Consider the following 111553-nt stretch of genomic DNA (forward strand, 5'->3'; position numbering starts at 1 on the left):
AGAACTTCAGCGCATTGCCGCCCGTCGTCGTCTCCGGGCTGCCGTACATCACGCCGATCTTCATGCGGATCTGGTTGATGAAAATGACCAGGGTGTGGGTCTTGGAGATCGACGCGGTCAGCTTGCGCAACGCCTGGCTCATCAGCCGCGCCTGCAAGCCCGGCAGGCTGTCGCCCATCTCGCCTTCGATTTCCGCCCGGGGCGTCAGCGCCGCGACCGAGTCGATGACGATGATGTCGACCGCGCCGGAGCGCACCAGGGTGTCGGTGATCTCCAGCGCCTGCTCGCCGGTGTCAGGCTGGGCGACCAGGAGGTCATCCAGGTTCACGCCCAGCTTGTGCGCATAGGACGGATCGAGCGCGTGCTCGGCGTCGACGAAGGCGGCGACGCCGCCGGCCTTCTGGACCTCCGCCACCACATGCAGCGCGAGCGTCGTCTTGCCTGAGCTTTCCGGACCGTAGATCTCGACGATCCGGCCCTTCGGCAGGCCGCCGATGCCCAGCGCCATGTCCAGGCCGAGGGAGCCGGTCGAGACGCTTTCGATCTCGACGATCTTGCCCTTGTCGCCCAGCTTCATCACCGAGCCCTTGCCGAAGGCCCGATCAATTTGGGAGAGCGCCGCTTCGAGCGCCCGTTGCTTGTCGCCGTCTTCCTTGCCCACGAGTTTCAACGCCGCCTGACTCATTTGCTTCAAGGCCCCTCTATCCCACGATTCCGCCAGGCCGACGCCTATTCGCCGACCGGTCCGTCCGCACCTAGAGAGCATCGCGCGCCGCCAAAATCGGTCGTACGTGTTTTGTTCTCTGTTCGCAACATGTTCTCATCCGCGAGTCAGCGCAAGCTCATTCCGCACCATGAGCTTGGCCGCGAACCAAAGCTGTGGCGAACTGGGCCGCGAGCCAACAGAAGAGCGCCAGACCGTGGATTTCATGAAGCTTCTGCGGAGCCTCGAAGAGATTCTCTTCGAGGTCATTTCCTGGCTGGTCTTCTACCCGCTGACGCTGTGGCGGATCCTGACGCGGCCCCTGGCCACCATGCGCTATTCCGATGCCGAACTGACCGCTCACTCGGACGACGACACGGAGTACGACGCGGCGCTGTCGCCGCCCCTGTTGCTGCTGATCACGGTGCTGCTCGTCAACGCCGTCGGTCAGGCTCTGCATCATCAGAGCCTGACCGCTTCGTCGCACCTTATGGGGTTGGTCGAAGCCTCCCCGCAGAACCTGATGCTGTTTCGCGGCCTGGTCTTCAGCCTCATTCCGCTGGTGGCGGCTGTCACCCTCCTGCGGCGCCAGCGTGTGAAGCTCTCGAGGTCGACCCTGAAGCCGCCGTTCTTCGCCCAGTGCTATCTCGCCGCCCCCTGCGCCATCGTCGTCGGCCTGGGCGTCGCGATCTTCCAGCGTCAGGACATTCCCAATGTCTTCGGCGGCGTGCTCATGCTGGCGGGAACCGCGTGGTTCCTGGTGACCCAGACCCGCTGGTTTCGCCAGGAACTCTCTCTGTCATGGCCGCGCGCGGCGTGGACCGCCGTTTGGGCCCTACTCCGAGCGCTATTCTACCTTGAGCTGCTGCTCATTCCTCTTGCCCTGTTCTAAGGGCGGGACGCTCAGGCCTGGAGCGCGGTTTCTGTCGCGTTGATCTCTGTCTCGATCCAGTCGTGACCGGTCTTCATCAATACGCCCTCGATAGCGGTGATGTGAACGCTCAGGCGTTCCCGGATCTCAGGATCGACATCGTCGCGGCCGGCCATCCACTTGGCCACCAGATGCAGGCCGAAGGCGCTGTGCAGGCACAGCTTTTCCAATTGTTCTTGTGAAAGGGTCATGCGCGTCCTCCAGCCCCGACAGGACTAGAATTCGCAACTTTGCACCGGGTTCGCCGAAATCAGTAGCGTTGCTCGACGGCCGTCACGCCCCACTTCGGCGGCGGTGGAACATAGGCGCGAAACGCGTCGATCGCAGCGGCGGTCGTGTCCGCATAGATCAACATCTCGCCGTACGGGCGGGCGAGAAAGCCCTTGTCGCACATCTGTTCGACGGTGGCGCGCAAGGGCTCGTAATAGCCGTTCACATTGACGAAGCCGCAGGGCTTGGAATGGAAGCCGAGCATGGCCCAGGTCCACTGCTCGAACACCTCTTCCAGGGTGCCGGCGCCGCCCGGCAGGCACAGGAAGCCGTCGCCTAGCTCGGCCATGGCCCATTTGCGCTCATGCATGGAGTTGACGACCTTGAGCTCGGTCACGCCGGTGTGGGCGATCTCCTGGCTCACCAGATCGGCCGGCATCACCCCCACCACCTTGCCGCCGGCGGCCAAGGCGGCGTCAGCGACCGCCCCCATCAGCCCGACCTTGCCGCCGCCATAGATGAGGGTCAGCCCCTGCTCGGCGATCAGGGTTCCTGCGCGCACGGCCTCCGCCAGGAAGGCCGGATCGGTCCCGATGGAGGACCCGCAATAGACGCAAATACTGTTCACGCAGGCATGTTGAACCTGCCGGGGCCGGTTGTCGATCATCGCACGATTCAGCGACCGCCCATCACGCGGCTGGCCTAGTCGCAATTCGCCAGCTACATAATTGCAATGCACGCCCAACTCAGGGCTGCTGCGCCGACTCTCGGTGCGATCTTCGACTTCTATCTAGGGCACTCGAATGGCGAGCGGCACGGTCAAGTGGTTCAATACCGCTAAGGGTTTTGGGTTTGTGCAACCGGACGACGGCGGTTCCGACGTCTTCGTCCACATTTCTGCAGTCGAACAGGCGGGCCTTCGTGGCCTGAATGAAGGCGATCAGGTTCAGTACGAGCTGGAGCAGGACCGTCGGTCCGGCAAGCTGTCGGCTGGCCAACTGGTCGTCACCGGCCAGGGTGAAGCGCCTTCGCGTCCGCGCGGCGGCGGCGGCGGTGATCGTGGCGGTTTCGACCGTCCGCGCAGCGGCGGTTTCGATCGTCCGCCGCGTGATTTCGCCCCCCGTGGCGATGCGGCTGGTTCCGGCGCTGGCGTGGTGAAGTGGTTCAACCCCGCCAAGGGCTTCGGCTTCATCCAGCCGGACGGCGGCGGCCAGGATGTGTTTGTGCACATCTCGGCGGTCGAACAAGCTGGCTTGCGTGGTCTGAACGAAGGCCAAACGGTCTCCTTCGACCTCGAGCAGGACCGTCGCAGCGGCAAGACCTCTGCGACCAACCTGCGCGTCACCGGCTAAACACCCGCGACGTCTCTATCGGATAAGGCCCGCGTGCGTCTCTGCGATGCGCGCGGGCTTTGTCATGCCCTGTTGCTTGGGTGCGTTGGCCTAGAACAGGCTGGCCACCAGATTGATTGTCAGGGCCACGATCAGGGTGTTGAAGACGAAGGCCACCAGGCTATGCATCGTGCCGACCCGGCGCAGCGCCTTGCCGGTGAAGCTGATGTCAGCGGTCTGCGACGCCACACCGATCACCACCGAGAAGTGGACGAAATCCCAGTAATCGGGCTCCTCGCCGCCCGGAAAATTCAAGCCGCCGGCGTCGCCGCCGCCCTCGCCCGCGCCGTAGTATTCGTGGGCGTAGTGCAGGGCGAAGATCAGCTGCATCACCGTCCAGGACAACACCACCGTCGCAAAGGCGAAGACCACATGGGCGGCGCGCAGGACGCCGTGATCCACCTTGGCGAAGAATAGCTCATTGGCCACCGCCGCCACGCTCACCGCCGCCGCGGCTGTCATCAGCCCCAGGATCAGACCGCGGCCCTCGTCATCCTGGGCGGCGTTTCGGCGGATCGCATCAGGCTGGCTGAACGCCAGCCTCGGGAGAAGCAGGCCGATGAAGGCGACGCAGGCCACGTCCCAGCCGATGGCGAAAATCGCCGGCGCCTGCAGGCCCGGCCACGCCAGCTTGACCCCCAGTCCTGCGAACAGGCCGAGTCCCAGCGATATCCAAAGCCTGGGCCTTCCCCTTAGCATCGCAGATGGCGTCGGCATCGCGCGAGCCTACCAGGGGAGGCTGAGGGGGGATTCGGGCAACCGCCCGTCAAGGACGTCCTCCAGCAGCATGGCGAGCCGCTGGGGGTAGACGTTGTCCGTCGTCGCCAGCAGCTCCTCACGCGTCCACCAGCGCAGATCGGTGCAGAAATCCTGTTCATGGGCGAGCCAGCCATCTCGGCTCAGCTCGCCGCCGTCGCATCGGGCGACGATGTAGCTTTCCTTGAAGTAGAGGGGCCCTGAGCCCAGGCCGGGGTCGAAGACGCCTTCGCGCAGCCAGATGACGGGTCCGACCTCCGAAGCCTCCAATCCCGTCTCCTCACGCACCTCGCGAACAGCAGCCTCGGCGAGGCTTTCGCCAGGCTCAAGCCCACCGCCAACGGTGAACCAGGCGCCCAGCTCATCCCGGGACGCCCCCGGCAGTCGCCCGCGCATCAGCGCGATGCGCCCCTCAGGGTCCAACAGGACAACACGTGCGCTCGGACGTTCTCGCATCCGGCTCTTCTAGCTGATTTGCCCGCGAGCGCGTACATCCCGGCCCATGACAGTTCAGGTGGCGGTGATCGGCGGCGGGCCGGCCGGGTTGATGGCCGCCGAACAGGCGAGCGCGGCGGGCGCCCAGGTGACGGTCTACGAGCGCATGCCCAGCGTCGGGCGCAAGCTCCTGATGGCTGGTCGCGGCGGGCTGAACCTCACCCATTCCGAGGCCTTGCCGCAATTCCTGCGCCGCTATGGGCCGGCCGAAGACAGGCTTCAGCCCCACATCGACTCGTTCACGCCGGAGGCCTTGACCGCCTGGGCCAAGGGCCTCGGGCAGGAGACCTTCGTCGGCACTAGCGGACGGATATTCCCCAAGGCGCTGAAGGCCTCACCGCTCCTGCGGGCCTGGCTCGCGAGACTCGCCAGCCAAGGCGTCGCCTTCGCCCTCCGCCACGACTGGCGCGGCTGGGAAGGCTCAGCGCTGTGCTTTGAGACCCCGGACGGTCCGCGCCTCGTTGAGGCCGACGCCACCATCCTGGCGCTCGGCGGCGCCAGCTGGCCTCGGCTGGGGGCGACCGGCGCATGGGCCGACCGGCTGCGCGACGAAGGCGTCGCGGTGGCGGCGTTCGCGCCCGCCAACAGCGGCTTCAACATCGCCTGGTCGGACATCTTCCGCGACCGGCACGCCGGTCAGGCGCTGAAGAACGTCATCGTCGGCTTCGAAGGTCGCCGCTCTCGCGGCGACGTCATGGTGACCGGCTACGGCCTGGAGGGCGGCCCGATCTATGCGCTCTCGGCCCACATGCGCGAGGCGCTGGCCGCCGGACGCCCTGCCCTGCTGCACATCGACCTTATGCCGGATCGCAAACTGAGCGCCGTCACCGGACTGCTCGCCCAGGACGACGGCGGCGCCTCGACGCTGACGAACCGCCTGCGCAAGGTGCTGAAGCTGTCGCCGGTGGAGATCAACATCCTGCGCGAAGGCCATGGCGTCGCCCTGCCCACCGCCCCAGGCGCGCTGGCCGGGGCGGTGAAGGATACGACGCTTCGCCTCACCGGCGTCCAGTCGTTGGCCCGCGCCATCTCCACCGCCGGCGGCCTGGAGTTCTCCGAGCTGGATGAGCGCCTGATGTTGCGCCGCCGCCCTGGCGTCTTCGTCGCCGGCGAGATGTTGGATTGGGAAGCCCCCACCGGCGGATACCTCCTGCAGGCCGCCTTCGCGACCGGCCGCGCGGCGGGACAGGCGGCCGCGGACTACGCGAGGGCCTAGCTCGCCTTCTGCAGCTCGTGCTTGACCCTTTCGGCCAGGGTCTTGATGTCGATCGGCTTGGGCAGGAACGAGACGTTGCGCTCGCCCTCCAGCAGGTTCGAGAACTCCGCCTCGGCGTAGCCTGAAATGAACATCACCGGGGCCTCGCCGAGATGGACCCGCGCCTGCTTCAAGAGGTCGGGGCCCTGCATGCCCGGCATCACCACATCGGAGATCATCAGGTCAATTCGGCCCGCATTGGCCTCGGCGATGCCCAGCGCTTCCTCGCCGCTGGCGGCTTCGATCACCTCGTATCCCCGCGCCCGCAGCAGACGAGCGGCGACAATCCGCACGGCGTCTTCATCCTCGACAAACAGGATGCGCCCGGCGCCGGAGAGGTCGCGCGCCTGCGAGCGACGTGGCATGGCCGGGGGCGGCGCGGGCTCGATCATCGCCGGGATATAGACGGGCAGGAATATTCGGAACCGCGCGCCCTCGCCCGGGGCCGAGTCAGCGGCGATCCAGCCATCGGCCTGTTTGACGATGCCGTAGACCGTGGCCAGGCCGAGACCCGTCCCCTCGCCCACCGGCTTGGTCGTGAAAAAGGGCTCGAAAATCTTGTCCAGGACTTCCGCGGCGATGCCCTGTCCGTCATCGGCCACCTCGATCAGCGCCTGATCGCCTTCCGCGTCGGGGTAGCCAAGGGCCTGCGCCTCAGCCGCCGTCAGCCGGGCTGTGCGGATGCGCACGGCGCCGCCGCCGCCGGCCCGCACCGCGTCCCGGGCGTTGACCGCCAAGTTCATAACCGCCGTCTCCAACTGACCGCGGTCGGCCCGCACAAGCGGCAGGTTGCGGCCGTAATCGGTCTCGAGCCGGACGTCCTCGTAAAGGACGCGGCGCAACAGCACCTCGAACTCGCTGATCAGTTCGCCGAGATCGAGAATCTCGCGCTGCACCGTTTGTTTGCGCGAGAAAGCGAGCAGCTTGCGGACGAGATCCGCCGCCCTGAGCGAGGTCTGGCGGATCTCGTTCAGGCCCTCGTAGGACGGATCGCCCACCGGGTGGCGCGTCGACAGCGCGTCGAGCTGCATGAGGATCGCGGTCAGCAGGTTATTGAAGTCGTGCGCCACCCCGCCAGCCAGCTGGCCGATCGCCTGCATCTTCTGGCTCTGCGCCAGCTGCAGTTCGATCTGCTTCTGCCCTGACACATCGACGAGATAGGCCGCCCAGCGGTCGCCTGCGCGGGCGAGATAGAGGTGAGCAGCGCGGGTCGCATCCGCCGCCAACCGAACCTCGACGGGCTGGCCTGGCGCCAGCCGCGCCAGCCGGCCCTGCGCTTCAAGGCGACTGCGCGGCTCGATCAGTTCGCCGAACACCTGGCCGACCTGCCCGCCGCCGGTGGCGTGAGCGAGGGTTGGATTGACCTCGATGATAGTCGCCTCGAAAGGATCGGCGCCTTCCAGCAGCGCCGCGCCAAAGGGCGAGGCCGCGGCGAAGGCGTCGAGGCCCAAGAGCGAGGGCTCGGCGGTCGTCGCCGGCGCCTCAGCCACAGGCGGGCTCCAGTTGGGCAGGCGGACCAGGAAACGACCGGGGGCGGCCAGTGAGACGCTCGCTTCCCGCGCGACGCCGAAGGCGGAAAGCTTGGTCCGTCCCCCATCGCCCCGCCCTGCGGCGGCGAAGGCGGTGAAGAGCGCCGAGGCCTGGCCGCCGGCCGGCAGGCGCGGGCTCTCCCCCATGGCTGCGCGCCAGTGCGCGTTGGAGGCCTCGATCCTGCCATCGGCGGCGGCGAGCGCCGCGGGCTCCGGCAGCGCCTGGATCAGACGCTCGGCCCAGTCCTCGGCCGCGTCGACGTGAGCGCCGCGCAGCACCAGGACGCCCAGGCCGCTGACTCCGGCAAGCCCGCAGATCAACAGCACAAGCCCCGTCGTCACCGGGCCGCCGCCCCAGGCGGCGAACATGCAGAACCCCGCCGCTGCGACGAACAGGATGAGGGCGCCCGCCATGAGTGTGCTGGCGGGCGGCTTGACGGTCATCGCAGTGTCGCCTCGAGCGCTCTGGCGGCCTCCAAGGGCGAGCGCTTGTCAGCATCGCGATCGACGCTGAAGTTCGCCGCCTGCATGGCGCTCACCGGCACCTTCCCGATCAACGGCCTAAGCGCCGCGATCAGCTTCGCGTCCTTCGCCCGCTTCGGCGAAATGAGAATGACGGCGTCGTAGGGCGGGATGGCCTGCTTGGGATCGGACAGAACGACCAGCCTATCAGCCGCGATCCGGCCGTCGGAGGAGAAGGCCGAGATCACGTCGGCGTCGCCGCCGCCCAGGGCGCGGTACATGAAGGTCGGTTGGAAGGACCGCTCAGTCTTGAAATTCAGGCCGTAAGCGCTTTGAATTCCTTTCCATTCTGGTCGCGACAGGAACTCCAGGTCCGCCCCGAAGGTCAGTTGAGGCGCGCGCCGCGCCAGGTCGGCGATCGAGGTGATTCCCAGGCTCTGCGCGCGGTCGCCGCGCATCACCAGGGCATAGGCGTTCTCGAAACCCAGCGAGCCCAGGACCAGCACGCCGTCGCGCTGGGCGAGTTCGGCGGTGAGGCCTTCAAGCACCTGCTGGCGACCAGGATTATCCTTACGCCCCAACACGTTGGCCCAAAGTGTTCCTGAATAGTCGACGTAGGCGTCGATCTCGCCGCTGGCCAGGGCGCGGTAGGCGACCGCAGAGCCGAGATCCTCCTTGCGGGTGACCGTGGCGCCGGTGGCTGTCAGCCGGTCGGCCATCAGTTCGGCGAGGATGTATTGCTCAGAGAAGTTCTTGGCGCCGACAACATAGGTCGCTTGGCCGCCGAAGCTGATCAGGGGCGCGATCGCGACCACCACCCCGGCCGCCAGCCCGCCCAGACCGATCCCGGCGAGCACGCGCCGCCCGCGCTGCATGCCCGCCTCCACCAGACCCAAAAGCTGATCGGCGACCATGGCCAGCGCCGCGGCGGCGGCGCAGCCGAACAGCACGAAGATCCAGTTCTCGGTCTGCAGGCCGGCGAAGATGTAGTTGCCGAGACTCGTCTGGCCGACCGGCGTCGAGAGCGTCGCCGCGCCGATGGTCCAGACCGCCGCAGTCCGCACACCCGCCATGATGACCGGCGCGGCCAGCGGCAGCTCGACCTGCCAGAGCTTCTGGTGCGAGGTCAGGCCCATGCCGTCGGCGGCCTCGCGGACGGCCGGATCGACCCCCAGGATCGCCGCAGCGCCGTTTCGCAGGATCGGCAGCATCGAATAGATGGTGAGCGCCAGCAACGACGGCAGGAAGCCGAGCGCGGAGAACCCATGGCCGATCGTCGCCTTCGCCAGCGTCGAGAGCGCCAGCAGCAGCGGATAGAAGAGCGCCAGCAGCGCCAGGCTGGGAATGGTCTGCACCAGGCCGGCGAGGGCCAGCACCGGCCAGCGCACCGCCGGGCTGCGCGCCGCCAATACCGCGAGCGGCAGGCTGATGGCGATGCCGATGGCGAGCGCGCTGGCGCTCAGAAGGACATGCCATCCGAGATAGTCGGGCAGTAGCGCGAAGGCGGCGGCGATCTGGCCGTTCACGCGGACACTCCTGCGCCTTGCGTCCCAAGCCGCGCCGCCAGCCTCGTCGCCTGCCGACGGGGCGCCTCCAGCAACGCGCGGGCATCCGGATCGGTGGTGGTCGCCAGGAGTACGCCCGGCGCGCCATCGGCGACGATCCGACCGGACTTGAGCACGACGATGCGGTCGGCCAGCAGCACCGCCTCGGCCATGTCGTGTGTGACCATCACCGTCGTCAGGCCCAGCCGCTCATGCAGGGCGCGGTAGTCGTCACCAAGCGCCTCACGGATCAACGGGTCCAGCGCGCCGAAGGGTTCGTCCAGCAGCATGATGGCCGGCTCAGCCGCAAGCGCACGGGCGACACCGATGCGCTGTCGTTGGCCGCCGGACAGTTCCGAAGGCGCGCGGTTAGCCATTTCCTGAGGCAAGGCGACGAGGTCGAGCAGTTCGCCAATCCGGGCCTTGACCCGCCCCGCGTTCCAACCGGCCAGCTTCGGCCCGATCGCCAGGTTCTCGGCGATGGTCATGTGCGGGAAGAGACCCACTTCCTGAAAGGCGTAGCCGATCCGCCGGCGCAGCACGTGGGCCGGAAGGCCCGTCACGTCCTCGCCCAGCACGCGGACCAAGCCCTCGTCCGGCTTGGACAGGCGGTTGATCGACTTCAACAGGGAGGTCTTGCCGCTGCCCGAGCCGCCGACCAGGGCGACGAACTGACCGCGGGGCACTGAGAGGCTCACGCCGTCCAGCGCCGACTGCCGGCCATAGCGCTTGGCGACGCTTTCGAGGTCGATCACAGACTCAGCCATGGTCTAGGATAGATATGCGCCGCCCCCCACGGCAACCCGCGTACGGCGCGAGGCATTTCCCTCCCGCCATCCAGCAAGAGGTTTCAGTCATGCACAAGCTCATCATCGCCGCCGTCAGCGCCGCGCTCCTGGCTGCTCCGGCCGTTGCGCAAACCCCCGCCGCCGCAAAACCCGCGGTCGCCTCGGCGAAGCTCGCCGGCCCGGCCGGCGCCGACCTCGGCATGGTCACCTTCACCGAGGCCCCCAAGGGCGTTCTGTTGAAGATCGAGGCCAAGGGCCTGACCCCCGGCTGGCACGGCTTGCACTTTCACGAGAAGGGCGACTGCTCCAAGGCCGACTTCACCTCGGCCGGCGCCCACGTCCATGGCGCGGACAAGGCCGTGCATGGTCTCCTGAACGCCCAGGCCAACGAGTCGGGCGACCTGCCGAACCTCCACGTCGGCGCTGACGGCATGGGCATGGCCGAGGTCTTCACGACCATGGTTTCGATCAAGGGCGCCGAGGGCCGCGCCACGCTTCTCGACGCAGACGGCTCGGCCGTGGTGGTCCACGCCAGCCCCGACGACCACATGAGCCAGCCGATCGGCGGCGCCGGCGCCCGCGTCGCCTGTGGCGTGGTGAAGTAACAAGCAGGCTGCAGCGCTCCCGCGGAGGGGGCGGTGCTCGCCGGTCAGACGCGTCATCAGCACCTCGCAGCGCTTGCTGAAGCCCGGGCTTTCGTAGAGAGCGATGGCGCCGGTGTTGCTGGCGTAGGCGTGCAGGAGGGCGACGTCGCCGTAGGTCGAAATCAGAGCTGCCAGATCGGCGAAGCTCGTCTCCGACACGTCGTCAGCACGGCGAAATTCGCGCAGGCCGCTCAAGGTCGTGGGCGAGGTCGCCGACTGAACCGGCCATTCGCTGAAGGCCCTGCAGACGATGCACGACCACCTGGCGCAGTTAAAGGCTCAGAGGATCGAGGCGATAGAGGACTAAGCCTGAGCGGATTGCGCTGGCCAGAAGGCTAGGCCCGCCGCCCCGCGGCGCCGGCGTTGCTCACGCCGAGGGCTGACATGGCCGCCTTGACGATGCCTTCGGCGTCGAGACCGGCCTGGGCGTACATGACCTCGGGCTTGTCCTGGTCCTGGAAGATGTCCGGAAGGGTCAGGGTCCGGACCTTCAGGCCGCGATCCAGCGCGCCGTGCTCGGCCAGCGCCTGCAGCACAAAGCCGCCGAAGCCGCCGATCGCGCCTTCCTCAACGGTGATCAGCGCCTCGTGGTGGCGCGCCAATTGCAGCAGCAACTCGATATCCAGCGGCTTGGCGAAGCGGGCGTCGGCGACGGTGGCCGACAGGCCGCGGGCGGCCAACAGGTCGGCGGCCTTCAGGGCCTCGCCGAGACGCGCGCCGAAGGAGACGATGGCCACGGCCGAGCCCTCGCGGACGATGCGGCCCTTGCCGATCTCCAGGGGCTCGGGGTTCAGCGGGATTTCGACGCCCAGGCCCTCGCCGCGGGGATAACGGAAGGCGCTCGGCCGGTCGTCGATCGCTGCGGCGGTGACCACCATGCGCGCCAGTTCCGCCTCGTCGCCCGCCGCCATCAGCACCATGCCGGGCAGCGCGCCCATGAAGCCGATGTCGAACGAGCCGGCGTGGGTCGCGCCATCGGCGCCGACGAGTCCCGCCCGGTCCATGGCGAAGCGCACCGGCAGGCGCTGGATCGCCACGTCGTGGACGACCTGATCGTATCCGCGCTGCAGGAAGGTCGAGTAGATCGTGCAGAACGGCTTCATGCCGTCCGCGGCGAGCCCGGCGGCGAAAGTCACCGCGTGCTGCTCGGCGATGCCGACGTCATAGGTGCGGTCGGGGAACCGTTGGCCGAACAAGTCCAGCCCTGTGCCCGAGGGCATGGCCGCAGTGATGGCGCAGATCTTGTCGTCGCGTTCGGCGGCGGCGATCAGGGCGTCCGCATAAACCCGCGTGTAGCCGGGCGACACGGCGACGGCCTTGGCTTGCTGGCCGGTCACCACGTCGAAACGGGCGACGGCGTGCAGCTTGTCGGCGGCTTCTTCGGCGGGGCCATAGCCCTTGCCCTTGTGGGTGACCACATGGACCAGGACCGGGCGGTCCTTGATCTTGCGGGCGTTCTGCAGGACCGCGACCAGCGCCTCCATGTCGTGCCCGTCGATCGGCCCCACATAGTAGAAGCCCAACTCTTCGAAGAAGGTCCCCCCGGTCACCATCCCGCGGGCGAATTCCTCGGCCTTGCGGGCGGCCTCCTGCAGCGGCTTGGGCAACGCCTTCGAGGCGGCCTTGGCGGCGCGGCGTATCGAGCGGTAACCGCCGCCGGAAACCAGCCTCGCCATATAGGCGCTCATCCCGCCCACCGGCGGGGCGATCGACATGTCGTTGTCGTTGAGGATCACCGTCAGCTGGCCGGTGGTCTCGCAGGCGTTGTTCATGGCCTCGTAGGCCATGCCGGCGCTCATCGAGCCGTCGCCGATCACGGCGACGACGCTGTTGTCATCCTCCTTGGCGTCACGCGCCGCGCAGAAGCCGAGCGCGGCCGAGATCGAGGTCGCCGCGTGCGCCGCGCCGAAGGGGTCGTATTCGCTCTCGGACCGCTTGGTGAAGCCTGACAGGCCGCCGCCCTGACGCAGGGTGCGGATGCGATCGCGCCGGCCGGTCAGGATTTTGTGCGGATAGGCCTGGTGGCCGACATCCCAGATCAGGATGTCGCGCGGCGTCTCATAGACGTGGTGCAGGGCGACCGTCAGTTCGACCACGCCCAGTCCAGCGCCCAGATGCCCGCCGGTGCTGGACACCGCATCGATCGTCTCGGCCCGCAACTCATCGGCCAACTGGCGCAACTCGGCGACCGACAGCTGACGCGTGTCGGCGGGGGTGGCGATACGATCGAGAAGCGGGGTGTCGGGCATGAAAAACGCGAAGACTGGTGATGCGGCTCAGGCGCGCCGGCTTATCACGAAATCAGCGGTCTCCCGCAGGAAATCGGCCGCCGGACCGAACGGCTCCAGGTGAACCTTCACCTGCTGGGCGATGATGTTCAGCCGCTGGCGCGCCGCCCCGGCCCCCAGCAGGGTGACAAAATTGGCCTTGCCGGCCTCGGCGTCCTTGCCGATCCGCTTGCCCATGTCGGCCTCGTCGCCCTCGAGATCGAGGAGGTCGTCGACGATCTGATAGGCCAGACCGATATCCTGGGCGAAGCCCATCAGGCCTTCGTGCTCAACCTCGTTAAGACCGGCCAGAGCCGCCGGCAGTTCGAAAGAGGCTGCGATCAGGGCCCCTGTCTTCATCCGCTGCATCCGCGCGACCGTGCCGAGGTCGTCGTTGACACCCAAAAGGTCGATCATCTGTCCGCCGCACATGCCCTGCGCCCCGGCCGCACGAGCCAGCTTCACCACCAATTCGGCGCGGATCACCGCGTCGTCGCAGGTGTCGGGGTGGCCGAGAATCTCGAACGCCACGCTCTGCAGGGCGTCGCCAGCCAGGATGGCGGTCGCTTCGTCATAGGCCTTGTGCGTCGTCGGCCGGCCACGACGCAGATCGTCGTCGTCCATCGCCGGCAGGTCATCGTGGATCAGACTGTAGGCGTGGATGCATTCGACGGCGCAGGCGACCCGCAGGACCGAGCGCTCATCCAGGTCGAACATCCTGCCCGTCTCCAGAGCGAAGAACGGGCGCAACCGCTTGCCGGGCGCCAACGCCGCATAGCGCATGGCCTCCATCAGCCGGGTTTCGGGCCCGTCGGCGCGCGGCAACAATTCGTCCAGCGCCACGGTCACCAGGTCGGCGTCACGCGACAACCGCGCTTCGACGCTCGACGCGACAAGGTGGGGCATCAGTCGAACTCGGCCGGCTCGGCGGACGGGCCGCCCGCACCCATAACGATCTTCTCGACCCGCAGCCGCGCCGCCTCCAGCCGCGTCTCGCAATGGCGCTTCAGGACCGCGCCGCGCTCGTACATGCGGATCGAGTCCTCCAGGGGCGCCTGACCGGATTCCAGACGGGCGACGATCTGCTCCAGCTCGGCCAGAGCCTGCTCGAAGGTCAGGGTCTCGATATCGACGGGTTCGGACAAGGGCGCATCCTCAGGGGTCGCGGCGAACCTAGTGCGCGTCTGGACGAAGTGAAAGGCGGTTAGCCGCCAACCGTTCGCCAAATCGCCCAGGGTCTGCGCCCAGCACCGCGGCGGCGGCGGCCCGGGCGACCAGAGGCGCGAGCAGCCAACCGTTACGCCGGGCGCCCACCGCCAGGATGACGCGAGGGTCTGAGGCGGTGCCCACGAGCGGCAGACCGTCGGCGGTCGCCGCCCGTACCCCCGCCAACAGTTCGCGCGGCGCCGCGGCGATCCGTGGGAAAAGCTGCGCGCCCGCCGCCGCCAGCGGTGCGGCGCGCGCCGGATCGGCCGCAGGATCAGCGACCCCCGCCTCCATCGTCGCGCCGACCCGCAATCCACCGACGGAGGGCGCCGCGTAGACGCCCTCGCCGCGAACCACCACCTGCCGCGGCGTCGGAAGGTCGACCTGCAGGATATGACCCTTGATCGGCTCCAGGGCGCGAAGCTGCGGCGCCAGGTCGGCCAGGCCCTGGGCCACGCCCGTGGCGACCACCAGCCGGTCGGCGCCCTCCATCCCCGTCGCAGCGGCCCGTCGGAAAATCACCCCGGCCGCCTGCGCGGCAGCGCGCAGGGCGGCGATGGCCGCAGCGGGCTCCAAGCGCCAGTCCTCCCGCGTCATCAGGCCGGTTCGAAGGCTTTCCAGCAGGCCGGGGGCCAGCCGCCCCGCCGGGACTTCGCTAGGGTGCAGCCCCAGCCGCGTCATCGACGCCGCCACCGCGTCGAGCCAGTCGACAGAGCCCACCGCCATGGCGCCGGCGCGATCGATGTCGACACCCGCGCGAGCCGCCAGCGCCGGCCAGAGGTCACGCGCCGCGAGCAGCAGGCCGAAATGCGGCCGCGCCTCGACGTCCAGCACAGCCTCGAACACCGGGGCGATCATGCCGGCGGCGACGCCAGAGGCCCCTGACGTCGCAGGCGCCGGATCGAAGACGGTGACGTCGCAGCCGGCGTCAGCCAGCGCCAGGGCGGTCGCCAGGCCGAACACGCCCGCGCCGGCGACCGTTACTTTCAAGCCCTGTGTCATGGCGCTAACCACAGCGTCAGGGCGCGAAAATCAAGTGGAAGCCTGCGCCCGCTGCGACCGATGCTCCAACGTCCAGCCCTGGTGCCACTCCGGCTCGCCCGCGAACCGCTGGGCCAGGAAGTCGACGAAGGCGCGCACCTTCGCCGCCAGATGGCGGGCGTGCGGATAGACCGCATGCACATGGATCACCGCCGGCTCATAACCGCACAACAGCGGGACCAGCCGGCCGGCCTTCAGGTCATCGGCCGCGACAAAGGCCGGCGTGCGCACGATCCCCAGACCCGCCCGCCCCGCGCTGACACAGGCGTCCGGGCTGGAGAAGCGCAGCCGGCCGTCCACCCGCACATAGACGCAGGCCGTCGCCTGGCCAAAATCCCATTGGAAGGGGTCGCGCAGGTTAAGGTCGATGATCGTTTCGTGAAGGCCAAGCTCATAGGGGGTCTTTGGCTCGCCGTGTTTGGCCAGATAATCCGGAGAGGCGCAGGTCACCATCCGAACGGCGGCCAGCTTGCGCGCAATCAGCGACGAATCCGTGAGACGGCCGATGCGCACGGCCACATCCATCCCCTCATCCACAAGATTGACCATCCGATCGGTGAAGCTGACCTCCAGGCCGACCGCCGGATAGAGCGCGGCGAATTCCAGTAACGCCGCTTGAAGCTGCCGCTCTCCGAACGACACCGGGGCGGAAATCTTGAGCGAGCCGGAGGGACCCTCCTGGTCGCGGATCGAAGCCTCCAGGGCCGTGAAGTCCTCCAGCAGCGCCTTAGCCCGCTCCAGATAGGCGCGCCCGGTGTCGGTCAGGGAAACGTCGCGTGTCGTCCGGTTCAGAAGACGCGCGCCCAGCCGGTCCTCCAGCCGCGCCACCAGCTTGGAGATCTGGGCGCCGGAGACCCCAAGCCGGCGAGCGCCCTGCGTGAAGCTCCGCGCATCGGCGACAGCGGCGAAGGCGGTCATTTCGTCCAGACGGTCCACGGTCATTCTTTCCAGTTCGGAATGATAATTCCACCTCAGCGCGGGATTATCAACGCGGGAGTTTAAGCCCACCTAGGCCTCACATTCAGGGGAATACAGTTATGAGCCAGAACCGCACCGTCGCCGTCATTGTCGGCAGCCTCTCCAAGGACTCCGTCAACCGCAAGGTGGCCAAGGCTATCGCCGCGCTGGCGCCGGCCAACCTTACCTTCACCGAAGTCGCCATCGGCGACCTCGCCTTCTACAACCCCGACATCGAATCCGAGGCCCCCGCGCCCTGGACCACCTTCCGCGAGGCCATCAAGGCCGCCGACGCGGTGCTGGTGGTGACGCCGGAATACAACCGCACGATGACGGCTGTGCTCAAGAACGCCATCGATGTCGGATCACGGCCCTGGGGGCACAGCATCTGGGCCGGCAAGCCTGGCGCGATCGTCTCAGCCTCTCCCGGCGGCGTCGGCGGCTTCGGCGCCAATCACAACGCCCGTCAGGCGCTCGGCGCGCTCGGCGTCGCCATCCTGCCTTTCGAAGCCTATGTCGGCGCGGCCCATACCCTCTTCAACGAGGCGGGCGAGTTGACCAACGACGCCAGCAAGGCCTTCCTCGGCGAGCTTGGCCTGAAGTTCGCCGACTGGATCGAACGCAACGCCGCGAAGTAAGGATAAGACCCATGCGCCAACCGGCCTTTTACATTCCGCACGGCGGCGGACCCTGCTTCTTCATGGAGTGGACCATGGGCCCCGCCGACACCTGGGACCGGTTGGCCGTCTGGCTGAAGCGCTTCGTCCGCGACCTGCCAGAACGGCCAAAGGCGATCCTGCTCGTCTCGGCCCACTGGGAGGCGCCGCGCTTCACGGTCAGCTCATCGGCCCGACCGCCAATGTATTACGACTACTACGGCTTTCCACCGCACACCTATGAGCTGCAGTTCCCGGCGGCCGGATCGCCCGACCTGGCGGCCCGCGTTCGCGGCCTTTTGGCCGACGCCGGCATCGCCGCCGATGAGGACGCCGAACGCGGTTTCGACCACGCCACCTTCGTGCCGCTGCTGCTCGCGACGCCCGAGGCCGACATCCCAGTGGTGCAGTTGTCCTTGAAGGCCGGCTTTGACCCCGCCGCCCACATCGCCGCCGGGCGGGCGCTTTCGTCGCTGCGCGACGAAGGCGTGCTGATCATCGGCTCAGGCTCCAGCTGGCACTCCGGCGGCCGGGGATCTGATCCGGTGAACCAGTCGCTGGCGTTCGACGGTTGGCTTACCGAGGCGCTCAGCGACCCGGCCCGCCGCGCCGAGGCGCTGACGCACTGGGAAACCGCGCCCAGCGCCCGCATCGCCCACGGCCGCGAGGAACATCTGGCTCCGTTGTTCGTCGTCGCCGGCGCAGCCGAAGGCGAAACCTACGAGACCGCCTTCCGCGACGCCATCGGCGGGCGCGCCACCATGCAGGCGGCGAAGTTCACGCCCGCCTAGCCAAGGCGTGCAGGACGATGCCGCTGGTGGTCGCCAGGTTCAGGGAATCGAACCCACCGGACATGGCGATCCGAACGGTGCGGGTCCGCGCCATCACGGCCTCAGCCAGGCCCGGGCCCTCGGCGCCGAAGATCACCGCCGTGCGGGGCGCAGGCTGATATTCCGTGAGCTGGGTTGCGCCGCGCGGCGATAACGACACCGCTTCGAATCCCGCCGCGCTCAACAGCTCAACCATGTCCACGCCCCGCGGAAGCCGGGCGAAGGGCGTCGTGAGCGCCGCGCCGACCGAGACCCGGATCGCCTTCCGATACAGCGGATCGCAGCAGTCCGAATCCAGCAGAACCGCGTCAGCGCCGAAGGCTGCGGCGTTGCGGAAGACGCCGCCCATATTGTCGTGGTTGGCCACGGCGCTCAGGCCGACCACCAAGGCCTTGTCCGGTAAGCCCGCCAGCAGCGTCGGGGCCTCCGTCTCGCGCCGCTCGCCAAGGGCCAGGACGCCGCGATGGATGTGGAAGCCTACCAGGGCGTCCATCACCGCTTGCGACGCCATGTAGACCGGGATCGCCGGGTCCAGCCTGGTCAGCACGTCGGCGAGGCCGGGCGCCTTCGGCTCGGCCACCAACACCGAGCGCACCGGGTGCCGTCCCGCCGCGATCAGCTTCTCCAGCACCACGCGGCCTTCGGCGATGAAGGCGCCGTCGCGACCGACAAGATCGCGCTCGCGAACGCCAGCGTAGGGTTCGATCCGCGGATCCAGCGGATCGCCAACGGGCTCGATCACCAGACGGTCACACGCTTTTCCGGCGGAAGGGCCAGGGCCTCGGTCGGCTTGACGTCGAAGGCTGCGTACCAGGCGTCGAGGTTGCGCACCGTCAGCGCGCGGTACTCCGAAGGCGCATGGCCGTCCCCGACCAGCACGCGGCGCATCAGGGCCTCGCGGTACTTGCTGCGGTTTTCCTGCGCATAGCCGAGGAAGAACCGCTGGTCGCCGGTGAACCCGTCGATCACTGGCGCGGGCTGGCCCCTCAGCGAGCGCCGATAGGCGTCGTACGCCACCGCCAGCCCGGCGAGGTCGGCGATGTTCTCGCCCAGGGTCAGCTCCCCGTTCACCGACAGGTCCGGCAGCGGCTTATAGGTGTCGAACTGGGCGGCGAGCGCCGCGCCGGCCGTCTTGAAGTGGGCCATGTCCTCCGGCGTCCACCAGTTGGCGATCTGGCCGCGAGCGTCGAACAGCGCGCCGGTGTCATCAAAGCCATGGCTGATCTCGTGACCGATCACCGAACCGATCGCGCCATAGTTCACCGCCGCGTCCGCATGCGGGTCGAAGAAGCTGGGCTCGAGAATCGCCGCCGGGAAGCTGATGGCGTTCTGCATCGGCATGTTCAACGCATTCACCGTCTGCGGGTCCAGATGCCATTCACCACGGTCCACCGGCTGGGACAGCTTGGCGAGGTTGCGGCGATAGTCGAACAGCTCCGCACGCGTAACATTGCCGATGGCGTCGCTGGCCCGAACCTCCAGGGCTGAATAGTCGCGCCAGCGGTCCGGATAGCCGACGCCGACGTGGAAGCGGGCGAGCTTCTCCTTCGCCTTGGCCTTCGTCTGCGGCGTCATCCAGTCCAGCCGGTCGATCCGCGCATCGAAGGCCGCCAGCACATTGGCGACCATGGCCTGGACCTCGGCCTTGGCCTCCGGCGAGAAGTAGTTCTGGACGTAGAGCTTGCCGACCGCCTGGCCCATCCCCTCGTTGGTGGCCTCGACCGCACGGCGCCAGCGCGGCGTCTGCACGGTTGTCCCGGCCAGAACCCCGCCGTTGAAGGCGAACGACTCGTCGGCGAAGGCCTTGGGCAGCATCCGGGCGCGCCGGGCGATCACGTGGAAGGCGAGATAGTCACGCCACGCCTCCAGCGGCGTCGCCGTCGCCTGGGCGGAAATCCCTGTGATCGCGCTCGCCTGCCAGGCGCCGAAGCGGGGCTGGCGCGAAAGTCCGGCGGCCTTGAAGAAGGCGTTCCAGTCAAGGCCGGGCGCATTCTGGGCGAAGGCCTCGCGGTTCCACTGGACGTTGGTCTTAGCCGGGTCGGTCGTATCGCTCGCATTCCATTGAGCGCGCGCAATCTCGGTCTCCAGCGCCACGATTCGCTGAGCGCGCTCCGGCGCGTCGCTGAACCCGGCCAAGCTCATTAGCCGCGCCACGTGCGCGACATAAGCCTTGCGGACTTCAATGAAGCGCGGGTTGTCGGCGAGGTAGTATTCGCGGCTGGGCAGCCAAAGCCCGCCCTGCATCAGATAGGGCAAGTAGTGGCGGGTGTCGTTCAGGTCCTCGACCACCCAAAGTCCGAACAGCCGGTCGGTGTGCAGTTCGGTCATGTTCAGGGCGTCGACGTCGGCCCGCATCGCCGAGCCGAGGTAGGCCGAGAGCCTGGCCTGGCTGTTGATCGCCGCGATGGTCGCGAGCTCGGCCTTGATAGGCGCAAGTCCCGCCCGCTCGATGGACGCTTCGTCCATGTAGGCGCCGTAGAAGTCGCCAATCTTGCGCGCTTCAGATCCGTCCGGCGCGTTCGTCGCGGCGGCCTCCTCGATCAGCGCCTTCGTGCGTTGGAGCGCCCGGTCGTTCAGCACGCCGAAGGTCGAGAAGCTGGAACGGTCTTCCGGGATCGTCGTGCGCTTGTCCCAGGCCCCGTTGGCGTAGGCGTAGAAATCGTCGCCCGGCTTCACCGCCGGATCCATGCCCGTTACGTCAAAGCCGAAGGTCCCATACATGGGCTTCAGCCCTGGCTGGGTGGACGGGGGCTGGCTGGGCGGCATGACGGTCTGGGCGGCGGCGGCCGACGACAGGACGATCAGGGCGGCGGCGAGGCGCAGGGAGCGAAGGCGCATTTGGGCGTTCCGTAAAAAATCGGCCGTCAAAAATCGGGCCGCATTCTCTACACCGCTCAACGCAGAAGGCGACCATTACGGCTTTGTCATCGTTGGGCTCGGCCAGGCTTTCGGCTATGCCGGCGCCATGGAGGCCCCCGCCCTCATCACCGCGCCCTGGCGCGATCCTGCCGAGGTCGCCGCGGCCCTCGGCGAACAGGCGTGGACGCTCGCCTTCCTCTCCGGCGGCGACCAGGCGCGCTGGTCCTATGTCATGGCCGATCCGGCCGAGACCCTGATGCTGGCGCCTAGCGACAGCCGCCCGCCAATCGCCGCGCTGCGCGCGCTCACTGGGCGACAGACCCCGGCACGTCCTGGCGGCCCGCCTTTCCAAGGCGGGGTCGCCGGCCTGATGTCCTATGAGCTGGGCGATCGGTTCGAGCCCTTGGGCCTGGGACGGCACGGCGGCTGGCCCGACCTCGCATGCGCCCGCTACGAGGCCTTGCTGGCCTTCGATCACCAGACGCAGCGCGTGCTGGCGATCGGCCGCGACGACGATGCGGCTCGGGCCACCCTGGCCTGGCTCGATCGGCCGGCGCCGACTCCCACGGGCGGCCAGATCGGCGCCATGGCCTCCGACGATGGGGCCGCCTACGAGGCCGCCGTGGCCGAGGTCACCGACCGCATCGCCGCGGGCGAGATCTTTCAAGCCAACATCGCCCGACGCTGGATCGGCCGCCTGGCGCAGGGCCGCTCGCCGAGCGACCTTGTCCGCGCCCTGGCCGCGGCCAGCCCCGCACCCTTCGCCGCCTATCTGCGGCTCGAAGACCATGCCGTCGTCTCCAATTCGCCGGAGCGGTTCATCCGCGTCACAGGCGAAGAGGCGCGCACCGAGCCGATCAAAGGCACCGCGCCGCGCGGCGCGACGCCCGATGAGGATCGCGCCCTGGCCCAGGCGCTTGTCGCCTCCGAGAAGGACCGCGCCGAGAACCTGATGATCGTCGATCTGATGCGCAATGACCTGTCGAGGGTCTGCGCCCCGGGTACGGTGAAGACGCCGGAGCTCTTCACGATCGCCACCTTCGCCAATGTCCATCACCTGGTCTCGGTGGTGACAGGGAAGTTGGCGGCCGGCCGCGACGCGCTGGACCTCATGGCGGCGGCCTTCCCGCCCGGCTCGATCACTGGCGCCCCGAAGGTCCAGGCCATGAAGGTGATCGCAGGCCTGGAAGCCCCGCGTGGGCCGTTCTTCGGCGCCATGTTCATGCTGGGCTCGGACGGGAGCTTTGATTCCAACGTCCTGATCCGCACCGCCGCCCTGGTCCGAGACGGCGAGGGTTGGGCGATCGAGGCTCGCGCCGGCGCCGGCATCGTCGCCGACAGCGAGCCCCTTTCGGAACGCCTGGAGACGGAGGCGAAAATCTCGGCGTTGCGGAAGGCGCTCGCGGGCTAGACGAACAGGCCCGCCACTCGGTCCCTGAGCAGGTTTTTCTGCACCTTGCCCATGGCGTTGCGCGGGAGGTCGTCGACGAACACCACCCGCTTGGGCGTCTTGTAGGGCGCCAGCTCTTCACGGCACGCCGCGATCAGCTCCGCCTCGGTCCGGTCCTTGGCGATGACCACGGCCACAACCGCCTCGCCGAAATCGGCGTGCGGCGCGCCGACGACGGCGCTCTCGACGACGCCTGGCAGTTCGTCCAGCACCAGCTCGACTTCCTTCGGATAGACGTTGTAACCGCCGGAGATGATCAGGTCCTTGGCCCGCCCGCTGATCCAGACACGGCCGTCCGGGTCTCTGCGACCGACATCGCCGGTCTTGAAGAAGCCGTCGGCGGTGAACTCCTGCGCTGTCTTCTCCGGCATTCGCCAGTAGCCGGAGAAGACGCTGGGGCCCTTGATCTCAATGACGCCAGTCTCCTGGCCGTCGCCAATCCGCAGCTCCACGCCCGGCAACGGATAACCCACGCTGCCGGCCAGCCGCTCGCCCTTGAGCGGATTGGAGGTGATCACCGCCGCCTCGCTCATTCCGTAGCGCTCCAGGATGCGCTGGCCCGTCCGCACCTCGAACTCGTCGAAGGTCGACGGCAGGAGCGGCGCTGAGCCACAGACGAACAGCCGGATGCCGTCGGCGACCGCCTTGGTGAAGCCTGGCTGGGCCAGGAGGCGTGTGTAGAAGGTCGGCACCCCCATCATGACCGTCGCCCGCGCCAGTCCCGCCAGGACCTCGGCGTCGTCATACTTGGCCAGCCAGATCATCGGGCAGCCCTTCAACATCGTGCAGTGGAGCGAGATGAAGAGGCCGTGGACGTGGAAGATCGGCAGGGCGTGCAGCAGGACGTCGTCGCTTGAATAGCCCCAGATGTCGACCAGGGCCCGGGCGTTGGACGCCAGATTGCCGTGGCTCAGCATCGCGCCTTTGGAGCGGCCCGTTGTGCCGCTGGTGTAGATGATCGCCGCTAGGTCGTCCGCGCCGCGGGGCACGCTCGGGGCGAGAGGCGCAAGGTCCGCGCAATCGGCGACGAATCCGTCCGGATCGCGGATGAACAGGGCCGGCTCGGCGTCGCCGAGGAAATAGGCGATCTCAGCCTCGGTGTAGGCGGCGTTCAGCGGCAGGAAGACCGCCCCGGCCTTCAGGGTCCCCAGGTAGACGGCGATGCCCTGCCAGGACTTCTCAGCCTGCAGGGCGACGCGGTCGCCGGGCGCGACCCCCTCAGATACGAGACACGTGGCGACCTTGCTCGCGGCGATCTCGAGCGCGCCATAGCTCACAGCCGCGCCGTCCGGCAGCAGGAAGGCTGGCGAGGCGCGATCAATCGGAAAGCCCGTCGCCAGTATATCGAAGAGGTTCTCGGAAGCGCCGTCGTTCATGGGTTTCGTCCCAGCTTATGGTTTTGGCAGCCTCTAGGGCTTCGGTTGATCCTGACGCTTGGCGAACTGACGCAAGGCGATCCAGGCGGCCATCGCCCAGGCCGCGCCGGCGCACCATCCGCCCAGCACATCGCTTGGCCAATGGACGCCCAGGTAGACACGGCTGAAGCCGATCGCCCCCATCAGAAGGACGGCCAGGGCGAAGAAGGTCAACTTCACCGACCGCCGGCTCTCCAGGCTGGCCAACAGCACCGCAAGCGTAAGGTAGGTCGCCGCCGACATCAGCGAATGACCGCTCGGGAAGCTCCCCGAATAGACATAGACGCCGTGCGGCACCACGTCGGGACGCGGGCGGCCGTAGATGTGCTTCAGATTGGAGCCGGTGAACTGTGCGCCCAGGACGGCGACCGTGAGGATCGCCGCATGCAGCCGCTTGCCGTGCGCCAGGAAGGTCAGGACGGCGATCACGGTGAACAGCGTCAGCAGCGTGAAGCCGCCCAGCGCTGTCACATCGCGCATCGCCTCTTCGAAGCCGCGCCCACCGATCGGATCATTCAGGTCCCCCGGGGTGCGGAGCGCCAGCAGCATCTGCCGGTCGAAACCCAACGACTCGCCTTCAGCGATCTCGCCGCCGATCGACAGAAAGGCCCACACCGCGCCAACAATGGCGAACAACAGCAGGAGCGCCCTGGGCTCGACACGCCGGATCAGGTCTTTCCAGTTCATCCGTAACGCGCCTCGAACAATGCCGGGAGGGTCTCGGGCAAGCCGAGCAGGGGTCCGGAAGAAAGCATCAGCAGGGCTTCGTCGCCAGAGAGATCGCTCAGCGCCTGCGCAGCTTCCGCCGCCGTCGCTACGGTCAGCGCCTTGACGCCGCTTGCAGCGATCCGCGCCTCGATCTCGTCCAGGCTCGCCTGGTTGTGGCTAGCTGCGCCGTGGCCGGGCGGCGGGACGAGAAGAAGCGCATCGACGCCCTCGAACACCGTGTCGTACCAGGCCAACGCGTCGCGGCTGCGCCAGGAGAAGGTGTGCGGCTCGAACACCACCACCAACCGGCGTTGCGGATAGTGCAGCCGCATGGCGTCGATCGCCGATCGCGCCTTCTCGTAGGACGAGCCGAACCCCTCGATCAGCGGGATGGTGGAGGCCGGCGCCAGCCGGTCCAGCCGCCGGCGGATGCCGCTGAAGCTCGCGACGCCGCGGGCGAGACCCGCCTCGTCCACCAGGCCGCGTTCCAGGAGATAGGCCGCCACGCCGACGATGTTCTCGATGTTGTGCGCGCCCAACAGCCGGGTCGCCAGCCGGACCCGACGGTCGCCTGGCCCATGCAAGGTGAAGGCGCTGGTCTCGCCGAACTGGGCGTCATCGCTCCACCAGCCATCGCAGGGCACGGTGTCATACCAGATCGTGCGCGCGACCGTCTCGTCGGCGACCCGGCGGATTTGCGGCCGGTCGCGCAACACGCACAAGCCATCCGCCGGAACCAGCCGCAGGAGGGCCCGGAACGGCGCCTCGTAATCGGCGAAGTTCGGGAAAACATTGACGTGGTCGTGGGTCAGCGAGGTCAGCAGCACGTCGCGCGGGTGATAGAGCACGAACTTCGAGCGCCGATCAGCCGGCCCGACGATATACTCGTCGCCCTCCAGCACCACTTCGGGCGACGTCCCCCAGTGGCCGGTGTCCGGCAGGTCCGGAGCGATCGCCCCCACCAGCCAGCCGGGATCACGCCCGGCGCTGCGCAGCACGTGAGCCATCAGCCCGCTGCAGGTCGACTTGCCGAAGGAGCCCGCCACCACTGTCGTCGGCCGGCCGACTGTCTGTTCGCCGACCAGTTCGGGGAAACTCGTCACGCGGACGCCGCGGGCCCGGGCGGCGGCGACCTCGGCGTTGTCTTCGCCGCCCAGCTTGGCGCTGGCGCCCAGGACCAACAGGTCCAGGTCTGCGGGAAGCTGCTCGGCGGCGAAACCGTCGAACACCGGAAAGCCAAGGCCGGCGACATAGGTCGACATCGGCGGAAAGACGTCCACGTCCGATCCGGAGACGACGTGACCGGCCTGGCGCATCATCACCGCGACGGCCGCCATTCCGGCGCCGGCGATCCCCGTGAAATGGATTCTCATCGTCCCTTGCTAGCCCAAGGCGCGCGCGCCTCCAACGATCGCGAACCCGGGTTGCACGTCCGCTCGCAGCAGCGTATAGGCGCGCCCTCGACGGCCTGATCCCCGATAGCTCAGTTGGTAGAGCAGTCGGCTGTTAACCGACTTGTCGCAGGTTCGAGTCCTGCTCGGGGAGCCATCGAGACCTTCCGCCAACGTTGATGCGAAGCACGCCCGCCGTAAGGCGCGGCGGCCTTTCGGCGAAGTAACGTGCCGCCCGCCATATTCTGGCTAGTCTGACCAAAAATAGCGGGAGGACGGCCATGCTCTTCACACGTCTTGCGGCGCCGGCGCTGCTTTTGGGCCTCTGTGTCCTGGCCCCTGCGGCGAGCCATGCGGCGGAGCCCTCGACTCCCGCTGCGGTCTTCCGCGAGACCGGCAGAATCGTCACCGACGACGGCGTCAACGAGCAGCGCCTTTTGAAGATCGGCGGCATCGACCAGTGGGTCTCCGTCCGCGGCCGCCATCGGACGAGCCCGATCCTGCTGATTCTTCACGGCGGGCCAGGCTTCACCCTGTCGCCCCTCGACTTCGCCTACATGCGGACTTGGGAGGAGTACTTCACCGTCGTCCAGTGGGACCAGCGCGGCGCCGGCAAGACCCGCGCGGCGAACGACCCCGCCGTGGTGACCCCCCCCCTCACCGTCAAGCGCATGGTCGACGACGCCGAGGAACTGACCGCCTGGCTGCGCTCGACCTACGGCAAGGATCGCATCGCCGTCATGGGGCACTCCTTCGGCACGATCCTGGGGGTCGAGTTGGTGCAGCGCCGCCCGGAGTGGTTTTCGGCCTACGTCGGCATGGGCCAGTTTGTCGCCTTCGAGCGCAACGAGGCCTTGGGCTACCAACAGACCCTGGCCGCCGCCCGCGCCGCCGGCAACGTCCAGGCGGTGGCCGAACTGGAGTCCATCGCACCCTTCCCCGATCCAAGGCGCCCGGAGCGCAACTATGAGGGCCTGCGCATCGAGCGCCGCTGGCTGGCGGAATACGACGGCTACTACTGGCGCCGCGGAACGGGAACGAGCGACGCCGTCGCCGCCTTCAGCCCCAACGACACGGCGGCCGACCTCGCCGCTCGCCGCGCCGGCGAGGGTGACAGCGCCCGCCAGATGTGGCCCGAGCTGGCCATGGTCGACTTCACCGCCCGCAACCGGTTCCAGGCGCCCGTGGTCTTCCTGCAGGGCCGCCACGACCGCGGAACTTCGTCGACCATTCTGGCCGAGTGGTACGAGACGATCCAGGCCCCGTCCAAGACGCTCGTCTGGTTCGAGGAGTCGGCGCACATGCCCTTCGAAGAAGAGCCGGGAAAGACGCTGGTCAGCCTCGTCGAAAAGGTCCTGCCGCTCACCCGCTAGCCTCCCGCCGCAAGCTTCGCCTATAGTCGGCTGATCCCCGATTTCACGGGATGAGGTTCATGTCCGAGATTGTCTCCGAGGTCCGGGCCTAAGCGCCGCCGGGGTGGTTCTTCCAGAGCCGCCGAACGCCTCACGCATCCAGGCCCGTCTTCACCCGCGCTCCCTTGCGGGCGCGTTGTCGTACGCCTCGATCCGAGACAATCCCTTGAACATTTCCAAACCGCAGCAGCGCACGCTGCACGCCCTGGCGCAGGGCGGACGCATCATCCTCGAACGCGATGGCGACGGTCTGATCACCGACGCCGAGTGCCTCACTCGCGACGGGTGGCGCCTGGGAGACTGCGATCTCGCCGTCTTCAGGAGCCTGAAGCGCAAGCGCCTCATCGCCAGCCTGGCCGGCCAGCCCTACCGGATCACCCGGGAGGGTCTGGCCAACCTCAGGAGCCAGCTCGACAATCGAACCGGCCCCAAGCGGTGGTGAGCCTTAGAAGGCCGCCGTCGCAGGATCTGGACCGATCCGGCCGTCCGCCGAGTCGAGCGCGGCGACGGCGGCCATGTCGTCAGCGTCCAGGCTGAAGTCGAAGACGTCGAAGTTCTCGACGATGCGGCTCGGCGTAACCGACTTCGGAATGACGATCAGGCCGCTGTCCAAGTGCCAACGAATGATCACCTGGGCGGCGGTCTTGCCGTGTTTCTTGGCGAGCGCCAGGATCGTCGGGTCGCTCAGCAACGCGCCGCCCTGACCGAGCGGGCTCCACGATTGTGTGGCCACCGTGCGCGCCTCGTCGATCGCCCGCATGTCGCGTTGCTGGAACAGCGGGTGCAACTCGATCTGGTTCAGCGCGGGCGCCACGCCCGTCTCGCCGATGATCCGGTCCAGGTGCTCGGCCGTGAAGTTCGAGACGCCGATCGCCTTGGCCTTGCCCTCTTCCTTCAAGCGGATGAGCGCCTTCCAGCTGTCGACATACTTGTCGAGATGCGGGGCCGGCCAGTGGATCAGGTAGAGATCCACATAGTCCATGCCGAGCAGGTCCAGGCTCTTGTCCATGGCCGCCAGCGCGCTTTCGAAGCCCTGGTCGGGGTTCCATAGCTTCGTGGTGACATAGATCTCCTCGCGCGCCACGCCCGAGGCCTTCACGCCCTCGCCGACACCGGCCTCGTTGCCGTAGATCATCGCCGTGTCGAGGTGGCGGTAGCCGGCCTTCAGCGCGTTGGCGCAAGCCTCGGCGGCGATATCCGCCGGCGCCTGCCAGAAGCCGAAGCCCAGTTGAGGAATATCGCTTCCATCATTGAGGCGAAGGGTGGGCTGCTGAGCCATGAGATTCTCCGAAAGGTATATCTATAGACCATATCGAATGGCCCATCGCGCTCAAGCTTGATCCGCTACCAGACGCCGGTGTTCGGCATCGATGTCCAAGGTTCCGCCGGGATGAGACGCTCACCAGTCTGGATCAGCTCGATGGAGATGTTATCGGGCGACCGGACGAATGCCATGCGGCCATCCCGCGGCGGCCGGTTGATCGTCACACCGTGGTCCATCAGCCGTTGGCAGGTGGCGTAGATGTCGTCGACCTCATAGGCGAGGTGCCCGAAATTGCGGCCGCCGCCGTAGTCTTCGGTCTCCCAGTTGTAAGTCAGCTCCACCAGCGGCGGCGCCTCGCCGGGACGTTCGTCGATCAGGTCTTGCGGGGCGGCGAGGAAAACCAAGGTGTAGCGGCCCGCTTCGTTCTCCATGCGGCGCACTTCCGTCAGGCCGAGGCCCTCGCAATAGAAGGCGAGGGAGGCGTCCAGGTCATGAACCCGGACCATCGTATGCATATATTTCAATATCTTACTCCCTAAGCTTCGCGCGTCTGGCGCCGCCACAACGCTGCATATTCCGCCCCTTCCGCCAGCAGGTCCGCATGGGTCCCCCGCTCGACGATCCGGCCGCGGCGGAGCACTAGGATCTGGTCAGCGTCAACGATAGTCGAAAGACGGTGGGCGACCACGAGGGTCGTGCGACCTGCCCGCGCCTTGCGCAGAGTCTCCTGGATCTGGGCTTCCGTCGGCCCATCCAGGGCGCTGGTCGCCTCGTCAAGGATGAGCAGGCGGGGGTTGGCCAGGAGCGCACGGGCGATGCCGACCCGCTGGCGCTCGCCGCCGGAGAGCTTCAGGCCGCGCTCGCCAACCAGGGTCTCCATGCCCTCCGGCAGGCCATCGATGAAGGCGCCCAGCTCAGCGGACTCAGCTGCGGCGCGCACCTCGGCAGGCGAGGCGCCCGGCCGAGCGAAAGCCAGGTTGCCGAACAGACTGTCGTTGAACAGCGCGACATCCTGCGGCACGAGCGCCACCGCGCTGCGCAGGTCCGCCTGCCGAACCTCGCGAAGGTCGACGCCGTCCAGCAGGACGCGCCCTGCCTGCGGATCGATCAGGCGGAGCGCCAGGCGCACGGCGGTGGTCTTGCCCGCGCCCGAGGGCCCGACGAAGGCCGTGGTCGTGCCGGGTTCGGCGATGAAACTCACCTCGCTTAGACCGGTCGAGCGGGCGTCATGGCGATACGAGACCGCGTCGAACACCACCGCTGCCCCGGCGCCGCGCGCGGGCGGCAGGCTCTTGGGCTCAGCCGCCTCGACGATATCCGGCGCGCGGTCGGTGAGTTCGCGCATCTGCTCCATGTCGATGAACGCCTGGCGGATTTCGCGATAGTTGAAGCCCAGCTGGTTCAGCGGGCCATAGATACCGATCAACAGCAGGGTGGCGGTGGTGATGTCGCCCAGCCCCATGCGCCCGGCGCTGACCGAATAGCCCGCCATCACCGTCATGATCGCCAGGCCGGCGTTCAACACCACGGCCTGGATCATATTCAGGAAATTCAGCGAGTTGTTCGAGCGAACGGAGGCCGTGACATAGTCGTTCATCGCCTCGCCATAGGCCGCGACCGAACGCTGCTCGGATCCGAAGGTCTTCACCGCCTCGAAGTTGATCAGGGCGTCCACAGAGAGGCCCGCAGCCTTGCTGTCGGCGGCGTTCAGGGCGCGGCGATGCTCGAGCCGCCAGTTGGTGATGCGGAAGGTGATGATCGTATAGATGACCACCGTGACGAAGGCCGTGACGGCGAAGCGCCAGTCGAGCCGGATCGCGAGGACGGTGGTCGCCATCACCAGTTCCACCGCCGTCGGACCCAGGTTGAACACCACGCTGCGGATCAGGAAGTCGGTCGAGCGCGCGCCGCGTTCAATGACCCGCGCCAGCGTCCCAGTGCGCTTGGACTGGTGGAAATCGAGCGACAACGACAGAGCGTGGCCAAAGCTCTCCACAGCTGCGCGCGCCATGGTCGCCTGCGACACCGCCGTGAAGATCGCGTCACGCGCGAAGGGCGCGGCCGCGGACACCAGCCGCAGCGCCGCAAAGCCTACGGCGTAGATGGCGAACGACAGGCCGACCACCACGCCGAGCCCCGCCGCGGCCGGCGTCAGGGTGTCGATCCCCTGCCCCAGCATGACGGGCGCCCACACCCCGGCGAGTTTGCCGATCAACACCAAGGCCAGCGCCGCCCCGAGGCGCGTACGCAGCCAGGGCGCGCCGGACCGCATGACAAGGCCCCACAGGTCGGCCATGGCCTCCCAGAAGCCGGATTTGGCCTTGACGCCGATCGGGGCGTCAGGACCGCTCGAACCGTGGTGATAGCTCATTTAGGCAGGCTTTCGCGGACGAGCACCGTTGTCTGCACGCCGCCGCCGGGCGTCAGCCAGTCGGCGCGCAGGCCGGTCGCCGTCGGCGACGTCCGCAACGGCCCTGCGGTCAGACCCGGCGCCAGGGTCCGCTCAAAGGCGGCGACGGCGGCGAATCTGACGCCGGAGGCTTCGAGCCGGTGCGCGCCCGCGGCCAGAGCTTGCGGCACGGCGATGCTGTAGCGCCCGGCGGCGTCAACCCGGCCCTCAGCGACGCGCTTGCGGTCCAGGTAGAGCGACACCGTCAATCCCGCCGGCGCAGTTCCCGAGACGACGGCCTGCCCGCCTGCGTCATAGTCGATGGCCCCAATCCGCCCGGGCTCCTGGCGGTCAAGGCGCACGGCGCCGGCGCCGGATCGCAGCAGCGCGGCCTCGCCCTGCGGCGTGAGCAGGATGTAGCCCTCGCCCTGCAGCCGCCGCCCGCCGCTTTCGGCGGAGACGCCGTAGATCGCCGGCGTAGCCAAGGCCGGTAGCTGGAGGCTCCAGGCGCCTTCGCCGTCGGCCTGGGCGAAAGCCTCGCCGCCACCGGGCGCGGCCAACCGAACCGCCGCATTGGGCGCGGCCCGGCCGCTCAGCACCAGACGGCCCGCTTCCAGGCGCACAGCGCTCACCGCGGGCGATCTGACATAGGCCTTGCCGGCCTCCGCCTGGGCGTCAGCGGCCTGGCTCGCCGAGGCCGTTTCGCCGGGCTTGGGGGCGCACGCCGTCGTCAAGGCCGTTGTCAGAAGCAGGAGGCAAGCCGCCGCCGAACGCCATTTACTGCCCACGCTTGCTTGAATCCTCGCCGCTGACACATAGCTAATCGACCTTTCCCCGATCCACCGCAAGCGCTGCGCCTCGTTCCGGAGTCTCCACATGCACCCCGACGCTCCCAGGTCGATCTGCGTATTCTGCGGGTCGGCAGACGCGGCGGATCCGGCGTTCCTGAGGGGCGCCGCCGACCTGGGTCGGGCGCTGGCCGACGCAAATCTCCGCCTTGTCTATGGCGGTGGCGGCGTGGGCCTCATGGGCGCTTGCGCGCGCGCCGCACACCAGGCTGGCGGCGAGGTGCTGGGCGTCATTCCCGACTTCCTGATCGGCAAGGAGCGTGCTTACGACGAGGTCGAAACCGTGGTCGTCAGCTCGATGCACGAGCGCAAGCAGATGATGTTCGAGCAGTCGGACGGATTTGTTATCTTGCCGGGCGGCATCGGCACTCTGGAGGAGGTGGTCGAACTGCTCTCCTGGCGCCGCCTCGACCTGCACGCCAAACCGGTGGTCTTCTACAATCCCCGCGACTTCTGGAAGACCCTGTTCGCGCTCTTTCAACACACCGTCGACGAGCGCCTGACGCCGCCGGATTTCATGGACGCCTGGAAGGCCGTCGCCACGGTGGGTGAGATCGTGCCGGCGTTGCTGGCGGCCCCGAACCTGCCGGCGCCGCCCGACGCGGTGGTCGTGGAGAAGGGCTAGCCTTCGCCGACGCGGTCTCTGAACCCGTTGACGATCGGATAGCGTCGGTCGCGGCCGAAAGCCCGTGCTCCGATTTTCACGCCGGGCGGCGCCTGCCGACGCTTGTATTCCGACCCGTAGAGCAGCCGCTGCACCCGTTCGACCGTCGCAGCCTCAAAGCCGCGCGCCACGATCTCGTCCAAGGTCGCCTCCTCTTCCACGAGGCCGTGGAGAATGGCGTCGAGCACCTCATAGGGCGGCAGGCTGTCCTGGTCCTTCTGATCGGGCCGCAGCTCCGCCGACGGCGGCTTGGTGAGGATGCGCAGCGGGATCGGCTCTGCGGCGACGCCGAAGGGATCGTTGGCGTTGCGCCACTCGCAGACCGCATAGACGTCGGTCTTGTAGAGATCCTTAAGCACATTGTAGCCGCCGCACATGTCGCCATAGAGGGTGGCGTAGCCCACCGCCATTTCCGACTTGTTGCCGGTGGTCAGCAGCATCGCCCCCATCTTGTTGGAGATAGCCATCAGGGCCAGGCCCCGACTGCGAGCCTGGATGTTCTCTTCCGTCAGGTCGGGCGCGCGATCGCCAAACACCGGCTTCAGCATCTCAGTGAAGGCCGCCATCGCCGGAGCGATCGAGATCTCGTCCAGCTGGACCCCGATCCGGGCCGCAAGATCGGCGGCGTCGTCCAGGCTGTCCTGACTGGTGTAGGGCGAGGGCAACATGAAGCAGCGGACGTTCTGCGGGCCAAGCGCATCGGCCGCGACGACCGCGACGATCGCCGAATCCACCCCGCCCGACAAACCCAGCAATACGCCCGGGAACCCCGACTTGGTGACATAGTCGCGCAGGCCGAGCGTCATCGCCCGGTAGACCTCTTCCGCCCCCGCGCACCAGGCCTCCATCGGCGCGTCCATGCAGGACCAGCCGTCAGGTCCGCGCTCCCACGTGGTCAGAGCCAGGCGTTCTTCGAACATAGCGAGCTTCATGGCGAATTCGCCGTCAGCGTTCAGAGCGAAGGAGCCGCCATCGAACACCAGTTCGTCCTGACCACAGACCTGATTCACATAGAGCATCGGCAGGCCGGTCTCCGCGACACGAGCCCGCGACACGATCTGGCGCTCGTCGTCGGCCGTCCGCCGGTAGGGCGAGCCGTTGGGGACCAAAAGCATCTCCGCCCCGTGGGCCTTGAGGTCGAGGCAGACCTTGTCCGACCAGATGTCCTCGCAGATCGGCGCGCCGATCTTCACGCCCTTGAAGTCGAAGACGGCGGGACCGAGGCCCGGCTCGAAGACCCGCTTCTCATCGAAGACGCCGTAGTTCGGCAGGTCGCACTTGAAAGCCAGGCCCTTGATCTCGCCGTCCGCCAAATAAGCGAGCGCATTGCGCGGACGACCCGTCGGCTCGGCGGGCGGCCAGATGACGCCGATCAGTGCAGCGCAGGTGTTCTTCGTATCCAGGGCCAGGCGCTCGACAGCCGCCTTGCCGTCGCGCCAGATCGCCGGCTTGAGGGTCAGATCCTCCGGCGGATAGCCGGTGAGGAAGAGTTCGGTGAAGAGCGCGATATCCGCCCCCGCCGCAGCCGCCTCGCGCAGCCTGTCGCGCGCTAGCGCTTCGTTGCGCGCTATCGCGCCGACAGTGGGGTTGGCCTGTACGGCGGCGATGATTAGACGATCCAACATGCAGCGGATTTAGCGCGACCCAGGCTCTTGGGCCACCCTGCCGCCGCATGAGGCCTCAGTCAGTCGTCGCGGTGCACGCGCTCGCGACGTTCGTGGCGTTCCTGGGCTTCCAGGCTCAGCGTGGCGATCGGTCGCGCGTCCAGTCGGGCCACGCCGATCGGCTCGCCGGTGTCTTCGCAGTAGCCGTAGGAGCCGTCCTCGATGCGCCTCAGCGCTTCGTCGATCTTGGAGATAAGCTTGCGTTGACGGTCCCGCGTTCGCAATTCCAAGGATCGATCGGTCTCCGACGACGCACGGTCGGCGATGTCCGGATGATTCTCGGTCTCCAGCTGGAGATGTGTGACCGTCTCGCGAGATTCATGCAGAATCTCTTCTTTCCAGCCGATCAATTTCTTCTTGAAGTACTCAAGCTGACGTTCATTCATGAACTCTTCGTCTTCTGAAGGACGATAGCCAGCCAGATCAATGGCCGTATCCATGCAATACCTCACGCCCACGCCGCCCGGGACACGTGGCCGGGGCATATACAAAACGCGGGTTGGATTCAACGCGTTCGTAAACTCTTCACCTTCGCTATGAACCAAACGCCTCGGCCCCGCGCTAAAGGGGCAGGAACAGCAGCCGCGACAGGTGGCCCGTGAAGACACTACTCGCAGGGATCGCCGCAGCCGCCAGCCTGGGCGTGATGTCTGGGGCGGCCATGCAACCCGATCTGGAAATGGGCGCCCGTCCGGCCGGACCGCAATATTACGCCGGCGGCGACGCCCGCGTGGCCGGACCCTTCGAAGACAGTCCCCTTCAGATCGCCCAGACAGCATACATCTCCGGCGGCAAGGCGCCGGATTACGTCTATGGCACCGACTGGACCCGGATCAGCGAGCCCGAGCGCTATGAGGTGATCCCCGCCCAGCCTGTCTTCGTCACCTACAACGACCCACCGCACGAAATGGACGAACCGGCCGAGCGCTATGAGCCCGGCGACGCGCCGCCGGAGGCCTTCACCCCGGCCGAGACGGAAGACCAGGCCGCCGCTGGTGTCCAGGACCCCGAAGACCTCGGCTGATCCCCCTCGCCTTCGACCCGCCCTGGGGCTAACAGGCGGGTCATGACTGACGACGCCTACCAGATCATCGCCCACGGCCCCCGCGCCATCGCCGAGGCCGCCGCTGAGGCGATCGACGCCGAACCGGCCACCGAGATGCTGACCTATTCGATCCTCGAGGAAGACGAGGATCACGATGTCTGGCGCATCGACGCCTTCCCTACGAGCGACGAGGAAGCCGCCGCGCTCAAAGCCGTCCTTGCGGGGTTCGAACTCCGCGTGGCCACCGAGGTTCTGGCCGACGCGGATTGGCTGGCGATGGCGCTGTCGGGCCTGCCGCCGGTGCGGGCCGGCCGCTTCTTCGTCTATGGCGCCCATGACCGCGGCCTCGCGCCGCCGTCGACGGTCAACCTGCGTATCGAGGCCGGCGCCGCTTTCGGCACCGGACACCACGGCACCACCGTCGGCTGCCTCCTGGCCTATGACACCCTGCTCAAGCGCCGCAGCTTCAACCGCGTCCTGGATGTCGGCTGCGGCACGGGGGTTCTGGCCATCGCCGCCTCGCGCACCGGCAGCCGCGTCGCCGTCGGCACCGATATCGACCGACCCAGCGTGCGGATCGCCAATGAGAACGCTTCGCTGAACCGGTCCGACGCGCGCTTCGTCCACGCCTGGGGCCTGAACGACCGCAAGGTGCGCGTGTCCGCCCCCTACGACCTGGTCTTCGCCAACATCCTCGCCCCGCCGCTGGTGGCCCTGGCCAGCGACATCCGCGACGCGCTGAAGCCCGGCGGCCTGGCGATACTTTCCGGCCTGCTGCGGACCCAGGAACGGCGGGTGTTCGCCGCATACCGTTCGCGCGGCTTCCACCTCGTTCGGCGTCTTCGCCGCGACGCCTGGTCCGCCCTGGTGTTGAAACGGCCTTGAGGCCGTCGGCCTGCCCTGTAAAAGATCACCAAAAGCAAATTGGAGGCACGGCCATGTCGGACACCACGGACAATACTTCGGGCAAAGAACCGAGCCTGCTCGGCTGGTGGCTGCTTTTCCTGGCCGGGGTCGTTTTCTCGATCGCGCTCGCCTACGTGCTGGTGAACGATCGCAATCAGGCCGAGATGCACAAGGGCGAAGGCAAGACCATAGCTGGGCCGAAGTCCGGACACTGAGGACTCACGCGTCCCGGGAGGAACCGAGTTCGCAAAACCACGTTCGGCTTTCGACGGCCAAGCGGCGCCTGCACGGGCGGTCGCCGCGGCTGCGATGCGGAGAAGCCGAAATGACCGAAATCCATCACACCCCTGAGACGGTCGTGATCCGCAAGGAACGCGGGACCGCCAGCTGGTGGATCGCCGCCCTGGTGGCCGTGATCGCCGTGGCCATCGTCGGCTACATGCTTTCGGCCGACCGGAACCAGGCAGACCTGCAGGCCGCCCGCGACCAGGGCGCGGCGGAAGCCACCCTCGACGCCGCCACCGCCTCGGCCCAGATGGCCGCGGCCCAGGCGACCCAGGCCGCGCGTAGCGCCGCCGACCAGGCCGCGCAGGCGACGCAAGCCGCCGCCAACACCACCGCCCAGGCCGCCCGCGCCACGGCGAACGCCGCCGACGACATGGCCGCCGACGCCTCGACCACCGAGCCCGTCACGCCGCAATAGCCGCAAGGCTTGGCGCACGCCTGCGGAAGCGCTTACATCTTCCCTATGCGCCAGACCTTCAGCGAAAGCACCGACCCGTCCTTCGGCCCGCGCCATGTGCCGCTGATCCGGCAGGCCATGGCGCGCCAGGGTCTGGACGCCTTCCTCGTGCCGCACGAGGACGAGCACCAAAACGAGTATCTGCCCGAGGCTAACGACCGCCTGGGTTGGGCCACTGGCTTCACTGGTTCAGCCGGCGCAGCCGTGATCTTTCAGGACAAGGCGGCGATCTTCGTCGACGGCCGCTACACTCTGCAGGTGCGCGATCAGGTTGACGCCGCGACCTTCGAGATCCGCGACCTCGTCGACGGCGGCGTGACCGCCTACATCACCACCGCAGCCGCCAAGGGCCAGTCGATCGGCTATGATCCGCGCCTGCACAGCCCCGATGCGCTGGCCCGTCTCAAGCTGGCCGCCGCCCGCGCCGGCGCTGAACTGAAGGCTGTCGCCGCCAACCCGCTGGACGAGGCCTGGGGCGCTGAGCGTCCCGCCCAGCCCGTCGCTCCGGTGGTGCCCCACCCCATCGAGTACGCCGGCGAAGAGTCCGCGGCCAAGCGCGCCCGGCTGGGCGAGAGCCTGAAGGCCGCCGGCGCCGACGCCGCCGTCATCACCGCGCCGGCCTCCATCGCCTGGCTGTTCAACATTCGCGGCGGCGACGTCATCCGCTCGCCTCTGCCTCTGTCCCAGGCGATCCTCCGCGCCGACGGCACGGCCGTGCTGTTCCTCGACCCCGCGAAGGTGACGCCGGACCTGCCCGCGTGGCTCGGAAATGAGGTCAGCCTGGCCAAGCCCGACGATCTTGCCTCCTCGCTCGTCGGCCTCGCCGGCAAGAGCGTGCTGGTCGATCCGGCCCAGTCATCGGCCTGGTTCTTCGAGACCCTGGAGAGCGCCGGCGCCCGGACGCTGCGGGCCGAAGACCCCTGCGCCCTGCCCCGCGCCGCCAAAAACGCCGTGGAGATCGAGGGAACCCGCCGGGCCCACGCCCGCGACGGCGTGGCGCTCACCCGCTTCCTGCACTGGCTGGCGACCGAAGGGCAGAACAACCCGCCCGACGAGATCACCGCCGTGCGCAAGCTGGAGGGTTTCCGCGAAGAGACCGGCCTGCTGAAGGACCTGTCCTTCGACACCATCGCCGGCGCCGGCCCCAACGGGGCCATCGTCCACTATCGACCCACCGCCCGGCTGAACAAGTCGGCCGAAAAGGGCGCGCTCCTGCTGGTCGATTCCGGCGCCCAGTATCTCGATGGCACTACCGACGTCACCCGCACCGTCGCCATCGGCGAGCCGAGCCGCGAGATGGCCGAGCGCTTCACCCTGGTGCTGAAGGGCCACCTGGCGCTGGCGGCCGTGCGCTTCCCGGCCGGCACCACCGGCTCGGCGCTCGACGTCCTGGCCCGCCAGGCGCTCTGGGCCCACGGCCTCGACTACGACCACGGCACCGGCCACGGCGTCGGCTCCTATCTCGGCGTGCACGAAGGGCCGCAACGGATATCCAAGTCGCCATCGGCCGTGGCGCTCAAGCCCGGCATGATCCTGTCGAACGAGCCCGGCTACTACAAGGAAGGCGGCTACGGCATCCGCATCGAGAACCTGCAGGTCGTCACCGAAGCCGCCCCGATCCCAGGCGGCGAGCGGCCGATGCTGGGCTTCGAGACTCTGACCTTCGCGCCCATCGACCGCCGCCTCGTCGTGCGCGAACTGATGACCGACGGCGAACTGGCGCAGCTCAACGCCTACCACGCGAAAGTCATGGACATCGTCGGCCCGAACGCTCCCGACGACGTCCGCGCGTGGCTGGAACTGGCCTGCGCCCCCATCTAGACCATGATCTAGACCGCAAGCCGGCCCTCGACGACGGTGACGCAGGCCCCGCCGATCGTCACCGCGCCCTCCGGCCCGACGGTGACGTCGACGCGACCAGCCCGGCCCACACGCTGGCCCTGCGCCGCGACATAAGCTCCGCCCTGCGCCGGCAAGAGACCGCGCCGGAATCGATAGACGGCGACGCTACCGTTGCCGCTGCCGCAGACGGGGTCTTCGTTGACGCCGGACGATGGCGCGAAAGAGCGGACCTCGACGCCGTCTGCGCCGGCGCCGGAGACGGTGATCCCGGTCGCGCCGATCCGTCGTTCAAACTGGGCCATCGCGCCATAGTCCGGCTCCAGCCCGACCACGGCGGCCGCGTCCGCCAGTTCAGCGACCAACCAAACCGGCCCGACGTTGACCATCGCCGGCGTCGACCCCGCCAGGATCGGCGCACCGAGCACGGCCTCTAATGTCGCGACATCGGCTTCGGGCAGGCTGGCCATCTCGGCCGGCGGCAGTTCGAACGCCAGGGACCTGTCGCCGACGCTCAATCGCACCAACCCCACGGCGCATTCCTGCACCAGGACGCCGCCACGGGCGCTCGCCCGCCCCGCCTCCAGCGCCGCATGCGCGCTGCCCAACGTCGGATGGCCGGCGAAGGGCAGTTCGTCCACCGGCGTGAATATCCGCACGGCATAGTCCGCCTCCGGCGACGTCGGCGGCAGCAGGAACGTCGTTTCCGACAGGTTCGTCCAACCTGCGATCGCCTGCATCTGCGCGGTCGTCAGCCCCTCCGCGTCCAGCACCACCGCCACCGGATTCCCGAGCAGCGGCGTGCTCGTGAAGACGTCGACGACCTTGTAATTGCGAAACATACCGGGCCAGCTTTCGGCGGAATTGGCGTGGAGGCTCCAGCAAACATGAACCCAGCCTTCTCGCCAATCGCACTCTCGCGCCGCCAAGCCATCCTCATCGGCGGCGCCGCAGCCATGGCGCCGCTCAGCGCCTGCTCCGCTCAGCCGGCGGACCAGGTCACGCCGACGCCTCGCTTAGAAACCCGCGGCCTCGACCCGACGCGTATGGCCGCGACGGTCACAGCCGCCGCCGCCCTGCCGCGGATCCGTTCCCTGCTGGTCCTGCGCCACGGAGAGACCTTGGCCGAGCACCGCTTCAACGGCGACCCGCCTCTGGAGCGGCCCGTGAACATCAAGTCGGCCTCCAAGTCGGTGATGTCCGCCCTGGTCGGCGTCGCCATCGCCAAGGGGGTGCTGACGGGCGCGGACCAGACCGTGCTCTCCGTCCTGTCCGCCGACGCGCCAGCCAATCCGGACCCCCGCCTCGGCCGCCTGACCATCGGCGACCTGCTGTCCATGCGCTCGGGCCTGCAGCGCACGTCCGGCGAATTCTATGGCCGCTGGGTCTCCAGCAAAAACTGGGTGCGCTATGTCCTGGCCCAGCCTTTCGTCGATGAACCCGGCGGGCGGATGATCTATTCCACCGGCAACACCCATCTGCTGTCGGCCATCCTGACGCACGCGTCCAAGCGCAGCAGCCTGGCGCTTGCCCGCGAATGGCTGGGCGGGCCGCTGGAAATCACCATCCCGCCCTGGCCCGCCGATCCGCAAGGCGTCTATTTCGGCGGCAACGACATGCTGCTGTCGCCGCGCGCCCTGGCCCGTTTCGGCGAGCTTTACCGCAACGACGGCCGCGTGGTCGGCGCCCAGGTCATCCCGCGAGACTGGATCGCCGACAGTTGGACGCCGCGCGCCGTCTCACCCTGGAGCGGCAATCAGTACGGCTACGGCTGGTTCATCGCCCAGGTCGGCGAACACCCGGTGCGCTTCGGCTGGGGCTACGGCGGCCAGATGGTCTACGTCGCGCCGAGCCTGGCCCTCACCGTCGTCATGACCTCCGTTTCCACCGCCGCGCGCGAACGCGATCACATCCAGTCGCTCCACCGCCTGCTGTCAGACGGGATTATCCCCGCGGCGGCGCTTGGCGCGACCTAGCCCACCACGCGCATGGGCTGGCCCACCAGGAACGCCGCGATGTTCTCGACCGTGTCCTCGTAGAAGCCGCGCATGGTCTCTTCGGTCACATAGCCAAGATGCGGGGTCAGCAGGACGTTAGGCGCCGTGCGCAGCGGATCATCCACGGGCAGCGGCTCCTCATCAAAGACGTCCAGCGCCGCACGGATCGCGCCGGACCGCAGCGCGGCCAGCAAGGGCGTGGCCTCGACGATCGGTCCGCGCGAGGTGTTCACCAGCAGAGCTCCCGGCTTCATCCGCCCCAGGTCTTCAGCGCCGACCAGGCCCCGGGATCGATCGCTCAGCACCAGGTGGATGCTGAGGATGTCGGACTGGCGAAACAGCTCATCCTTCTCGACGCGCTCGACGCCGACAGCTCGCGCGGCCTCGGCGGCGAGGTTCTGGCTCCAGGCGATCACCCGCATGTCGAACGCCTGCGCCACGCGCGCCACGCCGCGACCCAGGCGGCCGAGCCCCAGCACCCCCAGGGTACGGCCGGCCACCTGCGCGCCGGCGGTTGTCTGCCAGCCGCCCTGCCTCATGCCCTGGGCTTCCTCGACGATGTGGCGCTGGGCGGCCAGGATCATCCCCCAGGCGAGTTCGGTGGTCGCCCCGCCCGTGCCCGGCCGCATGTCTGTGCCGCAAACCGTCACGCCGCGCGCCTTGGCCGCCTCCAAATCCAGCGTGCGATGCCCCCTGCCGGTGATGGCGATCAGTTTCAGGTTCGGCAGGGCGGCGATCAGCTGGGCCGGGAAGGCCATGCGTTCGCGCATGTGGCAGACGATGTCGAAGGGCGCGAGCGCCTGCGCCGCCTCGTCTTCGCTCAGATGGCGATCGAAGACCGAGATCTCATGATCGGCCGACAACCGGGACCAGTCGGCGAACCGTCGGGCCAGCTGCTGATAGTCGTCCAGAATTGCGATCTTCACGCCGATCTCCTCACCCTTCCCTGCCCCGCCTGGACGATCACCGTCTCGCCATCGCGCAGCGTCCGTAAAGGCTGGCCCCGCTCCAGCATGGCCTGGGCGGCGCGCTCGGCGGCCGGGGCTTCCGGATGGTCGGAGCGGTAGTGCGGCACGATGGTGTAGTCGAGTAGCCCCAGGCCCTGCCATACCGGCTCGGCCGCATAGCCTTCTGGCGCGACGGCGGGGTCGTCCATCAGCTCGATGCCCGCAAGGTCCGGCCCGGCGACGACCGCGCCCGCGCTCCAGCCGCCATAGATCAGCGATCCCTCGTCGATCCGGCGGCGGATGATGTCGTCGAGGCCGCTCTGCCGCATCGCGCGACGCAGGAGGAAGGAATTGCCGCCTGTCGCCCAGATCAGCCGCGTGCTCTTCAGATTGGCGAACAGGATCGCGCGACGGCCGAAATAGGTCCGCAGATCAAGTTCGTAGGGCTTCAGCTTGCGCTCACGGAAAGTGGCCAGGACGTCGAACGCCTGATCGGCGTACGCCTGCCGCTCCACGTCAGGAACATGGTCGACGGCGTTGCTGACCACCGCAACCTCAGCGCCCCGCGGCAGGGCCGCCACCAGCTCTTCAAAGCGGTCGCCCATGCGGTGGGAAGACAGATAGAGCTTCATCTAACGGCCGACCCCGTAGGCGCCGCCCCGCGCCTCCGCAGCCTGCCAGGCGGGCCGAGCGTGCATACGGTCGATCCAGGCGTCCAGGTTCGGATAGTCGGCCAGCACGCCCATGCCGCGCGCCGCTTCAGGCACGAAGCTCATCTGGATGTCGGCGCCGGTCAACGCATCGCCGACAAAGAACGCCCGGCCATCCAGAACGTGCTCGATGAAGGACAGGTGATTGGCGATCTCACCGTCGATCCGCGACTTGAGCGGCGCCCCCGCTTCGCCCAGCCGTCCAACATAGAGGTTCAGCATCAGCGGCAGCATGGCGGAGCCCTCGGCGTAATGGAGCCACTGCTGGTAGAGATCGTAATCCGCGCTGGCGACGTCCGGCGCGAGGCGCCCGCCCCCATGCCGGCGGATGATGTGATCGACGATCGCCCCGGACTCGATCAACGTCAGCGGACCGTCCGTGATCACCGGGGACTTGTCCAGCGGATTGACCGCCAGCAACGCCGGCGGCGCAAGACGAGTCTTGGCGTCGCGCTGGTAGACTTGGAGTTCATAGGGCAGCCCCAGCTCCTCCAGCAGCCACAGGATACGCTGGGAGCGGGAATCGTTCAGGTGGTGGACGACGATCATGGGGGTCCTTCGACAGGCGGCGCTTGCCCTCAGCTTAGCGCTCATGCAGGCCAGGATGCTGATGTTTTGCCTTACGCGGTTCGAGGGTCGTGACTGCGCTGGCCACCAATGACGATGTCATGATCGAACAAGCCCACCGATGAGCCAGCTCGCCTCGATGATGATCCTGACGTCCGGCGCGGCCCACGCCGTGGTCAACGCCATCCTGAAGTCGGGCAAGGACAAGATGTCGAGCCGGGCGCTCATCGATGGATCGAGCGCAATCCTTGTCCTGCCGGCGCTATTCTTCCTGCCGCCGCCGCACGGGGCGTGGGGATGGTTGGCCGCGTCATTCGCCATCCATCTCGTCTACCTGATCTGCCTCATCAAGGCCTTCGAAGGCGCCGACATGAGCGCCGCTTATCCGATCATGCGAGGCTCAGCGCCGGTCTTGGCGTCGCTGTTCGCCGTGGTCGTTCTCGGCGAACGCCTGAGCGCCTCGGCGGCGGCTGGCGTCGGTTTGGTCTCGGCTGGCACACTGTTGATCGCCAGCGGCCACCGCACAAACAAGCGGATGCTGCTGTGGGCCTTGGCCACTGGCGCCTCCATCGCGGCCTACACCGTGGTCGACGCTGCAGGAGTCCGCGCGTCGCCGAGCGCGCCCAGCTACATCGCCTGGGTCTTTCTTTCCCTGGGCTTCGGGATTGGCGCGATCTTCGCCATCTGGCGCGGACCAGCGTTCCTCCTGGCTGCACGGGCGGAGTGGAAAGCCGGATTGGCCGCCGGCGCGCTGTCAGTCGTGACCTACGGCCTGGCGCTCTGGGCCTATCGCCTGGATGACGTGCCCCGCCTGGCCGCTCTTCGGGAGACCTCGATCCTCTTCGGACTGCTCATCGCCGTCCTTGTCCTGAAGGAGCGTGCGCCCGTCTTGCGCATCGCAGGCGCCCTCACGATCGCGCTGGGAGCAGCGATCCTTCTGCTCACACCTTGAGGCGTCGTTCCGGCGGGCGCTCCAACCCGTGGGATTATTCGCCCGACGCCGCCGCCCAGACCGCCAGCTGGGCCGCAAAGGCGCGCTGGAACGCCGGCCGCGCTTCGCCGCGGGCGAGGTAGGTCATAAGGTTCGGGTGCGCCTCCAGCAGCCCCGAGCTTTTGGCGCGGAACAGGACGCCGACCATCATCAGGTCGCCGGCGCTGAAGTCGCCGTCCAGCCAGTCGGCCTCGCCCAGGCGGGCCGACAGTTGCTGCAGGGGTTTGCGCGCGCGGGCCAACACCTCCGGCAGACGCGCGTCGAACCAGGGCTTGTCGCGCTCCAGCAGTTTGGCGATCTCGATCTCCACGAACCTCGGCTCCACCGAGTTCAAGGCGGCGAACATCCAAGCGATGGCGCGGGCGCGGGCGTGTTCGTCCGCCGGCAGCAGGCCGCCGTGGATTTCGGCGATCCGCAAGACGATGGCGCCGGATTCGAAGAGGGCCAGGTCGTCCTCCTCATAGGTCGGGATCTGGCCGAAGGGATGCAGCGCCATATGCGCCGGCGCCTTCATCTCGGCGAAGCTCACCAGGCGCACGTCATAGGGCTGGCCCACTTCCTCGAGCGCCCAGCGCACGCGCATGTCACGCGCCATGCCGCGGCCCTTGTCCGGCGATTCCTTGAAGGCGGTGATCGTGGGATTCATCGGCGTCCTCCAGTCAGTCGTCCTCTCAGGACGAATGGGAAGTGCGGCTTGCGACGTGGCCGCGCAACAATTCTAGCCGCCCGCCAGCGCCAGCCATTCGTCCTCGGTGATCACGTCAATGCCGAGGTCCGTCGCCGTCTTCAATTTCGAGCCCGCCCCCGGTCCGGCCACGACCAGGTCGGTCTTCTTCGAGACGGATCCCGAGACCTTCGCGCCGAGCGCCTCGGCCTGGGCCTTGGCTTCGTCGCGGGTCATCTTCTCGAGGGCCCCGGTGAAGACGATCGTCTTGCCGGCGACGGCGGTGTCGCTCTTCGGCCGTTCGGCCGGGATGACGGAAAGCTCGGCCAGCAAGCTGTCGACCAGCACACGGTTATGATCCTCGCCGAAGAACTCGGCGATCATCCGCGCGGCGACCACGCCCACGGCGTCCACAGAAGCGACCTCGATAAAGGCGTCGCCGGGCGTTTCTGCAGCGCCCTGTTTCGCCGCCGTTTCAAACGTCGCCCAGTCGCTGAACCGCACCACCAGCGCCGCGCGGGCGCGGCTGTTCAGCTTGGGAATCGCCAAGCGCAGGTGGGACTCAAAACTGATGTCCTGCGGCGCCAGGATCGTCTGGCCGCTGCGGGCGAACTCCAGCACCGCCGAGACCGCCGTTGGCCCGAGCCCCTCGAGGTTGGAAAGCTCCGCATAGACCGGGCCCGCCATCTGCTCGGCGGCCGCCTTCGCCGTCTCGACGAAGCGCTCGACCGTTTCGAAATGACGGGCGAGTGCGAGCGACGTCGTCTCGCCCACGTGACGGACGCCTAAGCCGTAGATGAACCGGTCCAGCGCGATGTTGCGGCGGGTCTCGATGCTCTCCAGCAGGTTGCCGACGCTCGTCTCCCCGAAACGGTCGAGTTGCAGCATCGCTTCGCGATGCTCGTGCAGGCGAAAAATGTCGGCCGGTGAGGCAAGCCAGCCCTGCTCAGTGAACAGCGTCAGCTGCTTTTCGCCTAGTCCTTCGATATCGAACGCCCTTCGCGAGACAAAGTGGCGCAGATGCGCCAGCCGCTGGAACGGGCAGGCGAATTCGCCGGAACAACGCCGCACCACCGTCGCCGCGCCGGCCGCCGTCGTCTCGCGCTCCAAGGGTGTGTGCAGCGGACAGGGGCAGTGGGTCGGGAAAGCGAAGGGCTCAGCCTCGGCTGGCCGCTCGTCTAGAACAACGCTGACAATCTGCGGAATAACGTCGCCGGCGCGTTGCAGGATTACTGTGTCGCCGACGCGGATGTCCTTGCGAGCGATCTCGTCGGCGTTGTGCAGGGTGGCGTTGACCACCACAACCCCGCCCACCGTCACCGGATGCAGCCGCGCCACCGGCGTCACCGCCCCCGTGCGGCCGACCTGGATGTCGATCGCCTCCAGGACCGTGCGGGCCTGCTGGGCCGGGAACTTGCGCGCGATCGCCCAACGCGGCGTGCGGGTCACGAACCCGAGACGATGCTGCCAGTCCAGCCGGTCGACCTTGTAGACGACGCCATCGATATCGTAGGCGAGCTTGGGCCGGACGGCCTCCATGGCCGCATAGGCCGTCAGCAGCCCATCGGCGTTCTCGACCCGGCGGCTCTGCGGCGTCGTCGCAAAGCCCCAGGTCTTCAGCGCCTGCAACGCGTCCCACTGGCTCCTGGCGAAGGGCGCGCTCATGGCCCCCCAGGCGTAGGCGAAGAAGGCGAGCGGCCGCTGAGCCGTAATCTTCGAATCGATCTGGCGCAGCGACCCGGCCGCAGCGTTGCGCGGGTTGGCGTAAGTCTTCTGGCCGGCTTCCGTCGCCGCGGCGTTCAGCGCCAGAAACCCCTCATGGCTCAAGTAGATCTCGCCACGGATCTCGATGACCTCGGGCCAGCCCTCGCCGCTCAGACGCTTGGGAATGTCGCCGATCGTGCGGACATTGGCCGTCACGTCTTCGCCGACCCGGCCATCGCCGCGCGTCGCGGCCTGGACCAGCACGCCCCTTTCGTAGCGGATCGAACAGCTGAGGCCATCGATCTTCGGCTCGGCGGTATAGCTGACCGTCTCATCGGCGCTCAGACGCAGGAACCGACGGACGCGCGTATCGAACTCGACCGCCTCTTCGTCGGCGAACGCATTGTCGAGACTGAGCATGGGCGCACCATGCTCGACCGGGGCGAACTTCTCGGAGCGCTGTGCGCCGACCCGGAGAGACGGCGAATTCTCGGGCGTCAGGTGCGGGAACCGCGCCTCCAGGGCGAAGGCGCGGATTTTCAGCGCATCATAATCCGCGTCCGAAATCGTCGGCGCGTCCTCGCCATGATAGCGCAGGTCGTGGGCGGCGAGTTCATCGGCCAGGCGCACCAGCTCCTCGGCCGCATCGGCCTCGCTGATCTTGTCGACGGGCGTCTCAGGCATCCATGAGGGCCCTGGCGGCGGCGCGGGCGGCGTCAGTGATCTGCGCGCCGGCCAGCATGCGGGCGATCTCCTCTTCGCGCTCGGCGGGATCGAGGGTCTCCACGGCGGTTCGCGTGCGCTCGCCGTCGCCGGCCTTGGAGATCCGCCAGTGCGCTTCGGCCCGCGCGGCGACCTGCGGCGAATGGGTGACGACCAGCACCTGGGCGTCCTTCGCCAGGCGCTTCAACCGCAAGCCCACGGCGTCGGCCACAGCGCCGCCCACGCCCTGATCGACTTCATCGAAAATCATCAACGGCTGCGGCCCGCCGCTGCGCCCCGCCAACGCCGCCTTCAGCGCCAGCGCGAAGCGCGCCAGTTCGCCCCCTGACGCGATCGCGCCCAGATCGCCGAACGGCGCGCCTGGATTGGTGGCGATTTCAAAGGCCACCCGATCGGCGCCGGCTGGGCCGATACGGCTCTCGTCGAGCCTGTGGACCGCGACGTGGAACCTCGCCTTATCGAGTTTCAACGGCGCCAGTTCCGCCATCACCGCCGCGGACAGCCGCTCGCCCGCCGCAATCCGGCCTGCAGTCAGCTTCGCAGCGCTCGCGCGGTAGGCCTCGGCGGCCTGCCCGGCGACCGCGTGAGCGGCCTTCAGGTCGTCATCGGCGGTCTCAACGGCGCGCAACCGCTCGGCGAACCGGACCCGCAACATCGGCAACTCCTCGACGCTGACGGTCAGCTTCCGCGCCAGCGCGCGCAAAGCAAACAGCCGCTCCTCGGCCTTTTCCAGCCGATCCGGTTCAAATTCGAAAGCCTCGGCCGCCGTATCCAGGGCGGCCTCGGCCTCCTGCGCCTCGATCAGCACGCGATCCAGAGACTCGGTCGCCGCGCTCAGCCGTGTCGCGGTCGCGCCCGCCGCGGCCGCGCCGGCGGTAATAGCCCGTTCCCGCGCACGCTCCACCGCTCGCACGGCGCCGGCGACCTTGGCGGACAGGCCGTCGAAAGCCTCACGGGCCTGAGCGATGTCGGCCAGCGCCTTCTCCGCCGCGCCCAGGATGGCGCGTTCCTCGGCCAGCTCAGTCTCTTCGCCGGCGCGCGGCTCCAGGCGATCAAGCTCCGCCAGACGCTGGGTCAGTTCCTCTGTCTCGGCGGCCGAGCGCGTGGCTTCAGTCTCCAGCGCCTCGACCCGTTCACGCGCCTCTCGCCAGAGCTTCCACGCCCGCCCCGTCTCAGCAACGGCGTCGCCGAGCCCGCCAAAGGCGTCCAGCAGGCCACGATGCGTGCGCGCGTCCAAGAGGCCCACCGTCTCGTGCTGGCCGTGGACTTCCAGCAGAAGGTCGGCGACCTCCTTCAGGACGCCTACGCCGGTCGCCTGGTCGTTGATAAAGGCGCGGCTCCGGCCATCGGCGCTCAGCGTCCTGCGCAGCATCAGGTCTTCGTCCCGGGCGTAGCTCAATCCCTTGTCGTCGAGGAGCTCCCAGACCGGGTGATCGGCGGCGGGCGCAAAGACCGCCTGGGCGGCGGCCTGGGCGGCGCCGCGACGCACGAGGCCAGCGTCGGCCCGCGCGCCGGTCGCCAGGCCCAAGGCGTCAAGGATGATAGACTTGCCCGCCCCGGTCTCGCCGGTAAGCGCGGTCAGCCCCGGCCCGATCGACAGGTCCAGGGACTCGATAAGCACCACGTCGCGGATCCAGAGGCCGATCAGCATGGTTCGCAAGATCGCCTGGAATCACCCGGTTCGGAAGTTGTTTCGGAAATGTTCCGAGGGGTCAGGACGCCGCGGGCGGCTTCACCGTCGTGGTCTTGTTCTTGATGAAGGGAATCCGTAGCAGCCCGCGCTTGCCCCGGTTGGTCGGCTCGACCTGCGGTCGCAGACCCTTGTCGGTCATGAGCTGGTAGGCTTGTCCGTACCAGTAATCGCCGGGATAGTTATAGCCGAGCACGGCGGCGTTCTTGTTCGCCTCGTCGAGCAGGCCAATCGTCAGATAGGCTTCGACCAGCCGGTAGAGCGCTTCAGGCGCATGGCTCGTCGTCTGGAATCGATCGACGACAGTGCGGAAGCGGCCGATGGCGGCGAGGGTGTCGGACTGGCGCAGGTACCAGCGGCCAATGGTCATTTCCTTGCCCGCCAGCTGGTCATTGACCATGTCCAGCTTCAGCCGCGCGTCGAGGGCGTATTCAGTGTTGGGATAGCGCTGAATCACATCGCGCAGATTGGCCATCGCCTGGCCGGTGGAGGCCTGGTCACGGCCCACATCGACGATCTGCTCGAAGTAGCACACGGCCTTCAGATAGTGCGCATAGGCCGCCGTCGGGTTGCCCGGATAGAGCGAGATGAACCGGTCAGCGTCGGCGATCGCCTCGGGGTAGTCGTTGGACTCGTAGTGGGCGAAGGCCTGCATCAGGATCGAGCGGCGCGACCATTCCGAATAGGGGTGCTGGCGTTCCACTTCCTGGAAATAGTTGACCGCCTGGGCCCATTGCCGGCGGTCCATCCGGTCTGCGCCGGCGGCGTAGAGCAGCTCCACCGGGCGCTCTTCATAGACCAGGGTCGGCTTCTTCTTGCCGGCGCAGGCGCCGAGCGTCAGGGCCATCGCGGAGACCGCGCAGAGCATCAGAACCGAGGCACGACCAGGTGTGGAACTGGGACCGAAATTGCGCAGGAACAACCTTCACCTCAAGTCTTACGCGCCCCCGCGCGAGACTCCGCTTCTACACCACCGACTGTGGCGCGCAAACGGCGACACCGCCGGATCCGTGAGCCAATCAGACGGCGACCGCGAGGTCCTGAACGAAGGTCCGCAGGCGCCAGGCGTCTGGCCGGGCCAAGAGCGCGCGCACCAGGGCGTTATTCAGGCCGTGTCCCGCCCGCACGCCCTCGAAGCGGCCGATCATCGGGAAGCCCAGGACGTAGAGGTCGCCAATGGCGTCAAGCGCCTTGTGGCGCACGAACTCGTCAGGCCGACGAAGGCCCTCGGGATTGAGAATGGCGTCGCCGTCGATCACCACAGCGTTGTCTAAACCGCCACCGCGCGCCAGGCCCAGGGCGCGCAGGGCCTCGACTTCATGCAGGAAGCCGAAGGTTCGGCAATCGGCCAGCTCGTCGCGGAACGCCCGCTCGTCCATCGCCAAATCGACGCGTTGGCGGCCGATGGCCGCCGTCGGGAAGTCGATCTCGAAGGCGACCTCGAAGCCGGCGGCGGTCGACAGCGAAGCGCGCTTGTCACCGTCGACGACTTCGACCGTCTGAAGGATTTCAATGAAGCGGCGCGGCGCGGCCTGAGCACGCTTTCCGGCGGCGTCGAGAACAGCGACGAAAGCCGCCGAGGAGCCGTCCATGATCGGCATTTCCGGCCCGTCGACCTCGACGATGGCGTTGTCGATCCCCAGCATGACGAGCGCGGCCATCAGGTGCTCGATCGTGGCGAGCGTCACCCCGGCCTGCCCCTCGATCACTGTGCCGAGTTGCGTACGGCACACCGCTTCGCCGCTGACAGCGATCTGGTTAGGGCGGTCAGTGATATCAGAGCGCACAAACACCACCCCGGTGTCGGCCGCCGCCGGGCGCACCGTCACCCGGGCCTGCGCGCCCGTATGGACGCCAACGCCGGCGAAACTCGCGGCGGACCTGACCGTGTGCTGGAAGACCTGCATTGCGCGCTCAACCTCCGCCACGTCGAAATCCCGCGCGACGCCTCAGCGCCGCTCAACCGAAGAGCGCCCCACCTCCTGATAGCTGCGCCGCAGAGACACGACAAAGCACATGCTGTTTCGCAATGTTTCGAACGCTAGGTATTGTTTTATAACGCCTTTGTCTCACCCAAAAGAAACGCCCTCCCGCAGGGCGGAAGGGCGTCTCGATGACCTCGCCCCCGCGAGGTCGCACAGTCTCGAAGACTAGTTGGCCAGCCGGCGCAGGAACGACGGGATTTCCAGGTCCTCGGTGATCTCGGCCTGGGTTTCCGGTTGGACCAGCTGCGCGGCCTGCGGACCGCCGCGCTGAGCGGTCGCAAGCGGCGCGGGCTGAGCCGGAGGCGGCGTCGGCGCCGCGCGGGCCGCCGGCGGCGCGTCGTAGCGCGGACGGCCGCCGAACAGGCTGAGGAAGCCCGAACGCTGACGGCGCTGGTCGTAGGCTGGCTCGGCGAAGAGCGGCTGATCGCCCGCCTCTTCGACGGCGGGGTCAACGATGCGAGCCAGTTCCGGCTCCGGCGCGGCGGCGAGAGGCGCCGCTTCAGGCGCGGAGAAGAAGTCAGCCTGCTCTTCCTGATAGGCGTGCGGCGCAGAAGCGGCGACCGCCCCGGCGACCGGCTCAAATGAGCGGGTCTCGGCGCGGAGCGGCGGCGCTGTCAGCGGCCGGCGTTCAATCTTGGGTTCGATGGCGGCGATCGAGGCCCCGTCCATGCCCGTGGCGACCACCGACACGCGGATCTTGCCTTCCAGCGTCGGATCGAAAGCCGCGCCGAAGATAATGTTAGCCTCGGCGTCGACTTGGTCGGAGATGGCGTTGGCCGCCTCGTCGACTTCCAGCAGGGTCATGTCCGGACCGCCGGTGACATTGATCAGAACCGCCTTGGCGCCCTTCAGCGAAACCTCGTCCAGCAGCGGATTGGCGATCGCGTTCTGCGCGGCGAGAAGCGCGCGGTCTTCGCCTGTGCCCTCGCCTGTGCCCATCATCGCCTTGCCCATCTCGGTCATGACCGTGCGGACGTCTGCGAAGTCGAGGTTGATCAGACCCGGCAGCACCATCAGGTCGGTGATCGAGCGGACACCCGAGTGCAGCACCTGGTCCGCCATGCCGAAGGCTTCTGCGAACGTGGTCTTCTCGTTGGCGATGCGGAACAGGTTCTGGTTGGGGATGACGATAAGGGTATCGACATACCGCTGCATCTCGCCGATGCCGGCGTCGGCCAGGCGCATCCGGTGACGGCCTTCAAAGTGGAAGGGCTTGGTGACGACGCCTACCGTCAGAATGCCGCGTTCGCGCGCGCACTTGGCGATGATCGGGGCTGCGCCCGTCCCAGTGCCGCCGCCCATCCCGGCGGTGATGAAGACCATGTGGGCGCCGTCGAGGTGCTCGCCGATCTCCGGGATCGACTCCTCGGCCGCGCTCATGCCGACTTCCGGGTGAGCGCCGGCGCCGAGACCTTGCGTCACCTCCACGCCAAGTTGGATGCGGCGGTCCGTCTTGGAGAACGCCAGTTGCTGGGCGTCGGTGTTGGCGACGACGAACTCGACGCCTTCGAGGCCGGCCTCGATCATATTATTGACCGCGTTGCCGCCTGCTCCGCCGACGCCGAACACGACGATCCGGGGTTTCAGTTCCGTAGCGCGCGGCGCTGTAAGTGAAATCGCCATGGGACCCCTGCGTCCTCCGTCAAACCTGCCGGGCGCCTTCCAAACAACCTGGTGGCGACCCCATCGACGGGATGACCGATTAAGAGGCTGTTACCGTTAAGCGCGAGTTAACCGCATACGCTGAGTCGTTGAGTCGGGGAGAGGTCGCAGGGGACAAAAAGCCCCTCCCCGCCAAGCGTTTGTGGAAAACTCTACAGCCCAGCTTTCAGAGCCCGAGGGCGGTCTTCACGGCGCGCCAGTCGACCAGCTTGAAATTCTGCCGCTGCGGTCCGCCATCCTCGTCGTCCTGCATCACCACCAGGCCTTCGGGGAAGGCGCCGACCGGTCCGCCCAGGGCCGCAACCCCATCGGTGCCGGTCACCCCGTCGAACCCACCCGTTGTCACGGGGCTGAATCGGCCGCGGTACGCGGGTTCAGCCCCATCGACCTTGTAGACCGCAAACGCGCTGTCGCCCTGGCTGGAGACGATCAGCCATGCGCCCGTCGCGTCCTCCAGCAGCGCGAGGCCTTCGACGTCCGGCTTGAGGGCCGCAGAAGGCGCCGCCGCGACGATCATCCCCGGCGTCGCGGTCGCGCCCATGTCGAAACGCCAGACGCCCTTGGCCTCTTCGCCGAGGTAGAGCCGGCCGCGGGCGTCGTCGACGACGCAGCCTTCCGGCTGACTGGGCACGCTGAAACGACGCTCCTCGGTCACCACCGGCTGTCCATCCGCGCCGGCCGCGACGCTGATCTGGCGGATCTGTCCGTCGGTCCCGTTGACGATGACCACAAAGGTCTCCCCACGCCTACCGACGCATAGGCCGTAGGGCTCGGCGAGATCCAGCTTGGCCAAGCCCCAGGGCTCGAGCTTGAGGGTCGCCGGATCAAGGAGCAGCAACACGGCGCCCATCTTCTCCCGGTCAGACGCCGCGACCAGCACCTTCACGCCAGACGGGGTTGGGAAGCCGCCGCGCAGGTCGACGTTGTTAGGCAGGCCGCCCGGCACATACTGGGTCTGCCGACCCGCCAGATCATAGACGTAGAGCCCAGCCTTCTTGTCGGTGCCGATGATCACGCCGCGGGTCGTATCGGCCGGATCAGCCCAGATTGCTGGATCGTCGGCGGCGTCGAGCAGGCCCGTGCCGACCGGCGGGGTCTCCGCGGCGATGGCGACCGGCGTTCCCGCCCCCACCGTCATGCCCCGGGAATCCGACATCAGTTCAGGATCAGCTGTCACACAACCGCAAAGAATAGTGGCGGTCGCGCCAAGTGAAATAAAAGTGTCGCAAAACCTACGAATAAACATCACTGGCCCCGATCCGTATAGAACTCTTATGCCCAGCCCGAATACGGGGGCTCCGTGGCGTACGTCAACCGCCCCTGTTGTGGATAGACTGGGGGACAACCTATGAAGAAGGCCGCCTTGCTCGCCTGTGTTGCGTTGATGCCGTTCATGGCCGCCGCGCCGGCCATGGCAGATGATGACGCGCGCGACGTCGAAGAACTGATCGTCACCGGTGAGATCAAGTTCCGGAACCGCGAAGAGAGCGCGGCGCCGGTGCTGTCCTACGACCTTGACTACTTCCAGCGCTTCGAGCCGCTGACCGCCGGCGACGCCCTGAAGCGCGTGCCGTCCGTCACCTTCCTGTCCGACGTCCTTGAAAGCGACGGGGCCCGGATGCGCGGCCTCGATCCGGGCTACACCCAGATCCTGATCAACGGCGAACGGGTGCCTGGCGCCGGCGCCGACCGCTCGTTCTTCGTCGACCGCATACCCGCCGAGTTGATCGAGCGCGTCGAGATCGTCCGCGCGCCTTCGGCCAACCGGTCGGGCGACGCCGTGGCCGGGGCCATCAACATCGTTCTGCGTGACGCCTTGGCCATCGAGGGCGGCTACCTTCGGGCCGGCGGCATCCTGCTCAGCGACGACAAGGTCAAGCCGACCGTCGCCGGCGTCTGGGGCGGCCAGCTGGGTGCGGGCCGGCTACTGGTCGGCGCCTCGGTCCAGGGCCGCCGCAACCCCAAGTCCAAGACCAGCTGGCGCTATGACGAGCCGGGCGCGGACATCGACGACATCGAGATCCAGGACGACGTGCGCAACGGCACGGACTACTCCGCCAATGCGTCCTACGTGACGCCGCTGGGCGACGCCGCCGAACTGCGCCTCTCTGGTGTCTTCGTGCGCACCGACCGCACCCAGTTCGAGACCTCGACCGAATATGACGAAGGCGTGCTGGAGCCCGGCCGGATCAAGACGACAAACGTCAATCCGCTCGACATCCTGACCGACAACTACAGCCTCGACGGCCGGATCAAGGCCCAGATGCTGGGCGGCGAGACGACCTTCAAGCTTTCCTATGCGGCGATCAACGACCGCCAGGACGAGTACGAGGATGAGACGACCTACGACGACGACAAGAAGCCCTATCCCGAGGATGACGTCTTCGAAAGCACCAAGGCGCGCACGCGCCTGAAGGACCAGGAATGGGCCGGCGCCCTGCAGCACAAGCTGAACCTCAGCGACCGCGGCTTCGACGGCGCGACCCTGGAGTTCGGCGTGCAGGCCGTCGACAAGACCCGCAACAACGATGTCTCCGAGACCGAGACCGAGGTCGAGATCGACGATGCGCCCAAGCCCAGGCCGCAGATTCCCGGCGCCTATGATCCCTTCGAAGCGGTCCCCGGGGGTCTGAACCGCATCAAGGAACGCCGCATCGACCCCTACGTCATGCTCTCGGGCGCCCAGGGCCCGATCAAGTGGGAAGCCGGCCTGCGCTACGAGACCACCAAGGTCACGGTCACCGACGAGACCGCCGATGACGACGATCTGCGGGAGACCCGGACCAGCTACCAGTTCCTGCTGCCCTCGGTGAACGTGAAGATCGCGCTCTCCGAAGCCGACCGGATCACCGCCTCGGTCGCCCGCACCGTACGCCGGCCGAACTTCAACTTCCTGTCGCCGGCGCTGCTGGAGGGCGAATATGGCGACAACGACTTCCTGGGCGATCCGAGCCTGAAGCCGGAAAGCGCCTGGGGCGGCGACGTCGGCTTCGAGCACCGCATCGGCCGCCGCGGCGTCGCTGGCGTCAACGTCTTCTACCGTCGCGTCTCGAACCTCATCGAACTGGTCAACACCGGCGCCTACTCCGACGAGGCGCAGGGCAATTACGACGACGCGATCGAGGACGGCGACAGCCCGCAAGACGCCGCCGGCGAGTTGACGTCGTTCGTGCTCACCGCCGCCAACGTCGGCAAGGCCGAGGTCTATGGCGTCGAATTCGACCTCTCGACGCCGCTGACCTTCGTGGGCCTGCCGGACACCGGCGTGTTCTTCAACTACTCGATCCTCGACTCCAAGGTCTCCGACGCCTTTGGCGGCCGCCGCTTCAACGACCAGGCCAAGTACGTCCTGAACGTTGGCTTCATCCAGGACGTGCGGCCCTGGAACGCCGCCTTCGGCGCGACCTTCCGCAAGCAGGGCGCATCCTTCGGCCGGATCGTCGGCGAGGAGGTCACCACCACCTACGGCGCCGACCTGGAGGTCTTCCTCGAGAAGCGCTTCGGGGACAGCATGGTGGTCCGTCTCATCGGCTCTAACCTGCTCGACAGCGCCAAGCGCGAAACTTTCAATAAGTTCAACACCATCGAAGACCAGATGGACCGCAGCTTCGACGAGTATGAGCTCGAACGGGAAACCGCGGGTCCCGTCTTCCAGCTGGTGGTGCGCAAAACCTTCTAGCCGGTGCGGACGGCCGACGACTAGGCGACCGCGCGCGCCAACTTGTCGGCCAGTTCGCGACGCTTGAAGGGCTTGTGGATGATGTGGTCCTCCGGCGTCTCCGCCAGGGCCTCTACATGCACATAGCCGGTGGCGAAGAGGATCGGCAGGCCCGGCCGCCGGCGCGCCAGTTCCCGGGCCAGATCGCCGCCGTTCATGCCGGGCATGGCGTAGTCGAGGATCACCGCCTCGATGTCGCTGCGCGCCTCGAAGGTCTCCAGCGCCGCGCGGCCGCTCTCGGCGTCCAGGGCGATGTAGCCCAGGTCATTGAGGATTCCGGTGGTCACTTCACGCACCGCGTCGTCATCGTCGACCACGAGGATCACCACGTCGGCGCGGGGCGCGGCCGGCGGTTCGGCGTCTGCGACCCCGCGCTCGATCGGCGCGCTCTGCGCCCGCGGCAGATAGACGTGAATCGCGGTGCCGCGGCCGAGGGCGGTGTCTATCGTCACGCCGCCGCCGGATTGCTGGGCGACGCCGAACACCTGGCTGAGGCCAAGGCCCGAGCCCTTGCCTACATCCTTGGTGGTGAAAAAGGGTTCGAAGGCGCGGGCCAGGACGTCGGGCGTCATACCTGAGCCATCGTCGGAGACCGAGACCATCACATGCTCGCCGGCAGGGGGCTGCCCAGGCAGGAGCGGCTCGCCCATCAGCACATTGGCCGTGGCGATGCGCAGGGTCCCGCCGACCTCCATGGCGTCACGGGCGTTGATCGCCAGGTTCAGGATGACGAGTTCGATTTGCGTCGGGTCGATCATCGCCGGCCAAAGGCCCGCCTGCAGGTCCGGTTCGAGGATGCGGACGCTGCCGCCCATGGTCGAATGCAGCAGATCGCCCATGCTGCGCACCGTTACGTTCAGGTCCACGGGCCGCGGTTCGAGCTTCTGGCGTCGGGAAAAGGCGAGCATCTGCGCGGTCAGAGAAGCGCCGCGCCTTGACGCTTCCGCCATCATGTCGAGACGCCGCGCCACCGCGGGCTCGTCCAACCGCTTCTGCAGCTGCTCGATGTTGCCGGTGATCACGGTCAGCAGGTTGTTGAAATCGTGGGCCACGCCGGAGGTCAGCTGGCCCACGGCCTCCAGCCGCTGCGCCTGACGAAGCGCGGTTTCGACCCGCTCACGCTCGGCGATCTGCGCCGCCAGCTGGCGGTTCGCCGATTCCAGCTCGGCCGTCCGCTCGACGACCCGGCGTTCCAGCAGCGCCTCGGCCCGACGGATCTCCTCGATCCGCTCGCGCGCCTCGTACTGCCGCCCCCTGCCGCGCAGGGCGGTGCGGACCGAACTGACCAGGGTGGTCGGATGGAACGGCCGCTCCAGGAAACTAACATTACCCAGGGTCGCCGCGAGGCGCTGGGCGAAGGGATTGCGCTCCACGCTGCCGCCGCGCTGAGTCAGGATCAGGAACGGAAAATCCGACCACGACGCCTGGTCGGCGATCCATTTGGAAACTGGACTGAGATCGGCTGACCGCAGGACGTCGTCGACGATGATCGCCACGCCGGCCCCGGCGTCCAGATGCGCCAGCAGATCGGCCAGCCCGCGGCAGACGATCGGCGCGACCCCGGCCTCGGCGAGGATGGCCGCCGCGATCGCGGAGTCGCGCCCGGTCGGGGCCAGGATCAGGGCGCGTTCCGAGAGCGAGCCGCCGCCGCTCAAGCGGAAGGCTCGCCGAGGAGCCCGCTGCCGCGGCCGACAAAGTTCGGCACGCCGCGCAGCACGCCTTGGAACTGCACAAGCGGCTCGCCCAGGGTCAGTCCGCTGTCGCCGATGTTGAACTCGCGGATGGTCTTCTCGTGCTCGCCGGACCGCTTCTTGATCACGGAGACCGCCCGGCGAACATTGCCGAGGGCCTCGAAGTAACGCAGCAGGATGACGGTGTCGGCGAGGTAGGTGACATCGATGGGCGCCTTCATTTCGCCGACCAGACCGTGCTGGGCGACGGTCAGGAAGGTCGAGGCGCCCTGCCGGTTCAGGTACTGCAGCAGTTCGTGGATGTGCAGGACGAGGAACTGCTCCTGCGGCATGGCCGCCTGGTAGCCGTTGAGGCTGTCGATCATCACCGTCTGGATCTTCTGTTCCCCGACGCAGGCGCGCACGCGGCTGGCGAACTCGCCCGGTGAAAGTTCGGCCGCGTCGATCTGCTCGATGATGAGGTCGCCGCCCGCCTGCATCGCCCGCAGATCGAAACCCAGGCCCAACATCCGGTCGTAGAGCAGCCCCAGTTCCTCGTCGAAGATGAACAGCGCGGCCTTTTCGCCGCGACGCACGGCGGCTACCGCAAAGGCGATGGCGAACAGCGATTTACCCGTGCCCGCCGGGCCGAGGATCAGGGCGCTGGAGCCGCGCTCGATGCCGCCGCCCAGCAAGGCGTCAAGCTCGGTCACCCCGCTGGAGACCGGCGTGCGGAGGAAGCTCGAACGGTGCTCTGACGCGACGATGCGCGGATAGACCTCCAGCCCGCCGGTCTTGATCGTGAAGTCGTGATAGCCGCCGCGGAACCGGCGCCCACGATATTTGATCACCCGCACGCGCCGGCGCTCGGCGCCATATTCCGGGGCCAGCTCCTGAAGCTCAATCACCCCGTGGGCGACGCTGTGGACCGTCTTGTCGTTCACGTCCGTGGTCTGGTCGTCGAGCAGGATGACGGTGGCGCCATGCTTGGCGAAGTAGTGCTTCAGGGCCAGGACCTGGCGCCGGTAGCGCAACGAACTCTGCGCCAGCAGCCGGATTTCCGAGAGGCTGTCGATGACCACCCGGCGCGGTCGCTTCGCCTCGACGGACTCGAAGATCAGCCGCGTGGTTTCGCCGAGTTCGAGGTCTGAGGAATAGAGCAGACTCTGTTGTTGCTGCTCGTCGAGCAGACTCTCGGGCGGCACGAGTTCGAAGATGTCGACGCCGTCCAGGGACCACCCATGGGAACGCGCCGTCGCGCGCAGTTCATCCTCGGTCTCCGACAGGGTGACATAGAGCGCCGGTTCGCCAAGACGCGCCCCTTCCAGCAGGAAACTCATGGCCGCCGTGGTCTTGCCTGTGCCTGGAGCGCCTTCCAGCAGATAGACCCGATCGCGCTCCAATCCTCCGGCCAGGATATCGTCCAGGCCTTCGATGCCGAATCCGGCCTGCTGAGTGGTCGCTTGTCCCTGGTCGGCCATGGTCATCCACGCGTTTTGAGCTGGGCCATAAACGCCAACCGCAGGCTTTGGTTACATGCGACCCGCACCGCCGACAGGTCAGGCATAGGTCACAACGAACTCTGGAACCCGACCCGGGATCGATTCTGCGCTTGTGCGATGGCTCAGCTTGACGACCATGGCGCCAGCCTCGCTGCGGAGTCCTGTCCGATGACCCTCTACCTCCTTGCCCTCGCCATGGGCGTCATCGCGGGACTGCGCGCGATGACGGCGCCGGCCGCCGTCAGTTGGGCCGCCTACCTGGGCGTCCTCCCCCTGGCGGGGACGCCGCTGAGCTTTCTGGGGGCGCTGCCGAGCGTCATCATCTTCAGTCTCCTGGCCGTCGCCGAACTCGTCAGCGACCAGTCGCCGAAGACACCGAGTCGGAAGGTCCCGCCGCAGTTCATCACCCGGATCGTTACGGGCGCGCTCAGCGGCGCGGCCTTCGGCGTGGTCGCCGGATCGCTCGCCTTCGGCCTCGCCGCCGGAGTGGTGGGCGCGGTGATCGGCACGCTGGGCGGCGCAGAGATCCGCGGACGCCTGACGCGGGCCTTTGGCCGCGACCTGCCCGCCGGTCTCCTGGAGGACGTCGTCGCCGTCGGCGGCGCAGCGCTGATCATCCTGCTGGCCCGATGAGCGCGGCTTCCGAAGTCTTCGACGCGATCATCGTCGGCGCGGGTCAGGCCGGCCCGCCCCTCGCTCAGCGTCTGTGCGCCGCCGGAATGCGCGTTGCGCTGATCGAGCGCGGCCGGTTCGGCGGCACCTGCGTCAACACCGGCTGCATGCCCACCAAGGCGCTGATCGCCTCGGCCCACGCCGCCCACATCGCCCGCCGCGCGGCCGACTTCGGCGTGCGCCTGTCCGGCGAGGTCGGCGTCGACCTGGCCGCGGTGATGGCCCGCAAAGACGCTATCGTGGCGCGCGCCGCGAGTGGCGTGGAGCAATCGCTGCGCGCGCTTGAAGGCTGCACGGTGTTGACCGGCCAGGCTAGCTTCGAGGGCCCGAAGACTTTGCGCGTCGGCGATGCGACGCTAAGCGCCGAGCAGATCTTCCTGAATGTTGGCGGCCGCGCCCTCGTGCCCGACATGCCGGGCGTGAGCGACGTTCCCGTGCTCAACAACAGCAGCATCATGGCCCTGGCCGAAACGCCCCGGCATCTGGTGGTGGTCGGCGGCAGCTACGTCGGACTGGAATTCGCCCAGATGTTCCGGCGCTTCGGCGCCGAGGTCACGGTCGTGGAAAAGGGCCCGCGGGTCATCGGCCGGGAGGACGAGGAGATCTCGGCCGCCGTCCAGGCCGCACTCGAAGCCGACGGCGTCGTCTTCCGCACCCATGCCGAGTGCATCCGGTTTGCGCCCCATGCCGATGGCGTGGCGGTCGGCGTCGATTGCCGCGAGGGCGCGCCCGAGGTGGTCGGCAGCCACGTCCTGCTGGCCGTGGGCCGCCGGCCGAACACCGACGACCTGAACCTGGAAGCGGCGGGAATCGCCGTGGACGGCCGCGGCTACATCCAGGTCAACGACCGGCTGGAGGCCAGCGCGGCCGGGATCTGGGCGCTCGGCGACTGCAACGGCCGCGGCGCCTTCACCCACACCGCCTACAACGACTTCGAGATCGTCGCGGCCAATCTCCTGGACGGGGCCGACCGCAAGGTCACCGACCGGATCGAGACCTACGCCCTGTTCACCGACCCGCCCCTGGGCCGCGTCGGCCTGAGCGAGGCCCAGGCCCGCGCGGCCGGCTGCGCCGTCTCCGTGGCGACGCGGCCCATGACGCGGGTCGGCCGGGCCATCGAAAAGGGCGAGACCCAGGGCCTCATGAAACTCGTCGCCGACCAGACCACCGGAACGATCCTGGGCGCGGCGATCCTCGGCGTCGGCGGCGACGAGGCGATCCACGCTATCGTCGACCTGATGGCCGCTGGCGCGACGGCGGAGCGGCTGGCCCAGACGGTGCACATCCATCCAACGGTCGCGGAACTCTTGCCGACCCTGGCCGGCGGACTGCGGTCCGCGGACTGATATTTCGTCGCGGCCACGCTTGCGGAACCGGACAGGCCCATCGCTCGCTCTCCCCTCGTTCAGGGTTGGAGGCGAGCATGCAGATTGCGGATGAAGTTCAGGATCGGGTGAGCGAGAGCCTGAACGCAGGCCACCGGAGCGCCAGCCATGTGGCGCTGGGCGTGGCGGTCTGCGTGGCGCTGATCGGCGTGACCGCGGGCCTGTCCATCGCCCGGCCACAGCCCGTCGCGCCCGGCGCGAAGCCGGATCGGCATCCGCTGATGCGGGCGGTCTGGCCGTCGCTATTCTCGGTCGCGACCCTGGCGGCCTTGCGGGTTTGGAACGCCCCTTCCGGACCTGCGCGCACCCGGGCCCTGGCCTGGTGGGGGGCGCTGCAGGCGTCCAACATGGCGGTGACCGTGTGGCGGCCGCGCGACCGCAACGCCCAGGTGGTCGCCGCGGTGGCGACAGCCGCCCTGACGACCGTCTATGCCCGGGCGGCGTCCTATGTCGATCCAAAGGCGGCGGCGCTGAGCGCGCCGACGGGCTTCACCGGCTTGGCGGCCCTGGCGGCGACGCCGCCGCACTAGTCGGACTCAGAGGTTCTCGCGCAGCCAGGCGGCGGCCTTGGCGACCGGGTTGGCGCGCGGGTCGAGCGGTTCGCGGCGCAGCTTGGCCGAGGCCAGGGCCTTGGCGGAGACCGCCTCGCGTGGGCCGAAGGCCGCGCGGTGCAAGACGCCGGCGGCGGCGGTGAAGGCCGGGCCGGAGGCGGCGTCAGCCAAGTGCGGCACCCGGCGCGGACGGCCCAGGCGCACCGGACGGTCAAACACCCGCACCGCCACTTCACGCACACCGGCCAATTGGCTCGCGCCGCCGGTCAGGACCAGGCCCGCGCCGGCTTCGACAGGGGCGCCCGACGCCCTTAGGCGATCCCGCAGCAACTCCAGGGTTTCTTCCACGCGAGGGGCGATGATGCCCTTCAGCAGCGAACGCGGCGCAACCACCGGGCCCGCGCCAGGATCGTCGCCGCGCGGCGGCGCCTCGATCATCTCGCGGTCCTCGTTGGCCGAGGCGATGGCCGAGCCGTGCAACGTCTTGATACGCTCAGCGCCGGCGATGGAGGTGGAAAGCCCGCGGGCGATATCCTGCGTCACGTGGCCGCCACCGACCGGGACGGTCTCGACGTGGACGAGGGACCCGCCGGTGAACACCGCCGCCGACGTCGAGCCGCCGCCCATGTCGATGCAGATGGCGCCCAAGTCCATCTCGTCTTCTTCCAGCGCGGCGAGCGCCGAGACGAAGGGCGCGGCGACAACGCCTTCGAACTGCAGGTGGGCGCGCTCGACGCAGGCGCCGAGGGTCTGGAACACAGCCTCGGAGACCGACACGACCAGAAGCTCGACGCCCAGGGTGCGGCCGAACATGGCGCGCGGATCCTTGACCCCGTTCTGGCCGTCCACCGACCAGGAGATCGGCAGGATGTGGGCGGCGCGGCGACCGGCGAGCTTGAAGGGGCCGAGCGCCTGCTGAATGGCCCTGACCAGGTCGTTGTCGTTGATCGGCCGCGCGCCGATGGAGACGCGGCCGGCGATACGGTGGCTGGCCAACTGGCCGCCGGCGGTGGCGACGGTGACGCCCTGCACGCGGACGCCGGCGACGTTCTCGGCGCGCTCCACGGCTTGAGCGATCGCGGACGACGCCTCGTCCAGGTTGACAATGGCCCCGCCGCGCACGCCGCGCGACTGCACATAACCCACCCCGGCGGTGGTCAAGGTCCGGTCGCCCTTACGGACGCCCTCAGGCTTCATGATGAAGCAGGTGACCTTGGACGCGCCCAGGTCGACGGCGGCGACGACCTGCTGGCGCACCAGCGCCGATTTCAGCGCATCACGGCTGTCGCGCTTGTCAGCGGCGAGCTGGCGGTCGCTGAGCCTGTCTTCCGGGCGAATCTGCATCTGCAGCATGTTACGTGCTTTGCCCCAAAAATTCTCAGGTCCCGGCCGTTTTCGGCTCGGGTGGAAGCTCGGCGCCCTTGGGGCGCACAGCGGTCACATCCGGGTTGCGCAGGTCGACGCGATCGAAGCCCACCGCCATCAGGTGCGTGCGGCGGTCGAGCGCCTCCAGGCGCATCAGGGCGTCCTCTTCGCCGACCGCCGGGAGCTGGATCAGCGCGCCGTCCTTCAGGCGCAGATCCCAGCGGCGGTCGTCGACGCGGACGAAGGCCTCCAGGCGTTGCATGAGCTGCGGGCGCTGGGCGATCAGGGGCAGGATCTGCGGCGCATTGGCCGCCCCGCCCTCGCCAACCACCAGCGGCAGTTGCGGGAAAAGCGCGGCGTTCGCCTCGGGGATCACCCGGCCCTTCTCGTCGATCACCATAATGCGGCCGCCCCTTTGCCAGACGGCGAGCTGCTTCCGCTCGGTCACCGAGAGGACCAGGGTGTCGGGCAGGAGACGCACGACCTTGGCGTCCTCGACCCAGCCGACCTTCTCGACGTCAGCGCGCACCTGGTCGAGGTTGAGGCCCAGGATCGGCTGGTTGCGCTTGACGCCGGTCGCCTCGACGATGTCCGGCGTGGCCATGGCCGACGCGCCTTCGACGTGGACAGTCGTCAGACGAAAGCCTGCCTCGCCCATCTTGGCGTCGGCGCCCATGGCGATCGTACCGATAATGCGCTGGCCCCGTCCGCCCGTCGCCAGCACCGCGACCATGGCCAGCGCCAGCACGCCGGCCGCGGCGGCGAGGATCAATTTGGGAGAGGCGTGCGAAGGCGCGTGGCCCGCGCGTGAGGCTTTGCCGCTAGGAGGCGCTTTTGCTTGAGGTTTCGCCATCCTTGGCGATCCCCCGCGGCCCCCGGGCATAGGCATCCTCCGTTATCCAAAGCACCAGCTGATCGAAGCCCATCCCCTGGAGGGCCGCCTGCTCTGGAACGAGGGAGGTCGGCGTCATGCCCGGTTGGGTGTTGACCTCCAGAAGGACCAGATTGTCGTTAACGTCGTCATAACGCAGGTCGGATCGTGTGGCGCCGCGACACCCTAGCGCAGCGTGCGCCAGCTCCGACAGGCGCAGCGCCTCAGCGAAGACGTGAGGCGGCAGCTTGGCGGGCAGGACATGCTGGGAGCCGCCCTCTCCGTACTTGGCCTCATAGTCGTAGAAGCCGCTGGCCGGAAAGATCTCGGTGACGGTCATGGCCTTGCCGTCCATCACGCCGACGGCCAGCTCCTTGCCGGCGATGTAGGGCTCGACCAGCACCTCCTCGCCCATGCTCCACCCCGGCGCGGCGATCTCCTGCGGCGGGCGGTTCGCGCCCTCCATGACGATGAACACGCCGACCGATGAACCCTCGGCGTTCGGCTTGACCACATAGGGGGGCGCCATGACGTGGTCGCGGGCGACCTCGTGGCGGTTGAAGAGGCCGCCGCCAGGTACGCGCACGCCGGCCGCGGCCAGCACCGCCTTGGCCTTGGTCTTGTCCATGGCCAAGGCCGAGGCGAGAACGCCGGAGTGGGTGTAGCGCACGCCCAGCGTCTCCAGCACGCCCTGGACGACGCCGTCCTCGCCCCACTCGCCGTGCAGGGCGTTGAAACAGAGGTCCGGTTTGATGGCGGTCAGCTGCTGGGCGAGATCGCGGCCGGCGTCGATGCGGCTGACTTGCGCGCCCAGGCGCTCCAGGGCCTCGGCGCAGGCGCGGCCGGACACCAGGCTGACCTCGCGCTCGGCGGACAGCCCGCCCATCAACACCGCCACATGTCGGCCAGCTAGGGGCTGGGAAACTTCGGTCACAAGAATTCCTGTCTCATCATTGGCCGGTGCTGACCGGCCTGTCATTGGACTTGAAGACGATGTCGCCGCCCGCCGCGACATAGAGGAAGGCCGCCCAGACCGCCACGTTCTGGGCCAGGTCGCCGGGATCGACCTTGTCGAGGGTGTCGTCGTCGGAGTGGTGCAGGTCGAAGTAGCGGTTCATGTCCTGGCTGAAGTCGACGAAGGGCGCACCCAGCTCGATCAGCGGTTGCACGTCGGCGCCGCCGAATTGCGGCGGCGCGCGGTCGACCATCACCCGCAACGGCTGCACGGCGGCGGCGAAGGCGCGGATATGCGGATGATCCAGCACCAGGGCCGGTACGGCGACGCGCCAGATGCGGCCGGCGCCGGAATCGCTCTCGCCGACGACGATCATCTTTGAACGCGCCTCGATGGCGTGCTGCTTGGCATAGGCTCCGCCCGATCCGCCCTGCTCCTCCGACCCCCACATCACGACCCGGATGGTTCGCCGCAGCGGGCCCTGGCTGGCGGCGACCTTCGCCGCGGCGGTGGTGATGGCGACGCCGGCGGCGTCGTCCACCGCGCCGTCGCCGACGTCCCAGCTGTCGAGGTGTCCGCCGATGACGATCACCTCGTCGGGCGCCCCGATCCCGGGGATGTCGCCCGAAACATTCCAGCCGGGGACGTCGGTCCGATAGGTCGAGGTCATGCGCAGACGCACCGTCACCGGTTTGCCGCGTGCGGCCATGCGTTCGAGCAATTCAGCGTCGGCGGGCGCCAGTGCGGCGGCCGGGATCTCGCCCGGCGACGCCGCGCCCGTGTGCGGCAGGCGAGTGTCGTCGGTGGACAGTGAGCGCACCAGGTAGCCGACGGCGCCGCGGCGGGCCGCCTCGAAGGGACCGCGCGTGCGCTGGGCGTTCAAGGCGCCGTAGCCCGACCCGTCTTGCGTGCGCGGCATCCGCTGGGTGACCACGGCGATCTTGCCCTTCAAGGAGCCGAGCGGCGCGTCCAGCAGGCCCTGATAGGAGGGGAAGACGATGATCTCGGCGCTCAGTCCGTCCTTCGGCGTCGAGGTTGAACGGCCCAGGCCCAGGATAGCGAGCTTCTGCGGAAAAGGCCCGATGATCTCCGCGCGCTCCTCGCCGCGGGTCCAAACCGCGGTGTTGAAGGTCTCGACGGTGACGTTCTTGAACCCGAGCGCCGTCAGCTTGGCGACCGCCCAATCGCGCGCGCGCGTCATCGCCGGCGAACCGACCGGCCGCGCGCCGACCTCGGTTGTCAGGCTCTCGACCACGCCCCAGGCGGTCTGGTCGGAGAGCGCGGCGTTGCGCACGGCGCCCAGCTTCGCCGCGTTGATCTCGGCGGCCCGGCTCGGCGCCGCCATGGACACGGCCAGCAAGGCCGCCGCCAGGATCTTAAGCCACAGGCTTGCCAATGCGCTTGATCTCCCATTCCAGCTGGACGCCGAACTGCGCCGTCACCTCGGCGCGGACAGTCTCGCCAAGGCCCTCGAGGTCGGCGGCGGTGGCTGATCCGGTGTTGATCAGGAAGTTCGAATGCAACGGCGAGAACATCGCCCCGCCGAAGGGCTTGCCCCGCCAGCCGGCCCCGTCCACCAGTTTCCAGGCCGAATGACCCTCAGGGTTCTTGAACGTCGAACCGCCGGTCTTTTCGCGGATCGGCTGGCTCTGCTCGCGCCGCTCCGTGATGGCGCTCATCCGCGCCTCAATGGCGGCCGGATCGTCCGGTTGGCCCTCGAACAGGCCGCCCAGGAAGATCAGCGGTTCGGCCGCGGCGCGGCCCGACTTGCGATAGCTGTACTCCATCTCGGCGTTGCTGAGCGTGATCCGCTCGCCCGCCCGCGTCAGGGCATAGGCTTCGACAAGGACATCCTTGGTCTCCGAGCCATAGCAGCCGGCGTTCATCACCAGGGCCCCGCCGATGGCGCCCGGCACGCCGCGGTAGAACTCAAGGCCGGCGATTCCAGCCCTCGCCGCCTCGCGGGCGAGAGTCGCGTCCAGCGTCGCCGCGCCCGCCGCGATCCGGTTCTCCCCCGCCGGCGTCACGTCGCCGAAGGCGCGGCCCAGGCGGATCACCACGCCGTCCACGCCGCCGTCGCGCACCAGGGTGTTGGAGCCGACGCCCAGCAGAGTGACGGGGATCGCCGGATCCAGCGCCCTCAGGAAGCCGGCGAGATCGGCCTCGTCCTTCGGCAGGAACAGAGCTTCAGCTGGCCCGCCGACCTGGAACCAGGTGAAAGGGCCCAGGGGCTCATGGCGCAGAATTTGGCCGCGGACCTCGGGCAGGATCATGCGCCGAGCGCTTCAAGCTCGCCCGGCAGGGCGTAGGCCCAGGTCGTGATATCGCCAGCGCCCATCAGCACGACCAAGTCGCCCGCCTTGGCTTCGGCCGCGACGATCCCCGCCAGCTTGTCCGGCCCGTCCAGGGTCAGAACCCGGCGGTGGCCGAAGCGGCGGACGCCATCGGCCAGGGCGTCGCGGCTGACGCCCTCGAGCGGCGTCTCCCCCGCGGCGTAGACGTCGGCGATGATCACCACGTCGGCGTCGCTGAAACAGGCGCTGAATTCGTCGAACAGGTCGCGCAGGCGCGAATACCGATGCGGCTGGACCACGGCGATCACCCGACCCTCGCTGACCCCGCGCGCGGCGCTGAGCACCGAGGCGATCTCGACAGGGTGGTGGCCATAGTCGTCGACGACCCGGACGCCGTTGGCGACACCGGTGGTGGTGAAGCGCCGGCGCACGCCGCCAAAGCCCGCCAGGCCGGCGCGGATCGCATCCGCATCAACCCCCAGCTCGCGCGCCACGGCGATGGCCGCCAGCGAGTTCATGACGTTGTGATGGCCGGCCATCGGCAGGTGCAGCCCGTCGATCCGGCTGGTCTCGCCGCCCAGGGGCGCGAGCACCACGTCGAAGTGCGCCCCGTCCGGGGCCATGGAGATGTTCTCGGCCCGAACCTCGGCCTGGGGGTTCACGCCGTAGGCGATCAGCCGGCGGTTCTCGACGCGGGCGGCCATGGCCTGGACTTCCAGGTGGTCGGTGCAGACCGCGGCGAAGCCGTAGAAGGGAATGTTCTCGACGAAATCGCGGAAGGCGCGCTTCACCGCGTCGAAATCGCCGTAGTGGTCCAGGTGCTCGGCGTCGATGTTGGTGACGATGGCCACCGTGGATTTCAGCTTCAGGAAGGTGCCGTCGCTTTCGTCGGCCTCGACGACGATCCACTCGCCCTCGCCCACCTTCGCGTTGGTGCCGTAGGCGTTGATGATCCCGCCGTTGACCACGGTCGGGTCCATGCCACCGGCGTCCAGCAGGGCCGCGACCAGCGAGGTCGTCGTCGTCTTGCCGTGGGTGCCGCCGACGGCCACCGAAAATTGCAGGCGCATGAGTTCGGCCAGCATCTCGGCGCGTCGCACCAGCGGCAGGCGTCGCTCGCGCCCAGCGACCATCTCGGCGTTGTCCGGCTTCACCGCCGTCGAATAGACGATGGCCGAGGCGCCTTCGACGTGAGCGGCGTCATGGCCGATGAAGATCTTCGCGCCCAGCTTCTCCAGCCGCTCGGTGTTGGCGCTGGCGCGCGCATCCGAGCCCTGCACCGTGTAGCCGATCCGCAGCATGATCTCGGCGATGCCGCTCATGCCGATGCCGCCGATGCCGATGAAATGCACGGGTCCGAGGTCGAAGGGCACAGGGCGTCGAGTCATCGCCTAGGGCTAGCGCAACCGGCCGGGGCGGTCATCCTTGCAGTCTTACCGATGGTAATATTCCCACCGGTTTCGCTTATCATCGGCTCGAAACGAGGAGCGCCACCCATGTCTGACGAACTGGTCTTCTACACCAACCCGATGTCGCGCGGCCGGATCGTGCGGTGGATGCTCGAGGAGATCGGACAGCCCTATCGCACCGAGATCCTGTCCTTCGCCGACCTATCCTCGGCGGAGTACCGGTCGATCAACCCCATGGGCAAGGTGCCGGCGATCACCCACGGCCATACGGTCGTCACCGAGACCGCCGCCATCTGCGCCTACCTGGCGGACGCCTTCCCCGAGGCCGACCTCGCCCCGGCGCTCAGCGATCCGGCCCGCGGCGCCTATTACCGCTGGCTGTTCTTTGGCGCGGGCTGCATCGAGCCGGCGGTGACCAACCGCTCGCTCGGCCTCGAGCCCCCGGCCGACAAGCGCGGCATGGTGGGCTACGGCTCGATGGATAGCGTCCTCGACACCCTGGAAGAGGCCGTCGCCGAAGGCCCTTACCTGCTCGGCGAACAGTTCACCGCGGCGGATGTCTACATCGGCTCGCAGATCGCCTTCGGGACCATGTTCGGCACGATCGAAAAGCGGCCGGCGTTCTTGGCTTACCTCCAGCGCGTCTCCATGCGCCCCGCCGCTGTCAGCGCCCGCGAAATCGACGACGAAATCATCGCCGAACAGAAAGCGGCGGGTTAGCGCCCCATCGCCGCCGTTCGCTCGACCACATCGGCCAGGCGCTCGGCGCCGTCGGGGATCGCCACGGCGCGGGCCGCGGCCGCCATCCGCGATAGCCGCTCAGGGTTGGTGAGCAGGGTCTCGAGCGCCAGCGCCAGGCTGTCGACCGTCAGTTGATGCTCACGGGCGATCTCGGCGCCGCCGGCCTCGGCCAGCAGGCGGGCGTTCTGGCCCTGGTCGTCGTCGATGGCGATGGCCAGCGGCACCAGGATCGACGGCTTGCCCGCCACGGCGAACTCGCAGACCGAGCCCGCGCCCGAGCGGCCGATCACCAGATGCGCCTCCGCCAGTCGGGCGGCGATGTCGCGGAAGAAAGGCGCGATCTCGGCGTCCACCAGGGCGTCGCGGTAGATCCGGCGGGCCAAAGGCAGGCTTTCGGCGCGCGTCTGCTGGACGACACGCAGACGTTGGCGCAGCGCTTCCGGGAGGGCGCGGATCGCCTCGGGCGGCAACTCGGACAGAAGCCGCGCGCCCTGGCTACCGCCGGTGATCAGGAGGCGGATCGGGCCGTCGGGCTCGGGCGGCGTGTAGGGAAGGTCGGCCAGGGCGCGAATGGCGGGTCGAACGGGATTGCCGACGACCTGGGCGCGTTCGCCGACCCCCTTGGGCGCCTTCTTCAACGTCGGGAAGGCGCAGGCCACCGTCTGGACGTGGCTAGCCAGGAAACGGTTGGCCCGACCCATGACCGCGTTCTGCTCGTGGATGACGGTGGGACGCTTGTCCATGATCGCCGCGACCAGCGCTGGGGCGGAGGGATAGCCGCCAAAGCCCACGACCACGTCCGGATTGACCTCGCGATAGGCCTTTCGCGCCTGCATCGCCCCGCGCAGCACGGCGAAGCCGGCGCGGGCCATGCCGATGGGGTCGCCGGGTCGATAGGTCGCCGCCGACAGGCCGATGCGGCGCTCAGCGGGGAAGTCTTGGGCCAGACCGGCGACCCGCTCGTCCGAAGCCAGCACGATGCGCCAACCGCGGGCGATCAGCGCCTCGGCCAGGGCCTGGGCGGGAAACAGGTGGCCGCCGGTGCCCCCGGCCGCCACGACGCAGACCTTGCTCATGTGTAGGCGCCGGCGCGGGCCAGGCCTTCCTGCGGGGTGTAGGCCCCCGGCCGCCGGCGGATCAGGCCAAGCGCCATGCCCAGCGTCAGGCCCATGGCCAACATCGAGGAGCCCCCATAGGAGATGAAGGGGAGCGTCATGCCCTTGGTCGGGATCATGTTCAGGTTCACCGCCACATTGATGATCGCCTGCTGGCCGACGAGGACGAACAGCCCGGCCGCAGCGACCTGCTCGAAGCTGTCGTTCAACTTCATGGCCCGATAGAGGCCGCGGACGACGACGAACGCGAAAAGCGTTATCAGCAGCAGCGAGAAGATCAGGCCGTACTCCTCGGCCCCCACCGAATAGATGAAGTCGGTGTGCAGGTCGGGCACGTGGCGTTTCATCACGCCCTCGCCCGGGCCGCGGCCGAACACGCCGCCGGCGGAGATCGCCTCGGCGGCGCGGTCCACCTGGTGGGTGTCGGCCTTGTCCGGCGACAGGAACCGGTCGACCCGGCTGGCGACATGGGGAAAGACGAAATAGGTGGAGATGAGCCCGCCGAACGCCGTCAGCCCCAGCATCAGGACCCATGAAATCGGCACCCCCGCCATCCAGAAGGCGGCGAAGAATGCGACCGTGATCAGCACGGTCTGGCCGACGTCGGGCTGGATCAGCAGCAGGCCGATCGACAGAAGATAGAGCAGGAAGGCGATGGAGACGCCGGGGACGCCCTCGCCCTTCTGGCCCTCGGCGAACATCCAGGCGACCAGGACGATCAGCGCCGGCTTCATGAACTCCGACGGTTGCAACGAGAAGCCGCCAAACTCGACCCAGCGCGTCGCGCCCTTGGCCGAATGGCCGAGGAAGGGCAGCAGAATCATGATCGCCACCGCCGCCAGCCAGATGAAGAAGGCCGCGCGGCGGATGGTTCGCACCTCCAGCATCGACATGCCGATGAGGATCACGGCCGCGCCGATGGAGAAGACGCTCTGGCGGACGGCGAAGTGGAAGGGATCACCGATGTTCATCCGCACGGCCGCCGCCGGGCTGGACGAGAAGGACATGGCCACGCCGATGACGATCAGGATCGCCACGACGCCCAGCATCCAACGGTCGACGGTCCACCACCAGACGCCGATCTGGGTCCGGTCGGAGCGGGCGAAGGCGTGGGCGGGGCTGGCTGTGCTCATCGGGCGGCGCTCCAGTTGGCGGCCATCATCAAGCTTCCGCTCGTGCCGCCGCCGCCGGCGCGCGGGGTCGTGGCTTCGCGGGGAACCAGGCTTCGCACCGCATCGCGGAACGCTTCCCCGCGGGCTTCGAAATCGGTGAACTGGTCAAAGGAGGCGCAGGCCGGCGATAGGAGAACGATCACCTCGCCGTCGCCCGGCGCCGCCTTGGCGTCTGCGAAGGCGCGGGCCACCGCGGTCGCCATGTCGCCAGAGAGGTCGACGGCCGCCTTGCCCTTCAGGGTGGCGCTGAACTCATCCTTCGCCTCGCCGATCAAATAGGCCTTGGCGACCCGGCCGAAAAGGTCGGTCAGGCTGTCGACGCCGCCGGCCTTCGGGACGCCGCCCGCGATCCAGAAGACGGAGGGATAGCTCGACAGCGCCTGGCGGGTCGCGTCCGCATTGGTCGCCTTGCTGTCGTTGACGAAGCGGACCCGGCCGATCTGGCCGACCGTCTCCATGCGGTGCGCCAGACCCGGGAAGGTCAACAGCGCCTGGGCGATCTCTTCCGGCGAGAGGCCGAGGCCTTTGGCGCCGGCGTAGGCGGCCGCGGCGTTCTGCCAGTTGTGCCGGCCAGGCAAGGACCGCGCCTGCTTCAGGTCGGCCATGGCTACGGCGCGCTCGCCGGTGGCGTCATAGAGCTGGCCGTCGAGGGCGTAGACCCCGCGGCCCATGGATTTCGACGCCGAAATCGGCACGATCGTCCGGCGGTTGGCGGCGGTGATCTCGGTGCAGATCTGCTGACCCCAGGCGTCGTCCACGCCGATCACCGCGGTGTCGCCCTTGCCCTGGTTCAGCAGGATGCGGCGCTTGGCGGCGACATAGCCATCCATGTCGCCGTGGCGGTCCAGGTGGTCCGGCGTGACGTTCAGGAAGATCGCCACGTCGGGCTTCAGGCTCGACGTCAGGTCCAGCTGGTAGGACGACAGCTCCAGCACATAGACCGCCCCGCCGTGCATGTCGTCGAGCGCCAGGACGCCCAGGCCGATGTTGCCGCCGACGCGGGTGTCGCGACCGGCCATGGCGCAGATGTGACCCACCAGCGCCGTCGTCGTCGACTTGCCGTTGGTGCCGGTGATGGCGACCACCTTAGGCCGCTTGTGCTCGGGCGCCGCGTTGACTGCACGGGCGAAAAGCTCGACGTCGCCGACGATCTCGACACCGGCGGCGCGCGCCTTCGCCACCGTCCAGTGCGGCTTCGGGTGCGTCAGCGGCACGCCTGGGCTCAGCATGATGGCGGCGAACTCGGACCAGTCGGCGGTCGTCAGGTCGGTGAGGGTGAAGCCCGCAGCCTCGGCAGCCTCGCGGGATGCGGCCTTGTCGTCCCACAGCGCCACCTCCGCCCCCCCGGCCTGCAGGGCGCGCGCGGCCGCAAGGCCGGTGCGGGCCAGGCCGAACACAGCGACCTTTCTGCCGGTGAAACCAGGGACGGGGATCATGGCGGTCTGTTTCGCTCCTAGCGGATCTTGAGGGTGGCCAGGCCCAGCAGGGCCAGCATGACGGCGACGATCCAGAAGCGGATCACCACGGTGGATTCCGACCAGCCGAGCTTCTCGAAATGGTGGTGGATCGGCGCCATCAGGAAGATGCGCTTGCCGGTCCGCTTGAACCACGCGACCTGGATGATGACCGACAGCGTCTCGGCGACGAACAGGCCGCCGATGATGGCCAGCACCAGCTCGTGCTTGGTCGCCACGGCCACCGCGCCCAGCGCGCCGCCCAGGGCCAGGGAGCCGGTGTCGCCCATGAATATCCGCGCGGGCGGGGCGTTGTACCAGAGGAAGCCCATGCCGGCCCCGATCACCGCGCCACAGAAGACCGCCACCTCGCCGACGCCGGGCACGAAGTGAAGCTGCAGGTATCCGGCGAACAGGAAGTTGCCGACCAGATAGGCGATCAGGCCGAAGGCCGCGGCGGCGATCATCACGGGCACGATCGCCAGGCCGTCGAGGCCATCGGTGAAGTTCACGGCGTTGGCGGCGCCGACGATCACGAAGCCGCCGAAGATCAGGTAGAACCAGCCGAGGTTAAGCAGCAATTCCTTGAAGATGGGGAAGGCGAGCGAGGTCTGCAGACCCGGCGCCTCAGGGGGCCGTCCGCCCCAGAGGATCAGGATCAAGACCGCGGCCGCCGCGAGCCCGACCTCCAACACAAGCCGCAGCTTGCCGGAGACGCCCGCTGTCGTCTGTTTCGTGACCTTGGCGTAGTCGTCCATGAAACCCAGGACGCCGAAACCGGCGGTCACTAGGATCACGGCCCAGACGTTGGGGTTCTTCAGGTCCGACCAGAGCAGCGTGCCGGTCAGCAGGCCGGCCAGGATCATCACCCCGCCCATGGTCGGCGTACCGGCCTTTTCGATGACGTGGCGCTGGATGCCCTCGGCGCGGATCGGCTGGCCCTTGCCCTGCTTGGCCTGCATCCAGCGGATGAAGCGCGAGCCCATCAGGACCACCACCAGCTGCGCCGTGAACAGCGCCATGCCGGTGCGGAAGGTGAGGTACTTCAGCAGGTTGAGGAAGGGCACGTGCCCCGTGCCGGCCAGCTGTTCATAAAGGAAGTAGAACATCAGCCGGGCTCCCCCGGGCTCAACGCCGACAGCGCCTGCGCGATCGCGCCCGCCTTCGATCCGTTGGAGCCCTTGACCATCACCAGGTCGCCAGGGCTCAGCGCCGCGACCACCGCGGGGACGAGGGCCGCCGCACTGTCCGCGTAGCCGCCGCGCCGAGTCGGCGGAAGAGTGTCCCACAGGCTTTTCATCAGCCGCCCGGCGCAGAAGACGAGGTCGATATTCGCCGCCTCCAGAGGCTCCGCGAGGCTGGCGTGGAACGCCGCCTCATCGGGGCCGAGTTCCAGCATGTCGGTCAGCACGGCGAGCTTGCGGCCAGACCTGCGGCCCATCGACTGGATGGTCGCGGCCATGGAGATCGGATTGGCGTTGTAGCTCTCGTCGATCAGGGTGAAGGCGCCGCCGGCGATCGCCACCTGGCGTTCCGCGCCGCGTCCGGCCAGGGGTTCGAAGGATCCGAGCGCCGCCAGGCCGAGATCGAGATTGACGTCCAGGGCCTCCAGCATCAGCAGGGTGGCCAAGCTGTTAAGCCCCCAGTGGGTCCCGGTCTGAAGGATCGGGAAATCGAGCGCGCGGCCGTGCAGGCGCGCCTGGACCATGACGCACCCGTTGGCCGCCTGGAACTCGATGAGCCGCCCGTCACACGTCGCGCTGGACCCAAAGGAGCGGACCTCCAGGCCAGCGGCCTTGGCCTCCCCGGACAGGTAGTCGAACCAGCGATTGTCAGCGTTCAAGATGGCGACGCCGCCCTTGCCCATACCGGCGAAGATCTCGGCCTTGGCCTTGGCGACGCCCGCCTCGCCATCGGCGAAGTTCTCGGTGTGGACAGGACCGACCGTGGTGATCACGCAGGCCTGCGGCGCGACCATCTTCGACAGCGGCGTGATTTCATCGGCGTGGTTCATGCCGATCTCGAAAACCGCCCGCTCGGTGGCCGCCGGCATGCGGGCCAGCGTCAGCGGCACGCCGATGTGGTTGTTGTAGGACTTGACCGAAGAATGAGCCCGGCCGGCGAGCATCAGCCCCGCCATCACAGCTTGCGTCACGCTGGTCTTGCCGACCGACCCGGTGACCGCGCCGCGCACGGCCTTCGAGCGATCTCGCGCCGCTGCGCCCAGCGCTTCCAGCGCCTTCAGGGTGTCGCCCGTCACGACGGCGGGCGCGTCGACGGCGCGCGCCGCCAGGACGCCGGCCGCGCCGTCGCTCATAGCCTTGCCGATAAACTCATGACCGTCGCGAACGCCCGCCAGGGCGACGAACAGGTCGCCGGCGTCGATGCTGCGGCTGTCGATGGAGACGCCCGTGACGTTGAATGGCGAGGTGGCGCGTCCGCCAGTCGCGGCGGCGATAGCGTCGGAGGTCCAGAGGGGCTCAGACATTGAGCGCCGCCGCGGTCTCAGTGACGTCGTCAAAGGGATGGACGACGCCGGCGATGGTCTGGCCCTGCTCGTGGCCCTTGCCGGCGACAACCAGGACGTCGCCGTCGCTCAACAGCGCGGCGGCGGCGCGGATCGCGGCGCGGCGGTCGCCGATTTCGCGCAGACCTGGAGCGCCGGCCATGACCTCGGCGCGGATGGAGGCGGGATCTTCGCTGCGCGGATTGTCGTCCGTGACGATCCCAACGTCGGCCAGGCGCGCAGCGATGGCCCCCATAAGGGGCCGCTTGGTGCGATCACGGTCGCCGCCGGCGCCGAAGACGACGATCAGCCGCCCGCGGACGTGCGGCCGAAGGGCGTTCAGCACCGTCTCCAACCCATCCGGCGTGTGGGCGTAGTCGACGTAGGCCTCGCCCCCGTTCAGGCCGGCGCCGACGCGCTGCAGGCGGCCCGGCGCGCCTTCCAGCTCGGCCAGAGCGTCGAGCGTGGTGGCAAGATCCACGCCGGCGGCCAAGCACAGGCCCGCGGCGGCCAGGGCGTTGGCCGCCTGGAAGCCGCCCGCCAGCGGCAAGGCGACAACATGGGTCTCACCCTGCGCCGCGATCGTCAGCGTCTGGCCAGCCGGCGTCGGTTGGCGGTCGATCAGCTTGAGGCCCTGCCCCGCCTCCCCGACCGACAGGATCGTCTGGCCGTGGGTCACGGCCGCGGCGGCGAAGACCCCGAAGGCGTCGGAATCGGCGTTCAGCACCGCCGTCCCGCCGCGCGGCAGCAGGGTGTCGAACAGGCGCAGCTTGGCGGCCCGGTAGGTCGCCATGTCGCCGTGGTAGTCCAGATGATCCTGGGTCAGGTTCAGGAAGGCCGCCGCCGTCAAGGCCACGCCGTCCAGCCGCCGCTGGTCGACCCCGTGCGACGAGGCCTCCATGCAGACGCGGTTGACGCCAGCGGCGGCCAGGCGCGCCATCAGTTCGGCGACATCGGCGGCGTCCGGCGTGGTGAGCCCCGGCGGGGTCCATTGCTCGTCCGCCGCGTTCGGCCGCGAGACCCGGACGCCCAGCGTCCCCATGCTGGCTGCAGGATGGCCGGCGTGGGCGAAGATCTGGCGGCAGAAGCCCGCCACCGAAGTCTTGCCGTTGGTGCCGGTGACAGCGACCACGACCGCCGGCTGGGCGCGATGGAAGGCCGCCGCGGCCAGCGCATAGGCGCGGCGCGTATCGGCGGCCGTCACCGTCGGCGCGGCTAGGCCCAGATCCTTGTCGGCGAGGATCGCCACGGCGCCCGCGGCCACAGCCTGGGCGGCGAAGGCGCGGCCATCGGCCTTGGCGCCGGGCAGGGCCGCGAACAGGAAGCCCGGCGCGACCTTGCGGCTGTCGGCGGTGACCCCGGTGATCTCGGGATCGGCGGCCAGGTCGCGGCGGACCAGTTCGGACAGGCGGGTCATTCGCCTGACACCGACTTGGAGATTTCGCCGACCGGCGCATAGGGGTTGGTTTCGGCGCGGCGGCGCACGTTCAGGAACGGCGCGATCCGCTGGATGACCTTGCCGGCCGCGGGCGCAGCGACCCAGCCGCCGGTGGAGTAGCCGTAGGTGTTGGCGCTCGGGTGCGGCTCATCCATCAGGATCAGCACGAAGTAACGCGGATCGCCCAGCGCTCCGTCCGTGGGGAAGGTGGCGGCGAACGACGAGACCTGCTTGGTCTTGGAATAGGCGCGGATGGCGGGATCGAACTTCTCGCCGGTGCCCGTCTTGCCGCCGACGTTCAGCCCCTGGACGTTGGCGTTGCCGCCCGAGCCGCACGTGCAGCTGACATTGGCGCGCATGATCTGCAGGAACTGCTGCGAGGTCTGCTCGGAGACGACCCGGCGGCCCGGCGGGCGCACGCCCGGGGCCATCTTGCGGATCGTCAGCGGCACGACGATCCCGCCGTTGACCAGGCCGCCATAGGCCCGCGCCAGCGCCAGCGGCGTCACGTCGATGCCGTGGCCGAAGGAGGTCGAGGCCACCGCATCCTCGTTCCACACCTTGGGCGTGAGGGGGCGGGCGGATTCGCGCAACTCCACCGGTGTCGCCTCGGTGAGCCCGAGTCCGCGGAAATACTGCTCCAGGCGCTGCGGGCCGATGCCCAGGCCCAACTTCGCCGTACCGATGTTGGAAGAGTGCTGGAAGACTTCCACCAGATTCAGGACGCGGCGAGTCGCGTGATAGTCGTGGATGGTCCGGTAGCCGATCTTCAGCGGCTGGCTGGCGTCGAAGGTCGTGGACGGGGTCGCGACGCCGGTGTCGAGGCCGATGGCCACGGTGAAGCCCTTGAAGGTCGAGCCCATCTCGTAGACCTGGCCCGCCGCGCGATCGAGCTTGGCGTCGTCGCTGGCCCTGCCCGGCGCGTTGGGATCGAAGGTCGGCCAGCTGGCCATACCAAGGATCTCGCCCGTATGGACGTCGGTGACCACGCCGACCGCGCCCCTGGGCAGGAACTCGGCGGCGGCGGTCGCTAGCTCTTCTTCGAGGGCGGCCTGGATGCGCAGGTCGATGGACAGAGGCGTCGCCGGCGCGCTCGCCCCATGGGTCGCGGCTTCGCGCAGTTCGTCGTTCAGGGCCCGCTCGGCGCCCGAAAGGCCGACCCCGCCCGAATCGACAAAGCCGATGATGTGCGCGCCGGTCGAGCCCAGCGGATAGACCCGCCGCTGCTCCGGCTCGAAGCTGAGGCCCGGCAGGCCAAGATCGTGGATCGACTTCTTCACCTGCGGCGTAAGCCCGCCGGACAGGAAGGTGCGCCGGCCAGCCCGCAGCGCCCGGGTGATGCGCGCATCCTCCAGGCTGGGGATCGTCGCCTTCAAGGCGCGCCGGGTCGCCGGCTCGTCCCAGACTTCCCTGGGGTCGAGATAGAGGCCCCAATGCAGGAGGTCAGCGGCCAGCATCATGCCATTGCGGTCGACCAGATCGGCGCGCGCAGCGCCCGCGGCCAGGGCGCTGCGGCCCGGCGCCTCCAGGCCGGAGAACAGCGCCGCGCGCGTCGCGCCCACCGCCAGGATGACAAAGCCCATCAGGAACATCGCCAGCACCACGAAGATGCGGACGCGGGTGTCCTCTTCCGGCCGGCCAGAGGCGCGGGCGCGCTCAAAGGCGTGTTCCAGGCCCCAGACGCGGCCCGCCAGCCAACGCGACAGCAGGGATGGCCCCAGCGACTGGAGCCCCAGGCTCATTGCAGCCCGCCGGGCGCGACGCCGACCGAAGCGACCGGGAGGATCAGGGCCGGCCGGGGCGCCTGGGCCACCTGCATCCGCGGTTCGGCGAACTGGATCGCCACCGGCGCGGCCGGCTGGATGCGAGCCTGCGCCTCGGCGAGCGCCTTGGCGCGCTTGGCCGCGTCCAGCTCCGCCTGCTTGCGCAGGGCCAGCGTCAACTCATCGACCGTCGCGTCATGGGTGATGGCGACAGGCTTCAGGCCGAGGTAGGATTCCGACAGCCGCTCGATGCGGCCGGGTTGCTCCAGGTGGCTGACCTCGGCCTTCAGCAGACGGATTCGGGCCCGCTCGCCATCGATCTGACGGGTGACAGATGCGATCTCGGCGCGTTCGCGCCCGGCGAAGGTCTTGGCCAGGTAGACGCCCAGGATCATGGCGGCGAGCACGCCCATCGCCGCCAGGTCGACCAGCCTGAAACCGCGAACCCTGCGATCAAACAGGCTCATTCCGCTTCCCCCCAGACAGGCGCCGCGGTTCTCACCGCCGCCCGAAGCTTCGCCGAGCGCGACCGGGGATTGGCCTGCGTCTCGTCCTCGCCCGGCGCCCGGGCGCCGTTAAAAAGAAGCTCGAAACTCGGCTCCGCCCCAGCTTCCGTCGGCGGTGCATGTCGCGATCCCGCCGGCGTCCTGCCGCTCCGTAACGTTAAGAATGACTTCACGATTCTGTCTTCGAGCGAATGGAAAGTAACGACGCAGAGGCGTCCGCCGACCTTCAATCCGCGTTCGGCCGCCGCCAGGCCTTCCTCGAGCTCGGACAGTTCCTCGTTGACGGCGATCCGCAGGCCCTGGAATGAGCGCGTCGCCGGATGGACCTTGGCGCCGCGACGGCCGCCGAGCGCGCGCTCCATCACGTCGGCCAGGTCCAGGGTGCGGGTGAAGGGCTGTTCAGCCCGGCGGCGGACGATGGCGCCGGCCACACGACGGCTCTGCCGCTCTTCGCCGTAGACGTAGAAGATGCGCGCCAGCGCTTCGGCGGTCTCGCTGTTGACGATGTCGGCCGCCGTCGGCCCATCGGCGCCCATGCGCATATCAAGCGGGCCGTCGCGCATGAAGGAGAAGCCGCGATCGGCCTCATCCAGCTGCATCGACGAGACCCCGAGATCCAGGGCGACGCCGTCGATGCTTGCCTGGCCCAGCGCCTCGTCCATCTGCGAGAATCGCGCCTCGATGAGCTTGAAGGTCTCCGCCGGCAGGCCCTCCGCGAAGCGCGCGGCCGTCGGGTCGCGATCAAAGGCGACGACGCTCGCCCCTGTCGCCAGGATTGCGCGGCTGTAGCCGCCTGCGCCGAAGGTGCCGTCGACGATGGTCTGGCCCGGCCCAGGCTGCAGCGCGTCCAGCACTTCGGCCATCAGAACAGGAACATGCGGCGCGCTCATGTCACGGTCTTCGCCAGCCGCTGCTGAGCGCGCAGATCGGCGAGACCCGCGCGGGCGATATCGCGTTGCGCGGCGCGATGGGCCTGGAAGGCTGAACGCTCCCAGATCTGGAACCGGTCGCCCAGACCCACCACCGCGACCCAATCACTGAGGCCGAACTGCTCACACAGGGTCTCGGGCAGGGTGATCCGGCCGGCCGTATCGAAAGCCAGGCGGTTCAGCCCGCCCAGCACGGAATATTCCATCGCCGTGCGGACCGGGTCGCCGAACTCCAGCTCGCCGATCAACGCCTGGTAGCGCTCGAACAACGCCTGGCCGCCGGCCTCGATGCAGTCGGCTTCAAAGGAGGGAAAGCAGAAGATCCCGTCGAACGGGCCTAAGACCAGGGCGCGATAATCCTGCGGCACGACGATGCGCCGTTTGGCGTCCAGCTGTTTCTCGAATGTCGAGAGAAACACTAAGCCCAGCCCCATCCAATGGGCCGCCCATTCGGCCCCAGCCCAAGCTCCACAACGTGGTTAGCGACTGGTGTTTGGGTTAACATGGGATGAATTGGGATGCAATGACACGAGCGGCCTGAAACCGCCCGATCCGGACATTCCCGCCATCGCACCGCGGCCCAAGGACGCCACGCTCACGTCGCCTCGGCGCAAGCCCAGGGGTGGCGTTCGAAGGAGACCAGACTGGGACGTAATGGGATCAGACGGCCTGTAAGCCGGGTTCTGTGCCGCCCGGTTTCCCGAACGCGGCGGTCATTCCTCTGGACCGGCCCTTGCGGGACGGTTCTCGCGACCTACCCGGATCGCTCGGGCCTACGACAGCCCTACTTCCGAAGAAGCGCACGATCCCTATTCGGTCTTGCTCCTGGCGGGGCTTGCCATGCCGTCCCCATTGCTGGGTCCGCGGTGCGCTCTTACCGCACCCTTTCACCCTTCCCGGCCCCCAAGCCAAAAGACGGGGGGCAGGAGGTTTGCTTTCTGTGGCGCTATCCCTGGGGTCGCCCCCGGCGGGCGTTACCCGCCGCCATGTCGTCGTGGAGCCCGGACTTTCCTCGACATCCGAAAATGCCGCGACCGCCCGGCCGTCTGATCCTGCGCCCATCTGGGCGCGTGTCGCGGTCAGGTCAAGCGCAGCAGGGCGATCAACCGGGCCCGGGTCTCGCCGTCGGCGACGCCATCGACCAGATCCGGCCGCCAATGCCGTTGAAAGGCGGTGACGACGAGGGCCGTACGCGCATCAAATTGCCCCGACGGCGAACAGTCGTAACCCAGCCTGGTGAACCCCGCCTGCAGGGCGAAGACTCCAGGGCCCTCCGCGCCAAGCGTCAGCGGATCGCCGGGCGCGGGCGCGGGCTCCACCCACAGCCCATGGCTGGCTTCGGCCAGGCGCTTCCAGGGAAAGAGCTCGCCGGGATCGGTCTTGCGATCCGGCGCCACATCGGCGTGGCCGACGATCATGCGGTCGTCGATGCTCCAGCGTGCGCGGATCCCGTCCAGCAGGCCGATCACCGCGTCGATCTGGATGTCCGGGAACGGCCGGTAGCCGTGGTCGTGGCCGGGATTGACGATCTCCACCCCGATTGAAGCAGTGTTGATGTCGCTCTCGCCCCGCCAGAAGGAGCGACCGGCATGCCAGGCCCTGCGTTCCTCGGCGACCAGGCGGAAGACGCGGCCATCCTCCTCCACCAGATAGTGGGCCGAAACCTCGGCCGTCGGATCGCGCAGCCGCGCCAGCGCCAGATCGCCTGTGCGCATGCCGGTGTAGTGCAGAACGACCATGTCCGGCGGCCGCTTGCGGGGTCCGAAATTGGGCGACGGCGCTTCGATCATGGTGCGGTTCCGGGGTTTCGCATCGCCGCCATCAGGGCCGCCATCTGGTTGCGGCGCAGGACGATGAACAGCACGCCAAGCAAGACCACCGTCGCCCCGATCAGCAATCTCGGCGATAGCGCTTCGCCGAAAAAGATCACACCCATCACAACGGCGAACATCGGCATCATCAGCGTCAGAGGCATGATCACCGTCGCTTCGTGGCGCTGGATCAATCCGTAGAACACGGTGTGGGCGATCAACGAGGCGAAGACGCCGGAATAGGCGACGCAGGCCCAGACCTGCCAGTGGGTCCACACCCCTTCATGCCAGGCGCCCGGCTCCATCACCGCCGAGATGCTCAGCAGCGGCCAAAGCGAACAAAACGACACCCACGCCTGCAGTTGCAACGGACTGACACCCTCGATGGTCTTGATCAGCACGCCCGCCAGCGCGCCCATGCTGGCGCCGCCGGCGATGAACAGCAGGCCCGGCGAGAGGGCCAGCTGGCCGCCGTCCCAGACGATCGCCAAGGTCCCCGCCAAAGTCAGGACAATGCCGAAGGCGCGCCACCGGCTGATCCGCTCCTGCAGCAGCAGCATGGAGAAGATCGCGCTGACGGGCACGCCCGCCTGGGCGACGATCGCCGCCGAGGCGACGGTCGCGTCCTTCATGCCGAGGAAGAACAAGCCGAAGTTGCCTGCGCCCATCAGCACGCCCACCAGCGCCAGCCGCCAGTAGGGGCGCGGCGCCGGCAGCAGCCAACGGAAGGTCAGGACCGCCACCAGGACAAACCGCAAGGCGGCGTAGGCCATCGGCGCCACGCCAAGCACGCTGATCGCGTACTTCGAGACGACGTTGTTGCTGGCCCACAGGATGCAGACGCCAACGAGGAGCACGAAGTCACGAACGGGCATGGCCTCCGGATAGGCCGCGAGGTCGCGCTTGCCAACGGTGAAGGAACCGCTCCTGTCGGCGGCGGCTTATCTGCAGTCGTCTTGCCTTCGCCAAAGAAGGACGGCACCTGTGCCCGCCCATGCCGCGCATTCTGACCTATAACGTCCATCGCTGTGTCGGCACCGACCGCCGCCTCGACGTGGCGCGGGTGGCCGACGCCATCGCCCGGCTTGATCCGGACATCGTCGCTCTGCAGGAGCTGGACGTCGGCCGCGCCCGCACCGGCGGCGTCGACCAGGCCCACGAGATCGCCCGCCACCTCGACATGGTCTGCCACTTCCACGCCGCCCTGCAGGTCGAGGAAGAACTCTACGGCGACGCGATTCTCACCGCCTACCCTGAGCGGCTGGTGAAGGTCGGCCCCCTGCCCGGCCACCCGCGCATTCCCCAGCTCGAACCGCGCGGCGCGCTCTGGGTCGAGGTGATCATCGAAGGCGCGCCCGTGCAGATCATCAACACTCACCTGGGCCTGGTGCCCCGCGAGCAGCGGGTCCAGGCCCGTTACCTGGCGGGCCCCGACTGGCTGGAGGATCCGGCGTGCACGGGGCCGCGCATCGTGCTCGGCGACTTCAACGCCACCGGCGGTTCATCGGTCTATCGCACCATGACCCAGCGCCTTGCGCCGGCTCGCGGCCTTTCGCCCAAGCCCTCGCCGACCGCGACGTTCCCTTCGCCGCTGCCGGTGCTGCGCATCGACCACCTGTTTGTCAGTCCGCAGATCGAGGTGCTGGACGTCTTCGCCCCCTTCGATCCCATGACGCGAACCGCCTCCGATCACCTGCCGCTGGTGATGGACTTCACGGTGAGGACGGCTTGAGGCCCTGGGCCAACGCCCTGGCCTGGGCGTAGAGCTTCTCGCGGCGGCGTCCAGGCCTCCATGCGTCGGCGACGTCGCTGGGATCGCCGAGGTGGAAGGCCTCGACCAGCCGGCCAAAGCGCGTGATCGGCGCGGGCTCGATGAGCTTGAGACGGCCCTTTCCGTTCAACACCTCGATGGCGCCGACCAGACCGCCGCGCTCGGCGCGGGCCTTGGCCACCGCATCGCCCGTGCAGCCCATGAAATGACCGACGAGCCGGTCGCGGAAAGCGGCGATCTGCCGGCCTGTCGTCTCCGGGTCCTGCGCCGTGTCGCGGACGATGCTGAGCTCGACTTCTGTGTCGAAACCGCCGGAGCGATTGTTGAGGTTGGCCGATCCCACGCGTGCGATGGCGTCGTCGAAAATGCTGACCTTGGAATGGACGATGATGGTGCTGCCTCCCGCCGTGGCGGGCCAATAGGCGCGGAAACGGCCAAAGACATCCGCCGCGCGGAGCCGCCAGATCATCGCGCCGCGGGCCCGGTCCATGGTCAGCTGATCGAACCAGCTGGGGGCCTTGCCGGTCGAGATCATCACCACTTCGGGTCCATCCGGCTCGCCAAGTCGCGCGGCTAGCGCCTCGGCGATGATCGGCGAGGTGAAATACTGGTTCTCCAGGTAGATCAGGTCCTTGGCCTTGGCGATGGACGCCAGCGCCAGGTCCATGATCTCGCGGGCCTGCGCGCGTCCCTTCCAGGCAGGTACGGTGCGGGCGATGCCGATCTGCGGGCCGATCATGTGCGGCGGCACGTGCTCCGGCCAGGGATCGCCGCCCGCGTCCGGCGGCGGCGCCATGGTCTCGCCCGTCGCCAGCGCCCAGCGCTCGCGGCACAGGTCCCCCAGGGCCTTGGCGGCCTCGCCGTCGACGGCCATCATCACCTCGTGCCGCGGCGCATGGTAGTCGTGGTCAGGCATGATCCGCCGCAAATCCACATCGAGGTGGCCTGGCGTGTCCCAACGGTCGACGGCGATATCGCCGCCGCCGCAGAAGGCCACGCGGTCGTCGACCACCACCACCTTCTGATGGTGACAGGCCCCGAAGGGCACCTGATCGTCGAGGATGAATTTGATCGGGGTGTCGCGGAAGAACTTGCGCGCCTTGTGGGGAAAGAACTCCTGGCTGGCGCTGATCGGCAAGGCCGATTTCCAGATCAGCAGCCGAACATCCAGTTGCGGCCGCGCGCAGGCGAGATTGACAAGCAACCGGCCCACCTCGTCGGAATCATCGGGGCCGTCAAAGCCATCGGGGAACAGCCGGGTGCGGGGATCGAACCCCCAGCCCAGGATGAAGATGGAGCGCCGCGCCTTGTCAAAGGCGTCGAACAGCGCCCTGAAATAGGCCTCTGTATCGACGAGGAAGGCCGCGCGATCAGCCCGGGCCGTCCGCCAGAAAAGGTCGCTCGTCAGACCCGTCATCACCCTGTCCGCCCCGGCCGCTGCTGTCAGCCATAAAGCTTTGCCATGACTGCGGTTCCGCGCAGATTAACACATGCGAAAAGCGCGCGCCGAAGCCGGCTTGGGGCTTCGACGCGCGCTTCGCCGTCGCAACGCGCTTGGCGGGTGGGGCGCTGGATCAGCGCTGTGCGACGGCCTTCGGCGCGCCCGCATAGGCGGCGCAGACGCCCGAAAGTTCCGTTTCGAACTTCGCCTTGCTCTCGGCCTTGGCGGCGGACTTGCGGCCCTTCATCTCCGCGGCGGCGGCCTGTTCGCTGATGACGGGCAGGCGCGTGCGGCCCTCGGCGCGGACGAAGCCGGTCAACTCGGCGGCGTCGACGCCCAGGCCCGCGGCGATGCCCTTGCAGCGGCTGGCGCGGATATAGTCGGAATCGCTCACGGCGGCTGAGGCGGTCCCAGCCAGGCTGGTGGCGGCGATGGCGGCGCAGATGGCGGCGGTGGTGAAACGCATGGTCGATGTCCCTCTCGAAAACCTGGCGCGAACCTGATCTCGAAGTGGCATTTACTCAAATGAATTAGCCGCAATGTACGGCATCCAAGATTAAACTTTGGACACATCCTATCGTTACTGTGATCAACCTTACCGCATTGTAATGTTCCATCCGAGTCGGCAAGAGTGAGCGCATGTCGTCCGCCCTCAGCCCTTGCGTCCTTGTCTGCACGCTCGACGACACGGCGAATCTCTGCCTGGGCTGCATGCGCACCCTCGATGAGATCGCGGGCTGGGCCTTGCTCGACGATGCGGCGCGCGAGACCGTCATGGCCGCCTTGTCGGCGCGTCGCCCCGCGATCCATCCGCCAAATCCTGGAGACGCCTGATGCTGCGCGATGTCGAGCTGGCCAAGACGATCTGCCAGGCGATCGGAGGATCGCACGCCGAGATGGACGCCGACGCCATTTCCATAGAAGGCCAGCCTCCCTGGAAGGTTTCGCGCCATGTCGAGCTGATGGTCCAGGCCGGTCTTATTGACGCCTCGCCCGGCCCCCGCGCCGTCGACGGTCAGAAGGTCTACAGGGTTCGCTCTCTCACGCCCTATGGCGCAGAGTTCGCCCACAGCCTGAAGGCGGCGGATGTCTGGGCGCGGCTTGAAGACCTGTTCCCTGGCGAGACAATCCAACAAATCCCCCTGCGCGTCATCGCCGGCCTCGCGCCTAGGATGATCAAGCCCTAGGCCGCCCGCCGCTCGCCGGCGTCGCGCAAGGCCGCAAGCGCCGCATCCACGACTTCGAGACCCGCCCCGGCCCTCACGCCTTCGACCGTCAGAATGCGCCGCCACGCCCGTGCGCCCGGCCGGCCGTGGAATAGCCCCAGCATGTGCCGCGTCATCGCCGCCAGGTTTACGCCCGCCGCCAGCTGCCGCGCCATATAGGGCCGGTAGCGTTCGATCGCCGTGAAGCCGTCGACGTCTTCCGTCGTCACGCCGAACACCCGACGGTCAACCTGCCCAAGGATTTCCGGCGTGTGATAGGCAGCCCTGCCCAGCATCACCCCGTCCACAACCGCCAACTGGGCGATCGCCGCGTCCAGCGAGTTGATCCCGCCGTTGATATCGATCGTCAGCCCCGGCCGCTCGCGCTTCACCCGCGCGACGAGCGCGTAGTCCAGCGGCGGCACGTCCCGGTTCTCCTTGGGCGACAAGCCCTGCAGCCAGGCCTTGCGCGCATGGACGATGAAGCGGGTGACGCCGGCCTGGGCGCACAGATCGACGAGCCCAAACAGGCTCTCCTCGGGGTCCTGATCGTCCACGCCGATCCGGCATTTCACCGTCGCCGGCAGATTGACCGCCGCCTTGATCGCCGCCATGCCCTCGGCGACCAGCTCCGGCTCGCGCATCAGACACGCCCCGAACCGCCCGCTCTGCACACGGTCGGACGGGCAGCCGACATTCAGGTTGATCTCGTCATAGCCATAGTCCGCGCCAATCCGCGCCGCCGCCGCGAGATCCGCCGGCTCAGACCCGCCCAGTTGCAAGGCCACCGGATGCTCGCCAGCGTCGAAGCCCAGCAGATAGTCCCGGTCGCCGTTCAGCACCGCGCCCGTCGTGACCATCTCAGTATAAAGCAGCGCCCGCGCGCTGAACGCACGATGGAAAGACCGGCAGTGCCGATCCGTCCAGTCCATCATGGGCGCAACGGCTAACCTATTGTTTTTATTCACAAATTTCGGTCCAATTGGTCCCCATGTCGGACTGGACGGATTCACCTGTAATTTCATCGTATTAGAGATATCCGTGTGCAATCCGGCCGTCAAAAAGTCGAGCGGATATGCGAGCGTGTGCACCGATGCACATGCCCATGTGTGAACACCTCTCCGCTGATGATAATCTGAAAGTTATAGAATGCCGGTCAGGCGATAACTTTCAGGTTATTGACCTGGTCGCCCGTAAGGCGGACACCTTATGCTCCGTCAGCGCCGCCGGCTCGCGCCGGAGATTCCGGGGCCGCAGGCCTGATGTATTCCCGCCCCTACCGATGAGACGCCGATGACCTATGTCTTTTCAAAGACTCTCGCGTTGCCCTTTGCTGACGCGATCACTCGGACTCGCGAAGCGCTCGCCGCCGAAGGCTTCGGCGTAATCGCGGAAATCGATCTCCAGAAGACGCTAAAGGAGAAACTGGGCGTCGAATTTCGCCCCTACCTGATCCTGGGTGCCTGCAATCCGGCGCTAGCGCACGAGGCCTTACAGTTAGAACCCAACGTCGGCGCCATGCTGCCGTGCAACGTCGTCGTACAGGACGCCGGCGACGGCCGAACGGAAATATCGGCCATCGACCCGGTCGCCTCCATGCAGGCGATCAACAATCCTGAACTGAAGATCAAGGCCGGCGCGGTGGCGGACAAGCTCAAGGCGGCGATCGCAAGGCTCTGAACTCCACTCACCCCCAGGGACGAGCCGCCGCCCTGCCCGGGCGGCAGGCCGTCATTCAGCCACTTGCCAAGCGACCTGCGGACAAATTGCCTGGGCGGAAGGTCGGACGGGCGGATCGTCGCGTCCATCCCAAGCCGTCGCTCGCTTTGATAATTTCGGTAACGGGCGGTCGCTTTTGGAACGTCTCCTCTGCCAGAGACGCGCGGATAATGCCCTGACGGTCGATGACATATATCACCGGACCGGGCACACCATTGGGCCCGTTGCCTGGAGGATGCTGCACGTCGCGCAACCCCAGCGAATTTGGAACTGCGCTTGCGCTCAACCGCTTAGGTATCCGAGCGGCTAAGCGCCGCCGTTCCAGCAGATTTTACTGTGACGAACAAGCTGCGCTCCTATGCGCCGCTCCCGCAACGTCAAAGGACCACCATGATCGCGCTACCCAAACTGCCTTATGCCCATAGCGCGCTTGAGCCGGTCATCTCCGCGGCGACGATGACGCTTCACCACGATAAGCATCATGCCAAGTACGTGGAGACCGTGAATGCTCTTGTCGGTGAGAATGGCGACGGGGACCTCGAGAGCATTCTACGGGAGGCCAACCAGAACGGCAGCGTCAAGCTGCAGCAGAATGCAGGCCAGGCCTGGAACCACGCCTTCTTCTGGAACTGCATGGCGCCCGTCCAGACGTCGCTGGCCGGGCCGCTGTCTGACGCCGTCAGTACTGCGTTCGGGGATTTGGGTGAGTTGCGGAAGGCTTTCATAGAGGCCGGAAGCAGCCATTTCGGTTCAGGGTGGGTCTGGTTGGTCGCCAGCGGTGAGGCGCTGGCCGTGGTGACGACCCACGATGGCGACACTCTGGCCCTTGGACCCGACCTCCCCTTGCTGGTCTGCGACCTGTGGGAGCACGCCTACTATCTCGACCATAAGAATGATCGCGCTGGATTTCTCGGATCCTGGTGGGACCGCTTGGTGAACTGGGAGTTCGCGGAGGCGCAATATCGCGCAGCCATCTCTGACCGCGAACCCTGGAGCTATGACGAGGGATCCCGCCCGACGCCCGTCGTCACGCGCGAGGATTTCGAGCAGGCCCTTGAGGAGGTGACGGTCCACCTCGCTCGACCGCCACAGGCGGGAACCCCTGAGGACCGGCGCCTCACGGTCAGACTTGAACAGATCGCCGACTACCACGAGGTCCGCAAAATCGAACCGACGCCAGCCGACAGGGACCGCTTCATCCATTTGGACGAGCGGCTGAAGGCCTTCGAGCGACGGTGGCCCAAGCGCCCTCCTCCCGGAACTCCCGATCATTGGCCGCCTTCGCTGGGAGGCGGGCTCAGCGACCGGTGAGGCGGTATTTGCGAGGACGCTTCGGCCCATGACAGTCCGGGCTGCAACTTCGCTTAAGCGCGCGATCGGTCCGGTCCAGATGATGCTGCTTGGCGTCGGCTCCATGTTGGGCGCGGGTATCTATGGCTTGGTCGGTAAGGCAGCTGGTGTCATGGGCGGCGCGGTGTGGATGGCGTTCCTTGTGGCCATGATCGCCGCCCTGCTAACCGGCATCAGCTACGCCTCGATCGCCTCTCGCTATCCCAGAGCCAGCGGGGCGGCCTATGCGGCTCAACGCGCCTACCGGGCTCCATGGCTCAGCTACTTGGTGGGGCTTGGGATTGTCTGTTCAGGTCTCGGTTCGATCGCAACCCAGGCCAAGGTCGTGTCCGAAAACGTCAATGTGCTCCTTAGCCTAAACTTCGGCTTTAACGTCGCGGGGGCGCCGGCGGAAATTCTCTTCCTCTCGATCGGCTTCCTGCTGCTGATGAGCGCCATCGTTTATCGCGGGATCACCGAGTCCTTGTGGGCAAACGCCGTTTGCACGGTGATAGAGACTGCGGGTCTGCTGATGATCGTCGCAGTGGGCATGAGGTTCTGGGGACAGGCCGACCTCTTGTCAGGGCCGATTGCGCCAAGCAATCCAACCGGGGCGATCACGATGGGCTTGGTACTGCAAGGCTCTATCCTGACCTTCTTTTCGTTCCTCGGCTTCGAGGACATGATCAATGTCGCCGAGGAGGTCGAGCGGCCCGAGCGGACCATCCCGGTGGCGATCATCGGGGCGATGCTCATTGCATCGGTGATCTATATCGCCGTGTCGGTCACCGCCGTCTCAGTCGTCCCCTGGTCGGAGCTGGCGGCTGCGCCAGGGCCGCTCAGTCTCGTTGTCGCGCGCGCGGCCCCCTGGTTTCCGGCCGTTGGCTTCACCTTCATTACCATCGCTGCTGTCGCCAACACCGCCCTCGTAAACTACGTCATGGCCTCTCGGCTACTTTACGGCATGTCTAGGCAAGGCCTCTTGCCCGAACAGCTTGGCCGCGTGCATTCGCGCCGGCAGACGCCGCATATTGCGATTGGCGTCTTGCTGGTCGCTGTCGTCGGTCTTCAGTTCGCTGGCGACATCACGCAGTTGGCGGGCGCGACGGTGCTGCTGCTCTTGTTCGTCTTCACACTCGTCAACGGCGCGCTGATCGTTCTTACAATGCGTGAGGGTGACATGCCCGGCGCCTTCAATGCGCCGGTGTTCGTGCCGGCTCTCGGAGCTGTGGTCTGCATGGTCATGATTGCAGGACGGCTCGTCGAAGGCGATTGGCGAAGCCCGGCTATCGCCCTTGGCATGATTGCGGCGATCCTGCTGCTTTACCGCCTGACGAGGCGGCAACGCCACCCGATGACCCCCGATGTGGAATTGGCCGGGCCCGCCTCCCGGTGACTACCGCGGCTCCAGACGCCCAGATCGATCACGTTCAATAGCCTATCGGTCTGGCTGCGCCGTCAAATCTCGCCTCGACGATTTAATGCCGCTCAGTGGGTCAACTGGCTTCGGCGACTGTGGATTCCGCTACAACTCACATGACCCGATGACCAATGTGACGATGGCCGCGGGCTGTCGGCCGCTCAGACGCTTGAGCGTCGCGCCCCAGCTGAAGGCTCTAAGGCCGATCGATATAGCGGCCTACCCAAGCCGATATGACCTTCGCCGCGTAAACGGAATCCGCCCTATCCGTCAGCAGGTGGTCGGCGTTGTCTAGGGAGATGAAGCTTTTCGGGTGCTGGGCCGCTTCGAAGATGCCCGCGGCGTTATTGATCGAGACCACGTCGTCGACAGGAGAATGCAGTACCAGGAGCGCCCGATCGAGACCCGCGATGCGGGCCGCCTGATCCTGCCCGCAGACATCCTGAACAAAGTCGGCGCCGAGTTCGAAGACACGTCCGCCGATTGTCACGGGCAGGCGTTCGCCCGAAGGCACTTCGCCGAGGCCGGGCTTGAGGTGGACCAGAATGTGATCGGCGGAAAAGGGTGCGCCAATCACAGCCACGGCTTTGATCGTGGGCAGTTTGGAGACGGCGGCGAGGACTGCCGCCCCGCCAAAACTATGGCCAACGAGAAGCTGAGGAGTCATGCCTCGCTCGTGCATCGCTTCCGCTGCGGACACCACGTCCTGGATGTCACTTGAGAGGCCGTCGCCGAATTGGCCGCCGCTTTCGCCCAAACCGGTAAAATCGAAGCGCAGGACGCCGATCCCCGTCGCAGCTAGCGCGCGGCTTACATGCGTAGCGGCCAGGGAGGACTTGTCGCAGGTGAAACAGTGGGCGAACACGGCCCAGCTCATCGGCTGCTTTCCGGCTTCCAGAACCCCGCTCAAGCGCCGTCCGGCCGCGTTCGTGAATTTGAAACTTTGCTTGGCCATCAATCAACTTTCGCGACGCCAAACGATACATCGGCCGCCGCAGAGCCGCCGTATGACGCCAGGGCGGGCAGAACTTTCATTCAGACTTCCGAGGCTTTTCGGGCTTTGGGATGTCACGGGCGGGCGGCACGTGGGGCTCATCGACCATTGCGCCCCCCTCGTTCACCCAACGATTGATCGCTTGCGGCTTCGGATCGGTTGCGACGGTAGGCCTTGGGGCCTGGACTGGCGCATCTGGGGCCTTACGCGGCATCATTGTCTCCTTGTCAGCTTTGGCGTCTGTGCGCTCAGGCCTACGAAACCGGATAGCGAGAGGGCCTGTCGCAAACGACGGCCTCCAGCGCGGTTGGGACCTGTGGAGTTTCCGGGCCAGCCGCCGGCTCGGGCATAAGATAGGCTTTCGCCGCGCCTCCATTCGCCAAAATGGCCGCGACGGCGCATTGCGCTGACGCCTGGGCGTGTTCTTCTTTCAGATAATCGCCGAAGAACGCGCCGTCCTTGGTGACTGTCCAGACGCCGGCAGTTGGCGCGATCAGAAAGACGGTCTCAGGGTCGGGTTTGCGTTCCACGGGCCCGTGCGAGGCCGGATCGGAAGCTTTCATATCGAAATCCCTTCAAACTTGGTGCAGCACCTACGGACCGAGTGGGGCAGCGGTGACGGCTTCGACGCCCTCGCGGGCTGGCGCGGTCAGGCCCATCGCCGACGCGGTACGAACATCCCAGCCGTAGATGTCGGGCCTGAAGGTCACCGCGCCATCATCGCCGAACAGAGCGGTCAGGTAGATCAGCCGCACAGGGATCGGCGCGCGAAGCGGCACGACGCCGGTGCGTCCCGACTTGAGAATGCTGTCAAAGCGGTCGCCATTGCCGCTGCTCGTCGCCAGCCGGCGGCCGAATTCGACGGCGTGCTGGACGCGGATACAGCCGTGACTGAGATGGCGCTGACTGCGTGAAAACACGCTCTTTGACGGGGTGTCGTGCAGATAAATCGCGTAGCGGTTCTGCATGTCGAATTTCACCTGGCCGAGCGCCGCCCAGGGACCGGGTGATTGAATGATCCGGCCCGATACCCGCCGCATATGGTTGCGCGCCAAATAGCCCGGACCCTTCGGCGTGATTTCGCGCCGAGCGATGGACGCGGGCACATACCAGGGCGGGTTCACGACGAGCCGCTCAAAGCTGGCTTGAAGCTGCGGCGTTTCGTGTCCCGGTCGACCGGGAACGACGATACTCGTCCATGCGACCTCGCCGTTCACGATATAGCTGAGCATGGAAGCGGCGGTATTGACGTCGATCCGGGTTGGCGGCGGCTCGCGCTGCAGCCAACGGAGCCGTTCAAGATTCACGGCCAAGCGGCGCGCCTTGTCGCGCGAAGATGCATTGAGCAGCGCTAGTGTGTTTGGACCAACCACGCCATCTTCAGCCAATCCCCGGCTGCGCTGGTAGGTCTTGAGCAGATCTGCATCGGCCTGCGTCCAGATATTACTCTGCGGCTGAACGACTGCATTCGGCGCCGACGCGCCGGCCAGGGCCGCGAGGACGGCGGCGCGCCGACCATCCCTGTCGCCAACCCTGATCGAAGGGCCCGGGGGGACCGGCGGCAAGTCAGAGGCTGAGGAACGTCCGGCCATTTCGAGGTACGCGGCGGAAAGCGCAGCGTACAGGGAGTCTTGCGGCGTCAATCCCGCCAACCAAGCGGTCACACGTTGGTCCGCCAGGGCGCTTCTCAGGCCTACGACCAGATCGGGCGCATCCCTCGCGATCGTATAGTTGCTGAAGATTTTGCTGGGATCGACCAGTCCGATGGCGAGGGCCTTGGAGTATGCCAAGGCGGTCCGGCTGAGGTTCAGGTCCCTGTCGCCGACGGACGTGGAGCCCTCGATCAGCGCTAGATAGGGCTGTGGATCAAGCCCGTGAGCACTCGCCCTCTCGAGACCCTCCGCAAGCGCGGCGGCATTCCGATCCGTCCAGAGCGGCGCATTTTGGCCGGCATATAGACGTTTCACCGCGTCGCTGGCCGACCCAAGATCAACTTGGCTGGCGCTGACGTCACCAGCCGCTAAGCGCCTGCGTGATTGAGCAAGCGCGCGCGCACCGATACCCGTGAGGACAAATCCCGACCCAAGAATAACGCCTCTGCGTGTCGAGGAACTCACGCTCCGCCCTGTCGAACTGGCCTCGCCTACCAGTAAGGCCGGGCGCCCAGGGGGCCGTAATAGGCGTGGAAGGCCTCGCGGCTTGCACTGTCATCCCATCCACTGAGCTCTGAAACATCGAGCTTCGGCGCCAGGGACAGAAATTCCTGGGTGATGTCGACGACATAGCCGCGTTGGTCGGTATCGTAGTTCAGAACGGACCAAGGCAGGGGCTGATGCTTCTCGCCCATGCCGACAAATCCACCAAAGCTCAGGATCGCGTAGGCGACCTTTCCGCTGCGCTTGTCGATCGCGACATCCTCGATCTTTCCGATCTTTTCATTGGCCTGATTGAAGACGTCGGTGCCGTTCACGCGCTGGGCGGGGATGAGTGGATGCGCCATCTCGCCAGCATCCACGGGCTTAGCCATCGTTTGGTCCGTCATGTTCTATCCTTTGTGAGTGTTCGCGCGTGAGCCTAGAGGCCTCGAACGGTCGTGGCGCCTCGCGCTCTATGGATAGAAAGCGGCCATCGCGCCGCTCGGTTGCGCCTCATCAAATGACGATACCGTCAACGCCTTCTGATTTATAGCAATCTGGCGGCCCGCCGTTAGAACAGCCGGGGGAGATGATGCCAGATTTACTATAGATTTACATGGGACGGATGCCTGACTAACCTTATGACATCTGAATTAAATTCCCTACAGAGGGTGGCGCGAGAGCCCTTGGCCATTTCGCGGCCGTTGATAGGAAACCGTCGGCTCCCCGAACGATGGCGATCAGCAGAAGGTAGGCGAGCGGGCCAACGAGCAGGATGCGCAGCGAGCGCTCGGCCGTTCCGAGGTCATCGCGCCTGCCTTCAATTTCTGAGCCAGCCCATCACCGATTTCTTGCCTTCGATACGTCGCTCACTCGATGGGGCGAGCGCTGTCCAACAAGTCGCGAGGTCCGCCCTCCGCTCGCTCTTCATTGACGAGCTGCTCAATGTGGTCATCTGGACGCGTGTCGGCATCCGATGGCGGCGGCGGCGGCGCCTTTGCTCTGAGGCGAGGCTTGGCGGGCACGCCGTCGGCGTCATTCATGCTCGTCAACGGTATGGATGCACCCTCGTCAAAGCGTAGGCGATAGATGGGCTCCGGCAGCGCGAAGCCGGCTCCTATGAGCGCCTGCGCCGCTGCATAGATCGCAAGACTGCGCCCCTTGAAAAAATCGGTCTCGTTCTGATCCAGCCAGCCGAAGAACCGCAAGACGATATTAGAGTCGCCCACGTCTTGGATGATTGCGCTGGCCTTTGGCGTATCGAGGACGAACTTCAGAGCGTTTATGGCGGCGAGGCCGACCGCCATGCCATCTACGGGATTGTCATCAGCATCGACGCCAAGATCGAAGGCGAAGCGCCGCTCGGAGTTTCGCGTATAGTTGAGGATAACCGACTTAAAGACGATCGCGTTCGGTATGCGCAGGTGATTGCCATCGAGCGTCATCAGCACCGTGGCGCGAGAGGTGAGGCGCACGACCCGGCCTTCATTTCCGTCGATCACGACATGGTCGTTGGCCCTGAAGGGCTGACGCAGGCTGAGCATCAGGCTCGAGACATAATTGTCGACCGTATCGCGAACGGCAAAACCGAGCGCCACGCCAATGACGCCCGCACCGCCGAGAACCCCACCGAGCAGTGCGGTGGCCCCGAGCACCTCGAGTGCTGCGATCAGTCCGAAAATTATAAAGGCGAACCGTACAAAGGTCGCGACGAGTTCGGCCAGAAATGTATTTGGGGTGATCCACCGCCACAGGCGGTCGATCGATGCGAGCAAATGGCCGATAAGCCCGATTGTGATCGCGATCGCCAGAGCCACGCCTAAGAGCGGCAACGCCTGAACCAGGCCACGAAGGTCGTTTCCAAACTGTCCGATCGCAGGCGTGAGGTTGGTGTTGACCTTCAGGTCGCGCGTCAGATCGTTCTGGACTGTCACCACACCCGAGACTCGCCCAGCGATGGCCTCAGCGCGCAGGATGTCGCCCGCGCCAGGCACTACGCCCATCAGCGTGACCACGCCGGCCGACACACGGACCCGTACGTCCTTGAGTGGCGCGATCTCGGAAAAAATGCTCTGGATCCGACCGGCGATCTCTGAGTCGGCATTGGCCTCCGTCTTGGTCGCGATCGCAGTGACGGGTTCTACCTGGGTCACGACCTTCTCTGGCGGAGCGATTTGCGCGCTGGCGTTCAATCCGACACTTAGAAGAGCCAAGGTGATGATGATGCGAGCGAACACGGCCATCCCTCACGGTGCGCGTTTTATGACGCCGATATAAGCCCCACTGTGATTCGAGATTGAGGTTCCCCGCGTTCCAAAGTTAGCGCTTCAGTGAAGCTGAGACCTCGCCTGACCCGGCAACAAGCCACAACTATCTTCATCTGGAGCATTCGATGCTCCGACGCGTTCCCTCTGGGCACAACTCGGAATGTAGAATCGGGCAGTTTCAGCTGGATTTCCCGGGCCATGCAGGGGATCTGCGTTCGTGAAAACGACTATTCTAAAGTTCGCTGACGGCTTACGGGGCAGCTATTGGTTTCTGCCCACGGTGATGGCGCTGGGCGCCGTGCTGCTCGCAGGCGGCATGATCTTGCTCGACACCTACAAGGGTTCGGATTGGATGGACGGCCTGCCGTGGCTCTACGCGGCTCGGCCAGACGGCGCGCGCCAGGTGCTCTCAGCCATCAGCGGCTCGATGATCACGGTCGCCGGCACCGTCTTCTCCGTGACGATTGCGGCGGTCGTGTATGCCTCCGGCCAATACGGACCGCGCCTGCTCAGCAACTTCATGAGCGACCGGGGCAACCAAGTGACCCTCGGCACTTTCATTGCCACCTTTGTCTATTGCCTTCTGGTGCTGCGCACGATCCGCTCGGCCGGGGAAGCGGGCGCTGGTGCGGGCTTCGTACCGAACCTCGCGCTGCTGGTGGGCGTGGCGCTGGCACTATGCTCGATCGCGGTGCTGATCTTCTTCATCCACCACGTGCCCAGCCAACTTCACATCAACGTCGTCATAGAAGACATCGGTGACAAGCTGTTGAAGGAGATCGACAACCGTTTCCCCCGGTTCATCGGCGCGCCCCAGCCCGACGACAATGGCCAGGATGACGCGGCCCGTGTGCCGGCGACCTTTCAGCTGGACGCGAGCCAGGCCGACGGCGCGCGTCGCGCGCTCGTTGCGGCCAAGGACACGGGTTACCTCCAACTGATCGACGACGACGCGGTGATGGTCGTCGCGCGCGAGCACGACCTCGTTCTGCGCCTCCAATACCAGCCGGGGGATTTTATCCACGCGGGCAGAACCCTGGTCGAAGCTTGGCCGCCCGAACGCTGCGACGACGACACGGCGGCGGCGATCGGCGCGGTGTTCTCGGTTGGGTCCAGACGCACCGCCCTGCAGGACCTGCGCTTCCTCGTTGACGAGCTGGTGGAGATCGCCGCGCGCGCGCTATCGCCCGGCGTCAACGACCCGTTCACGGCCGTCACCTGTCTGGATTGGCTAGGCGCCGCGATTTCGGACCTGGCGGGCCGCGAACTGCCATCGCATCTGCGGCTCGATGGGGATGGCGCGCTTAGGGTCATCACTCATCCCGTGACCTTTGCAGGCTTCATGGAGCGGGGCTTCGGGGCTCTGTCCCAGTACTGCGCCACCGATATGGTCGCGTCCCTGCGTTTCATCCGCGCGCTCGGGGAGGTTTCCGTCGGCTGTGATGACCCGGAACGACTGAAGAACCTTGATGATCACGCTCAAAAGCTGGTCGTGCTGGTGCGTGAGAACCTTAAAGGATTCAACCGGGACCGGGTGATCGAACGCGCCGATCAATTGCGACGCGCCATGGCCGAGCCCGATTACAAGCGCCGGCTGCGCGACAGCGGGGCTTGGCTTGGCGGAACAGCTTGAGGCAACCCTTCCCGTGGGGGGCTCGGTCGAACGGCCCCCCTCGTCGACATCTGTCTTCTTCATCAGTGGCGCACCATTCCACCCAAGCAGTGGCTGTTAGACTTCGTCGTTCGGGATGTTGAGGAGCAGGCCGCAGGCCTTGCAATGCACCGCATCAGGCTCATGCCGCATGAGACCACACCTCCCACACAGGAAGCGGACCTTGTGTGGACGGAACAACGTCTGCGCCAAGCGAACGAAAAGCGTAATGCCCGCGATCATGGTGACGATCGAGATCAGCTTGCCCCAGGCGCCCGGCAAGACGATGTCGCCAAAACCCGTCGTCGTCAGGGTCGCGACGGTAAAGTAAAGCGCTTCGATATACCCATCCACGCCAACATGGCGGCCGGCAAAGCTCGTATAGACGAAGCCCGTCACGATGAAGACGAAGGTGACGAGTGTGGAAGCAGCCCGGGTCACCTCCTCGTAGCGCGTTTCGTCGTAACGTCGCCCAATGGTGCTCCAGAAGAAGTCGCTATGCAGCAGCGTCCAGAGGCGAAGCACACGCAGGAAGGCCAGGTTGAACAGCCATCCTGGCGCCAGCAGCGTCAGCAGGACGAACGCGTCAACCCAAACGATCGGGCGCTTAGCCCACGTCCGCAGCGAACGGGAGGCCAGAGCGCGGGCGCAGAGGTCGAGCGCCAGGATGAAAGCGACGAAATAGTCGATGGCCAGGAAGAACGGTGTCTCCCTCAACAAGGGCGCGGCGATGAAAAAGCCGATCAGCGCGATGTCGATCATGATCACCGCAAGACGGAAGCGGACCGCCGCGGCAGACTGCCCGTGATAGAGGTACCGCAAGCGTGCGCGAAGGCGACGAACGCCACGACGGACTGGCGTACGTCGCGCGGACATCAGCTTTCTTCCTCAACTTCTGAAGCGCCGGGCCTGCACGGCTTGCAGGCCCGCAGGATCGCCATGCCAACGAGCGCAGACGCGAGCGAGCCCACAAGCACGCCGATCTTGGTCTCGTCGATCAGCTTCGGATCACCGAAGGCGAGGTTGCCAATGAAGAGGCTCATGGTGAAGCCGATGCCGCACAGGACCGCCACACCGTATAGCTGTCCCATGGATGCGTCCCGGGGCATGTCGGCCCACCCCATGCGAATGATGGCCCACGCCGTGCCGAAGACCCCGAGTTGCTTGCCGATGAATAGGCCGAGCGCGACGCCGAGCGGTACGGGATCGAGCGCGGCTGCGGGACTGACACCGGCGAAGGACAGCCCGGCGTTTGCGAACCCGAAGAGCGGCACGATCAGGAAGGCTACCGGCTTGTGTAGCGCGTGCTCTAGCCGATGGAGCGAAGACGTCGCATCGTCCGGCGCGCCCGGGCTCCTGCGCAGCGGGATCAGCATCGCCAGAGCGACCCCGGCCAGGGTCGCATGGACACCGGACTCCAGCACGAAGTACCAAAGCGCCAAGCCGCCGAGAATGTAGGGCCAGAGCGCGGTGACTTTCAGGCGGTTGAGCGCGAAGAGCACCACGAGGATCCCACCGGCGGCGGCCAGGGCGATCAGGTGGAGTTGGGCTGTGTAGAAGATCGCGATGATAACGATCGCGGCCAGGTCGTCCATGATTGCGATGGCGGTCAGGAAGATCTTGAGGGACCCCGGTACGCGCGACCCCAGGAGGGCCAGCACCCCTAGCGCAAAAGCGATGTCGGTCGCAGAGGGAATGGCCCAACCGGCTCGGCTATCGGGGTGGGCGCCATTGAACGCCAGATAAATCAGGGCCGGCAGGACCACGCCGCCGAGCGCCGCCACGCCAGGCAGGATGATCTTCGACGGTCGCGAGAGCTGCCCGTCGAGCACCTCGCGTTTGATCTCCAGTCCGACCAGCAGGAAGAAGAGCGCCATCAGGCCGTCGTTGATCCAATGCAGCACGCTCTCGGTCAGGTGAAAGACGCCGAGGGCGAAGCCGAACTCGGCCTTCAGCGCGGCGAAATAGCTCTCCGCAAACGGCGAGTTGGCGACGATGAGCGCCAGGGCGGCGGCGGCCATGAGGACGTAACCTCCAGAAGCCTCGTGGTGAAGAAAGTGGCGCAAGGCCGACAGGGGCCGCTTGGCGGTCGAAGAGCTCATCGCGATCCTAGCGCTGTGTCATCGGGACGTGCTTCGAGCGCATCCCCTCGGTGACCGAGGCGTCTGCACCAAGGTGCAGGTGGGGCCTAGCATCATGAACTATCTACGATTCGGCACGATGATCGTCACGATCAGCTGACCCCTGATCAGGAGCGTCATGCCCGTCGCCCAGATACGTCCGACCGACTTGGCGCCATTGGGCCGCAGGACAACACCTATCAGGCGCCGCATGCGACCTTCAGCGGGGGCGGGCGGCGCGAAGACTTCTCCAGCGCGCCGACGAACCCATCTCGCCACGCGCCGACATGGTCGCGTTGCACGCCGTCATTCAGGGCCGACCATCTTGCACGACGCTCCTCGGTAGGCATGATCAAGGCGCGCCGCATGGCTTCGGCCATGTCCTCGCGGCTGAACGGATTGACGATCAGGGCCTCGGCCATCTGTTCCGCGGCCCCGGCCAATTCCGACAGGATCAACACGCCAGGATCGACCGGATCCTGCGCCGCCACATACTCCTTCGCCACGAGGTTCATACCGTCGCGTAACGGGGTCACCAGCCCAACGTGGGCAGCGCGGTAGATGCCCGCCAGGGCATCGCGCCGGTAGGCCTTGTTGACGTAGCGGATCGGCACCCAATCGATATCGGCGTAGGCGCCGTTGATACGGCCTGACAGAGCTTCAAGGCGGCCCCGAATATCCTGGTAGGCCTCCACTTCATCACGGCTTGGCGTCGCGATTTGCAAGAAGAACACCTTCTCCAACTGATCGGGATGATCGGCCAGCAGCTGCTCGTAGGCGCAGAACCTTTCTTCGAGACCCTTGGAGTAATCTAGCCGATCGACCCCGACGATCATCTTGCGGCCTAGCAGGCTCGCGCGCGTGCGATCGAAGGCGGCCTTGGCGGGTGCGGACGCCACCGCCTTCGCAAAGTCCACTGCATCGATCCCGATGGGAAACGCGCCGATCCGAGCACGCTTGCCGAAGGCGCTCGCCTCCCCGCTCGCGTCCACGGAGCCTTCGGCATTCTGGACGACGTACTCCGCGAAGGCTTCTCGTGAATCCTGCGTTTGAAAGCCAATCAGGTCGTAGTCGAACAGCGCCTCGACCAGCTCGGCATGCCGGGGTAGCGTCGTCAACAATCGGCGCGCTGGCCAAGGGATGTGGAGGAAAAACCCGATCTTATTGCGCACGCCGCGCTGGCGCAGCTCCCGAGCGAGGGGCAGCAAATGGTAATCCTGCACCCAGATCAGGTCGTCGTCCTGGATCAACGGACGCAGCGTTTCGGCAAAGCGGGTGTTCACCCGTTCATAGCCTTCGTCGAATGACCGCTCATAAGCCACTAGGTCGGTCCGATAGTGGAACAGCGGCCACAGCGTGCGGTTGGCGTAACCGTTGTAGTACTCCTGTCGATCCTGCTCCTCGAGATCGACCAGCGCCACAGTCACGCCGCCAACCTGTTGGATGGAAAGGTTGCCTGTGAAGGTTTCGCAGGTCTCACCGCTCCAACCGAACCACAGTCCCGAGCTCTCGCGCAGGGCAGCGGCGAGCGCCATCGCCAGACCACCGACCGATCCGACACCGGGATCGGTCGGCGGATTTACTCGGTTAGAAACGACAATCAGGCGTCCCATCCCGCCTCCCAGAAATCGAACTTTCCGCGGTCGAGGCTGCGCATGATCCACGACAAGGTGGCGGCCGGGCTGGCGAGACGGCCCTGCGCCAAGGTTTTCCTGGATTCCCCCACGAGCACCCCTACGCCGCCGTGGGCGCGCGCCGCAGCGAAGCCGGCCTCATCGGTCAGGTCGTCGCCGACAAACACCGGCGTCGCGCCGGCGAACGGCGCCTCAAGCATGAAGCGGTTGAGCGCTGCGCCCTTGTCCGGACCGGGAGTCCGCAACTCAATGACCATTTTTCCGCGCTGGATCTCCAGGCCGCTCGCTTGAGCCAGCCGCTCGACTGTCTCGACGATGGCGGCCTCCGCTTCCGGCGCCGCGCGGTAATGAATCGCGACACTAGGCCCCTTGGCCTCGACCAGGAGTCCCGGCCGCGCGCGGGCCAAGGCCTCAAGCACAGACGCGGCGTCGGCCACGCGCGCATGGGGCGGCTCCAGGACAAGCCCTCCCACGGGGGTGCGGCGTTGCAGTCCGTGTACGCCGGCGACGCAAGGGATGGCGCCGCCCAATACCTCGTCCACATCCTCGATAGTTCGGCCGCTGAGGATCGCCAGGCGCCCGCATAGGTGATCGCGGGCGCGATGCAGGACGATCCGACAGGAGGGGCTCGCGCGAACCTGGTCGGGTTCCGCGGCGATCGGGACGATGGCGCCGTCGAGGTCCAGGAACAGCGCTGTCTCTGCGACCGGAAGGGCGTGGGTGATCTGACTATGCAGCATGGCCAGCAAGCTCCGAAAGTTGTTGATCCGGCAGCACAACCTTCATGTGCGGGAATGGGATTTCGACACCCGCCCGGTCGAAGGCCAGCTTGATACGGCGATTGTATTCGCGCCCGACACTCCATTGCTGGATGGGCTGGGTCTTGATCCGGGCTTTCAGCACCACGCCGCTGTCGGCGAGATTATCGACGCCGACCACTTCGATCGGCTCGAGGATCTTGGCGGCAAAGGCCGGCTCGGCCTGCATCTCCTCGCCGACCCGCTTCATGATCCGAAGCGCGTCATCGATGTCCGAGCCGTACGAGACCTGCAGATTGAAGACGTAATAGGAGAAGGTCTTGGTGAGGTTATGCACCACCTGCGCCTCGCTGTAGGGGAAGACGTGCAAGGTGCCGTCGAAATCGCGCAGCCGGATCGTGCGCAGGGTCATCGCCTCGACAAGCCCACCGGACTCACCGACGCGTACGATATCGCCCACCGAGACGATGTCCTCGATGATCAGGAAGAGACCGGTGAGAAAGTCCTTCACCAGCGTCTGGGCGCCAAAGCCCAGCGCGATGCCGACGACCCCAGCCCCGGCCAGCAGCGGCCCGATCTTCACGCCCAGTTCGGATAGCGCCATCAGCACGGCGACAATGACGATAGCAGTCTGCACGATGCCTTCGAGCAGTGGACCCAGCGTCTTCAGCTGAGCCTGGCGCCGGGCCTCAGAGGCGCCGGCCGCCACCCCGGCGAAGAGTCGGCCGATAAGAAAGCCCGCAATCTCGAAGGCGGCCGTGGCGACGACCAGCAGGACCACCAAACGCAGGGCAGCTGCGGCGAGCAGCTGCCCTGCCCCGCGCGAAAGCCAGGCTATGGGATCCGCCCCCCAGATCTGGCCGATCACCAAGATCGCGCCGACCGCGGCCAAGAAGCGGACCGCCCAGGCGGCGAGCCGCGCGACGCGCGTCGTGCGGACGGCGCGATCAGCTGTGTGCGGCCCTGGCAAACGCCGTACCGCCACGCGCATCGCGCGCCGTGCGATCCACACGAGGGCGAGCCCCAGGAGGGCGACCAAAACGCTGAGCGCGAGGTTCAGGAAGACTTGAGGCCAGCCCAATTGCGCAAAATGCGTCGTCGTGTCTTGCCAACCCGATAGCAGGCGTTCGCTTGCGGTCACGGCTATCCTTTCATTTCATTTACGCGCGCAGGATGACGCTGAGGTCTCCATTGCGCTCTAGGAACACGGCCTTCACCGCGCTCAGGTCCATCTGGCCCGCCTGTCGCAGAGCCTGGTCGAGATCGCCCTGCCCCACGCCGTGGCGGCGCATGGCCCGCCAGTCGATTTGGCCGTCGGCCACCAGCTGGGTCGGCCGCCCCTTGAGGAGGTCGCCCAGAGGCCACCATGTCGCGGCATAAGCGAGGAGCGCGTGGACGCCAATGAGCACGGCCGTGGCGCAAAGAGTTGGGAAAAACGGGGCTCCACCCGTGATGGTGCGGCTCAGGTTCGAACCGATGATGATCGCCAGAAGGATGTCGAGAGCGCCCCACTTGCCGAACACGCGCTCGCCGGCCAGACGCACGAACGCCAGGCCGATCAGGAAGATCAACAGGGCTCGCGCTGACATCTGCGACCAGGTGATCGTCTCGCCGTGGCGGCCGATCAGGTCGTACAGAAGGTCCATCCCCGGGCCATCTAGGCAGCCAGGAGGCGGCGCCCCCTAGGATAGCGCTCAAGGCGCTGGATCGCGTCCCACGCCCGCTCGAGTTCATCGGCTGTCGGGAAGCTGTCGTTCGGGCTCATCAGCTTGCGCACGACGAGGCTCGCATGGCGCAACGCATCCCGCTCAATGTCGGTATGCACCGGCAGGTCGCAGCGCGTGGCGACGTGCAGGCCCACAGGGTTGGTTTGGTGAGTCTTCATCAGGTGGCCCTCCCGTTTTCAGCATCCGGCTGCAAGGCGCGGCGGATATGGCTGAGCCGATCATCGTCGGCCGCCCAAACCGCATCGGGCGATGCGCCCATGACTTCCACGCGTTCAAGAACCCAGGACCGGATACCCCAAGTCCGCATCAGGTCGTTCGCCAGTTCGGCTGCGTTGCGCCGGCCGTTCGGTGGGCTTGCGACCACGGCAATGGTCGGCGCGGTCTGAGCGGCCATCAGAAGCGCCATCCGTGCATTGGGCGCTGGCCCGACAACACTGAATCCCCCGTGGTAGAGTTTATCGAGAATGTCCGCGGTGCTGTTTTCACAATCACAGACAAGTAGAATGGTGTCGTTTCTCGGTTCCGTCATCCGGTCTCCTTGCTTTGTTTCTGGATGCCCTCATTATATCACAAGACGATATAATTTGCGACCTGTCAGGCTTGACAATTCCGTGAGCGGACGCGCGGCCGGTGTGCTCAGAAGGGGAAGAAGAAGGGAATGATCGCCACGCCGACCAGCCAAGTGAGGAGATTCAAGGGAACCCCGATCCGGACGAAATCCAGGTAGCTGTAGCGTCCCATCTGGTAGACGAGGACGTTGGTCTGATAGCCAAACGGCGTGGCGAAGGCAGCGCTCGCGGCCATCATGATGCCCACGAGAAACGGCCGGGGATTGACGCCGAGGCTCTCCGCCAAAGCAACCGCGACCGGCGTGAGAAGGACGGCGACCGCCGCATTCGACAGGATCTCGGTCAGAAATAGGGTCGCCCCATAAAGCAGCGCCAAGGCCATCCAGGGACCAAGCGCCGTGACCCAGCCGACCAGAGCATTGGTCGCAAGCGCCGCAAGGCCGGTCACCTCCAGGGAGAGGCCCACCACCACCATCCCCGCGATGAGGAGAAGGATTTCGGGGCGAAGGCCCTTGTAGGCATCCTCGGCGCTGATCACGCGGAGCACCACCAGGAGGACAGCCCCTGAAAACGCTGACGCCGCGATGGGGGCGACGCCCAGGGCCGCAACCGTCACGACGCCTACGAACACCACCAATGAGGCCACCGCCTCGAACGGGCGGAAAGGACGGTCGAGAGGAAAGACGCTCGGATCGTCGCCTGCGGCGCTTTCAGCCTTCTCTGGCAACGCCACCTCGCCACTCCGGCTTGGGCTATGTCCCAGCAGTCGGCCGCCGAACAGAAAAAGGTAGAGGCCGCCGGCTAGCCCGACAACCAGTCCGACAGGTGTGATCTCGAACATCGAGAACACCGGCTGGCCGGCGTTGCGCGCCATGTCGTTGACCAGCAGATTGGTCGAGGTGCCGATCAAGGTGCACGCGCCGCCCAGGATGGTCACATAGGAGAGCGGGATCAGGAATCGCTTCGGCGACAGGTTTAGTGACTCGGCGACGTCCTTCACGACTGGGGCGGCCAGCACCACGATCGGTGTGTTGTTGAGGAAGGCCGACGCCGCCCCCGACACAGCGATAACAATCCAAAGGCCCAGAGCGCCGAGCCTTGCACAAAGGCGTGTGGCCCCACGGATGATCAACCCAAGGAGGCCCGACAGTTCCATGGCGTAGGCGATGACGAAAAGAGAGGCCAAGGCGATGATCGCTGGGCTGGCGAACGCGCCCTGGACTTCCACCGGCCGGATCGTGCGCGTGCCCAACAGAACCGCAGCACCGGCCAATGCCACGACATCAGACCGCACCTTGCCCCAGATCAAGGCCGCCACGACCGACAGCAGAACCGCCAAAGTCACGAGTTGAGGAGACGTCATCGGTCCTTCTTTAGCGGCGATTGCTGGACCGAGCGCCGCAAAAAATGGTCCGCGCGGGTCGAAACCCATGCCATCCATCTGTTAGGGTTGGGGCATGCCGAACAACAAGCCGAGGTTCATCGACCGCAAGCGAACACTGATCGCGCCCGTCGTTCTGGGCGGTCTGGTCCTCATCCTTCTCGCTGCGGCCCTGCTTTGGAAGAGTCGTACGCCGACCCCCGTAGCAGCGCCTGAGCCTCCTGCGGCCGCGCCGGCGGCAAAGGTCGCGCCGACGGCCATTCCGCTGCCTCCCCCGCCGCTTGGCCGGCGCGACATCGTGGATGCCGCTCGCCTAGCCGCTGCAGCTTATGCCGCCCGCGCACCCAGTGATCCGAAGGCGAACACGGATCTGATCGGTCAACGCTTTGCACTGCGCATCCCGTTCGGCTGCGACGGGCCGCAGGTTAGCGCAGGCTCCTCACAGGCCTATTTCGAATTCGATCCGCTGAAAGGCACCAGCAAGCTGGTGGCGCGTCCGAGTGACTGGACGGCCCTTCCGGCCATTCCGCAAGCGACGGGCGAGAAGATGGTTGAAGATGTCGAGGGGTTCTGGCTTCCGCGCCCCTGGAGCTTTGCCGAGGTCTGCCCGCCACGACACGACGCCCCGGCGCCGGCGGCGCCAACGCCGGTCGCGGCGCAATCGGTCGGCCTGGCGAGGGTCTTCGAGAAAGGCGGCTCGCGTCTACTGCGGCGCGACGGTCGCGCTTATGAATTTGTCCGCAAGGCGCCGGCAGACAAAGCGCCGATGGCGACCACCACCTATCGCTTGGTGCTGGAAGGACGCGTCGTCGGCTTCAGTGATGGCCAAGCGATCCGCTGCTGGAGCGAAACCGCCGAGCATCGCCCGACGTGTCTCTTCGGTGTCGAATTCGATCGCGTCGCGTTCGAAGACGCTTCGGGGCAACTATTGTCGGAGTGGCGCGACTAGCGTCTCCACAAACCTCCAAGGCTAGCCATGACCCATACCTACGACGCCCTTTGGACGTGGCTCCGGACTGGCGCATGGATTGAAGGCGCGACCCGGCTTCTCCTTGCGGTGGGCATTGTGGTCGCCGCCGCCATCGTGGCGCGGCTGGTCGTCAGACTGCTCCGCCGCCTGCGCGACCGTTCCCGCATTGGCCGGCCGCTGATCTACATCGTCGAGAAGCTGGCGGGTTACGCGCTGGTGATCATCGGCGTCTTCATCGGCCTTTCCACGCTCGGCATCAATCTTACCTCGCTGGCCGTGTTCGCGGGCGCCGTTGGCGTTGGCGTCGGCCTGGGACTCCAAGGGGTTGTCCGCGAGTTCGTGTCCGGCCTGGTCGCCATCTTCGATCCCTTCGTCAACGTCGGCGACTTCATCGAGCTTGAAAACGGAATCCGCGGCGAGGTCACCGAGGTCGGCCCCCGTGCGACCCGCATCAAGACAAACGACGGTTTGAACGTAATCCTTCCCAACTCGAAGCTTATCGAGACTCAGGTCGTGAACTGGACCCTGAAGGATGGGACGCGCCGGATCCATGTGCCGTTCTCGGTGGCCTACGGCGTGGACAAGGTCCGGGTGCGCGACGTCGTTCTGGACGCCGCCAGGGCCGTCGCCTTCACACTGCCAGACACTGACTCCCGCAAGACGCAGGTCTGGCTGACCGGCTTTGGGGACTCGTCGCTGAACTTCGAACTGGTGGTGTGGCCCACAGTGGACGCTGTGCGGCGGCCGTCGGCGATGCACGCGGCTTACACCTGGGCCATAGAGGATGCGCTGCGCGGCGCAGCCATCGAAATCCCGTTCCCGCAACTCGATCTCCGGGTCCGGAGTCTCTTTGGGCGTGAGGAGGATGCTGGATTGCGGGCGCTGGGCCTACAGCGCGGCGAACCGCACGTTCCCGCGACGCCGGCTCCGGGTCACCCGAGCCCGAATGACGCCGCTGACGCCCTCATCGCCGATGCTGAAGAAGCGGCGCGCCTGAAGAAGGCTGCCGAGGGGGCCTGAACTGCCTAAAGCTACGCTCTCAAAAATGTTACATCGTGGCGCGATACATTTCGGAAATTTCAGTTATAATTCCTTCAATTCACAATCCAGGAGAACGATTTCAGGAAAGGGAAAGATCATGGAGGCGTTGTGGACCCGTATTAACTCTCCGCCGCATCTGATGCGATGCGTGAGATTTGAGATCCACGGGCGTGCCACCTTCGGCACCCCCTTGCGGAGGTCAGTGTGAATGCGCTCTTCTCTGCGAACACCACACTCGTACATTCGCCATTCGACGCGCCGAAGCCGGTGGTGCGCCCTCGCTCAGCGATCGTTACGGCCTTGGCCGTCGCTGCGGCCTTTCACCTTGGCATAGGCGCCTACCTCTGGAAGGCGCGCTTCGAGCCGCAATACCGCGACTACATTGATGAGGTTACGGACGTCGTGCTGATTAAGCCCGCGCCGCCGCCCCCGCCGCCAGCGGTCGAGCCGCCTGAGCCGCCGCCTCCGAAAAGACTCCCGCAGGTTCAGCCTCGCCCGCCGAAGGCGCTCGTGCCCGCGACCATTCCGCCGCTGCCCATCCCGCCCGCACCAAGGCGGATCGAAGTGAAGGCTCCGCCGGTCCTGGCGCTGCCGCCTGTTCCGAAGCCCGCCACGCTGCCCATTCCGCGACCGCCGCCGGTGATCGCCAGTCCCGACTGGTTGCGACGTCCCACAGGCGCCGAGATCGCCCGCTACTACCCTGATCGCGCAGCGCGCCGAGACATTTCCGGGCGCGCGGTCATCGCATGCCGCGTGACCCGCGAGGGCGGATTGGACGGATGCACGGTCGACGCAGAAGCGCCAGCTGGCGAAGGCTTTGGGGCTGCCGCGCTCAAGATGAGCCGCCACTTCAAGATGCGGCCAATGACCAGCGACGGTGAGCCCGTCGCCGGAGGCCGGATCCGCATCCCGATCAGGTTCGCCCTGCCCGATTAGGCCTCGCCGCAAAAACGAAGGAGAACGCCATCCACGACAACGTCATAAACGCCAAGCCGATCGCGAGCCGCCTAGGGGGAGCACCAGTTTATGGACTTGAGCGTCGCCGGCTTGGAAATTTGGTCGACATCGCGATCAACGAGCCGAGCCTGACGCCAGCGTACCTCATCGTCACCTTTGGCGGCTGGTGGGGTATCCCCCGTGAGTATCGCGCGGTCCCCTGGGCCCTCCTCGAAAGCGACGAAGTCGGGGAGCTCTACCTTCCCATGTCACGTGATGAGCTGAAGATCGGTCCTCCGCTGGAACGGCCCGATCTCAAGCACTGGACCGATGAGGGAGTGCGCGAGGAGATCCATCGCTACTACGCCAGCTTCGGGTCCACGAAGACCGGACCACCTCCGGACCCATTGGTGGAATCTGCACATCCAACCGCAAAGGAGATCGCAACGCATGAAACGACTGAAACCAAACTCCAATGACGACCGGACTCGCACGAAGCAAGGAACGTCTCGCCGCATGCTCTCGGCGAACGGAATGACCGGCGCCGGCCTCTACAACCGCCAGCGCGAGAAGGTCGGCACGATCGAGGACGTCGCCTTCGACCAGCTGAGCGGCCGCGTGGCCTACGTGGTCATGTCTCATGGCGGCTTCCTGGGCTTTGGCCAAGCGCTGAACACCCTGCCCTGGGAACTGATCGCCTACGATGCGAGCCGGCAGACCTACGTCATCCCTGATGAGTGGCGAGATCAGTCCGAGCCTCTGCAGGTCGAGGGCATGGCGAACTGGCCCCTGACCCCGCGTCCCGTGGGGCCCGGAGTTCCGGCACCCTACGGCTTTTACTGACCAAGAGAAGCCAGCGCTTACGCCGCGACAATACATCGTCTAAAGATATAAGGCGCGGGCGCGGTTCGCCGGCGGATCACGCGACCAACCTGCCAAGCGCCTTAAGGCGAACCAGAAGCAGGCGGCGCACGTCCGAGCGCGATGGGGCGGGCCGGCTGGCGCGTGGATGCGCGACGGCCGGTTCCCCGACCACTCAACTGTCCTGATCGCCGGAACCGCGCGCGCTGAGCTTGCGCGTCGTACGCAGCACCCCTTCCAGGATACGCGTCGCGCTTTTCAACTGAGCGAGATTGCGGACGGAAATGTCGTGAAGAACCTGGGAGCCGGCGGGCGTCAGCGCCACCAGGGCGCGACGCCGATCGATCGCTGATTCCAGGCGGTGTGCGAATCCACGATCGACAAGTCTGGTGACCAAGCCGATCGCGCTATGGTTCTTGATGAGCAAACAATCGGCCAGTTCTCCCACCGATATGGCCTCTTCGCCATCGTGCGCGCGGATCGCGAGCATCGCCTGGTGTTGCTGCGAGGTCAGGTCGTGGGCCAAGGCGCCCTCGGCGCTGAAGGCCAGAAATTCGCGTATCGCGCGCCGAAAGGCACCTAGCGCCCTGTAGTCCGCGTCTTCAAGGATGTCACCATTCGAGCGGCTCTGCCCCTTCCCTGTCGCCATTGAAACCCTGCTCAAGCAAGCCCTGTCTGGCGACCGTGCGTCCCAGACTCCCAGGTGTCATCTCAAACAAAACCCCGTGATGCCAAGCCTTTTCATATTATATCGTTATACGATGTTATTTATGGAAACCCATCGTTTGGAGATCACCTCGCCCAACATCACGCGGCGCGCCCAGGAAGCGCGTCGCTTCTCGCCGAGTCGCCGTCGCAATGAAGGTGGCGCGCAGATCGAAGTCTGCCTCCTGATCGCCACCGTGCTGGCCTGCATGGCTGCGATGACCTGGAGCCTGATGGGCGCAACCTGACCCTCGCGCATGTCATATGGGCCGTGGCGGGCGCCTGCGCGGCAATGGCACTGGGCTCCGCCGTAGGTCACAGCTTAAGGCCGGCGCCCGAGGACCTGACGCCCGTGTTGGGCGCCCCGCGCCTCATTGTTAGCCGTTGAGTTGATCTGGCGTCGGATGCCATGCTGACGGCAAGCGCGCGCTTGCCATGCTGCGAAGATTACAGCTGTCGCCGTCCCACCCATTCGTGGTTGGCTGAAATCTGGTTGATCATGCATCGCCCGACGCAAATCTGCGTCGCGGCGCTTAGGGGGCGCCGCCATACCTGTCACGCCTTTCCGGACGGCTGGTGGCCTTGACTTGCGGCTCTGCCCCGGAGAGGGGCGCTACTGCATGTGCATTCGCCTTCCCCAAGCTTCGCTCAACCGCACACTCCCCTCCACCTTGCAAGTATCCGGTCCCGCCATGGCGCCGGCTGAGGAGTGATGGCGCGGGAACCAACCCTCATGCCTCCGCCGGGCGCAGATCGGCTGAAGCCGCGGGTCGTCGCCTGTATAGACGGATCAGGTTACGCCAACAGCGTGTGTGACCACGCGGCCTGGATGGCCAGTCGCATAGAAGGCGACATCGAAGTTCTGCACGTTGAGGATCCGCAGGAGCCCGCCCGCGCAAGCCTGGTTCGCGAGGCCGTCAGTCGTCTTCACGAGGAAGGCTCGCCCGACGCGACGGGTAGGGTCGCCGCCGGCGCGTTCCCGCTAACCGCCACCGAGGGCGGGCCCGATCTGATTGTAATGGGCAAGCGAGGCATCACGAGCGAACAGGACCGCGGTCGCCTTGGCTCCCACGTCGATCGTATGATCCGTGCGACCACGGTTCCGGTTTGCCTGACTTCGAGGTTCTTCCTGCCAATCGGCCGCGCCGTGGTGCTGCTTGACGCAGACATGAAACATCGAGCGGCTGTCGA

109 protein-coding genes, 1 tRNA gene, 1 other RNA gene and 1 pseudogene (2 of these 112 only partly in view) are annotated in these 111553 nt (G+C 67.1%); 38 read left to right on the plus strand and 74 right to left on the minus strand.

Going from position 1 to position 111553, the window contains the following annotated elements; all coding sequences use genetic code 11:
* On the minus strand, positions 1 to 685 hold the 5' portion of the coding sequence (recA, locus tag BN1313_RS11025; protein ID WP_091740362.1) for a recombinase RecA. 383 nt of this gene lie to the left of the window's left edge; only the first 685 of its 1068 coding nucleotides appear in the window; it begins with the start codon at positions 683 to 685; its stop codon lies off the left edge, out of view.
* Between the two features lie 244 nt (positions 686 to 929).
* Between recA and BN1313_RS11030 the strand changes: the two genes are divergently transcribed.
* Positions 930 to 1595 (plus strand): permease, encoded by a 666-nt coding sequence (locus BN1313_RS11030; protein WP_176695978.1) that lies wholly within the window; start codon positions 930 to 932, stop codon positions 1593 to 1595.
* Positions 1596 to 1606: 11 nt separating this feature from the next.
* Here the strand turns inward: BN1313_RS11030 and BN1313_RS11035 are convergent, their stop codons facing one another.
* A complete protein-coding gene (locus BN1313_RS11035; RefSeq protein WP_091740369.1) occupies positions 1607 to 1825 on the minus strand; it encodes a hypothetical protein in 219 nt (72 codons plus the stop codon).
* A 59-nt stretch (positions 1826 to 1884) separates the two neighbouring features.
* The gene (locus tag BN1313_RS11040) at positions 1885 to 2511 is read right to left on the minus strand and encodes an LOG family protein (RefSeq protein ID WP_091740372.1); all 627 of its coding nucleotides are present in this window, start codon (positions 2509 to 2511) and stop codon (positions 1885 to 1887) included.
* Between the two features lie 136 nt (positions 2512 to 2647).
* On the opposite strand from BN1313_RS11040, the pseudogene BN1313_RS16890 reads away from it, so the two are divergent.
* Positions 2648 to 2845, plus strand: a pseudogene (locus BN1313_RS16890) (cold-shock protein); the annotation flags it as partial.
* A gap of 150 nt (positions 2846 to 2995) precedes the next feature.
* Positions 2996 to 3196: a cold-shock protein gene (locus BN1313_RS16895; protein ID WP_245620231.1), complete on the plus strand. Its 201-nt coding sequence runs from the start codon at positions 2996 to 2998 to the stop codon at positions 3194 to 3196.
* A gap of 90 nt (positions 3197 to 3286) precedes the next feature.
* On the opposite strand, the gene BN1313_RS11050 is transcribed toward BN1313_RS16895, so the two are convergent.
* Together BN1313_RS11050 and BN1313_RS11055 are read right to left on the minus strand one after the other, a co-directional pair.
* A complete protein-coding gene (locus BN1313_RS11050) occupies positions 3287 to 3952 on the minus strand; it encodes a DUF1345 domain-containing protein (RefSeq protein ID WP_091740377.1) in 666 nt (221 codons plus the stop codon).
* A 9-nt stretch (positions 3953 to 3961) separates the two neighbouring features.
* The gene (locus BN1313_RS11055) at positions 3962 to 4447 is read right to left on the minus strand and encodes an NUDIX hydrolase (protein WP_091740380.1); all 486 of its coding nucleotides are present in this window, start codon (positions 4445 to 4447) and stop codon (positions 3962 to 3964) included.
* Positions 4448 to 4493: 46 nt separating this feature from the next.
* Between BN1313_RS11055 and BN1313_RS11060 the strand changes: the two genes are divergently transcribed.
* The gene (locus tag BN1313_RS11060; protein ID WP_091740383.1) at positions 4494 to 5702 is read left to right on the plus strand and encodes a TIGR03862 family flavoprotein; all 1209 of its coding nucleotides are present in this window, start codon (positions 4494 to 4496) and stop codon (positions 5700 to 5702) included.
* Here the strand turns inward: BN1313_RS11060 and cckA are convergent.
* The 3 genes from cckA to BN1313_RS11075 are packed head-to-tail and all read right to left on the minus strand — an operon-like array spanning position 5699 to position 10043.
* Positions 5699 to 7714 carry a cell cycle histidine kinase CckA gene (cckA, locus tag BN1313_RS11065; RefSeq protein WP_091740386.1) on the minus strand — a complete coding sequence of 672 codons (2016 nt, stop codon included), beginning with the start codon at positions 7712 to 7714 and terminating at the stop codon, positions 5699 to 5701. The genes BN1313_RS11060 and cckA overlap by 4 nt on opposite strands.
* Positions 7711 to 9258 carry a glycine betaine ABC transporter substrate-binding protein gene (locus BN1313_RS11070; RefSeq protein WP_091740389.1) on the minus strand — a complete coding sequence of 516 codons (1548 nt, stop codon included), beginning with the start codon at positions 9256 to 9258 and terminating at the stop codon, positions 7711 to 7713. Before BN1313_RS11070 ends, cckA begins: the two co-directional genes overlap by 4 nt.
* The gene (locus BN1313_RS11075) at positions 9255 to 10043 is read right to left on the minus strand and encodes an ATP-binding cassette domain-containing protein (protein WP_091740392.1); all 789 of its coding nucleotides are present in this window, start codon (positions 10041 to 10043) and stop codon (positions 9255 to 9257) included. The genes BN1313_RS11070 and BN1313_RS11075 overlap by 4 nt, the downstream gene beginning before the upstream one ends.
* 89 nt (positions 10044 to 10132) lie before the next feature.
* Between BN1313_RS11075 and BN1313_RS11080 the strand changes: the two genes are divergently transcribed.
* Positions 10133 to 10669, plus strand: coding sequence for a superoxide dismutase family protein (locus BN1313_RS11080; RefSeq protein WP_091740395.1), 537 nt, complete (start codon positions 10133 to 10135; stop codon positions 10667 to 10669).
* A gap of 374 nt (positions 10670 to 11043) precedes the next feature.
* Here BN1313_RS11080 and dxs read toward each other — a convergent pair whose 3' ends face one another.
* The 5 genes from dxs to BN1313_RS11105 are packed head-to-tail and all read right to left on the minus strand — an operon-like array spanning position 11044 to position 16164.
* Entirely contained in the window at positions 11044 to 12957 is a 1914-nt protein-coding gene (gene dxs / locus BN1313_RS11085; protein ID WP_091740397.1) for a 1-deoxy-D-xylulose-5-phosphate synthase, read from the minus strand.
* 27 nt (positions 12958 to 12984) lie between these two features.
* Entirely contained in the window at positions 12985 to 13881 is an 897-nt protein-coding gene (locus BN1313_RS11090) for a polyprenyl synthetase family protein (protein ID WP_091740399.1), read from the minus strand.
* Positions 13881 to 14120, minus strand: coding sequence for an exodeoxyribonuclease VII small subunit (locus BN1313_RS11095; RefSeq protein ID WP_091740402.1), 240 nt, complete (start codon positions 14118 to 14120; stop codon positions 13881 to 13883). The genes BN1313_RS11090 and BN1313_RS11095 overlap by 1 nt, the downstream gene beginning before the upstream one ends.
* A gap of 28 nt (positions 14121 to 14148) precedes the next feature.
* Positions 14149 to 15171 (minus strand): NAD(P)/FAD-dependent oxidoreductase, encoded by a 1023-nt coding sequence (locus BN1313_RS11100; RefSeq protein ID WP_245620168.1) that lies wholly within the window; start codon positions 15169 to 15171, stop codon positions 14149 to 14151.
* Between the two features lie 42 nt (positions 15172 to 15213).
* Positions 15214 to 16164: a LysR family transcriptional regulator gene (locus BN1313_RS11105; RefSeq protein WP_245620169.1), complete on the minus strand. Its 951-nt coding sequence runs from the start codon at positions 16162 to 16164 to the stop codon at positions 15214 to 15216.
* A 95-nt stretch (positions 16165 to 16259) separates the two neighbouring features.
* Here BN1313_RS11105 and BN1313_RS11110 point away from each other — a divergent pair, with 95 nt between their 5' ends.
* Positions 16260 to 16817, plus strand: a complete 558-nt coding sequence (locus BN1313_RS11110; protein ID WP_091740408.1) for an NADPH-dependent FMN reductase — start codon at positions 16260 to 16262, stop codon at positions 16815 to 16817.
* An 11-nt stretch (positions 16818 to 16828) separates the two neighbouring features.
* Entirely contained in the window at positions 16829 to 17626 is a 798-nt protein-coding gene (locus BN1313_RS11115) for a DODA-type extradiol aromatic ring-opening family dioxygenase (RefSeq protein ID WP_091740411.1), read from the plus strand.
* Here BN1313_RS11115 and BN1313_RS11120 read toward each other — a convergent pair.
* Together BN1313_RS11120 and BN1313_RS11125 are read right to left on the minus strand one after the other, a co-directional pair.
* Positions 17613 to 18407 carry a TrmH family RNA methyltransferase gene (locus tag BN1313_RS11120; RefSeq protein ID WP_342666776.1) on the minus strand — a complete coding sequence of 265 codons (795 nt, stop codon included), beginning with the start codon at positions 18405 to 18407 and terminating at the stop codon, positions 17613 to 17615. The two genes, BN1313_RS11115 and BN1313_RS11120, sit on opposite strands and share 14 nt — an antisense overlap.
* Positions 18404 to 20503, minus strand: a complete 2100-nt coding sequence (locus BN1313_RS11125) for a M13 family metallopeptidase (RefSeq protein ID WP_091740420.1) — start codon at positions 20501 to 20503, stop codon at positions 18404 to 18406. Before BN1313_RS11125 ends, BN1313_RS11120 begins: the two co-directional genes overlap by 4 nt.
* A gap of 127 nt (positions 20504 to 20630) precedes the next feature.
* On the opposite strand from BN1313_RS11125, the gene BN1313_RS11130 reads away from it, so the two are divergent.
* Positions 20631 to 21935, plus strand: a complete 1305-nt coding sequence (locus BN1313_RS11130; RefSeq protein ID WP_091740422.1) for an anthranilate synthase component I family protein — start codon at positions 20631 to 20633, stop codon at positions 21933 to 21935.
* Here the strand turns inward: BN1313_RS11130 and BN1313_RS11135 are convergent.
* From BN1313_RS11135 to BN1313_RS11145, 3 genes are read right to left on the minus strand one after another with little or no spacing between them, the layout of a single operon-like run.
* Positions 21932 to 23350 (minus strand): AMP-binding protein, encoded by a 1419-nt coding sequence (locus BN1313_RS11135; protein WP_091740425.1) that lies wholly within the window; start codon positions 23348 to 23350, stop codon positions 21932 to 21934. The genes BN1313_RS11130 and BN1313_RS11135 overlap by 4 nt on opposite strands.
* Positions 23351 to 23383: 33 nt before the next feature.
* Positions 23384 to 24076, minus strand: coding sequence for a phosphatase PAP2 family protein (locus tag BN1313_RS11140; protein ID WP_091740429.1), 693 nt, complete (start codon positions 24074 to 24076; stop codon positions 23384 to 23386).
* Positions 24073 to 25470, minus strand: a complete 1398-nt coding sequence (locus BN1313_RS11145; protein ID WP_091740432.1) for a Mur ligase domain-containing protein — start codon at positions 25468 to 25470, stop codon at positions 24073 to 24075. Before BN1313_RS11145 ends, BN1313_RS11140 begins: the two co-directional genes overlap by 4 nt.
* A 99-nt stretch (positions 25471 to 25569) precedes the next feature.
* Here BN1313_RS11145 and BN1313_RS11150 point away from each other — a divergent pair.
* The 3 genes from BN1313_RS11150 (at position 25570) to BN1313_RS11160 (ending at position 27342) form a co-directional block, all read left to right on the plus strand.
* A tRNA-Asn gene (locus tag BN1313_RS11150) sits at positions 25570 to 25645 on the plus strand.
* Between the two features lie 124 nt (positions 25646 to 25769).
* Positions 25770 to 26861, plus strand: a complete 1092-nt coding sequence (locus BN1313_RS11155) for an alpha/beta fold hydrolase (RefSeq protein WP_091740435.1) — start codon at positions 25770 to 25772, stop codon at positions 26859 to 26861.
* Between the two features lie 205 nt (positions 26862 to 27066).
* Positions 27067 to 27342: a YjhX family toxin gene (locus tag BN1313_RS11160; RefSeq protein WP_091742625.1), complete on the plus strand. Its 276-nt coding sequence runs from the start codon at positions 27067 to 27069 to the stop codon at positions 27340 to 27342.
* Between the two features lie 3 nt (positions 27343 to 27345).
* Here BN1313_RS11160 and BN1313_RS11165 read toward each other — a convergent pair whose 3' ends face one another.
* From BN1313_RS11165 to BN1313_RS11180, 4 genes are all read right to left on the minus strand, one after another.
* The gene (locus tag BN1313_RS11165) at positions 27346 to 28179 is read right to left on the minus strand and encodes an aldo/keto reductase (RefSeq protein WP_091740438.1); all 834 of its coding nucleotides are present in this window, start codon (positions 28177 to 28179) and stop codon (positions 27346 to 27348) included.
* Positions 28180 to 28244: 65 nt separating this feature from the next.
* Positions 28245 to 28688 carry a VOC family protein gene (locus BN1313_RS11170; RefSeq protein ID WP_091740441.1) on the minus strand — a complete coding sequence of 148 codons (444 nt, stop codon included), beginning with the start codon at positions 28686 to 28688 and terminating at the stop codon, positions 28245 to 28247.
* Positions 28689 to 28699: 11 nt separating this feature from the next.
* Positions 28700 to 30535, minus strand: coding sequence for an ABCB family ABC transporter ATP-binding protein/permease (locus BN1313_RS11175; RefSeq protein ID WP_091740444.1), 1836 nt, complete (start codon positions 30533 to 30535; stop codon positions 28700 to 28702).
* Complete coding sequence (locus BN1313_RS11180; RefSeq protein ID WP_091740447.1) at positions 30532 to 31287, minus strand: hypothetical protein; 756 nt, start codon at positions 31285 to 31287, stop codon at positions 30532 to 30534. The genes BN1313_RS11175 and BN1313_RS11180 overlap by 4 nt, the downstream gene beginning before the upstream one ends.
* Positions 31288 to 31429: 142 nt before the next feature.
* Between BN1313_RS11180 and BN1313_RS11185 the strand changes: the two genes are divergently transcribed.
* The gene (locus tag BN1313_RS11185) at positions 31430 to 32026 is read left to right on the plus strand and encodes an LOG family protein (RefSeq protein WP_091740450.1); all 597 of its coding nucleotides are present in this window, start codon (positions 31430 to 31432) and stop codon (positions 32024 to 32026) included.
* Here BN1313_RS11185 and BN1313_RS11190 read toward each other — a convergent pair.
* Together BN1313_RS11190 and dksA are read right to left on the minus strand one after the other, a co-directional pair.
* Positions 32023 to 33690, minus strand: coding sequence for an NAD+ synthase (locus tag BN1313_RS11190; protein ID WP_091740453.1), 1668 nt, complete (start codon positions 33688 to 33690; stop codon positions 32023 to 32025). The two genes, BN1313_RS11185 and BN1313_RS11190, sit on opposite strands and share 4 nt — an antisense overlap.
* A 59-nt stretch (positions 33691 to 33749) precedes the next feature.
* Positions 33750 to 34169, minus strand: a complete 420-nt coding sequence (gene dksA / locus BN1313_RS11195; RefSeq protein WP_091740456.1) for an RNA polymerase-binding protein DksA — start codon at positions 34167 to 34169, stop codon at positions 33750 to 33752.
* Between the two features lie 158 nt (positions 34170 to 34327).
* Between dksA and BN1313_RS11200 the strand changes: the two genes are divergently transcribed.
* The 5 genes from BN1313_RS11200 (at position 34328) to BN1313_RS11220 (ending at position 38243) form a co-directional block, all read left to right on the plus strand.
* Positions 34328 to 34753 (plus strand): hypothetical protein, encoded by a 426-nt coding sequence (locus tag BN1313_RS11200; protein ID WP_141653126.1) that lies wholly within the window; start codon positions 34328 to 34330, stop codon positions 34751 to 34753.
* A 42-nt stretch (positions 34754 to 34795) separates the two neighbouring features.
* On the plus strand, positions 34796 to 35659 hold the full coding sequence (locus tag BN1313_RS11205; protein ID WP_091740462.1) for a 50S ribosomal protein L11 methyltransferase: 864 nt from the start codon (positions 34796 to 34798) through the stop codon (positions 35657 to 35659).
* A gap of 53 nt (positions 35660 to 35712) precedes the next feature.
* On the plus strand, positions 35713 to 35895 hold the full coding sequence (locus BN1313_RS11210) for a hypothetical protein (RefSeq protein ID WP_091740465.1): 183 nt from the start codon (positions 35713 to 35715) through the stop codon (positions 35893 to 35895).
* Between the two features lie 110 nt (positions 35896 to 36005).
* On the plus strand, positions 36006 to 36383 hold the full coding sequence (locus BN1313_RS11215) for a hypothetical protein (RefSeq protein WP_091740469.1): 378 nt from the start codon (positions 36006 to 36008) through the stop codon (positions 36381 to 36383).
* A gap of 45 nt (positions 36384 to 36428) precedes the next feature.
* On the plus strand, positions 36429 to 38243 hold the full coding sequence (locus tag BN1313_RS11220) for an aminopeptidase P family protein (RefSeq protein ID WP_091740472.1): 1815 nt from the start codon (positions 36429 to 36431) through the stop codon (positions 38241 to 38243).
* Between the two features lie 8 nt (positions 38244 to 38251).
* On the opposite strand, the gene BN1313_RS11225 is transcribed toward BN1313_RS11220, so the two are convergent.
* On the minus strand, positions 38252 to 39103 hold the full coding sequence (locus BN1313_RS11225; RefSeq protein WP_091740475.1) for a PhzF family phenazine biosynthesis protein: 852 nt from the start codon (positions 39101 to 39103) through the stop codon (positions 38252 to 38254).
* 45 nt (positions 39104 to 39148) lie between these two features.
* On the opposite strand from BN1313_RS11225, the gene BN1313_RS11230 reads away from it, so the two are divergent.
* Complete coding sequence (locus BN1313_RS11230; protein ID WP_245620170.1) at positions 39149 to 40237, plus strand: serine hydrolase domain-containing protein; 1089 nt, start codon at positions 39149 to 39151, stop codon at positions 40235 to 40237.
* On the opposite strand, the gene BN1313_RS11235 is transcribed toward BN1313_RS11230, so the two are convergent.
* From BN1313_RS11235 to BN1313_RS11245, 3 genes are read right to left on the minus strand one after another with little or no spacing between them, the layout of a single operon-like run.
* Positions 40234 to 41184: a D-2-hydroxyacid dehydrogenase family protein gene (locus BN1313_RS11235; protein WP_218054350.1), complete on the minus strand. Its 951-nt coding sequence runs from the start codon at positions 41182 to 41184 to the stop codon at positions 40234 to 40236. The genes BN1313_RS11230 and BN1313_RS11235 overlap by 4 nt on opposite strands.
* The gene (locus tag BN1313_RS16755; protein ID WP_091740481.1) at positions 41181 to 41837 is read right to left on the minus strand and encodes a Type 1 glutamine amidotransferase-like domain-containing protein; all 657 of its coding nucleotides are present in this window, start codon (positions 41835 to 41837) and stop codon (positions 41181 to 41183) included. Before BN1313_RS16755 ends, BN1313_RS11235 begins: the two co-directional genes overlap by 4 nt.
* Positions 41838 to 42464: a glutathione S-transferase family protein gene (locus BN1313_RS11245; protein ID WP_091740484.1), complete on the minus strand. Its 627-nt coding sequence runs from the start codon at positions 42462 to 42464 to the stop codon at positions 41838 to 41840.
* Between the two features lie 139 nt (positions 42465 to 42603).
* Between BN1313_RS11245 and BN1313_RS11250 the strand changes: the two genes are divergently transcribed.
* Positions 42604 to 43434, plus strand: a complete 831-nt coding sequence (locus BN1313_RS11250) for a DMT family transporter (protein ID WP_091740487.1) — start codon at positions 42604 to 42606, stop codon at positions 43432 to 43434.
* A 34-nt stretch (positions 43435 to 43468) separates the two neighbouring features.
* Here the strand turns inward: BN1313_RS11250 and BN1313_RS11255 are convergent, their stop codons facing one another.
* From BN1313_RS11255 to BN1313_RS11285, 7 genes are all read right to left on the minus strand, one after another.
* The gene (locus tag BN1313_RS11255; RefSeq protein WP_091740490.1) at positions 43469 to 44119 is read right to left on the minus strand and encodes a glutathione S-transferase family protein; all 651 of its coding nucleotides are present in this window, start codon (positions 44117 to 44119) and stop codon (positions 43469 to 43471) included.
* Between the two features lie 72 nt (positions 44120 to 44191).
* On the minus strand, positions 44192 to 46525 hold the full coding sequence (gene ligA / locus BN1313_RS11260) for an NAD-dependent DNA ligase LigA (protein ID WP_091740493.1): 2334 nt from the start codon (positions 46523 to 46525) through the stop codon (positions 44192 to 44194).
* Entirely contained in the window at positions 46518 to 48215 is a 1698-nt protein-coding gene (recN, locus tag BN1313_RS11265; RefSeq protein ID WP_091740496.1) for a DNA repair protein RecN, read from the minus strand. Before recN ends, ligA begins: the two co-directional genes overlap by 8 nt.
* 61 nt (positions 48216 to 48276) lie before the next feature.
* Positions 48277 to 49122, minus strand: a complete 846-nt coding sequence (locus BN1313_RS11270) for an outer membrane protein assembly factor BamD (RefSeq protein ID WP_091742629.1) — start codon at positions 49120 to 49122, stop codon at positions 48277 to 48279.
* 151 nt (positions 49123 to 49273) lie between these two features.
* A complete protein-coding gene (lpxC, locus tag BN1313_RS11275; RefSeq protein ID WP_091740498.1) occupies positions 49274 to 50161 on the minus strand; it encodes a UDP-3-O-acyl-N-acetylglucosamine deacetylase in 888 nt (295 codons plus the stop codon).
* 243 nt (positions 50162 to 50404) lie between these two features.
* The gene (ftsZ, locus tag BN1313_RS11280; RefSeq protein ID WP_091740501.1) at positions 50405 to 51862 is read right to left on the minus strand and encodes a cell division protein FtsZ; all 1458 of its coding nucleotides are present in this window, start codon (positions 51860 to 51862) and stop codon (positions 50405 to 50407) included.
* A 205-nt stretch (positions 51863 to 52067) separates the two neighbouring features.
* Entirely contained in the window at positions 52068 to 53057 is a 990-nt protein-coding gene (locus BN1313_RS11285; protein ID WP_245620171.1) for a phytase, read from the minus strand.
* Between the two features lie 192 nt (positions 53058 to 53249).
* Between BN1313_RS11285 and BN1313_RS11290 the strand changes: the two genes are divergently transcribed.
* Positions 53250 to 55580 (plus strand): TonB-dependent receptor plug domain-containing protein, encoded by a 2331-nt coding sequence (locus tag BN1313_RS11290; RefSeq protein ID WP_091740504.1) that lies wholly within the window; start codon positions 53250 to 53252, stop codon positions 55578 to 55580.
* 20 nt (positions 55581 to 55600) lie between these two features.
* Here the strand turns inward: BN1313_RS11290 and BN1313_RS11295 are convergent, their stop codons facing one another.
* Both BN1313_RS11295 and BN1313_RS11300 read right to left on the minus strand, forming a co-directional pair.
* Positions 55601 to 57274, minus strand: a complete 1674-nt coding sequence (locus BN1313_RS11295; RefSeq protein WP_218054351.1) for a response regulator — start codon at positions 57272 to 57274, stop codon at positions 55601 to 55603.
* Positions 57271 to 58770, minus strand: coding sequence for an ATPase domain-containing protein (locus BN1313_RS11300; protein WP_091742635.1), 1500 nt, complete (start codon positions 58768 to 58770; stop codon positions 57271 to 57273). The genes BN1313_RS11295 and BN1313_RS11300 overlap by 4 nt, the downstream gene beginning before the upstream one ends.
* Before the next feature lie 189 nt (positions 58771 to 58959).
* On the opposite strand from BN1313_RS11300, the gene BN1313_RS11305 reads away from it, so the two are divergent.
* The 3 genes from BN1313_RS11305 to BN1313_RS11315 all read left to right on the plus strand — a co-directional run bounded on the left by BN1313_RS11305 (position 58960) and on the right by BN1313_RS11315 (position 61378).
* Positions 58960 to 59424 (plus strand): DUF4126 domain-containing protein, encoded by a 465-nt coding sequence (locus BN1313_RS11305; protein ID WP_091742637.1) that lies wholly within the window; start codon positions 58960 to 58962, stop codon positions 59422 to 59424.
* Positions 59421 to 60809: an FAD-containing oxidoreductase gene (locus BN1313_RS11310; RefSeq protein ID WP_091740507.1), complete on the plus strand. Its 1389-nt coding sequence runs from the start codon at positions 59421 to 59423 to the stop codon at positions 60807 to 60809. Before BN1313_RS11305 ends, BN1313_RS11310 begins: the two co-directional genes overlap by 4 nt.
* 77 nt (positions 60810 to 60886) lie before the next feature.
* Complete coding sequence (locus tag BN1313_RS11315) at positions 60887 to 61378, plus strand: TspO/MBR family protein (protein ID WP_091740510.1); 492 nt, start codon at positions 60887 to 60889, stop codon at positions 61376 to 61378.
* A gap of 6 nt (positions 61379 to 61384) precedes the next feature.
* On the opposite strand, the gene ftsA is transcribed toward BN1313_RS11315, so the two are convergent.
* From ftsA to murC, 6 genes are read right to left on the minus strand one after another with little or no spacing between them, the layout of a single operon-like run.
* Positions 61385 to 62743, minus strand: coding sequence for a cell division protein FtsA (ftsA, locus tag BN1313_RS11320; RefSeq protein ID WP_176696043.1), 1359 nt, complete (start codon positions 62741 to 62743; stop codon positions 61385 to 61387).
* A 34-nt stretch (positions 62744 to 62777) separates the two neighbouring features.
* A complete protein-coding gene (locus BN1313_RS11325) occupies positions 62778 to 63536 on the minus strand; it encodes a cell division protein FtsQ/DivIB (protein WP_342666778.1) in 759 nt (252 codons plus the stop codon).
* Between the two features lie 49 nt (positions 63537 to 63585).
* Positions 63586 to 64569 carry a D-alanine--D-alanine ligase gene (locus BN1313_RS11330; RefSeq protein WP_425415015.1) on the minus strand — a complete coding sequence of 328 codons (984 nt, stop codon included), beginning with the start codon at positions 64567 to 64569 and terminating at the stop codon, positions 63586 to 63588.
* Between the two features lie 16 nt (positions 64570 to 64585).
* Positions 64586 to 65986, minus strand: a complete 1401-nt coding sequence (locus BN1313_RS11335; RefSeq protein WP_342666779.1) for a M20/M25/M40 family metallo-hydrolase — start codon at positions 65984 to 65986, stop codon at positions 64586 to 64588.
* Entirely contained in the window at positions 65967 to 66863 is an 897-nt protein-coding gene (gene murB / locus BN1313_RS11340) for a UDP-N-acetylmuramate dehydrogenase (protein ID WP_091740520.1), read from the minus strand. The genes BN1313_RS11335 and murB overlap by 20 nt, the downstream gene beginning before the upstream one ends.
* Positions 66860 to 68272, minus strand: coding sequence for a UDP-N-acetylmuramate--L-alanine ligase (murC, locus tag BN1313_RS11345; RefSeq protein ID WP_091740523.1), 1413 nt, complete (start codon positions 68270 to 68272; stop codon positions 66860 to 66862). The genes murB and murC overlap by 4 nt, the downstream gene beginning before the upstream one ends.
* 108 nt (positions 68273 to 68380) lie before the next feature.
* Between murC and BN1313_RS11350 the strand changes: the two genes are divergently transcribed.
* Positions 68381 to 69013, plus strand: a complete 633-nt coding sequence (locus BN1313_RS11350; protein WP_091740526.1) for a glutathione S-transferase family protein — start codon at positions 68381 to 68383, stop codon at positions 69011 to 69013.
* Here BN1313_RS11350 and murG read toward each other — a convergent pair.
* From murG to BN1313_RS11415, 13 genes are all read right to left on the minus strand, one after another.
* Positions 69010 to 70110 carry an undecaprenyldiphospho-muramoylpentapeptide beta-N-acetylglucosaminyltransferase gene (murG, locus tag BN1313_RS11355; RefSeq protein ID WP_091740529.1) on the minus strand — a complete coding sequence of 367 codons (1101 nt, stop codon included), beginning with the start codon at positions 70108 to 70110 and terminating at the stop codon, positions 69010 to 69012. The genes BN1313_RS11350 and murG overlap by 4 nt on opposite strands.
* Positions 70107 to 71282 (minus strand): putative lipid II flippase FtsW, encoded by a 1176-nt coding sequence (gene ftsW / locus BN1313_RS11360; protein ID WP_091740532.1) that lies wholly within the window; start codon positions 71280 to 71282, stop codon positions 70107 to 70109. The genes murG and ftsW overlap by 4 nt, the downstream gene beginning before the upstream one ends.
* Positions 71279 to 72757, minus strand: coding sequence for a UDP-N-acetylmuramoyl-L-alanine--D-glutamate ligase (gene murD / locus BN1313_RS11365; RefSeq protein WP_091740535.1), 1479 nt, complete (start codon positions 72755 to 72757; stop codon positions 71279 to 71281). The genes ftsW and murD overlap by 4 nt, the downstream gene beginning before the upstream one ends.
* 17 nt (positions 72758 to 72774) lie before the next feature.
* Entirely contained in the window at positions 72775 to 73884 is a 1110-nt protein-coding gene (gene mraY, locus BN1313_RS11370) for a phospho-N-acetylmuramoyl-pentapeptide-transferase (RefSeq protein WP_091740538.1), read from the minus strand.
* Complete coding sequence (locus BN1313_RS11375) at positions 73884 to 75263, minus strand: UDP-N-acetylmuramoyl-tripeptide--D-alanyl-D-alanine ligase (protein WP_091740541.1); 1380 nt, start codon at positions 75261 to 75263, stop codon at positions 73884 to 73886. The genes mraY and BN1313_RS11375 overlap by 1 nt, the downstream gene beginning before the upstream one ends.
* Entirely contained in the window at positions 75256 to 76698 is a 1443-nt protein-coding gene (locus tag BN1313_RS11380; protein ID WP_091740544.1) for a UDP-N-acetylmuramoyl-L-alanyl-D-glutamate--2,6-diaminopimelate ligase, read from the minus strand. Before BN1313_RS11380 ends, BN1313_RS11375 begins: the two co-directional genes overlap by 8 nt.
* The gene (locus BN1313_RS11385; protein WP_091742644.1) at positions 76695 to 78455 is read right to left on the minus strand and encodes a peptidoglycan D,D-transpeptidase FtsI family protein; all 1761 of its coding nucleotides are present in this window, start codon (positions 78453 to 78455) and stop codon (positions 76695 to 76697) included. Before BN1313_RS11385 ends, BN1313_RS11380 begins: the two co-directional genes overlap by 4 nt.
* Before the next feature lie 2 nt (positions 78456 to 78457).
* Positions 78458 to 78949 (minus strand): cell division protein FtsL, encoded by a 492-nt coding sequence (ftsL, locus tag BN1313_RS11390; RefSeq protein ID WP_091740547.1) that lies wholly within the window; start codon positions 78947 to 78949, stop codon positions 78458 to 78460.
* On the minus strand, positions 78946 to 79878 hold the full coding sequence (rsmH, locus tag BN1313_RS11395; protein WP_091740550.1) for a 16S rRNA (cytosine(1402)-N(4))-methyltransferase RsmH: 933 nt from the start codon (positions 79876 to 79878) through the stop codon (positions 78946 to 78948). The genes ftsL and rsmH overlap by 4 nt, the downstream gene beginning before the upstream one ends.
* Positions 79875 to 80336, minus strand: a complete 462-nt coding sequence (locus tag BN1313_RS11400) for a division/cell wall cluster transcriptional repressor MraZ (RefSeq protein ID WP_091742646.1) — start codon at positions 80334 to 80336, stop codon at positions 79875 to 79877. Before BN1313_RS11400 ends, rsmH begins: the two co-directional genes overlap by 4 nt.
* 237 nt (positions 80337 to 80573) lie before the next feature.
* Positions 80574 to 80967: RNase P RNA component class A (gene rnpB / locus BN1313_RS11405), an RNA gene on the minus strand.
* A gap of 29 nt (positions 80968 to 80996) precedes the next feature.
* Positions 80997 to 81707 carry an N-acetylmuramoyl-L-alanine amidase gene (locus BN1313_RS11410; protein ID WP_091740553.1) on the minus strand — a complete coding sequence of 237 codons (711 nt, stop codon included), beginning with the start codon at positions 81705 to 81707 and terminating at the stop codon, positions 80997 to 80999.
* Entirely contained in the window at positions 81704 to 82603 is a 900-nt protein-coding gene (locus tag BN1313_RS11415) for a DMT family transporter (RefSeq protein ID WP_091740556.1), read from the minus strand. The genes BN1313_RS11410 and BN1313_RS11415 overlap by 4 nt, the downstream gene beginning before the upstream one ends.
* Before the next feature lie 119 nt (positions 82604 to 82722).
* On the opposite strand from BN1313_RS11415, the gene BN1313_RS11420 reads away from it, so the two are divergent.
* Positions 82723 to 83460, plus strand: a complete 738-nt coding sequence (locus BN1313_RS11420) for an endonuclease/exonuclease/phosphatase family protein (RefSeq protein WP_091740559.1) — start codon at positions 82723 to 82725, stop codon at positions 83458 to 83460.
* On the opposite strand, the gene BN1313_RS11425 is transcribed toward BN1313_RS11420, so the two are convergent.
* Together BN1313_RS11425 and BN1313_RS11430 are read right to left on the minus strand one after the other, a co-directional pair.
* Complete coding sequence (locus BN1313_RS11425) at positions 83441 to 84916, minus strand: phospholipase D-like domain-containing protein (protein ID WP_091740561.1); 1476 nt, start codon at positions 84914 to 84916, stop codon at positions 83441 to 83443. The genes BN1313_RS11420 and BN1313_RS11425 overlap by 20 nt on opposite strands.
* A gap of 157 nt (positions 84917 to 85073) precedes the next feature.
* Positions 85074 to 85406 (minus strand): hypothetical protein, encoded by a 333-nt coding sequence (locus tag BN1313_RS11430; protein WP_091740564.1) that lies wholly within the window; start codon positions 85404 to 85406, stop codon positions 85074 to 85076.
* A gap of 173 nt (positions 85407 to 85579) precedes the next feature.
* Between BN1313_RS11430 and BN1313_RS11435 the strand changes: the two genes are divergently transcribed.
* Together BN1313_RS11435 and BN1313_RS11440 are read left to right on the plus strand one after the other, a co-directional pair.
* Positions 85580 to 85774 (plus strand): DUF1289 domain-containing protein, encoded by a 195-nt coding sequence (locus BN1313_RS11435; RefSeq protein ID WP_091740567.1) that lies wholly within the window; start codon positions 85580 to 85582, stop codon positions 85772 to 85774.
* Positions 85774 to 86127, plus strand: coding sequence for a DUF2513 domain-containing protein (locus BN1313_RS11440; RefSeq protein WP_091740570.1), 354 nt, complete (start codon positions 85774 to 85776; stop codon positions 86125 to 86127). Before BN1313_RS11435 ends, BN1313_RS11440 begins: the two co-directional genes overlap by 1 nt.
* Here the strand turns inward: BN1313_RS11440 and dusA are convergent.
* The gene (dusA, locus tag BN1313_RS11445; protein ID WP_091740573.1) at positions 86124 to 87170 is read right to left on the minus strand and encodes a tRNA dihydrouridine(20/20a) synthase DusA; all 1047 of its coding nucleotides are present in this window, start codon (positions 87168 to 87170) and stop codon (positions 86124 to 86126) included. The two genes, BN1313_RS11440 and dusA, sit on opposite strands and share 4 nt — an antisense overlap.
* A 268-nt stretch (positions 87171 to 87438) precedes the next feature.
* Here dusA and BN1313_RS11450 point away from each other — a divergent pair, with 268 nt between their 5' ends.
* The 3 genes from BN1313_RS11450 to BN1313_RS11460 all read left to right on the plus strand — a co-directional run bounded on the left by BN1313_RS11450 (position 87439) and on the right by BN1313_RS11460 (position 90589).
* Positions 87439 to 87825 (plus strand): DUF302 domain-containing protein, encoded by a 387-nt coding sequence (locus tag BN1313_RS11450; protein ID WP_091740576.1) that lies wholly within the window; start codon positions 87439 to 87441, stop codon positions 87823 to 87825.
* Positions 87826 to 88254: 429 nt separating this feature from the next.
* A complete protein-coding gene (locus tag BN1313_RS11455; RefSeq protein ID WP_091740579.1) occupies positions 88255 to 89175 on the plus strand; it encodes a superoxide dismutase in 921 nt (306 codons plus the stop codon).
* Positions 89176 to 89203: 28 nt separating this feature from the next.
* Positions 89204 to 90589 (plus strand): APC family permease, encoded by a 1386-nt coding sequence (locus tag BN1313_RS11460; RefSeq protein WP_091740582.1) that lies wholly within the window; start codon positions 89204 to 89206, stop codon positions 90587 to 90589.
* A 220-nt stretch (positions 90590 to 90809) separates the two neighbouring features.
* Here BN1313_RS11460 and BN1313_RS11465 read toward each other — a convergent pair whose 3' ends face one another.
* From BN1313_RS11465 to BN1313_RS11485, 5 genes are all read right to left on the minus strand, one after another.
* Positions 90810 to 91568, minus strand: coding sequence for an alpha/beta hydrolase family protein (locus BN1313_RS11465; RefSeq protein WP_091740585.1), 759 nt, complete (start codon positions 91566 to 91568; stop codon positions 90810 to 90812).
* A gap of 293 nt (positions 91569 to 91861) precedes the next feature.
* Positions 91862 to 92170 (minus strand): hypothetical protein, encoded by a 309-nt coding sequence (locus tag BN1313_RS11470; RefSeq protein ID WP_091740588.1) that lies wholly within the window; start codon positions 92168 to 92170, stop codon positions 91862 to 91864.
* A 30-nt stretch (positions 92171 to 92200) separates the two neighbouring features.
* On the minus strand, positions 92201 to 93724 hold the full coding sequence (locus BN1313_RS11475) for a L,D-transpeptidase family protein (RefSeq protein WP_141653127.1): 1524 nt from the start codon (positions 93722 to 93724) through the stop codon (positions 92201 to 92203).
* A gap of 26 nt (positions 93725 to 93750) precedes the next feature.
* Positions 93751 to 94149 carry a PRC-barrel domain-containing protein gene (locus BN1313_RS11480; RefSeq protein ID WP_218054353.1) on the minus strand — a complete coding sequence of 133 codons (399 nt, stop codon included), beginning with the start codon at positions 94147 to 94149 and terminating at the stop codon, positions 93751 to 93753.
* A 462-nt stretch (positions 94150 to 94611) separates the two neighbouring features.
* Entirely contained in the window at positions 94612 to 95985 is a 1374-nt protein-coding gene (locus tag BN1313_RS11485) for a mechanosensitive ion channel domain-containing protein (RefSeq protein WP_091740593.1), read from the minus strand.
* A 241-nt stretch (positions 95986 to 96226) separates the two neighbouring features.
* Between BN1313_RS11485 and BN1313_RS11490 the strand changes: the two genes are divergently transcribed.
* On the plus strand, positions 96227 to 97642 hold the full coding sequence (locus BN1313_RS11490) for a DUF2254 domain-containing protein (protein ID WP_091740598.1): 1416 nt from the start codon (positions 96227 to 96229) through the stop codon (positions 97640 to 97642).
* A gap of 96 nt (positions 97643 to 97738) precedes the next feature.
* Here the strand turns inward: BN1313_RS11490 and BN1313_RS11495 are convergent, their stop codons facing one another.
* The 9 genes from BN1313_RS11495 to BN1313_RS11535 all read right to left on the minus strand — a co-directional run bounded on the left by BN1313_RS11495 (position 97739) and on the right by BN1313_RS11535 (position 105831).
* On the minus strand, positions 97739 to 98536 hold the full coding sequence (locus BN1313_RS11495) for a potassium channel family protein (protein ID WP_091740601.1): 798 nt from the start codon (positions 98534 to 98536) through the stop codon (positions 97739 to 97741).
* The gene (gene nhaA / locus BN1313_RS11500) at positions 98536 to 99762 is read right to left on the minus strand and encodes a Na+/H+ antiporter NhaA (RefSeq protein WP_091740604.1); all 1227 of its coding nucleotides are present in this window, start codon (positions 99760 to 99762) and stop codon (positions 98536 to 98538) included. The genes BN1313_RS11495 and nhaA overlap by 1 nt, the downstream gene beginning before the upstream one ends.
* 218 nt (positions 99763 to 99980) lie before the next feature.
* Positions 99981 to 101393 carry an alpha,alpha-trehalose-phosphate synthase (UDP-forming) gene (otsA, locus tag BN1313_RS11505; protein ID WP_091740608.1) on the minus strand — a complete coding sequence of 471 codons (1413 nt, stop codon included), beginning with the start codon at positions 101391 to 101393 and terminating at the stop codon, positions 99981 to 99983.
* Complete coding sequence (gene otsB / locus BN1313_RS11510) at positions 101381 to 102154, minus strand: trehalose-phosphatase (protein ID WP_091740611.1); 774 nt, start codon at positions 102152 to 102154, stop codon at positions 101381 to 101383. Before otsB ends, otsA begins: the two co-directional genes overlap by 13 nt.
* Positions 102144 to 103313, minus strand: coding sequence for a mechanosensitive ion channel family protein (locus BN1313_RS11515; protein ID WP_141653128.1), 1170 nt, complete (start codon positions 103311 to 103313; stop codon positions 102144 to 102146). Before BN1313_RS11515 ends, otsB begins: the two co-directional genes overlap by 11 nt.
* A 19-nt stretch (positions 103314 to 103332) precedes the next feature.
* Positions 103333 to 103818: a DUF421 domain-containing protein gene (locus BN1313_RS11520; RefSeq protein ID WP_091740617.1), complete on the minus strand. Its 486-nt coding sequence runs from the start codon at positions 103816 to 103818 to the stop codon at positions 103333 to 103335.
* A gap of 11 nt (positions 103819 to 103829) precedes the next feature.
* The gene (locus BN1313_RS11525; RefSeq protein WP_091740620.1) at positions 103830 to 104057 is read right to left on the minus strand and encodes a hypothetical protein; all 228 of its coding nucleotides are present in this window, start codon (positions 104055 to 104057) and stop codon (positions 103830 to 103832) included.
* Positions 104057 to 104428: a hypothetical protein gene (locus BN1313_RS11530; protein ID WP_141653129.1), complete on the minus strand. Its 372-nt coding sequence runs from the start codon at positions 104426 to 104428 to the stop codon at positions 104057 to 104059. The genes BN1313_RS11525 and BN1313_RS11530 overlap by 1 nt, the downstream gene beginning before the upstream one ends.
* A 107-nt stretch (positions 104429 to 104535) precedes the next feature.
* Entirely contained in the window at positions 104536 to 105831 is a 1296-nt protein-coding gene (locus tag BN1313_RS11535) for an SLC13 family permease (RefSeq protein ID WP_091740626.1), read from the minus strand.
* Positions 105832 to 105925: 94 nt separating this feature from the next.
* On the opposite strand from BN1313_RS11535, the gene BN1313_RS11540 reads away from it, so the two are divergent.
* The 5 genes from BN1313_RS11540 (at position 105926) to BN1313_RS16595 (ending at position 109639) form a co-directional block, all read left to right on the plus strand.
* Positions 105926 to 106798 carry a hypothetical protein gene (locus tag BN1313_RS11540; RefSeq protein WP_091740629.1) on the plus strand — a complete coding sequence of 291 codons (873 nt, stop codon included), beginning with the start codon at positions 105926 to 105928 and terminating at the stop codon, positions 106796 to 106798.
* Between the two features lie 27 nt (positions 106799 to 106825).
* A complete protein-coding gene (locus BN1313_RS11545; RefSeq protein ID WP_091740633.1) occupies positions 106826 to 107839 on the plus strand; it encodes a mechanosensitive ion channel family protein in 1014 nt (337 codons plus the stop codon).
* Positions 107840 to 108064: 225 nt separating this feature from the next.
* On the plus strand, positions 108065 to 108796 hold the full coding sequence (locus BN1313_RS11550; protein WP_091740636.1) for an energy transducer TonB: 732 nt from the start codon (positions 108065 to 108067) through the stop codon (positions 108794 to 108796).
* A 59-nt stretch (positions 108797 to 108855) separates the two neighbouring features.
* On the plus strand, positions 108856 to 109275 hold the full coding sequence (locus tag BN1313_RS11555; RefSeq protein ID WP_281176487.1) for a PRC-barrel domain-containing protein: 420 nt from the start codon (positions 108856 to 108858) through the stop codon (positions 109273 to 109275).
* Between the two features lie 37 nt (positions 109276 to 109312).
* Positions 109313 to 109639: a PRC-barrel domain-containing protein gene (locus BN1313_RS16595; RefSeq protein WP_176695980.1), complete on the plus strand. Its 327-nt coding sequence runs from the start codon at positions 109313 to 109315 to the stop codon at positions 109637 to 109639.
* Between the two features lie 193 nt (positions 109640 to 109832).
* On the opposite strand, the gene BN1313_RS11565 is transcribed toward BN1313_RS16595, so the two are convergent.
* Entirely contained in the window at positions 109833 to 110183 is a 351-nt protein-coding gene (locus BN1313_RS11565) for a MarR family winged helix-turn-helix transcriptional regulator (protein ID WP_245620174.1), read from the minus strand.
* A gap of 244 nt (positions 110184 to 110427) precedes the next feature.
* On the opposite strand from BN1313_RS11565, the gene BN1313_RS11570 reads away from it, so the two are divergent.
* Positions 110428 to 110610: a hypothetical protein gene (locus BN1313_RS11570; RefSeq protein WP_091740648.1), complete on the plus strand. Its 183-nt coding sequence runs from the start codon at positions 110428 to 110430 to the stop codon at positions 110608 to 110610.
* Between the two features lie 485 nt (positions 110611 to 111095).
* Positions 111096 to 111553: the 5' portion of a universal stress protein gene (locus tag BN1313_RS11575; RefSeq protein WP_245620235.1), read on the plus strand. Its footprint extends 304 nt past the window's final position; 458 of the gene's 762 nt are visible here — the first part of the coding sequence; it begins with the start codon at positions 111096 to 111098; its stop codon lies off the right edge, out of view.

This window comes from Phenylobacterium immobile (ATCC 35973), from assembly GCF_001375595.1.
Classification (GTDB): domain Bacteria; phylum Pseudomonadota; class Alphaproteobacteria; order Caulobacterales; family Caulobacteraceae; genus Phenylobacterium; species Phenylobacterium immobile.

Bases quoted from the DNA above. Each gene is read 5' to 3' on its own strand.
- BN1313_RS11030 (WP_176695978.1), top strand. From the start codon at position 930: ATGAAGCTTCTGCGGAGCCTCGAAGAGATTCTCTTCGAGGTCATTTCC.
- BN1313_RS11035 (WP_091740369.1), bottom strand. From the start codon at position 1,825: ATGACCCTTTCACAAGAACAATTGGAAAAGCTGTGCCTGCACAGCGCC.
- BN1313_RS11040 (WP_091740372.1), bottom strand. From the start codon at position 2,511: ATGATCGACAACCGGCCCCGGCAGGTTCAACATGCCTGCGTGAACAGT.
- BN1313_RS11050 (WP_091740377.1), bottom strand. From the start codon at position 3,952: ATGCCGACGCCATCTGCGATGCTAAGGGGAAGGCCCAGGCTTTGGATA.
- BN1313_RS11055 (WP_091740380.1), bottom strand. From the start codon at position 4,447: ATGCGAGAACGTCCGAGCGCACGTGTTGTCCTGTTGGACCCTGAGGGG.
- BN1313_RS11060 (WP_091740383.1), top strand. From the start codon at position 4,494: ATGACAGTTCAGGTGGCGGTGATCGGCGGCGGGCCGGCCGGGTTGATG.
- cckA (WP_091740386.1), bottom strand. From the start codon at position 7,714: ATGACCGTCAAGCCGCCCGCCAGCACACTCATGGCGGGCGCCCTCATC.
- BN1313_RS11075 (WP_091740392.1), bottom strand. From the start codon at position 10,043: ATGGCTGAGTCTGTGATCGACCTCGAAAGCGTCGCCAAGCGCTATGGC.
- BN1313_RS11080 (WP_091740395.1), top strand. From the start codon at position 10,133: ATGCACAAGCTCATCATCGCCGCCGTCAGCGCCGCGCTCCTGGCTGCT.
- dxs (WP_091740397.1), bottom strand. From the start codon at position 12,957: ATGCCCGACACCCCGCTTCTCGATCGTATCGCCACCCCCGCCGACACG.
- BN1313_RS11090 (WP_091740399.1), bottom strand. From the start codon at position 13,881: ATGCCCCACCTTGTCGCGTCGAGCGTCGAAGCGCGGTTGTCGCGTGAC.
- BN1313_RS11105 (WP_245620169.1), bottom strand. From the start codon at position 16,164: ATGACCGTGGACCGTCTGGACGAAATGACCGCCTTCGCCGCTGTCGCC.
- BN1313_RS11110 (WP_091740408.1), top strand. From the start codon at position 16,260: ATGAGCCAGAACCGCACCGTCGCCGTCATTGTCGGCAGCCTCTCCAAG.
- BN1313_RS11115 (WP_091740411.1), top strand. From the start codon at position 16,829: ATGCGCCAACCGGCCTTTTACATTCCGCACGGCGGCGGACCCTGCTTC.
- BN1313_RS11125 (WP_091740420.1), bottom strand. From the start codon at position 20,503: ATGCGCCTTCGCTCCCTGCGCCTCGCCGCCGCCCTGATCGTCCTGTCG.
- BN1313_RS11130 (WP_091740422.1), top strand. From the start codon at position 20,631: ATGGAGGCCCCCGCCCTCATCACCGCGCCCTGGCGCGATCCTGCCGAG.
- BN1313_RS11135 (WP_091740425.1), bottom strand. From the start codon at position 23,350: ATGAACGACGGCGCTTCCGAGAACCTCTTCGATATACTGGCGACGGGC.
- BN1313_RS11140 (WP_091740429.1), bottom strand. From the start codon at position 24,076: ATGAACTGGAAAGACCTGATCCGGCGTGTCGAGCCCAGGGCGCTCCTG.
- BN1313_RS11145 (WP_091740432.1), bottom strand. From the start codon at position 25,470: ATGAGAATCCATTTCACGGGGATCGCCGGCGCCGGAATGGCGGCCGTC.
- BN1313_RS11155 (WP_091740435.1), top strand. From the start codon at position 25,770: ATGCTCTTCACACGTCTTGCGGCGCCGGCGCTGCTTTTGGGCCTCTGT.
- BN1313_RS11165 (WP_091740438.1), bottom strand. From the start codon at position 28,179: ATGGCTCAGCAGCCCACCCTTCGCCTCAATGATGGAAGCGATATTCCT.
- BN1313_RS11175 (WP_091740444.1), bottom strand. From the start codon at position 30,535: ATGAGCTATCACCACGGTTCGAGCGGTCCTGACGCCCCGATCGGCGTC.
- BN1313_RS11185 (WP_091740450.1), top strand. From the start codon at position 31,430: ATGCACCCCGACGCTCCCAGGTCGATCTGCGTATTCTGCGGGTCGGCA.
- BN1313_RS11190 (WP_091740453.1), bottom strand. From the start codon at position 33,690: ATGTTGGATCGTCTAATCATCGCCGCCGTACAGGCCAACCCCACTGTC.
- dksA (WP_091740456.1), bottom strand. From the start codon at position 34,169: ATGGATACGGCCATTGATCTGGCTGGCTATCGTCCTTCAGAAGACGAA.
- BN1313_RS11205 (WP_091740462.1), top strand. From the start codon at position 34,796: ATGACTGACGACGCCTACCAGATCATCGCCCACGGCCCCCGCGCCATC.
- BN1313_RS11210 (WP_091740465.1), top strand. From the start codon at position 35,713: ATGTCGGACACCACGGACAATACTTCGGGCAAAGAACCGAGCCTGCTC.
- BN1313_RS11215 (WP_091740469.1), top strand. From the start codon at position 36,006: ATGACCGAAATCCATCACACCCCTGAGACGGTCGTGATCCGCAAGGAA.
- BN1313_RS11220 (WP_091740472.1), top strand. From the start codon at position 36,429: ATGCGCCAGACCTTCAGCGAAAGCACCGACCCGTCCTTCGGCCCGCGC.
- BN1313_RS11225 (WP_091740475.1), bottom strand. From the start codon at position 39,103: ATGTTTCGCAATTACAAGGTCGTCGACGTCTTCACGAGCACGCCGCTG.
- BN1313_RS11230 (WP_245620170.1), top strand. From the start codon at position 39,149: ATGAACCCAGCCTTCTCGCCAATCGCACTCTCGCGCCGCCAAGCCATC.
- BN1313_RS16755 (WP_091740481.1), bottom strand. From the start codon at position 41,837: ATGAAGCTCTATCTGTCTTCCCACCGCATGGGCGACCGCTTTGAAGAG.
- BN1313_RS11245 (WP_091740484.1), bottom strand. From the start codon at position 42,464: ATGATCGTCGTCCACCACCTGAACGATTCCCGCTCCCAGCGTATCCTG.
- BN1313_RS11250 (WP_091740487.1), top strand. From the start codon at position 42,604: ATGAGCCAGCTCGCCTCGATGATGATCCTGACGTCCGGCGCGGCCCAC.
- BN1313_RS11255 (WP_091740490.1), bottom strand. From the start codon at position 44,119: ATGAATCCCACGATCACCGCCTTCAAGGAATCGCCGGACAAGGGCCGC.
- ligA (WP_091740493.1), bottom strand. From the start codon at position 46,525: ATGCCTGAGACGCCCGTCGACAAGATCAGCGAGGCCGATGCGGCCGAG.
- recN (WP_091740496.1), bottom strand. From the start codon at position 48,215: ATGCTGATCGGCCTCTGGATCCGCGACGTGGTGCTTATCGAGTCCCTG.
- BN1313_RS11270 (WP_091742629.1), bottom strand. From the start codon at position 49,122: ATGCTCTGCGCGGTCTCCGCGATGGCCCTGACGCTCGGCGCCTGCGCC.
- lpxC (WP_091740498.1), bottom strand. From the start codon at position 50,161: ATGCAGGTCTTCCAGCACACGGTCAGGTCCGCCGCGAGTTTCGCCGGC.
- ftsZ (WP_091740501.1), bottom strand. From the start codon at position 51,862: ATGGCGATTTCACTTACAGCGCCGCGCGCTACGGAACTGAAACCCCGG.
- BN1313_RS11285 (WP_245620171.1), bottom strand. From the start codon at position 53,057: ATGTCGGATTCCCGGGGCATGACGGTGGGGGCGGGAACGCCGGTCGCC.
- BN1313_RS11290 (WP_091740504.1), top strand. From the start codon at position 53,250: ATGAAGAAGGCCGCCTTGCTCGCCTGTGTTGCGTTGATGCCGTTCATG.
- BN1313_RS11300 (WP_091742635.1), bottom strand. From the start codon at position 58,770: ATGGCCGACCAGGGACAAGCGACCACTCAGCAGGCCGGATTCGGCATC.
- BN1313_RS11305 (WP_091742637.1), top strand. From the start codon at position 58,960: ATGACCCTCTACCTCCTTGCCCTCGCCATGGGCGTCATCGCGGGACTG.
- BN1313_RS11310 (WP_091740507.1), top strand. From the start codon at position 59,421: ATGAGCGCGGCTTCCGAAGTCTTCGACGCGATCATCGTCGGCGCGGGT.
- BN1313_RS11315 (WP_091740510.1), top strand. From the start codon at position 60,887: ATGCAGATTGCGGATGAAGTTCAGGATCGGGTGAGCGAGAGCCTGAAC.
- ftsA (WP_176696043.1), bottom strand. From the start codon at position 62,743: ATGCAGATTCGCCCGGAAGACAGGCTCAGCGACCGCCAGCTCGCCGCT.
- murB (WP_091740520.1), bottom strand. From the start codon at position 66,863: ATGATCCTGCCCGAGGTCCGCGGCCAAATTCTGCGCCATGAGCCCCTG.
- murC (WP_091740523.1), bottom strand. From the start codon at position 68,272: ATGACTCGACGCCCTGTGCCCTTCGACCTCGGACCCGTGCATTTCATC.
- BN1313_RS11350 (WP_091740526.1), top strand. From the start codon at position 68,381: ATGTCTGACGAACTGGTCTTCTACACCAACCCGATGTCGCGCGGCCGG.
- murG (WP_091740529.1), bottom strand. From the start codon at position 70,110: ATGAGCAAGGTCTGCGTCGTGGCGGCCGGGGGCACCGGCGGCCACCTG.
- ftsW (WP_091740532.1), bottom strand. From the start codon at position 71,282: ATGAGCACAGCCAGCCCCGCCCACGCCTTCGCCCGCTCCGACCGGACC.
- murD (WP_091740535.1), bottom strand. From the start codon at position 72,757: ATGATCCCCGTCCCTGGTTTCACCGGCAGAAAGGTCGCTGTGTTCGGC.
- mraY (WP_091740538.1), bottom strand. From the start codon at position 73,884: ATGTTCTACTTCCTTTATGAACAGCTGGCCGGCACGGGGCACGTGCCC.
- BN1313_RS11375 (WP_091740541.1), bottom strand. From the start codon at position 75,263: ATGTCTGAGCCCCTCTGGACCTCCGACGCTATCGCCGCCGCGACTGGC.
- BN1313_RS11380 (WP_091740544.1), bottom strand. From the start codon at position 76,698: ATGACCCGCCTGTCCGAACTGGTCCGCCGCGACCTGGCCGCCGATCCC.
- ftsL (WP_091740547.1), bottom strand. From the start codon at position 78,949: ATGAGCCTGTTTGATCGCAGGGTTCGCGGTTTCAGGCTGGTCGACCTG.
- rsmH (WP_091740550.1), bottom strand. From the start codon at position 79,878: ATGAGCGCGCCGCATGTTCCTGTTCTGATGGCCGAAGTGCTGGACGCG.
- BN1313_RS11410 (WP_091740553.1), bottom strand. From the start codon at position 81,707: ATGATCGAAGCGCCGTCGCCCAATTTCGGACCCCGCAAGCGGCCGCCG.
- BN1313_RS11415 (WP_091740556.1), bottom strand. From the start codon at position 82,603: ATGCCCGTTCGTGACTTCGTGCTCCTCGTTGGCGTCTGCATCCTGTGG.
- BN1313_RS11420 (WP_091740559.1), top strand. From the start codon at position 82,723: ATGCCGCGCATTCTGACCTATAACGTCCATCGCTGTGTCGGCACCGAC.
- BN1313_RS11425 (WP_091740561.1), bottom strand. From the start codon at position 84,916: ATGACGGGTCTGACGAGCGACCTTTTCTGGCGGACGGCCCGGGCTGAT.
- BN1313_RS11430 (WP_091740564.1), bottom strand. From the start codon at position 85,406: ATGCGTTTCACCACCGCCGCCATCTGCGCCGCCATCGCCGCCACCAGC.
- BN1313_RS11435 (WP_091740567.1), top strand. From the start codon at position 85,580: ATGTCGTCCGCCCTCAGCCCTTGCGTCCTTGTCTGCACGCTCGACGAC.
- BN1313_RS11440 (WP_091740570.1), top strand. From the start codon at position 85,774: ATGCTGCGCGATGTCGAGCTGGCCAAGACGATCTGCCAGGCGATCGGA.
- dusA (WP_091740573.1), bottom strand. From the start codon at position 87,170: ATGAAATTACAGGTGAATCCGTCCAGTCCGACATGGGGACCAATTGGA.
- BN1313_RS11450 (WP_091740576.1), top strand. From the start codon at position 87,439: ATGACCTATGTCTTTTCAAAGACTCTCGCGTTGCCCTTTGCTGACGCG.
- BN1313_RS11455 (WP_091740579.1), top strand. From the start codon at position 88,255: ATGATCGCGCTACCCAAACTGCCTTATGCCCATAGCGCGCTTGAGCCG.
- BN1313_RS11460 (WP_091740582.1), top strand. From the start codon at position 89,204: ATGACAGTCCGGGCTGCAACTTCGCTTAAGCGCGCGATCGGTCCGGTC.
- BN1313_RS11465 (WP_091740585.1), bottom strand. From the start codon at position 91,568: ATGGCCAAGCAAAGTTTCAAATTCACGAACGCGGCCGGACGGCGCTTG.
- BN1313_RS11470 (WP_091740588.1), bottom strand. From the start codon at position 92,170: ATGAAAGCTTCCGATCCGGCCTCGCACGGGCCCGTGGAACGCAAACCC.
- BN1313_RS11480 (WP_218054353.1), bottom strand. From the start codon at position 94,149: ATGACGGACCAAACGATGGCTAAGCCCGTGGATGCTGGCGAGATGGCG.
- BN1313_RS11485 (WP_091740593.1), bottom strand. From the start codon at position 95,985: ATGGCCGTGTTCGCTCGCATCATCATCACCTTGGCTCTTCTAAGTGTC.
- BN1313_RS11495 (WP_091740601.1), bottom strand. From the start codon at position 98,536: ATGTCCGCGCGACGTACGCCAGTCCGTCGTGGCGTTCGTCGCCTTCGC.
- nhaA (WP_091740604.1), bottom strand. From the start codon at position 99,762: ATGAGCTCTTCGACCGCCAAGCGGCCCCTGTCGGCCTTGCGCCACTTT.
- otsA (WP_091740608.1), bottom strand. From the start codon at position 101,393: ATGGGACGCCTGATTGTCGTTTCTAACCGAGTAAATCCGCCGACCGAT.
- otsB (WP_091740611.1), bottom strand. From the start codon at position 102,154: ATGCTGCATAGTCAGATCACCCACGCCCTTCCGGTCGCAGAGACAGCG.
- BN1313_RS11520 (WP_091740617.1), bottom strand. From the start codon at position 103,818: ATGGACCTTCTGTACGACCTGATCGGCCGCCACGGCGAGACGATCACC.
- BN1313_RS11525 (WP_091740620.1), bottom strand. From the start codon at position 104,057: ATGAAGACTCACCAAACCAACCCTGTGGGCCTGCACGTCGCCACGCGC.
- BN1313_RS11530 (WP_141653129.1), bottom strand. From the start codon at position 104,428: ATGACGGAACCGAGAAACGACACCATTCTACTTGTCTGTGATTGTGAA.
- BN1313_RS11535 (WP_091740626.1), bottom strand. From the start codon at position 105,831: ATGACGTCTCCTCAACTCGTGACTTTGGCGGTTCTGCTGTCGGTCGTG.
- BN1313_RS11540 (WP_091740629.1), top strand. From the start codon at position 105,926: ATGCCGAACAACAAGCCGAGGTTCATCGACCGCAAGCGAACACTGATC.
- BN1313_RS11545 (WP_091740633.1), top strand. From the start codon at position 106,826: ATGACCCATACCTACGACGCCCTTTGGACGTGGCTCCGGACTGGCGCA.
- BN1313_RS16595 (WP_176695980.1), top strand. From the start codon at position 109,313: ATGCTCTCGGCGAACGGAATGACCGGCGCCGGCCTCTACAACCGCCAG.
- BN1313_RS11570 (WP_091740648.1), top strand. From the start codon at position 110,428: ATGGAAACCCATCGTTTGGAGATCACCTCGCCCAACATCACGCGGCGC.